We start from the raw sequence: 115,343 nt of genomic DNA, 5'->3' as shown, positions 1-115,343 counted from the left end.
AGTCTGCTGTCCGTTATTGACAACCCCATGCAGGACATTCCTCTGGCTGCGGTGCTCCGCTCGCCGATTGTGGGCATGAGCGATGATGAGATGGCCTGGATGATGGCGGCTTATAAGAAGAACGCTAAAAAAGGGCAGGATCGCGGCGTGTATGGAGCGTGGAAGCTGTGGGAGGAGGAAGCCCAGGGGGGAAAGGTCAGCGGGCAGGCTGTGGACGGCCAGGAGACAGAAAAACAGCTCCTGGTTGGAGCAGCAGAGATTCCCGAAGCCCAGGCGCGGTCTATATGGGAAAAATTGGAATATTTTCAGGCCATGTTGGCGGATTTCCGCACAGAAGCCCGCTATCTCCCTATCCACGAACTTTTGTACTATGTATACAGACGCACCGGCTATTATGATTATGTATCCGCTATGCCGGCCGGGGAAACACGCCGGGGCAATCTGGATATGCTGGTAGAAAAGGCGGCGGCCTATGAGAACACCAGCTACAAGGGCCTGTTTCATTTTGTAAGATATATTGAACGGTTAAAGAAATACGATACCGACTTTGGGGAGGCCGCAGCCGCTGGAGAGGAAAACAGTGTGGTGCGGATAATGAGTATTCATAAGAGTAAGGGACTGGAATTTCCGGTGGTATTTCTGGCGGGCATGGGGAAAAAATTCAACCGCCAGGACGCCTGCGGATCACTCCTTCTTGACGCAGACCTGGGAGCCGCTTCGGATTGCCTGGATCTGGAGCTTCGGGTCAAAACTCCGACCTTAAAAAAACAGGCCTTAAAGCGGCGGATGGAATTAGAAACCATGGGTGAGGAACTGCGGGTTCTCTATGTAGCCATGACCCGTGCCAAGGAGGCTCTGATTATGACCGGCACCGACCGCTCTCTGGAAAGCAAACTGGAGAAATGGAAAGAAGTGCCCTTAAACAGGGGACAGATCCCATTTACTATCCTGTCCGGGGCTGGCTCCTATCTGGACTGGGTGCTGATGGCGGCCCCGGCTGTGCCCAGGGATCATTTTGAAATGATACAGCTGAGGATCGAGGAATTGGTGGGCCGGGAGGTGACCCGTCAGATAGGCCGCAAAATGGCCAGGGAAGATCTTCTGGAATTGAAGCTGGACCAGACTTATGACGCCGGTATGAAGGAAAACCTGGAACGGGCATTTTCCTACCAATATCCCTATCAGGCAGATACAAGACTGTACACGATGATGTCTGTTTCAGAACTGAAAAAGCAGAGTCAGATCGGCCGTGACGAAGCCGCCATGGGGACAGAACGGGGAGAAGATGGATGGATCAGGGAACTGGAACCGGAGGGCGATGAGGCGAAAGAAAATACAGGGGAAGCGGAGGAAAAGAAACCGGAACCGGTGTTTCGTCCCGGAGGAGCCAGCAGGGGAACGGCCTACCACCGCGCTCTGGAATGTCTGCCGTTTCACAAGATCCACAGCCTTTCCGATACAAAAAAGGCATTGCTTTCACTGCATGAACAGGGCTATTTGGATCAGGAGTCCTATGAATGGGTAGATCCTAAAGATATATGGAGATTTCTGGAAAGTCCGCTGGGGGAACGGATGGCCCTGGCTCAGGCCGAAGGCCGGCTTTTTAAGGAACAGCAGTTTATGATCGGTGTTCCGGCAGCCAAGATGGGATATGAGGGGTCTAAAGAGCTGGTACTGGTTCAGGGCGTGATTGATGCCTACATGGAGGAGGCAGAGGGCCTTATACTGATCGATTATAAAACGGACCGCATTTTGCGAAAGGACAGAGAAAAGGGGGCAGAGCTGTTAAAAGAGCGCTATCAGGTTCAGATCGACAGCTATGAGCGCGCCCTGTGTCAGATCACAGGAAAAAAGGCAGCAGGCCGTTTTATCTATTCCTTTGCTCTGCAAAAGGAGATTGCCGTTTAAGCATATGGACGTTGGGATGGGCGGGAAGCAGAGCTTATAGAAGGTATAAAGAAAGCCCGGATGTGTGTTCACAGACCTGTCAGCAGACAGGAGATGAATGAGATCCGGGCTTTGTTTTAACTGCCTGTGCGGGATCGTTTTTAAATGGCCACAGGTATTTTGTGCTCAAAGGTGTGGAAGTTATAATGCTCCAGTCGGAAACTGTCAGTGGTAAACTGATAAAAATCCTTAACAGAGGGATCGATCCACAGAGAGGGGCCCTCAAATGGCTCCTGTTTGATCAGTTCCTCCACCATGGGAATGTGGCGGTCATAAATATGGGCGTCTGCGATGACGTGAACCAGCTCGCCCGCCTTTAAGCCGCTTACCTGCGCAAACATATGGAGCAGTATGGCGTACTGGCACACGTTCCAGCTGTTGGCGGTCAGCATATCCTGGGAACGCTGGTTTAAGATGCCGTTTAAAGTATTCCCGGATACATTAAAGGTCATACTGTAGGCGCAGGGATACAGATTCATTTCCGAAAGGTCGTGGTGATTGTAGATATTGGACATGATCCGGCGGCTTAAGGGATTGTGCTTTAAATCGTAAAGGATCCGGTCTACCTGGTCAAAGTCGCCTTCTTTGTAATGGTGTTTTACCCCCAGCTGATAGCCATAGGCCTTTCCGATGCTTCCTGTCTCATCGGCCCAGGAATCCCAGATGTGGCTCTTGAGATCGAGGATATTGTTTGATTTCTTCTGCCAGATCCACAGCAGTTCGTCCACGGCTGATTTAAAGGCCGTGCGCCTGAGGGTGATCACGGGAAATTCCTTTGTCAGGTCGTAGCGGTTCACAATGCCGAACCGCTTGATGGTATGGGCCGGCGTACCGTCCTCCCATACCGGACGGACCTCATAATCCGTATCCCATACGCCGTTTTCCAAAATATCTTTACAGTTCTGTATGAATAACTGGTCTGCATAGCTCATAGATGTAAACTCCTCCTGTATTTGCGTAGTTTTATCAAGTATAGCAGATATGGGGCGAGGAGACAATATACATTCTGAGGGCAGATTCTAGTGCTGCTTCAGAGTACAATAGTGAAATCCCCTTGACACCAGTAAGTATGCGTGTTATATAATAAATAGAACAAAAAAAGGAACAGACCACTCCCTGGAATCCATTTTCCAGGGATATTTACAATGGCCTGCACACAAAGGCTGCAAGGGGTGAGAAGATTGAAAGAAAAGAGAGATTATTATGAAGTGTTAGGGATCAGCCGCGATGCGGATGCGTCCCAGATTAAGAAGGCTTACCGTAAGCTGGCCAAAAAGTATCATCCGGACAGCAACGAGGGCGATAGCCGGGCTGCGGAACGCTTTAAGGAAGCGACGGAGGCGTATACCATTTTAAGCGATCCTGAGAAAAAGAAGATCTATGACCAGTATGGAAGCAGCGCCTTTGACGGCGTTGGCGGATTTCGGGCAGATACGCAGAGGACACATGGCTTTGGAGGAAGCGCTGGCGGATTTTCTGGCTTTTCCGGTTACTCAGACGGGTTTTCCGGCCATTTTCAGGATGGAAATGGAGGATACCGCAGCTGGCATTTTGAAGGCGGAGAGGACGACGATCTGTTTGGCGATATCTTTGGATCAATGTTTCACGGCCGCGGCAGGGAAAATACCAAGAGCCGGGGGCAGGATATAACCGCCCAGATAGAAATACCCTTTGATGCTGCCGCCTTCGGCGGCGAGCAGGCGGTTACTCTGACGGCGCCGGATGGAAGCAGAAAGACGTTTCAGGTACAGATTCCTGCAGGTATTGACGAGGGTCAGACCATTCGCTTAAGGGGAAAGGGGGCGCCCGGAACGAAGGGGGCGGAGGCAGGGGATCTGCTTTTAAAGGTAAGGCTGGGGAGCCGTCCGGGCTTTGAACGCCGGGGAAAGGATATTTACACTACAGCTGCCATCCCCTTTACCACGGCCGTTTTTGGGGGAGAGGCCAGAGTAAGTACCCTTTATGGCGATGTTCTGTGTAAAATCCTTCCAGGAACCCAGTCGGGCTCCAGGATCCGCTTAAGCGGAAAAGGCATTGTCTCATCCGGCGTGTCCTCTGTCCGGGGCGACCAGTATGTTTCCATCCAGATTGCCGTTCCAGAGAATTTAAATCGAGAGGCGGCACAAAAACTTCATGAGTTTGAAGCAGCCTGCCGGACAGGTAATGGGAGGGGCGCGGCGTAAAACAGGTTCTTTTGCCGTAACCGGGTATGCAGGGATTTACAAAAGAAGGGAAAAACAGTATACTTGGATGAGACTGTAAGAGAGGCAGGAGAGATGTGATGCAAAAAAGGATCCGGGATTACGGTATTTATCCGGGACGGATGAAACAGGGAAAGAGAAATAAGATTACAGATGTGCCGGGAGTTCTGGCAGGACACTGTACGGTAAGGGACGGGGAGAGCCGCACCGGCGTAACGGTGATTCTGCCGGGAACGGATAATGCATTTTTAAACCCATATACAGCGGCTGCCTATGTGCACAACGGATTTGGAAAAAGCGCCGGCCTGATGCAGATTGAGGAGCTGGGAACTCTGGAAACGCCCATTGCCCTTACCAACACACTGAATGTAGGACGGGTCTGGGATGCAGTGGCGGATCATGTACTTAGGGAGTGTGAACGAGACGGCGCACCGGCTCTCAGTATTAACCCGGCAGTGGGAGAGTGCAATGACAGCCGGATCAACCGGATCAGCAGCCGCATTATTGGCCAGGAGCAGGTGGAGTATGCCTTCTCTCATGCCTGCGAGGATCCCGAAGAGGGAGCCGTGGGGGCTGGAACCGGAACGGTCTGCTATGGATTAAAGGGCGGTATCGGCACCGCCTCCCGTGTGGTGGAGATTGGCGGAAGGGAGTATACCATCGGCGTTCTGGTGCAGTCAAATTTCGGGGCAACGGAGGATCTGGTGGTGGACGGAAAGGCCCTGGGCCGTGAAATTCTTAAAAAATGTCAGCGGGAAGAAACGGGGAAGGAAGGGAAAACAGCCTTTTCTGAACAGGACAAGGGTTCGATCATGAGTATTTTGGCGACCGATCTGCCGGTAACGGCCCGCCAGCTAAAGCGCATTATCCGCCGGCTGGGCGCCGGGATTGCGCGTACAGGCGCTTATATGGGCCATGGAAGCGGAGAGGTGATGATTGGATTCACCACAGCCAACCGGGTTCCATCCGTGAAGCTGCGCAGGGAGAAGGAGGAGCTTCGGATGCTTGCGGCGATTCCGGAGGAGACCATTAACCGGGCGTTTCTGGCAGCGGCTGAGGCAGAGGAAGAGGCGATTCTTAATTCCATGGTGACAGCCGCAGAAACCCAGGGGCTGCAGGGGGAACGCTACCGCAGCCTGGCAGAGTTTTTAGGAGAATGAGGAAGCCGTTTTTATAAAATCATCAGAAAAGAGGATCCCAACATGACAGACTATAATCATTATACAGACTATGCAGTAGAGCAGGCAAAAAAGCTTCTTGCCATTGACAGCCCGTCAGGCTATGGCCGCAGCGTAACAGAGTACCTGCTTCGGGAATTTGCCGCCCTTGGTATTCCCGCCCGCCGTACCGTAAAAGGCGGTGTGATCGCTGATTTCGGAGGCAGGGACGACAAAAACGGGATTCTTCTGGAAGCCCACTGTGACACCTTGGGCGGCATGGTGACTGAGATCAAGGGAAACGGCCGTCTTAAGCTGACCAATATCGGAGGCATGAAACCGGCCAACGCAGAGGCGGAGAACGTGCGTATTATCACAAAGGGAGGCGCCGTTTACGAGGGAGTGTGCCAGCTGGTGAATGCGTCCGTCCATGTAAACGGGGAGTATGACAGGACAGAACGCAGCTGGGATACGGTAGAGGTGCTGGTGGATGAATGTGTAAAGACAAAAGAGGATACCATAAAGCTGGGGATCATGCCCGGAGATTATGTGTGTTTTGAACCCAGAACCCGTGTAACGGCCTCTGGATATATTAAGAGCCGCTTTTTGGATGATAAGCTTTCTGCAGCCATCCTTCTGGCCTATGGTAAATATCTGAAGGAGGAGAAGGTCGTTCCTGAGCGCCATGTATACGCTCATTTTACCATTTATGAGGAGGTAGGTCACGGCGGTTCTGCTTCGGTGCCGGAGGGTGTGACCGAGGCGTGGTCTGTGGATATGGGATGCGTAGGAGATGGGCTGACGTGTACGGAGCATGAGGTATCAATCTGCGCCAAGGACAGCGGAGGGCCTTATAATTACGATATTGTCTGCCGGCTGGTGGAGCTTGCAGGGGAACATGGGATTGGCTATGCGGTGGATGTATATCCACACTACGGCTCCGATGTGGAAACCACCCTGCGTTCCGGCCATGATATCCGTCATGCCCTGATTGGTCCCGGCGTGTACGCCTCCCATGGCTACGAGCGCAGCCATAAGGACGGTGTCTGCAATACGTTCCGCCTGCTCCAGGCATATATCGGCTGATTCGGAGGCAGGAGGGAAACATAACCCGGAGGAAAGCTCCATATACTGTACCATCAGCGGGACAGGGAGCAGCCGCCGGATACAGATACAGGTCTGACCGCCTGGTTCGCTGCCCGCGGGAATAAAGGAGAGATCCCATGGACAAGCGAATTCTTCTGGCCGTTTCTTCCGGCCTTCTTATCCCCTATATCATTCCCCTCTTTTTTAGGGGAACCCTTTTCCGACAGGAAGATATGGGCCGCACAGCTCCTGCGCCCGGTTATTCCGTCCAGACGAACAAAGAATCCCAGACTGCCCCCCGTATTCGTCTGGATAGGGGAAGCGGCCAGAAGGAATGGGTAGAGCTGGAAACCTATCTTCCCAGTGTGATCGCCTGTCAGATCCCGCCGGATTATCACAAAGAAGCCTTAAAAGCCCAGGCTATTCTGGCCCGTACTTATATCCGCCGTCAGATGGAAACAGCGGGAACGTCCGGGGAGATTGCGGAATCGGCCCTTAACCTGGAGGTGTCTGGGGAAAACCGTCTGAAAACCCTTTGGGGAACCGACCTTTTCCCCTCTTATTACCGCCGGTTTGAGGAAGCGGTTCAGGAAACGGAGGGCATTACCCTCATATGGGACGGTCAGTATATCGATCCATTATTTACGTCTGTGACGGCCGGAGCCACCAGGCCGGGAGACGGGGAGCATCCCTATCTGATATCCGCTTCCTGCCCGGAAGATCCTAAGGTGCAGGATTTTACCCAGGAGTTTACAGTGACGCCGGAGCAGGCGGCTTCTCTGGTCAGTTCCATCCCATCGGAGGACGGCTCTGCGCGGTCTGTCCCGGCTGAGGCGTTTCCAGATCAGGTGCAGATTGTTTCAAGGGACAGCGCCGGCTATGTAACAGAACTTCAGATTGGGGGATATCTGTTTGACGGAGAAGAAGTTCGTCAGGCCTTTGGGCTGCCATCCGCCTGTTTTTTTATGGAAGGATCTGGAAATGATATGCGCATTACCACAAAAGGCAGGGGGCACGGCTGGGGAATGAGCCAGGCAGAAGCAGATGCCAAAGGCAGGGAAGGGTGGACGGCGGAGGAAATCCTGGAATATTTTTACGCAGGTATTTCATTTTCTTCTGAATAAGTCATCTGAATCCGGTAAGAATACTACCGAGGTGATAAAAGATGAAAGAGAAAGTGAATCAGATGCTCAAGGATAAGCTGTTTCTCGTTATGCTGGTGCTGGGACTGCTGACTATGGTAGCTGCGGCAGGGATCATGACCATTCAGAAGGGGAAAGACAGCACTCCGGATCCGTTCCTCAACATGGCAGGGGAACAACAGCTGGCAGAGGGTCAGGGGGAAGCGCCCCAGACAGCGGGGGCCAGCGATGCACAAATGGCAAACGAAACAGAGCAGTCCACAAAGGCCGCTCTGGCAGAAAACAGAAACCAGGGAAATGATCTGGCGGCGGAGGCAGACACAGCTGATCCCGCAACAGAAGCAGGGGCCGGAAAGGAAGCTGCCCAGGCGCTGGCTTTAAATTTCACGGATTCCAGCTCCATGACCTGGCCTGTCCGAGGAAATGTGGTTTTGGATTACAGCATGGATCAGACCATTTATTTTCCTACGCTGGATCAGTACAAGTGCAACCCCGGCATAGTGATCCAGTCGGATGTCAGCGCTCCCGTAGCCGCTCCGGCCAATGCCAGAGTTACCGAGGTAGGGGTAAATGATGAGATTGGAAATTATGTGATGCTGGATCTTGGAAATGAGTATACCGCTATGATAGGCCAGCTCAAGGAGATCTCCGCCGCAGAGGGAGAGTATTTACAGGGGGGACAGACCTTAGGCTATGTAGCCGAGCCCACCAAATATTATTCTGTGGAAGGCGTCAATCTGTTTTTTGAACTGCGCCATCAGGGAAAAGCCATCGATCCGCTGGATCATATGGAGTAGAAAGAAGATCCCCGTCCGGGAAGTGAGAGCCGGATGGGGATTTCGCCGTTTACGGAAGCATTTTCTCTCCCGCCTGAATAAATTTCACAAAATTTAAGAAATTATTCATACCCCATTCAGACCATTGTAGTATAATAAAAATAACGATATGGAAGAGGAGTGAAAAGATGAACATATTATTTTTCCTGACTCCAAAGAGTGAGGTGGCCTACATCAATGAGGACGACACCCTCCGTCAGGCTCTGGAGAAAATGGAGCACCATCAGTATGCGGCGATCCCCATCATCAGCAGGACAGGACGGTACATAGGAACACTCACGGAAGGGGATCTGCTCTGGGGCATCAAGAACCAGTACCATCTTGATTTAAAGGGTGCGGAGAAGATACCCATCACTGCCATTCACCGTCGGCTGGATAACCGCCCTGTAAAGGCAGGGGCAGATATGGAGGATCTGATCGGGAAGGCGCTGAACCAGAATTTTGTACCTGTATTGGACGATCAGAAATGCTTTATCGGCATCATCACGCGGAAGGATATTATCCAGTACTTCTACAATAAGGGACTTCAGGCAGAGAAGGACGTCAAAGCCTGCTGCGGACAGGGCCATACAGAGGATAAAATGCGAAACGTGGCTTCTGTTGTAGCCTTTCAATCAGAGAAAGAGGCGCTTGTCTGAAAGATACTGTAAAAATGCATAAAAAGAAAAAATACATTTTTTAAAGTTTGTGCACACTTTTTGGGGGCTGTATGATATTATAATAGACGTACCCCCCCCCCAATACATTATATAGTTTTTGCTACACCCCATAAGAAACGAAATACCTTCTCCTGAAAAGACCGGTTCCCCGACCGGTCTTTTCGCTGTCCGGATTTCGCTGTCTCCGGAAAAAAACATAAAAAATAAAAAAGGGTCTTGACATTCCCTTTTTCCTGTACTATTTTATATTCCATAAAAATTCAAAAGCAATGAAGGAGACTCTTGCCTGAGAAATGCAACAGGAAGGGGGCGTCACCGACTGAGAGCGCCGCCGCGCAGGACTGGGCGAAGGGAACACTCCGGAGCTGATATATTGAAGCAGAAGAGGCTGGCAGAAGGATCCTGGTTTTTCTACTGGCTGTATCTGGCAGTAGGTATATCCGTGGCATACGTTATATGCACAGAGAGGAGCTTTTCAGGGCGTATGCCTGATGGCTCAATGCGGGTGGTACCGCGGGATCTAAAGAAGATGTCCCGTCCCGGAATACTGAAATGTGTTCCGGGGCGGGATTTTTTATTTTCAGGCAGTAATCCGGACACCAGATACGCCAGGAACGTATCTGGCCCGGCCCGCTTTCCGGAACCCGGTCAAAACGGAAGGAGAGTTCAGGATGGAATTTATTGACGGCGTAAAAAAGAAGGACACACTTGATATTCACGACATCTTAGAGAGCGGATTCGAGGGAGAGGAGATTCGGATAAACGGTGCGGTTCACAGCATCCGGGATATGGGAGAGGTGGCATTTGTGATTCTGCGCAAAGCCCAGGGCCTGGTGCAGTGCGTATACGAACCGGGCGTTACGGACTTTGAACTTCACAAACTGAGGGAGGAAAGCGCAGTGGAGGTTCTTGGAACCGTAAAAAAGGAGGAGAGATCACCCCACGGCTTTGAGATCCGGTTAAAGGAGATCAAAGTTCTCTCAAAGCCCGCAGAGCCTCTGCCGGTGCCTGTCAGCAAGTGGAAGCTTAATACTTCTCTGGAAACGAAGCTGGCTCTGCGTCCTGTGTCCTTAAGGAATATCAGAGAGCGCGCCAGATTCCGCATCCAGGAGGGCATTGTAAGAGGGTTTCGGGAATACCTGTTCTGTCAGGGCTTTACGGAGATTCACACGCCGAAGATCGTTGCCAGAGGGGCAGAGGGAGGCTCCAATGTTTTTAAGCTGGATTACTTTGGAAAACGGGCAGAGCTGGGCCAGAGTCCCCAGTTTTACAAACAGGCTATGGCCGGGGTCTTTGACCGGGTGTTTGAGACGGCCCCTGTATTCCGGGCAGAGAAGCACAATACCACAAGACATTTAAACGAATATACCAGTCTTGATTTTGAAATGGCCTATATCGACAGTTTTGAGGACATTATGGCCATGGAAACGGGAGTTCTCCAGGCGATTATGGCTCTCCTTAAAAAGGATTATAAAAAGGAGCTGGAGCTTTTGGATGTAATTCTTCCCGATGTGTCAAAGATTCCGGCTGTGCGTTTTGACCGGGCAAAGGAACTGGTGTCGGAGGCCTATGACAGGAAGATCCGCAATCCCTATGATCTGGAGCCGGAGGAGGAGCTTTTGATCGGACAGTATTTTAAGGAGAAATATGGAAGTGATTTTGTATTTGTCACCCATTATCCTTCTAAAAAGCGTCCCTTCTACGCAATGGAAGATCCCGGGGATCCCAGATTTACATTAAGCTTTGACCTGCTGTTTAAGGGACTGGAGGTCACCACTGGGGGTCAGCGCATTCACGATTATGAAATGATTCTTAATAAGCTTGTAAAAAGGGGTATGGATCCGGCGGATATAGAGTCGTACCTGATGATTTTTAAATACGGGATGCCGCCTCATGGAGGCCTTGGGATCGGCCTGGAACGTCTCACTATGCGGCTTTTGGATGAGCAGAATGTAAGGGAGGCTGCTCTGTTTCCCAGAGACGTAACAAGGCTGGAGCCATAAGAAAAAGGAACATCCTGTATAAAAGACGGTTTCGGAGTGCTTCCGGGCCGTCTGCCCCAAAGAGAGGAGACCGCCATGGCAACGAAAATCAGTGATGAGACGATAGAATATGTAGGGATTCTGGCAAAGCTTGCGCTTTCCCGGGAGGAAAAGGAGGCTGCCAAAAAGGATATGGGCCGGATGCTTGAATACATCGACCGGTTAAATGAACTGGACACCTCAGATGTCCAGCCTATGTCCCATATTTTTCCTGTTTCCAATGTGTTCAGAGAGGATATTGTGATCAATGGAGATGACAGAGAGGATATTCTGGCCAATGGGCCTGAGGTGAAAGACGGGGCATTTAAGGTGCCAAAGACAGTTGAGTAGGAGGAGAATCCCATGAGCAGTATATTAGAACTGACAGCCCTGGAACTGGGCAGGAAGATAAAAGCCGGGGAGATCACTTCTCTTCAGGCCACAGAGGCGGTTTTGGAACAGATTGGCCGCACCGAAAACAGGATCCATGCCTATGTGACCCTGGATGCAGAGGGAGCCATGAAACAGGCAGCCGAAGTACAGAAAAAGATAGAAGCAGGGCTTCTTACAGGGCCTTTGGCCGGCGTTCCGGCGGCTGTGAAGGATAATCTGTGCACAAAGGGGATGAGAACTACCTGCAGTTCACGGATTCTTGAGCATTTTGTTCCCACTTATACGGCGGAGGCGGTGCTGGGACTTAAGCGGGCGGGAGCTGTGATCCTGGGAAAGACCAATATGGATGAATTCGCCATGGGGAGCACCACTGAGACCTCGGCGTTTGGCATCACAAGAAATCCCTGGAATACGGAGTATGCTCCCGGAGGTTCCTCCGGCGGCTCCTGTGCGGCTGTGGCGTCAGAGGAATGTTTCTGTGCCCTTGGCTCTGATACCGGAGGTTCTATCCGCCAGCCCAGTTCCTTCTGCGGCGTCGCAGGCATCAAACCCACCTATGGTACCGTATCCCGTTATGGCCTTATCGCATATGGCTCTTCTTTAGATCAGGTTGGACCGGTGGCGAAGGATACCGCGGACTGTGCCGCGCTGCTGGAGGCAATTTCCTTCTACGATCCAAAGGACAGTACGTGTGTGAAGCGGGAGGACTATGATTTTACAGCGGCTCTCACAGGAGAGGCAAAGGGGATGAGGATCGGGATTCCTGCCGGTTATTTCGGGGAAGGGTTAAACGGAGAGGTCAGAGAGGCTGTTTTGCAGGCGGCAGATATTTTAAAGGAAAGGGGAGCTGTTGTGGAATGGTTTGATCTGGGGCTGACGGATTATGCCATCCCGGCTTACTACGTCATCGCTTCCGCAGAGGCCAGCTCCAATCTGTCACGTTTTGACGGTGTAAAGTATGGGTTCCGGGCAGAAGGGTATGAGGGTCTTCATGATATGTACAAGCAGACCCGTTCCCAGGGCTTTGGCCCGGAGGTAAAGCGCCGGATTATGCTGGGCTCTTTTGTGTTAAGTGCTGGTTACTATGACGCCTACTACCTGAAGGCCCTTCGTACCAAGGCTCTCATCCGAAAGGAGTTTGACCGGGCATTTTCCAGCTATGATCTGATTCTGGCGCCGGCAGCCCCGGATACGGCTCCCAGACTTGGGGATTCCCTGCAGGATCCGCTGAAAATGTATCTGGGCGATATTTACACGGTTTCTGTAAATCTGGCTGGCCTTCCTGCCATGACCGTTCCCTGCGGTACAGACAGTAAAGGCCTTCCCATCGGCCTGCAGCTGATCGGAGACTGTTTTAAGGAAAAAGATGTGATTCGCGCCGCGTATGCCTATGAGCAGAGCTGCGGCATAAAACGCCTGCGTCCTGAGCCTGGCCTGAAAGGAAAGGAGAAGAGCCGGGAGACAGCAGCGCTGAAAAGGAGGGAAAACCTGTGAGCAGACAGTATGAAACGGTAATCGGACTGGAGGTTCATGTGGAACTTGCTGCAAAGACAAAGATCTTCTGCGGCTGTTCCACAGAATTTGGGGGGGCACCCAATAGTCATACCTGCCCGGTGTGCACGGGTATGCCAGGTTCCCTGCCGGTATTAAACAGACAGGTGGTGGAATATGCCCTGGCGGTGGGACTGGCTGTAAACTGTCAGATCAATCAGTTCTGCAAATTTGACCGGAAAAATTATTTTTATCCTGATAATCCTCAGAACTATCAGATCTCTCAGTTATACCTTCCCATCTGTCACGACGGCTGGATAGAAATTGAGACGGAATCTGGGGGGAAAAAGAGGATCGGCATCCATGAGATCCATATGGAGGAGGACGCGGGAAAACTGATCCATGATGAGTGGGAGGACTGCTCTTTGGTGGACTACAATCGAAGCGGCGTCCCTCTGATTGAGATTGTGTCAGAACCGGATATGAGAAACGCAGAGGAGGTTATCGCCTATCTGGAGAAACTGCGGCTGATCATTCAGTACCTGGGAGCTTCCGACTGCCGCCTTCAGGAAGGCTCTATGCGTGCGGATGTGAACCTTTCCGTGCGCGAGGCGGGAGCGGCGGAGCTTGGTACCCGTACAGAGATGAAGAACCTGAACTCCTTTAAAGCCATTGCCAGGGCCATTGAGGGAGAGAAGAGACGTCAGATCGAATGCCTGGAGGACGGCAAACCGGTGATTCAGGAGACGAGGCGCTGGGATGATAATAAGGAAAGCTCCCGCGCCATGCGTTCCAAGGAGGATGCAAAAGATTACCGGTATTTTCCTGATCCCGATCTGCCTCCCGTGGTCATAAGCGACCAATGGATCGCAAAGATCCGTGCCCGCCAGCCGGAACTGCGCACAGAGAAAATCGGCCGGTATATAAGCCAGTTTGGCCTTCCTCTTTATGATGCTCAGATCCTCACCGGCTCTAAGCACCTGGCTGATGTGTTTGAGGCGGTGACAGAGATCTGCCAAAAGCCTAAGGAGGCGTCTAACTGGCTGATGGTAGAGGCCATGCGCCTGTTAAAGGAGCATGAGATGGAGCCGGAGGATATGAAATTTTCTCCCATCCATCTGGCAAAGCTGATTGCCATGGTATCGGCCGGAGAGATTAACCGTACGGTGGCCAAGAGCGTATTTGAGGAGATCTTTTTATCAGATGCGGATCCTGAGGCTTATGTGGAGGAGAAGGGCCTTAAGGTGGTAAATGACACAGGCGCATTACAGACGGTAATCGAAAGGGTGCTGGCAGATTATCCCCAGTCTGTAGCGGATTATAAGGGGGGAAAAGAGAAGGCTATGGGCTTTCTTGTGGGTCAGACTATGAAAGCCATGAAGGGAAAAGCAGATCCCGCTGCGGTGAGCCGGCTGTTAAAAGAGAATCTCACATAAGTAAATTTTATATTGACGGAATGGAACCTTTGGTGTATATTTTATTACAATGCAGCGGGATGTAAGGCTGTGACTGACAAATGTATGTCTAAAGAAAACAATCCGAGGCAAATCCGGGAAGATCCGGCCGCTGAAAGGGCGGGATCGGGATGCACCAAGGGGAATATGAGGAGGAAATTATGAAGCCATATGCAGAGATGAGCAAAGAAGAACTGGTGGCCCTTCGCAGGGATCTGAAGGCGAAGTATCACGATTTTCAGACAAAGGACTTAAAGCTGGATATGTCCCGGGGCAAGCCAAGCGTGGAGCAGCTGGATCTTTCCATGGGGATGATGGATGTGCTCAGCAGCGATGATGACCTGACCTGCGAAGACGGTACTGACTGCCGCAACTATGGCGTTCTCACCGGTATCGACGAGGCCAAGGAGCTTTTGGCGGATATGATGGAGGTGAATCCTTCCACCATTATCATTTACGGAAATTCCAGCTTGAACGTGATGTACGATACCGTTTCCCGCGCTATGACACATGGCATTATGGGAAATGAACCATGGTGCAGACAGGATAAGATCAAGTTCCTCTGCCCCGTTCCCGGATATGACAGACATTTTGCCATTACAGAGTATTTCGGTATCGAGATGATCAATGTTCCCATGACGTCTGAAGGCCCGGATATGGATATGGTAGAGAGGCTGGTGGCTTCCGATCCTGCAATCAAGGGAATCTGGTGTGTTCCAAAGTATTCTAACCCCCAGGGCTATTCTTACTCAGATGAGACCGTACGCCGTTTCGCAAGACTGGAGCCTGCGGCTCCGGATTTCCGTATTTTCTGGGACAATGCCTACGGCGTCCACCACTTATATGACCATGACCAGGATCATCTGATCGAGATCCTGGCAGAATGTAAGCGAGCCGGCAATCCGGATCTGGTGTATAAATTCGCCTCTACCTCCAAGATCAGCTTTCCTGGTTCCGGTATCGCGGCAATCGCTACCTCTCACAACAACCTGGAGGACATTAAGGTACAGTTAAAGAATCAGACTATCGGCCACGACAAGGTAAACCAGCTGCGCCATGTGCGTTTCTTCGGGGACATCCACGGTATGGTAGAGCATATGAGAAAGCACGCAGATATCATCAGACCCAAGTTTGAGGCAGTGGAGGAGATCTTAGAGAGAGAGCTTGGCGGTCTGGGCATCGGCCAGTGGACAAAGCCAAAGGGCGGATATTTCATTTCCTTTGATTCTCTGGACGGCTGTGCCAAGGATATTGTAGCGCGGTGCAAGAAGGCGGGTGTGGTGATGACAGGCGCAGGCGCGACCTATCCCTATGGAAAGGATCCCCATGACAGCAATATCCGCATTGCGCCCACCTATCCTCCTCTGGGCGATCTGGTGGTGGCAACAGAGCTGTTTGCCCTTTGCGTGAAGCTTACCAGCGCAGAAAAGTTATTAAAAGAAATGGAAAATAAGCCCCAGGCAGCAAAGAAGGAGCAGAAAAAAGAGCAGCAGCCAGACCAGTAACTGCCAGGGTAAAACAGAAATGATGTAAGATACTAACAGGGAGTATTCCGTTTAAGCGGAATGGCTCCCTGCTTTTTTATGCTGCCGTATATTCTTAAATGCCTCTGCCGGCACGGAGGGCGGAAAGGAGCGTAAAGGTGAAAATAAAACAGGGGTTAGATAAAATTCATCCGGGGAAATGGGATTTTTTTACTTTTATTTTAGTTCCGGGAACCACCCTCAGACTGGCGTCACGGGAAGGACTGCTGGACAGCAACCTGTCAGTGATCGGCAATCAGCCGGATGCTGCGTTGTGGTTCTGGGGCTGGGGGATATTTGTGGGGGGATACAGTTTCTTCTATATAAAGTATCTCTTTCATATAGGAAGATATACAGCCAGGGCAGGGCATTTTCTGTTAAAGATGGCCTGTGTATTCCTGGCTGCGGCAGTTTTTCTTCCTTACAAACCCTTAGAGTTCCCTTTTGCGTCTGATCTTCACGTCCTTCTTGCCTTTCTGTCCCCTGTCCTGTTCATGCTGGCTCTCTGGGATTTTCTTACAAAAAAGGTCCGCTCAGACCGAAGAATCTTTTTTTGGCTTCGCCTGCTCTTAACTGAGCTTCTGGCAGCAGCGCTGGCGCTGTGGTATGCCTCCGGCTTTATTACAAGCCTTCTTGAGGTGTATGTAACAGCAGCTTTTTGTGGATTCTTACGGCTTCTTGAGCGGATCCTGGTGGATAAGCTGGGCTTTGCAGCTTTATCTTCTATGGAAGGACAGGCAGATCAGGAATATGGTTCCGATCAGAAATCAACTTCCTCATCATAGAAACAGCATTTTAACAGCTTCGCCATCTGCTCTGGATCAATGGTTCTTGGGTTAGAACCTGTGCAGGCATCGCCAACAGCCAGTTCAGCTACCTTGGGCAGCTTCTCCATAAACTCGGCTTCGTCGATGATACCGCCCTCGTAATCCCTGATGCAGGCAGGAATATCCAGCTGTTCATTCATCTCACGCAGACGGGCGATGAGGGCATTTGTCAGTTCCTCGTCGGTGGTTCCCGGCAGATTGATAAATCGTGCAATCTTTGCGTATCTTGCGGCAGCTTCCGGCTCCTTTGCGTTGAAACGGATTACCTTTGGCAGATACATTGCATTGGCACATCCATGAACAATATGGCCGCCGGAGTATGCAGCACCGGTCTTATGGGCCATGGAGTGAACGATTCCAAGGAGAGCATTGGAAAATGCCATTCCGGCCAGGCACTGTGCGTCGTGCATCTTAGCGCGGGCATCCATATCTCCATTGTAGGAGGGAACCAGATACTCGTTGATCATTTCGATGGCATGAAGAGCCAGAGGATCGGTATATTCACAGTGAAGGGTGGAAACGTATGCCTCGATTGCGTGGGTCATGGCGTCCATTCCTGTATGGGCAGTCAGCTTCTTCGGCATGGTCGCAGCCAGAGCCGGATCTACGATAGCGACATCAGGAGTGATGTTAAAGTCCGCTAAAGGATATTTGATGCCCTTTGCGTAATCGGTGATAACAGAGAACGCAGTTACCTCGGTAGCGGTGCCGGAGGTAGAGGAGATGGCGCAGAATTTTGCCTTTGTACGCAGGGTGGGGAAGCTGAATGGAGTGATCAGATCCTCAAAGCTGATCTCAGGGTACTCATAAAATGCCCACATGGCCTTTGCGGCGTCAATAGGGGAACCTCCTCCTACGGCTACGATCCAGTCTGGTTCAAATTCCTGCATGGCCTTTGCACCCTTCATGACCGTTTCTACAGATGGATCCGGCTCAACACCCTCAAACAGCTGGACTTCCATTCCGGCTTCTTTTAAATAATCCACAACCTTGTCAAGGAATCCGAACCGCTTCATAGAGCCGCCGCCCACTACAACGATGGCTTTTTTGCCTGTCAGGGTCTTTAAAGCTTCCAGAGCATCTTTTCCATGATATAAATCTCTTGGTAATGTAAATCTCATCTGTGTAACCTCCATATGTTTGTATTTAAAAGAATGATATTTCTTTAACAAATATAGGATACCACAGGCAGATGGATCCGGGTAGATATGAAAATGGAATAGAGGTATGCCTGAAAGGATATCCGTTCATGCATACCGCGGGAGACTAATCGGACAGCTGGCTGACCATGCGGTTCAGGCTCTGTATCACCTCTTTTTCGGGCTGATTCATGCGGCAGCCTCTGCGGCAGATGAGAAGATCCCGGTGCAGATTTCCGGGATAGGCGCAGGGGCGCTGGATGAGGCCCTCCTGGGCAAGCTCCCGGTAGGGAATGGGGGAGGTCCACATATAGGCTCCTGGAAGCCGGCGCAGCAGGGCGAACTGGCTGCTCCGGTCATAGACAGAGATACAGCGCCTGGAATTACCGCCGGTGGAAGAAACAGCCTGAGTTTCAAAGGAGAAGGAAGGATCCTTGGAATCCCCCTGGAGGATTTCAATGGAATCATTTAAGTCCAGGTAGGTAAGTCCGGTCTTTTTTGCCAGCGGATGGTCTGCAGACATAAGCAGCCGGGAGGAAAATTCCCACAGAAGGCTGGATTCCAGATTTTCCTCCTGAAACAGCTTCTGGTAATAGGGCTCATAGACCGACTGACAGCGCACGATACCCAGATCAAATTCCTTGGAGGAGACCAGGCGAATCACATTTTTTGAATTAGTTTCCATATAATGGATATTTACAGCAAAACGTGTATCTGTACTGCAGAGAAATTCCGTAAAAGCGCAGGCGATATAAGTAGCCCTGGGGCCGCAGAACCGAAACTCCAGGGCGCTTTCCCGGTTTCTGGTGCAGAGGGCTTCAATCTGCTCCTCCTGGGCCATAATGGTTCTGGCATACCGCAGGAACTCTTCCCCCTTTTTTGTGGGAATCATCCCCCGGCTTGTCCGGTCAAAGATAGCCTCGCCAAGATCCCGCTCCAGCTCCCGTATGATCTTGCTTAAATGGGGCTGGTTCATATAAAAATTCTGGGCTGCCTTAGTGATAGAGCCTGTCTTTTCCACCTCAACTGCGTACTTTAAATAGGAAAGATTCATAAGCCACCTGCCTTATCTGCGGACTGTGTTTGTCAAAAATATAACGGGTTATTGGTTTTCCGGCTGAAAGGGAGCGATCACACCAGTTCCCGGAGTGTATCCCTCCGGCATACCGTCTACCGTGGGAGAGGGAGCGGTGCTTTCGGAACCAGCGGGTTGGCTGCCGTTTTCTAAGGAAGAGGTGCTGCCAGCGTTTTCTGTCGCTCCTGACGTCTGGCCTTCTGCCGTGTGCGCCACGCTTGTCTCTGTAGGCGCCGCGGCATCAGTTCCGGCCTGTGACGGTGCGGTTTCTCCTGAGGATGTGTTCCTGTGGATTACTGCCGCGTGGCCTTTATAGGATTTGGAGTGATCCAGCGTGCGCTCGATTTCCTTCCCGTTTTTGGATACCACTTTATAGGTATCCCATCGGCTTCCCGGCGTAGCTGCCTTTACCACTTTTTCCGTTCCAGGAGCCAGTGTTGGATCTTCTACATATTCCGGCTCCGGAGGATCCAGTTCCTCCACCTTTTCAGAATAAAGATCCCAGGAAACGCCGTCTTCAAGAACCGGAATCCCATAGATCGATACGGTAGCCTTGCGGTCTGCGTAGCTGGCCCGGATACCAATGGGAGCGTCGGAGGTATTTACAAAACGAAAATCCGGCTGTTCCCAGCTGATGGCTGCATCCTGGCCGGGGGTTACATAATTTGGCTCAAAGGTATGGGAACGGCGGAACGTCACCTTCATTCCCGCGTTAAATACTACGCGATACAGGGTGCTTGAGATCTGGCAGACCCCGCCGCCGATCTCCTGGACCACAGAACCGCTGTTGTAGGCCGCCGCTTCCTGATATCCCTTTTCGGCGGTTCGCTGACCAACAACAGAATTAAAGGAAAACTCCTCTCCCGGCTGGACGATGGTGCCGTTTAAGGCTTCTGCTGCCAGACGGACATTGGTATTGCGCTTCTGGTTGTTGGTGGTTTCCGTAGTAAAAGTGGCGATGGTTTTGTACGCTTCTTTGGCCTGGGCCGCCGAGAGAGCGGGGGCCGCGTCTGAGGAACGGGCGGTGATCACTGCGTCCAGACGATTTTCACGGATAGCTGAAAGAATATCCTGGGCCATCTGTTCCTCGTCGATCTCAATGCCGGAACAGCCGTCGCTGAATACAAAGCTTCCTTTTTCTTTGTCAAAATAATCCAGTCCGCTGTTTTTCGGAGCGATTTCCCACTGTCCTGCCAGCGTTCTGGCCTGAGCCAGCGCGTCTTTTTCCAGCCGGTCGTCCACCAGGTCTGCGGCTGTAAGCGTGATCTCACCGGACTGGGAGGAAGTGCACAGCTGTTGGGCCCACTTCTTTAACCGGGGCTGTAAAAGGTCTGTTACAGGCAGCTGCTCATCTCCGTAGGCAGCCTTCATAGACCAGGGGAAAAGTTCTTTTATCTTTTCATATACCTCATCCTGATTCAGACCTTCCAGAGAAATACCGTTGACGGTTACAGAAGCTGCCGTCAGTGCCGGTTCTGTATCAGGGGCCGGGGATTCCTGCGTTTGGGAAGCTCCTTTTCCTTTAAAATGAGAGACTGTGATTGCTGATACGGCCGCCAGAAGAAGGAGCCCCGTTCCAGCAGCCGCCAGAGGAAGAAACGCTTTTTTAGGTGTTCTGCGTCCTTTTCTGGGGCCGCGGTAAGAGGAGCGGGCCCCCCTGTTTTGTCTGTGATCGTAGTTTTTTGTCATAATAAACTCCTTCTATGGGTGTGTGCAAATGTCCCCGGATATCTGTTTTTATGACCGGCTCATTGCCGGGACTTCGAGATACGGGGCGCTGCAGTTATATACATTATTCATATGTGAATACTGGGAATTATTATATAAGTACCTTACAGGAAAGTCAAGAGCCGGGTCCCGGCCGCGATCATCATGCAGAGCGCCATTCCGCAGGCAGTGGGAAGGAAAAAGGCCAGACAGGTCCATTTCATACTGCCGGTCTCTTTTCTTATGGTCATCAGAGTGGTGGAACAGGGCCAGTGAAGGAGGAAAAATACCATGGTACACAGTGCTGTAACCCAGGTCCAGTCCTGGGAAACCAAAAGCGTTTTAAGGTCTGCCAGACTGCCAGGATCCATAAGAGTTCCCTGGGCCGTATAGGCCATGACGATGATGGGGATCACGATTTCATTGGCAGGCAGCCCCAGGATAAAGGCCATAAGGATCACGCCGTCCATGCCAAGAAGCCGCCCAAGGGGATCCAGATATCCGCTGATATGGCCCAGAAGGGTTATATTATTGATGGAAATATTTGCCAGAATCCAGATCGCCAGACCTGCGGGAGCGGCGACGGCGGCGGCCCGCCCTAATACAAAGAGCGTCCGGTCCAGGACAGAACGCCAGATCACCCGGCCGATCTGCGGACGGCGGTAGGGGGGCAGCTCCAGGGTAAAGGAGGAGGGTACCCCTTTCAGCAGGGTGGCGGACAAAAGCCAGGATGCAAAAAAGGTCATGGCTATTCCCAAAAGGATAAACAGGGTTAGAAAAAGGGCGGCTGAAAAAGAGGAATATGTTCCCGCCGATCCTGCAAAAAACAGGGAGATCAGGGTAATAAGCGCCGGAAGCCGCCCGTTGCAGGGGACAAAGCTGTTGGTCAGGATGGCTAAAAGCCGTTCCCTGGGAGAGTCGATAATCCGGCAGCCAGTCACCCCGGCCGCGTTGCAGCCAAAGCCCATAGCCATGGTGAGCGCCTGTTTGCCGCAGGCCTTACAGCATTGGAAGGGGCGGTCCAGGTTATAAGCGATTCGCGGAAGGTAGCCGGAATCTTCCAAAAGTGTAAATAAGGGAAAGAAAATGGCCATCGGGGGCAGCATCACAGAGACCACCCAGGCCAGCACCCGGTATACGCCAAGGATCAGAGCTCCTGTCAGCCAGTCAGGAGCGCCGGCGGCCAAAAACAGGGCTATGAGCTTTTCCTGAAAAGAGAAAAAAAAGTCAGAAAGCAGGGCGGAAGGATAGTTGGCCCCGGTAATGGTAAGCCAGAATACAAGGGCCAGCAAAAGCAGCATAGCCGGATACCCGGCGATCCGCCCTGTAAGAATCCGATCCATATACCGGTCCTTTAAGCCGTAGGTTCCCTCCGGCAGGGAGACTGTTTGGGCAGCGATCGCTTCTGCCGCGGCTACGATCCCGGAGACGATGCGGTCTTTTAACCCATCTTCAAAGATACCGGCCTCATAAAGCACAGACTGTGCCTGCTTAAGCGCTTCCGACAGCGCTGCGTCCTGGGACAGATCCTCCTGTAAAAAGGTGTTTGCTGCTTTCAAAAGCCCTTCATCCTGTTCCAGCAGCCGCAGGGCCAGCCACCTGGGAGAGAGCCGGGGGGAGAACCGTTCCGTAAAGGGCTGCACAATGGAAATGGCGGCCTCAATGGGGGGATCATAGGCGATAAAAAAGGGAGCGGGGGCCTCTTCCTTTACCGCCGCATCCAGCTTCAGGAGAAAATGGCCCAGCGTTTGCCTGCGCCTGGCGTTTGTTCCTGAAACCGGGACGCCAAGAGCGGCCTCCAGTCCCTCAAGATCCACGCGGATCCTGTTTTTGGCAGCTTCATCCATAAGGTTGACGCAGACCATGGTTCGCTTTCCTGTTTCCAGAATCTGGAGTACCAGATTTAAGTTTCGCTCCAGGCAGGTAGCATCGCAGACGACAACTGTTACATCACAGTCTCCAAAGCAGATAAAATCCCGGGAAACGGCTTCTTCTTCCGAATGTGCCATCAGGGAATAGGTGCCGGGCAGGTCGGTCAGGGTATAGGAGCCCGTCTTAGAGCGGCAGATCCCGTTGGAGCAGGATACAGTCACGCCGGCCCAGTTCCCGGTGTGCTGGGAACTGCCGGTGAGACTGTTAAATAAGGTACTTTTCCCCACATTGGGATTACCTGCCAGGGCTGCTGTCAGATGGCCTGCGGGTTCACCTGCGGAGCGATCATTTGCATCAAAAGGGTGTTTTCTCAAAAAAGAATGAGCTGGTTTCATGGTTCCTCCGTTTCAGTATACAAGGATTTGGCGGCTGTCGGCCCTTCGGATGGCGATTACCGCTCCGCGGATCCGGTAGGCCGCCGGATCTCCCAAAGGGCTCACCCCCAGACATTCTACCGGGGTATCAAAGGTCAGCCCCAAATCTAAAAGCCTCCTGCGCATGGCTCCCGTGATCAAAAGCGTTCGGACCCTGGCGCGCTCTCCCGGCTTTATATCGCTTAAAGAAAGAGAAGGATTCAAGGATAAGCACCTGTACCTGTTTGTTCTTATTATTAAGGTATGGCGCAAACGGTAAAATGTGACTGGAAATAAGCTGGGAAGTAGTGTATAATAAAAAGGACAAAAAATTATGACAGGAGAGTTTGTTATGGAAGAAAACTATATTGAATGGCTTGTAAAGCGCAGGGACCCCGTCTACGCGATTCCGGTGAAGATCATCATGGTTCTGGTATGCGCTTTTTCTGTGCTTCTGGCTCTTCAGACTGTGATCGGGGTTGTGATCTTGACAGCAGCGGGCGCTGCCACCTATTTTATCTTTTTAAATCTCAGTGTGGAATATGAATATCTGTTTGCCGAGGGCGGCCTGCGGATCGACCGCATCATGGGAAAGGCCAGACGCAAAAAGGCGTTTGACTGTGAGAAGGACGACATTCAGCTGATTGCTCCCGCAGATTCCTATATGTTAAAGGACTACTCCAAGCAGGGGATGAAGATTATGGACTGTACCTCCGGGAAACAGGGAGGAAAGGTCTACGCTCTCATGTACCAGAAGGGTGCGGACACCATGAAGGTTCTCATTGAGCCCAATGAGAAGATGCTGGGAGCCATGCGCCGCGCATTTCCAAGGAAATTCGTTCTCTAGCCGGATATTAGGGCGGCTGATGGTTTCTTATTAGTAAAATCAATGAATACATACGAAAAAATGGGTTTGACAACCTATGTAAAATTTGCTAGTATAAGATACTAATAAGATTCAGAGGGCAAGTAATTACGCAGAAAGAGAGGAAGTTTCAATGGGTACGATTATCGGCGAAGGCATTACCTTTGATGATGTGCTTCTGGTTCCGTCTTATTCAGAAGTGATTCCAAATCAGGTAGATCTCACCACCTATCTTACAAAAAAGATCAAGCTGAATATCCCCCTTATGAGCGCAGGCATGGATACTGTTACGGAGCACCGTATGGCCATTGCCATGGCGCGTCAGGGCGGTATCGGCATTATCCACAAAAATATGTCCATTAAGGAGCAGGCGGAGGAGGTAGACCGCGTAAAGCGTTCGGAGAACGGCGTTATCACCGATCCCTTCTACCTTTCTCCGGAGCATACCTTAAAGGATGCCAATGATCTGATGGCAAAGTTCCGTATTTCCGGCGTGCCGATCACAGAGGGAAAGAAGCTGGTCGGTATCATCACCAACCGCGACTTAAAGTTTGAGGAGGATTTCAGCCGTCCCATTAAGGAGTGCATGACCTCCGAACGTCTGGTAACTGCAAAGGAAGGCGTGACTCTCAAAGAGGCCAAGGCCATCCTTGCCAGGGCCAGAGTAGAGAAACTTCCTATTGTAGATGACGATTTCAACTTAAAGGGCCTGATCACAATCAAGGACATTGAAAAGCAGATTAAGTATCCTCTGTCTGCAAAGGACGAGCAGGGACGTCTGCTCTGCGGCGCCGGCGTGGGCATTACGGCTAATGTGTTAGAGCGTGTGGCTGCTCTGGTAGAGGCGAAGGTGGACGTGATTGTCCTTGACTCTGCCCATGGTCATTCCGCAAACGTGATCCGCTGCGTAAAGATGATCAAGGACGCATTCCCTGATCTGCAGGTAGTGGCAGGCAACGTAGCTACTGGAGACGCTACAAGAGCCCTCATCGAGGCGGGTGCTGACTGTGTGAAGGTAGGAATCGGCCCAGGATCCATCTGTACCACCCGTGTGGTAGCCGGTATCGGCGTGCCTCAGATCACAGCCGTTATGGACTGTTATAATGTGGCAAAGGAATATGGCATTCCGATCATCGCTGACGGCGGCATCAAGTATTCCGGAGACGTTACAAAGGCCATTGCCGCAGGCGGAAGCGTATGTATGATGGGAAGTATGTTTGCAGGCTGCGACGAGAGTCCGGGTACGTTCGAGCTGTATCAGGGACGTAAGTACAAGGTATACCGTGGTATGGGTTCCATCGCCGCCATGGAAAACGGCAGTAAGGACCGCTACTTCCAGACTGACGCTAAGAAACTGGTGCCGGAAGGCGTGGAAGGCCGTGTGGCTTACAAGGGTATGGTCGAGGATACAGTATTCCAGCTGTTAGGCGGTTTGAGAGCCGGTATGGGCTACTGCGGAGCGCAGGATATTCCAACTCTGCAGAACACGGCAAGATTTGTGAAGATTTCTGCCGCTTCCTTAAAGGAAAGCCATCCTCACGATATCCATATTACAAAAGAAGCTCCTAACTACTCCATTGACGAGTAAGGGACAAAAGACCGAAGATACGAACTTGAGGGAAGAGTGGATTCTTCCCCCAAGTTTTTTTGTTGCCAAATAGTTAGAGCGGAGAAGCGGACTTTATGAGTCTATTGACGCTCGCCCCTCCCCGTGATAATATAAAAAACGGGAAAATTTGGAATGAAAAAGGTGATCAAGTGAAAGACAGGCTGGCTAAATTATACAGTAAAGATATGTTTCACCATATTATATGGATCGTGATGCTGCCGCTGATGGTTTTGGGGTGCATTTCCGCATATCTGTTTTTTCATAACGAAAGCAGAAGTATGGAAAGCGCACTGGAGGCTTACGGCAACAGCTTTTCTTCGGATACAGAAAATATGCTGTCATCCATCCGTTCCTATTATCTGACCTTTACCAGCCGGGATGAGTTCAAATGGCTGAAGGAACAAAAGGAGCCTCCCTATACCAGCTATCAGCAGCTGCGGAGTGTGCAGAATCAGCTGGAAGGGGATTACCATATTGCCCATTATATTGAAGAATACGATTTTATCAATGTGGAGCAGGGCTGGATCCTGAATAACTATGGCCTGTTCCCCATGGAGGAGGCCTCAAACCGGGATGAACTGGAGGCGTTTTTAAAGGAGCAGGAGGAGAATTTTCTCTATGTAGGCTGGGACAGCCGTCCGCCAAAAGAGGAGAGTACGACAGGGGAAAACAGGCTTCGAGAGAGCAATTATGCAGATCTTTCCGGGGAGCATTTTGTGATCAAGGGAGGTACTTATGGCTCCGCTTTGCGTTACATATTGCTGATTAAGCTCAATCCCGCTGCCTTTGAGACATTTATGGAGCCTTTTGCAGATTCCGGGTATAAGGTAGAGGTCTTAAGCTACAGCGGCCAGCGCTTTATCGGGAATACAGAGGCTGTCAGCGGATATCTGGAACGTCATCCCGATCAGACAGGACTGTGGGGACGGTTTAAGGGGGCAGATAACAGGAAATATCTGGGGTATTCCCTTACGGACACGGGAAGCGGATATCGTTATTATATTGCCTACGATCTGTCAAACACATGGGGAGTCTCCCTGCAGTTTGTAGCAGCGGCATTGATCGTGGGAGTTCTGACCATTGTATCCCTTTATCTGATCCGTCTGATACTGAAACGGTACGAGGGAACCATGGATCGGCTGGAGGAGACTGTAGGACAGCAGAAACTTCATATGCAGGAGCTGTTTTTGGACCGGATCGTCAGCGGGGAAGCAGATGAGCCTTATGTGGAGGAGCAGCTGCGGCTTCTGGAGCTTTCTTCGGCAAAGAAATACCGTATGAGTGTGTTTGAGCCGAAGCTTCTGCAGGGAGAGGGGGATCAGGAGGAAATGCCGCTTCCCAAACCAGAGGAGCTTTGTGCTCATTTCAGAGGCTTTCTTACGGAGCTTTCGTTTGTGCCCATTATATTTAAAAAGCGTCTGGTGATCATCACCTCCGGCCCGGACGAGTATCAGCTGGATCTGGTCACGGCCCAGATGTATAAAAATATGGAAGATGAGGCCATGTCCCAGTGGGGGATCCGTCTGTCTGTGGGGATCAGCCGGATGTTTACCCGGCTGTTAGACTGCAGTGTTGCCTATCAGGAGTGCAGAGAGGCCCTTTCGATTCAGACAAAGAACCGGGACTCTGTAAAATCCCAGCCCGGCCTGGTTCTGTTTGAGGATTATGCCCAACGGGGCCACAGCCGGAACGCTGCCTATGACCTGGTAGTGGAAAATGAATTAAAGACCACCATCAGCCACGGAACCCCCAAAGAGGCCGCCAATTTTATGGATACAGTGATCCGGCGTCTGGAAAATAAAGAGATCATGGGAAGAGAGCGGGATCTTTATATCATGAGGATCATGGTGGCCGTCATGGGAGTACCGGAGAGCCTGGGGCTTTCTCTCAATGATATTTTTCCGGACAACCGGGCCAACCTGCTGCAGAGGGCCCTTCGGATCTACGACTATGAGCAGCTTCGCAGGTTTATGAATGAAAGCGTCTTAAAGCCAGTGATGGAGGCTATGGTAAAGAACCGCCACACCGAGGATTCAGAGCTGTACAAGACGATCATCGGCTTAATCCGGCAAAATGACGGCAATATTACTTTAAATGAATGCGCCGCTGAGATGAACTATCATCCAACCTATCTGTGGAAGGTTCTTAAAAAAGAAAAGAATACCACGTTTACCGACCTGGTCAACCAGGTTCGGATCGAACGTGCGCATCAGCTGCTTTTGACCACGGAGTTGAGTGTAGCGGAGATCGCGCAGAAACTTCATTACACCAGCGTTCAGAATTTTATCCGCTTTTTCAGCAAGATGGAGAACACCACTCCTGCCAGATACCGCAGGGAGCACAGAAAGTAAGCCAGGGAAGGAACGCCCTGGAAAGAGAGAACGGGGGACAAAAATCGGGTTCCGGCCCGCGCCAGATTACATCAGAAAGAACCGGAGCATTTGCCAAAAAAGCAGCACACAGGCAGGAAAGATAATGATAACTCTCCTGGGACAGATCCCGGAATTTCCTTATTTTGCAAGGGATTCCGGGATTTTTCAGCTTTAAAATACAGGCTATAAAATGAAACTTTACAAATCAAAAAGACTCCCTGTACAATCCGCTTAAAGTCAAAGGACAAAAACACAGTGGGGCATCGGCTCAGAAGCCGGATACGTAAGAGAACGTCCCGGATGCTCCCTGAAATAAGGGGATGCCCAGCAAAAAAGGAGGATATTATGGGAGAAAAAGCAGCGGCTGCGGCCGCCAAGAAACCAAAAGCGGGAACCTGGAAACACGCTCTCCAGACACATAAATGGCTCTACATTATGATAGCGCCGGGAGTGATCTGGATGCTGGTATTTTGTTTCCTTCCCATGTTCGGGCTTTTGATGGCATTCGAGGATTTCAGCCCTTACAACGGAGATTCCATGCTGGGGGCGATTCTTCACAGCCCCATCGTAGGTTTTGACGTATTTAAGAAATTTCTCACTGGACCGGATTTTCTAACCATTCTTGGTAATACGCTTAAAATATCCATTACCAGCCTGATCTTTTATTTTCCGGCTCCGATTATACTGGCCCTGATACTAAATGAATTAAAAAACGTGATGTTTAAGCGTGTCACACAGACCATGGTCTACATTCCGCACTTTATTTCATGGGTGATCGTGGCTACGCTGACTGCCCAGCTTTTTAACACTACAGACGGCTTTGTATATCACATTATAAAAACCGTATTTGGTGAAAATGCGCCCGACATCATGAGTAATCCAAATCTGTTTGTACCGATGATTATCGGGCAGAGTATGTGGAAGGAAACAGGCTACGGCACAATCATTTTCCTGGCGGCTCTTTCAGGCGTGGATGTACAGCTCTATGAGGCGGCAGCCGTAGACGGAGCCAACCGTTGGCAGAAACTGTGGCACATTACGCTTCCGGCCATCCGAACCACCATAGTGATCATGCTTATTTTAAAGGTGGGCCAGCTTCTGAATACAGGCTATGAGCAGATTTTCCTGATGCAAAATTCCATGAACCGGGCGGTTTCGGACGTATTTGATACCTATATCTACACCAAGGGAGTTGCAAACGGCAACTATTCACTGGCAACGGCGGCAGGACTGTTTAAGTCTGTAGTCAGCATGATCATGGTTCTGGGGGCCAATCGTCTTGCGAAGGTCTTTGGAGAATCAGGATTCTATTAAAAGGGGAGGAAATGAAATGGCAAAACAGAGTACAGCAATTAAGAGAAGTCCGGCGGATCAGGCGGTTCAGGTGCTCTTATATCTCATCGTGGGAGCCTTTGCCCTGATAACATTGCTTCCATTTATTTACATTATAGCCGGTTCCTTTGCAACGGAGCGGGAACTGACAGAACGGGCGTTCTTTCTGATTCCCAGGGAATTTTCCCTCAATGCGTACCAGTACATCCTGCGCACCGGCGATGTGTTTAAAGGGCTGAAAAATACAGTAATCGTAACAGCTGTGGGAACCTTTATCAATATGTTTCTTTCGTGTACCCTGGCATACCCTCTTTCCAGACCGTACTTTAAGGGAAGAGTATTTTTCACAAACATGGTCATTGTTACCATGCTTTTCCCTGCGGGCATGATCCCCATGTATATGGTAGTGGATTCTCTGGGCCTTAAGAATACCTTCTGGGCTCTGTGGCTGCCGGGAGCCATCAATGCCTTCAACATGATTATCATTAAGAACTACTTTCAGGGGCTGCCCATGGAGCTTGAGGAGGCGGCCAGGATTGACGGCTGCAACGATCTGGAGATCTTCTGCAAGATCATTCTCCCGCTTTCAAAGCCCAGCATTGCTTCCGTATCCCTGTTCTATGCGGTCAGCCACTGGAACTCCTACTTTAACGCGATGATGTATATTTCCGACAGCAGCAAGGAAGTGGTGCAGATCGTTTTAAGGAGGATCATTTTCCTCACATCCAGCATTTCCTCTGACAGCGGTTTTGACTGGGGTATCTGGGGCGCTCCTCCGGAGAAGGCAGTGAAGATGGCAACTACGGTGGTGGCAACCGTTCCCATCCTTCTGGTATATCCATTTATCCAGAAATACTTTACTCAGGGCGTGATGGTAGGCTCTGTAAAGGGGTAACAGACAGTATAAAAATAAAATTGGAGGGATTTAATTATGAGAAAAACAGGAAAAAAAGTAATGGCACTGGCAGCTGCCGCTCTGATGGCAGCCGCCGTAACCGGCTGCGCAGGCAAAGAAGCATCCTCTAAGGAGGGGCAGTCGCAGCAGGCTGCAGACGGAAAGCCTTCTGTATCCATCATGGTTCCCACTTTTACGGGTACCAGCCTTGCAAACGAAGGGTCTGACAAGGTCATTCAGATGTATGAGGAGTATACGGGAACTCATGTGGACTGGCGCTGGGAACAGGACGGCACCTATGATGAAAAGTTCGGCATTACCTTAATGGACCGTGACAATATGCCCATGATCCTAGGTGCCAAAAAGGATATGACAGCCAATGTGGTAGACGCTGCAAGAAAGGGAGCGTTCTGGGACCTGGCTCCTTTCCTGGAGGATAAAGAGGCGTATCCAAATCTGTCTCAGTATAATAAGGAAGTCGCAAAGGCCATGACCGTAGACGGAAAGATGGTAGGTCTTTACAAGGCAAGAGAGATTGGCCGCTATGGCTTTGCTTACCGCGAGGACTGGGCAGAGGCCGTTGGTATTACCGAGCCGCCAAAGACCATTGAGGACGTTTACAATATGCTTTATAAATTTACCTATGAGGATCCCGACGGCAACGGCAAAGATGATACCTTCGGTCTGGAGATGACTAAGTATACCGGGCCCTTGGATATTATTCAGACCTGGTTTGGCTGTGGAAATGAGTGGGTAGAGCAGGATGGAAAGCTGGTGCCTGTTCACCAGACGGAGGAGTTTAAGGAAGCTTTAAAATGGATGCGCAGGATCTACGAGGAAGGCCTGATCCGCAGGGACTGGGCGGCCGTAGACTCCGGCACCTTTGGAGAAGCCTGCAAAAAGGGCGAGGCAGGGGCGTTTATCGACGTGATGGACGGAGCAAAGAGAATCTGGCAGTATTATGAGTCAAATGATGTGAAATCGGTTGTGGATCCGTCAAAGACTGCTTCCATGAAGCTGGTAGGCCCTATTAACGATAAGACGCTTGCAACCTCCGGCTACAACGGCTATTTCCTGATTACCAAAGCAGGAGCCAAGACAGAAGAGGATGTAAAAGCCTGCCTGCACTTCTTAGACAAGATGTGCGATGATGAAATGCTGGTGCTGGCTGATTATGGCCTGGAAGGTATGAACTACGAGCTTACCGCTGAGGGCAAGATCAGGAAGTTAAGCGATATCCCCTTAGAGCAGGCTGCAAGCAATGGTTTGAATCAGGCGATCCCCTACATCCCTAATATTATTGCAGCCTCTCCAGAGTTAGAGCAGGATGAGCCTACAGCTGCACAGTACGCAGCCTATGAGATATGCCGTCCTATTGCTGTGACAAACCCGGCATTGGGATATCTGGCAAGCTCAGAGGTTAATGCGGAAGTCGGTACGGATATCGAACAGATCATTGATGATGCCAGAACCCAGTATATCTGCGGACAGTTAGACGACGCTGGCTTTGAGAAGGCAGCCAAAACCTGGCTGGACCGCGGCGGCGACCGCCTGATCGAAGAACTGAATCAGATGTATCAGGCAGATCAGACAAAATAAGACAGGAAAATGGCTCCGGCGGTTCTGAGATCATTCAGGGCCGCCGGAATATTTTTTAGGAAAGGGAAAAACCATGGAATTACACAGACTGGAAGGAAGAAGCGCACAGGGAATGGCGCAGTTTGGCTGTATCTGGCCAAAGGGCGAACTGCACCGGGAGGATGCCCTTAAGGCAGTGGGAGAGGACGGAAGGAAGATCCCCCTTCAGAGCCGGATAATGGCCTATTATAAAGATGGAAGCATAAAATGGACGGCGCATACGGCAAAGGCGAAAGGGCTGGGAGAGCATTTTTGTGTGGAACGGTTAAAGAAAGGGGAAAAGGAGGCAGCTGCCCAACACTCTCTTCGTCTGACGGAGCAAAAGAACGGTATTCTGGTGGAAACGGACAGGGTTTCCTTTTTTGCGGGAGCCTCTGGTGAGAAGCTGATCTCAGACTACCGTGTGGACGGAAAATGCAGGATCATGGCCCTTACGTCTGTCCTGAGACTGGAGCGAAGGACGTGGGAGGGGGAGAACGTTTCGTCCGCCGTCACAGGGTTTACAGGAAGAATACAAAAGGTGACAGCAGAGGAGGCGGGGCCTCTTCGTGCGGTGCTGAAATTTGAAGGTATCCACAAAAATGACGCAGAGGAAATGATTCCCTTCATCCTGCGGCTCTTTGTGGGAGCGGATGATTGCCGTCTGGATATGCAGTATACCTTTGCATATGATGGATGCGAGGAGACGGACTTTTTAAAGGGGATCGGCCTGAAGGCTGTGTTCCCGGCAGAGGGGAAAATTTACAACCGTCATCTGCGTTTTTTGGGCGATGCAGGCTCATTTTCAGAGAGTACGGCGAATCTTCTCACCTGGAGGCCCAAAATACCGGAGGAGCTTTACGAGAAGCAATGCCGGGGAGAGGCGGTTTTCCCGGAGGGAGAGGCTCTGGAACGGGTAAATACGGTAATTAAGGCCATGCCCTTCTGGGATACATATGATATCGTTCAGGATGCGCCCACCCATTTTTCCATAAAAAAGAAACAGGCAGGGGAGGGACTTTGCTGGATTGACTGTATTCACGGCCTTCGGGCCAGGGGAGGCCTGGCCTTCGGCTCGGAGGCCGGCGGCGTGATGCTTGGAGTGCGCAGCTTCTGGCAGACTTATCCGTCGGGCTATACGGTAAAGGGCTTAAGCGGCCATGAGATCGAGGCAGTAACCTGGTTTTACTCTCCCTCATCCGATGCCTTTGATTTTGGCCACTATGCAAATCGGGGGTACAATCAGAGCTATTATGAGGGTTATGATTTTAAAGGAGCCAGCGCCTGCGGTATTGCTGTGACAAGCGAGTGCAGCCTGGAGCTGACAAAGGAGATGTGCGCCTGCGAAGAAACGCTAGGGGCGTTTACAGAAAGCGTTTCAAACCCGGCGGTCTATGTGGGAACGCCGGAGTATTATCACAGCTGCAGGGCTTTTGGGTATTGGTCTTTGCCGGAGGGGAACACTCAGACAGAGCGGTGGTTAGAGGGACAGCTGGAGCGAGCCCTTGATTTTTATAAGCAGGAGGTGGATCAGAGAAACTGGTACGGTCTTTTTAATTACGGCGATTTTATGCACACCTACGACCGGTTCCGGCATCAATGGCGCTACGATATGGGGGGCTATGCCTGGGATAATACGGAACTGGTGCCTACGTTATGGCTGTGGCTGATGTTTATGAGAACCGGCCGGGCCGATGCCTTTGAGATGGCTGAGCGGCTCTCCCGGCACGCCTCCGAGGTGGATGTATACCATTTCGGTCCTTATAAGGGTATGGGCTCCCGGCACAATGTAAGGCACTGGGGCTGCCCCTGTAAGGAGGCGCGGATCGCCATGGCGGCCCACCACCGGTATTTTTACTATCTCACCGGAGACCGCCGGATGGAGGATATCTTTGAGGAGCTTAAGGACAATGAGTTTACTTTTTTGAGAAAGGATCCTTTAGGGGAATTTTATGATAAGGAGAACATGGTATTCCCCACCCACGCGAGAAGCGGCCCCGACTGGTCCAGTCTCTGCGCCAACTGGATGACCCAGTGGGAACGCACCCTGGATGAACGGTATTTAAAGAAGATCCAAACAGGCAGCCAGGATATCGCAGATACGCCCCTGCGCCTGGTCAGCGGCCCGGACTTTGAATTTGACCCGGCCAGCGCTCATCTGCGCTATATCGGCGAGCGCGCCACCGGAGGAACCCATCTGCAGATCTGCATGGGAGCGCCCTCGGTGTGGATGGAGATGGCCGATATGATGGAGGACGAGAGATGGAAGGATATGATTGCGGAGTATGGCGAGTTTTACTATCTTCCCAGAGAGGAGCAGCTAAAGCGCAGCGAAGGTTCTATTGGGGAACGTCAGTTTACCCTTCCGTTTATGGCGGCCGCTATGGGGGCTTACGGGGCTGTAAGGCGTAAGAATCCCTGGCTGGCAGATACAGCCTGGAGGATTCTGCTTCACGCTATGGTGACGGATCTGGATACAGAGGGATTTGTGATCCATGAGGAGAATAATGTGGGAAACCGGCCGGTTTTAAAGGAAATACCATGGATCTCCACCAATTTTACCGCACAGTGGTGTCTGAATGTGATCATGGTTCTGGATTTTATACGGGAACGTCTGCCAAGGACAATGGAGGAGGTAAAGGCGCTGGTGGCAGGAGAACCACCGGAAAACTGGCATAAGGCGTAAACGGCCTTACGGCCCCAGTTGACGTTGAAGGCAGAGAAAGGAAGGATGGAAATGATCCGATGTGAGAAAATTGACAGAAACGGGATCACCATTACCTGGGATGAGACGCCCGGTGAGACAGAAAGCCGCCTTTACTGGGCGGACCGCAGGCATCCGGGAACCCGTTTTCTACAGGTGAAGGCGGCGGGGCCTGGGGAGGAAAGACGGTTTCATCTCAATAAGCGGACGGATATCCCCCATTATTTTCAGGTACGTTCGGTGAGAAACGGAAAGGAACAGGAGGCTCAGGAGACGTTTGAGACGCCGGTAACTCATGTGCGCCGCCCTCAGTTAGAGAGGCTTGGCCGGGGACTTGTGGCCGTACCGGCGCAGGACGGCGTGTTTTTAAGCTGGAGACTCCTTTTGGATGAGGTGACAGGGTATGAGAATGAAAGGCGCAGCCTGTGCAGTCCGGCCTTTACAGTGTGGAGAAACGGCGAAAAAATCGGAGAAACAGGGGAAAGCCTCTGTTATCTGGATTCGGAAGGCAAGGCGAAAGATCGGTATCAGGTAAGCAGAAGCGGGGATTTGGAGCTTTGCCCCCCTGTGTCCGTCTGGGAAAAGCCCTGGTTTGAGCTTCCTCTTAGAAAACCCGCCGGAGGCGTCACCCCGGCGGGAGAAGCGTATACCTATTCCGCCAACGATATGTCTGTGGCCGATGTGGACGGAGACGGGGAGTACGAGTATTTTGTAAAATGGGATCCGTCCAATTCCCATGACGTTTCTGTTAAAGGCTATACAGGCCCTGTATATATTGACTGCTATAAACAGTCCGGCCTTCTGCTCTGGCGTCTGGATCTGGGCTGCAACATCCGGGCCGGAGCCCACTACACCCAGTTTATATGCTATGATCTGGACGGAGACGGGAAGGCAGAGATGAGCGTTAAGACGGCGCCGGGAAGCCGTATGATCTTTTACGGGCCGGACGGCAGCGAGATACGCTCCCGGTTTATCACCATGCCAAAGGAGGATATAAGGAAGGGCTATGGCCATAATGACTGCTATGTCTGCTCTCCTGACGGCTACCGGGAGCATCTGATCCGCGTATTTCAGAGCTGGCAGGATCAGCAGGAGGTAAAAGATGGCCTGTGGCCTGGGTCTCTGGAGGAATGTTTTGGCATAGAATCCCGTTTTTCCTATCCTTTAAGCAGAAAAGATGGAGCGTGGCTGGCCGACTATTTTCTGGATGTGTATGCGAAAAAACGCCATGCAAAAAATGACCTTCGCCGCTTTGAAGGATTTATATATGAAGGGCCGGAGTATCTCAGTGTGTTTGCAGGGGACGGACAGGAGATCACCACTATTCCCTTCCCCTTCCCAAGGGAGGATGACGGCCTTCGGTGGGGCGACTACGCCATGCCGCGGATTGAGCCATGCAACCGCTCAGACCGTTTTTTATCAGCGGCGGCTTATTTAGACGGCATCCATCCCAGCCTTATCATCTGCAGGGGGTATTACACCAGAAGCTGTATCGCGGCTTATGACCTGAAAAAAGGGAAGCTTGAGGAGCGGTTTCGGGTGGACAGCGGCCATGTTCCCATGGAAAATCCGTTCTGCAGTCATCCACACGCAAAAAAAGGTTCCAGCACCGTATACGGCTCGCTGGCGGGCCAGGGAAACCATTCTCTTTCCGCGGCAGATGTGGATGGGGACGGATACATGGAGCTGATCTTCGGAGCGGCGGTCATCGACCATGACGGCAGTCTGCTTTACAGCTCCTTTGACCGTCTGCCTGATGGTTCTCTGGCAAAACTGGGACACGGAGACGCCATCCAGGCGGCCCAGATTGATCCCGATCGGCCGGGAATGGAGATTTTTCATGTATTTGAGGGGGCCAGGGAGGCTCCTTACGGCTATGCTCTCTGCCAGGCAGAGGACGGCGCTGTGATTTTCGGGGAATATGCCAGGGAGGATCTGGGGCGCTGTATGACCGGGGCTGTGATTTCCGGACAGAGAGGACTCAGCTGCTGGGTCAACGGAGTTGGAACCTTTGATTGTCATGGAAACAAGGTGCGGGGGGATACCCTGGGAAGCAATATGATTGTCCGGTTTGGAGCAGACTATTCCACCCAGGTTACAGACGGCCCGGACTATCTGGGGCAGGAGGCAAGAGGCGTGGTCAACGACTGGGCCCATGGAGTGATGCTGGATCCGGGGGATACCCTGACCAACAACGGCACCAAGGGGAATCCCTGCCTTGTGGCGGATTTGTTCGGAGACTACAGAGAAGAACTGCTTCTTCGGACCGCGGACAGCAGCGCTATCCGCATCTATACGTCCCTGGAGCCCTCGGATCATAAATTGATAAGCCTGATGCAGGATATCCAGTACCGCTGCGGCGTGGCATGGCAGAATAATTGCTATAATCAGCCGGTATACCCATCCTTTTACTATGCCCCGGATCTGGACGCAGAAGATATTCTCCCCTATATGAAACGCAGGCCGGTGCTCTACCTGGCGGGAGATTCTGTTTCCCAGAGCTATCAGGAGGATAAGCGGCCTCAGGCAGGCTGGGGAGAGTACCTGTTAAAATATCTGTGTCCTGAGGCTGTAATCCAATGCTTTCACAGGGGGGACAGTCCCTTTTTACAGGAGCGGCGGTATCAGTGTCGGAATCTGGAGGTGGATAACTGCTCTATGGGAGGCCGGTCCTCAAAGACCTTTCGGGAGGAAGGACGTCTGGAGGATATCAGGGCTCATCTGAGGCCCGGAGACTACCTGCTGATCCAGTTTGGCCATAACGATGCCTGCGCATCCAGAGAAGAACGGTTCGTGCCGGAGGAAAAGTTTGGCGATTCTCTGGGGCATTACATAAGAGCCGCCAGAGAGGCAGAAGCGGTTCCTGTACTTCTGACGCCTGTGAGCACCTGCATCGGGAAACATGATTTTTCTGAAGAGGCAGAGGAGGTAAGAGGGCATCTGGCGTCCTATGCGGCAGCCATGAAACGGTTTGCAGATGAAAATGACATTTTTCTCATAGATCTGTTCAGAAAAACAGAAGAAACCCAGAGGCGGCTGGGGGAAGAGGAAAGCTGCAGACTTTATATCACAGACGGCATCCATCTCACCCAAAGAGGGGCCCGGCTGTACGCCGCCATGGCGGCAGAGGCCTTAAGAGAGCGCCTGATGGAAGAACAGGGCCCCAGGAACATCATATATAATTTGAATAGGAGGATATAGAAAAGTATGGATCTTTACGGCAATCAACCGAAACTGGGGGTCATCTACACCTGCTTTCCAGGAGGCAGACACAAGGCTCTGACCATGAGCTATGACGACGGACGAGAGGAGGACCGTCGTCTGGTCAGGCTGTTTAACCGGTACGGCATCAAGGGAACCTTCAATATCAATGCCGGCTTAAAGCAGGAGGGCAGACGGATCCCGTTAGAGGAGATGAGAGAGCTTTACAAAGGCCATGAGGTGGCCTGCCATACCTTCCAGCATCCCACCATCGCCCGCTGCCCCATCGATCAGACAGTCTGGCAGATCCTGTGGGACCGGAGGCTTTTGGAAGAGCATCTGGGATATCCCGTCCGGGGACTGGCCTATCCCAACGGCTCCTATGATGAGGAGATCTGCAGGCTCCTTCCTTCCCTGGGGATCCGGTATGGAAGAACCGTGGGAAGCACAGACAAATTTGAAATTCCATCCGATTTTACCCGATGGACGGCTACCTGTCACCATAACCACAGGCTTTTAGAACTGGGCGAGGAGTTTGCGGCTCTCTATAAGCGCCAGTATCTGTACCTTATGTATGTCTGGGGGCACAGCTACGAGTTTACGGATCGGAACAACTGGGAGCTGATGGAAACCTTCTGTGAGCGAATGGGCGGCAGAGAGGATATCTGGTATGCCACCAATATTCAGATTGCAGATTACTTGGAGGCGGCCAGACGGGTGTTTTTTGATGTAGACGGCACCATGGCCGTAAATCCCAACGCCTGCAGTATATGGTTTGATATAGACGGCAGGATCACAGAGGTAAAGGGAGGCGAGACGCTTCGATGGTAAAAGGGCCAATCTATACCAATCCATTAAAATGCCCGGAGGATCTCAGGGGATTCCGCTTAGAGGGACAGGCAGAAATGACATTCTCAGAGGAGGGAATGGTTCTTGAAAACAGGCTGTCGCCAAAAGAAGGCCAGAAGGCCAATTTTGTTCTCTGGTGTGACCGGGTATTTCCTGCGGATATCAGGATCTGCTGGGAGTTTCGCCCCCTGCGGGAGCCGGGGCTTGCCATGCTCTTTTTTGCTGCCGGGGGGCAAAACGGAGAGGATGTGTTTGATCCTGCCCTTAAACCGCGGACAGGCATTTACGATCAGTACCACCACGGCGATATCAATGCCTTCCACCTGTCCTATTTCAGGAGAAAGGAGCCTGATGAGCGAGCCTTTCATACCTGCAACCTGCGAAAAAGCTACGGCTTTCATCTGACAGCTCAGGGGGCCGATCCCATTCCCGCAGCCGCAGATGCGGACCGGATGTACCGCCTTTGTGTGGAAAAAAAGGGCGGGAGAATTCGTTTTCTGACGGAGGAGCTGGAACTCCTTCGCTTTGATGACGACGGGCAGACCTTTGGTCCTCTCCTTGGCGCGGGCCGCATCGGCTTTCGTCAGCTGGCCCCCATGGCGGGAGCCTATAGGAATTTGGAGGTGTATACGTTATAGGGCCGCTGCCCAGGTACGGGATCAACCGAATGTGCCTTCTTGACTTTCATACCCCTCAATGTTAGAATAAGTACCATGAATAATAAATGGATAACACTTTTGATTACAGGAATTATGATGATTGCGGCCTGTTTGACGGGATGCGGAAAGAAAGCGGAGCCTGTCAGCAGGTCGTCTTTTTTGCTTAACACATTTGTAACGGTGACTTTGTACGATTCAGAGGACCAGGAGATTTTAGACGGGGCCATGAAGCTTTGCTCGGAATATGAGCAGAAACTCAGCACTACCATAGAGACCAGCGAGATTTATGTCATGAATCACAGGCAGCCTGGAGAGAGAACCTTTACCGTATCGGAGGAGACGGCAGAGGTCATTGAAAAGGGCCTGGAATACAGCCGGCTTTCAGACGGCGCCTTTGATATTACAATAGAGCCCTTAAGCAGTCTGTGGAATTTTACCGGCGCAGATCCCCATGTGCCTTCTGAGGATGCGATCAGGGAGGAACTTTCCAAGGTAGGCTATGAAAATGTATCCGTTTCCGGCAATCAGATTACCTTTGCCAATGATGTCACCACCATTGATCTGGGCGCGATTGCCAAGGGCTATATCGCAGACCGCATGAAGGAGTATTTAAAAAGCCAGGGCGTAGAAAGCGCCATTATCAATCTGGGAGGGAATGTACTCTGTGTGGGAGAGCGTCCGGGAGGAAAGCCTTTTAAAATCGGCCTTCAAAAGCCTTTCGCAGACCGTACAGAGACAGTGGCTTCTCTGGATATCCGGGATCTTTCGGTGGTATCCTCCGGGGTTTATGAGCGGCATTTCGAGGAAAACGGCGTCAATTACCATCACATTCTGGATCCGTTCACAGGATATCCTTATGAAAACGGCCTGACACAGGTGACGATCCTTTCAGAGCAGTCTGTGGATGGGGATGGTCTAAGCACCACCTGTTTTGCGCTGGGACTGGAAGGCGGGATGAAGCTGGCGGATTCCCTGGACGGGGTTTATGCTGTTTTCATTACGGAGGACGGAGAAATTCATTATTCCCAAAATGCTGCGGATTTTGTAAGCAAACAGTGAAGGCGAGGAAAGAACCGTGTTTAGGACAATATGGAAAAAATGTGTGAATTATGAAACCGTCAGCTATCTGATCTGCGGTATCCTGACCACAGCGGTAGACTTTGTCTCCTATGCCGTATTTCGGCGTCTGGAGATGGGGGTGGGAGTTTCCCAGGCCCTTTCCTGGGCAGCAGCCGTGCTTTTTGCCTATGTGGTGAATAAACTGGTGGTATTTTGCAATTATAATTTCAGGCCGGCCTATCTTGCAAAGGAGATTGGTTCATTTGTGGCGGCCAGAGGTATTTCCGGCGCAGCCGTTTGGTTTCTTATGATCGTCATGGTGGCATGGGGAGGAGACCGAGGGTTCATATATGAGATGTTTTGCAAGCTGTTGTCCTCCGTTATTAACATGGCGGCAAATTATGTGTTCAGCAAGCTGTGGATCTTTAAAAAGAGACCAGAGGAAGGGTGAACTTGTGAGAATTGATGAGATAGCGCAGGTAGAACGGGAGCTTGACGCAGTATTGGAGCTCGTTCAGGAACCGGATCAGAGACAGGAAGCCGGGGATGCAAAAGAGGAGCCTATGAGGGAAAGAGACTGGATCAGCACGACAGAAGAGATAAATGAAGCAGACAGAATTGAACAGGGAATGGAAGACGAGGCATGGGATGAGGATGAGGTGTTTACAGAGACGGCCGTTTCGTCTGAGGGCGGGCAAAAAAAACGTCGGGATTTTGCCATCCTGCGCCCCGGCGACAGCCTGACAGCCGCTTTTTTCATCCCTGTACTTGTTCTGGTGGTGATATTTGCGCAGAGAGGGATCTTTCCCTTTGGTGAAGAATGTTTTCTCAGAACGGATATGTACCATCAATATGCCCCCTTCTTTTCGGAGTTTCAGCACAAGCTGACAAGCCAAGGGAGCCTGCTCTACAGCTGGGATATCGGTATGGGCGTCAATTTCTCAGCTCTGTATGCCTACTATCTGGCAAGCCCCGTCAACTGGCTGGTGATTCTTAGCCCCAAGCAGTTTCTCATTGAATTTATGACCATTCTCATTGTCATAAAGACAGGTTTATCAGGCCTATCCTTTACCTGGTATATCCAGAAGCATACAGGGACAAAGACCTTTGGCTCCTGTTTCTTTGGTATTTTTTATGCCTTAAGCGGCTATATGGCGGCCTACAGCTGGAATATTATGTGGCTGGACTGTATTCTTTTATTTCCGGTGATCCTTCTTGGGCTGGAACGGCTGGTAAAGGAGAAAAAGGGACTGCTCTACTGCATTGCACTGGGGGTTTCCATCCTTTCCAACTACTATATTTCCATAATGATCTGTATTTTTATGGTGATTTACGTGCTGGCTCTCGTAATCCTGGATCCTCCAAAGAGCGGGAGAGAGCTGGCAGGAACGGCAGGACGGTTTACTCTTTATTCCCTTCTGGCAGGAGGGCTTGCGGCTGTAGTGCTTCTGCCGGAGATCTATGCTCTTAAGGCCACGGCTTCCGGTGACTTTGACTTTCCAAAGACCATAAGCTCCTATTTTTCCATTTTCGATATGCTTGCCCGCCATATCGGGAACGTCCAGACAGAGATCGGGCTGGATCACTGGCCTAATATTTACTGCGGTGTGGCCGTTCTTATGTTCCTTCTTCTCTATCTGGGAAGCCGGAAGATTCGGATGAGGGAAAAAGCGGTATATTTTGGTATGCTGCTCTTTTTCTACGCCAGTTTTTCCGTCAATGTGTTAAATTTTATCTGGCATGGCTTTCATTATCCAAACAGCCTTCCCTGCCGTCAGTCCTTTATCTATATTGCCCTGGTACTTCTTATGAGCTACAAGGTCAGCCTGGAGTTAAAGAATACCCCATGGAAGCATATTCTCTTTGCATTCTGGGGGGCAGCCGCCTTTGTGATTCTGGCGGAGAAACTGGTGGATAATACAGAGCAGTTCCATTTTTCCGTATTCTATGCAGCACTGCTGCTTTTGGCTTTGTATACAGGCTGTATTTACCTGTACCAGAAGGGCAAATGGAATCGGGATGTGCTGCTTTTGGCGGTGCTGACCCTGGTATCCACAGAGGCGGCCGTCAACATGGCGGTGACCAGTATTCCCACCACCAGCCGCACGGCCTATGTAAAGGATAATGAGGACACAAAAGCCCTGGCGGACAGCATCCGTTCGTCTGTTTTTTACCGGATAGAAAAGGGAGACAGCCGTACAAAAAATGACGGGGCCTGGATGAATTTCCCGTCCGCTTCCCTCTTTTCCTCTGTAGCCAGCGCTGCCATGTCGGATTTTTTTAAGATCGTGGGCTGCGAAAGCTCTACCAATGCTTACAGCGTAAAGGGAAGCACCCCCTTTGTTGACGCTCTTTTTGCCACACGGTACGGTATTTATCCCGACCAGCAGCCGGCAGACGGGATGAAGGAACAGATCGGCCGTCACGGCTCTATGTGGCTGTATGAAAATAAATACACGCTGCCTGTGGGCTTTATCCTGCCGAACGATGTGGAGGATAACTGGATCCTTGATTCCGGCAATCCGGCAGAGGTTCAAAATGATCTGTCATCGGTGCTGGGAGTGAGGGATATGCTCATTCCCGTAGAGGGAGTGTCAGATGGAAAGAAACTCACCTTTACTGCGGACGATTCCGGAGACTACTACGTCTATGTTACGAATAAAAAGGTGGAAAAGGTCTCCGCTATGATAGGAGAACACAGCCTTACCTTCGACAATGTGGACCGCGGGTATTTTCTGGAACTGGGCTATGTATTACAGGATCAGGAGGTGATTCTTCAGGCGGAGGATGAGGGAAAGCCTGCCATGCAGGCGGAAATCTGGCGCTTTGATCCAGAGGGCTTAAACCAGGTCTATGACCGCTTAAACCAGTCCCCCTTAGAGCTTACCAGCTGGACCGATACCGGTCTGGCAGGAAGCATTGATTCCCCCGAAGGCGGGACTATGTTTACAAGCATCCCCTTTGATAAGGGATGGAAGGTATGGGTAGACGGCAGACAGGTTCAGACCCGGCCTGTATTTGAGGCATTTTTAGCCGTGGATCTGGCGCCGGGCGAACACAAGATCCGGCTGTCCTTTGAGCCTCAGGGCCTGAAACAGGGCGCAGCCATCACTGGTATCAGCCTGGCGGCAGCGGCCGTGTCAGCGTGCGTCTGCCGTATCCGGGACAAAAAGAGAAAACGGCATTTCTAAAACAAAAACCACACACGAAAAGGAGACTACCATTATGAAGCTTTGGGGCGGACGTTTTACCAAGGAGACAGATCAGCTTGTACACAATTTTAACGAATCTCTTTCTTTTGACCAGAAATTTTACCGCCAGGATATCAGAGGCAGCATTGCCCATGTAAAGATGCTGGCAAAGCAGGGCATCCTCTCTGAGGAGGACCGGGACTGTGTGATAAAGGGGCTTGAAGGCATCCTTGAGGATCTGGACAGCAAAAAACTGACGGTTTCTGCTGATTCCGGTTATGAGGATATCCATTCATTTGTAGAAGGTACTCTCACGGAGAGGATCGGAGAGGCGGGAAAGCGCCTTCACACCGGCCGCAGCCGCAACGATCAGGTGGCTCTTGATATGAAACTGTATACGAGAGATGAAATAGATGAGATTGACGGGCTGGTAAAGGCGCTCTTAGAGGAACTGCTTGTGATCATGGAGGCCAATACAGAGACCTTTATGCCGGGATTTACCCATCTGCAGAAGGCCCAGCCCATTACCCTGGCTCATCACATGGGAGCTTACTTTGAAATGTTTTTAAGAGACCGCTCCCGCCTGGCGGATATCCGAAAGAGAATGAACTATTGCCCGCTGGGCTCCGGCGCTCTGGCAGGCACCACTTATCCTCTGGACCGGACGTATACGGCAGAACTATTGGGGTTTGACGGTCCTACCTTAAACTCCATGGATTCCGTGTCAGACCGGGACTATCTCATTGAACTTTTAAGCGCCCTGTCTACCATTTCCATGCATTTAAGCCGGTTTTGTGAGGAAATTATTATCTGGAACACCAATGAGTACCGGTTTGTGGAGATTGACGACTCCTACAGTACAGGCAGCAGCATCATGCCCCAGAAGAAAAACCCTGATATCGCAGAATTGATCCGGGGCAAGTGCGGTCGTGTCTATGGGGCGCTGGTGTCTCTTTTAACTACTATGAAGGGAATCCCTCTGGCCTACAATAAGGATATGCAGGAGGATAAGGAGCTGACCTTTGACGCCATTGATACAGTAAAGGGCTGTCTTGCCCTGTTTACAGGCATGATTTCCACTATGACGTTTCGCAGGGACGTAATGGAAGCCAGCGCAAAGAATGGATTTACCAACGCTACCGATGCCGCGGATTATCTGGTAAATCACGGCGTCCCCTTCCGTGACGCTCACGGTATTGTAGGCCAGCTGGTTCTTTTGTGCATCCAGAAGGGCATTGCTCTGGATGATCTTTCTCTGGAGGAATACCAGAAGATCAGCCCTGTGTTTGAGGAAGATATTTATGAGGCCATCAGTATGAAAACCTGTGTGGAAAAGCGCATGACCATCGGCGCTCCCGGCCCTGATATGATGAGGAAAGTGATCGAAACTTACAGAAAATTACTTAAAAAGTAAGAAAATAGCTTGCACAGAGGATGAATGTTATGGACAAAAAACGGGGGGGGGGGGTACTTGGAAGCATGGAAGCTAAGAGAAGAAAGAGCTACCAGTTTGCGGCAGGGATCATTCTCCTGGCCATGTTGGGCCTGGTCGTGGGCCTTGGAAACACAGTATCCTTTGAACGGATGATGACTCAGGTGGTGGAGCGGTATGTGGCCGAGAATAACCATCAGGTGGCCGGACAGATTTCCTCCCGTATGAAGGCAGGCAGGGAATTTGTAATTGATTTTGCAGACACCTTAAGCAGGATGCCAGGGCGTCTGCTTACCAGGGACCTGATACACAGAAAGGCAGCTGCCATGGGTTTAAACAGCCTGGAGGTGCTGTCAAAAGACGGCAGCAGCTTCCCCGAGGAGGAGTGCCCCGCTTATCTGGAAGCATGGGCAAAGGAGACGCCGGTGCTGTGGGAAACGCCTGAAGTATCATATGTAGCAGATCAGAGCATCGTATTTTCCGCCCCTGTTCCTTTGACGGGCGGTGCGGACAGGGTGGTGTTCGGCATACAGGATTATGCGGACATAAGATCCCTTGTGCTGCGGGCAGACTATCAGAATCAGGGCTGCAGCGTTTTGATGGATGTCAGCACAGGAGAGCGGCTGATTTCGGATGAGAGAGCCGTATTTCCCATAGACGACCAGATGCTTAAGGAGTTTCTGGAGCAGTGGAAGAAAGACGGCGCAAAGGATGCGGTTTATCAGAAGCTTCTTCCCAGCCAAGAGTCTGTACTGGTCTCTGTCTGTGCTGTGAAGGATACGGACTGGGCTCAGATGGCGATTATCCCCTCGGATTTTCTTCTGATGCAGATCCGGCAGCATATGACGGTGTATGCGGCAATTATCGTTTTTATCCTGATTTTATTCATGTTTCTGATCTGGCACCTGGTGCAGGAAAATCGCCGGTGGGAAACTGTATCCGTTACCGAGCCTCTGACAGGAGGGTGGAGCCGGGAAGGGTTTATCCAAAATGGGAAAACAGCCGTAGAAGGAGGAAATCCCTGCTCCTGGGCGGTGGTATATTTAAATATTATGGGGTTTCGCTGCATCAATGAGAGCTGGGGAGAAGAGGACGGCAACCGGACCCTGCAGTTTGTGTATAAGATGTTTGTGGAAGGGACGAACAGGCAGGAGCTTGTAAGCCGCAGCAGTATGGATCATTTCTTTCTCCTTTTAAATGAGGCGGAGGATGAGGTGATACGCCGTCGGGTACATGATATGATTGATCATATCAATCAGCATATCAGACAGAAATTTAAGGACTACTCCATCACATTTGCCATAGGGGTCTGCCGGATGGATATGGCCGGCTGTATTTCCACGGCCATGAGTAAGGCCATCCATGCCAGCAAGCTGGGAGGGCCGGGCAATGTCTGCCACTTTTATGATGAAACCATAGCAAAGCTCCTGGATCGGGAAGAACGCCTTAACGCCCTGTTTGAGGCGTCTTTGCGAAACCATGATTTTCAGATTTACCTCCAGCCCAAAGTATCGCCGTCAGGAAACAGGCCATGCGAGGCAGAGGCTCTGGTGCGGTGGGTTCATCCACAGGAGGGCATGATCTATCCGTCAGAATTTATCCCCTTATTTGAGAAGAATGGAAAGATCTGTAAGCTTGATCTGTATATGTTTGAGGAGGTATGCCGCCTGGAAGACAGATGGATCCGGGAAAAAAAGACCGTTTCCAGGATATCGGTCAATATATCCCGCTTTCATCTGAGAGAAGCGGGAAGCGACATCTGGAAAAAGTACAAAAAGATCCTGGATCAGTACCACATCCCGGAGGGGATCATCGAGATGGAGCTGACGGAGACTATGTTTCTGGAAGAGAACCAGGTGCCGTTTGTAAAAGCGATCCTGGACGGTTTCCGTTCCTGCGGACTGCGGGTAGCTCTGGATGATTTTGGCTTTGCCTATTCATCCTTATCCATGTTAAAGGAGTTTGCGGTGGACGCCTTAAAGATGGATCGCAGCTTCTTTGTAAATGAAAATGATAAATCGAAAAAGATTGTGGTCAGTATCATCCAGATGGCCCATAATCTGGAAATGGATGTGGTGGCTGAAGGCATCGAGGATCAGGAGCAGGTGGAAATGCTTAAAAATATGGGCTGCGATCTGATTCAGGGTTATGTCTATTCCAGACCTCTTCCCGTAGGTGAATTTGAGATATGGAGACAGGAGAATCGAGGTTGTTAATATGAAACTGTTTCATCTTTCGGATCTGCATCTTGGAAAGCGGGTTAATGAGTTTTCCATGGCAGAGGATCAGAGATACATATTAGGTCAGATTTTAACACTGGCAGACAGGGAGCGCCCCGACGGGGTGCTCCTTGCTGGAGATATCTATGATAAGCCCGTTCCCTCCGGGGAGGCGGTTTTGCTGTTGGACTGGTTTTTAACAGAGCTTGCAGAAAGGAAATACCCGGTATGCATTGTAAGCGGGAATCACGATTCCGCAGAACGCCTGGCCTTTGGAGCCAGACTGATGAATGCCAGGGGTATTTTCCTGTCTCAGGCTTATGAGGGGCAGGTGGAAAAAATCGGCTTTGAGGATGCGCATGGGCCGGTTACGATCCACCTGCTTCCTTTTATAAGGCCTTCTGCAGTGCGCCATGCTCTCTCAGAGGAGGCAGAGAGCATCACCGACTATCAGACGGCTCTTGAGGCTGTGGTGCGCCATATGGAGATTTTTAGGGAGGAGAGAAATGTTCTGCTGGCTCATCAGTTTGTTACCGGGGCCATGTGCTGCGAATCAGAGGAAGTAACCGTGGGCGGACTGGATAACGTGGACGCCAGTGTATTTGATGTTTTTGATTATGTGGCCCTGGGGCATATCCACAGTCCTCAGAGCGTGGGGCGTCCCCAGGTGCGTTACTGCGGTACGCCTTTAAAATATTCCTTTTCCGAAGCGGCTCAGGAGAAATCCCTTACAGTGGTGGAACTGGAAGAAAAAGGAAACGTTCAGATCCGTACGCTGCCCCTTAAGCCGCTTCGCGATATGAGAAGGATAAAGGGCACATATATGGAGGTAACAGACCGCTCCTTTTATGAGGGAACCAACTGTGAGGACTATATTCAGGTTACACTGACGGATGAGGAGGATGTGCCTGACGGACTGCAGAAGCTAAGAACCATTTATCCCAATATTATGCGTCTTGAATACGACAATTGCAGAACCAGGGGAAACACCGGCCTGGAAGAAACCGGGGAGATTGAGAAAAAATCGGAGCTTGAACTGTTTTCGGAGTTCTACGAAAAGCAGAATAATCAGCCCATGAGTGCCATACAGGAAGCATTTATCAGGAAAATGATCGAAGAGATGAAGGAATAGAGGATGAAGCCAGAAAAACTGATCATAAGTGCCTTCGGGCCTTACGCGGGGAAAACGGAAATAGATTTTGGACAGTTGGGAGAACAGGGACTTTTTCTCATTACCGGGGATACAGGGGCGGGAAAGACTACCATTTTCGATGCCATTACCTTTGCGCTGTATGGGGAAGCCAGCGGCGAGGTTCGGGAAGCGGGGATGCTCCGCAGCAAATATGCCGGGGAACAGGAGCCTACCTTTGTGGAACTGACCTTTTCAAGCCATGGAAAAGAGTACCAGGTCAGGCGCAGCCCGGAGTATCTGCGTCCCAAGGGGCGGGGAACTGGCTATACCCTTCAGAAAAGCGATGCCCAGCTGACATTTTTTGACGGCCGGCCCCCGGTGACTAAAATGAAAGAGGTAACAAAGGCGGTGACGGAGCTTTTGGGACTGGATTACCGCCAGTTTACTCAGATTGCCATGATCGCCCAGGGAGATTTCCAGAAGCTTCTTCTGGCAGGAACAGCAGAGCGGGCGGAGATTTTTCGCCGGATCTTCCATACAGGGCTGTACCAGGAGTTTGAGAACCGGCTGAAGGGAGCCATGAAGGAGCGCTGGAAGGATTATGACGAGCTGCGCCGCAGCATCAGCCAGTATCTGGACGGAGTGCGCTGCGACTATGCCCCAGAAACACAAACGGAATTTGCAGCGTTAAAAAAAGAGCATTTCGATGGGAAAGCCGTTCGGGGGATCGAGCTTTTGAGCGGCCTTTTAGAAACGGATCAGGAGCGCCTTAAGGAATTTGACAGGCAGCTGGGAGAAATTGAAACCAGTATCCAGCAGGAGGATCAGCTGTTGGGAAAAGCCAGACAGGCAAAGCGTCTGGCAGAGGAGCTTTCTGACCGCAGCAGGGCGCAGGATGAGCTGGTTCCTGTACTTGAAGCGAAACGCAGAAACCTTAAGGAGGCAGAGGCGGCGGCCTCTGTCTGCGGTCTGCTGGATCAGCAGATCCGAAGGGGAATGGAGCAGGCGGAGCAGTTTGAGGAACTGGCGCGCTTAGAAGAAACGGCCCGAAAAAAGGAAACACTGCTGACCGGGCTGACCGGACGGAGCCTGAGGTGCAGGGAAAGGGCCGCGTCTCTGGATCAGCAGCTGACTGCGTACAGAAAGCGCCGGGAGGAGCTTTTAGGGACAGAGGCCGAAGGCGAGAAACTGAACTTTGAAAAAGAGCGGAGGCTGTCAAAGAAAAAGGAACTTCTGCATCATATGCAGCTTTTAAAACAGCTTTCAGAGGAGGAAAAGAAGGAAGAGGACGCGGCAAAGGCCGGGGAATGGGCGTTAAAGGAACAGGAGAGGGCGCTGGCAGACCGAAAGGAACAGATCGCCGGTCTTATGGAACTGGATGCCCGCCTGGTTAAGCAGTCGGAAGAGGAAAAAAGGCTGAAAGAACTGGAGCAGGTGAGACGGCGGTGGAAGAAGAGAGCCGAAGAAACGGCCAGGATTCAGGAACAGTACCGCCAGGCATACGCAAAGAAACACCTCATTCGCCAGGAGTATGATCAGATGGAGAAGCTCTTTTTTGACGCCCAGGCAGGTCTTTTGGCCAGACACCTGAAAGCCGGGGAAATGTGTCCGGTCTGCGGTTCCCTTCACCACCCCAGACTGGCCAGCCTTCCACAGGCGGCTCCAAAAAAGGGGGAGCTGGATGAAAAGAAGGCAGAGCTTGCAGCGCTGGAAGGTATGGTAAGGCAGCTTTGCGCCGATGCCGGTCACGGAGCTGAGGACTGCAGTGCCTTAAAGGAACAGGTGTGGAAGGGGATCAACACTGGAGCGGCAGAGGATCCTGGAGCGCTTTCAGATGAAAAACGGGCCGAAGAAGAGATTTCAGGGCGGCTTGTGGCGCTGGTGCGGGAAATAGGAGAGATTCAGGCGAAAATCAGCCTCAGAAAGAAACTGACTGGAGAACAGGAGGCTCAGGAATTTCATTTGAACCAGTGCCGGGAGCAGGTACAAAAAGGCCTGCGCAGACTGGAGGTCATAAAGAGCCGGAAGAGAGAAACATTCCTGAGGCTTTGGGAAGAACTGAGAGAGATAAACGAGACGGAGTCTTTAGAGGATTTCGCCTCTGAGGATGCCGGGGATCCGCCTGCACCTGAGGTGCTGTGGAACCAGCTGAGCCAGGCAATTGAGAGATGGGACAAACAGCTGGAGGAACTGGAGAGGAGAATAAGCTTCTGTCAGAAACGGCTGGATGAATGTACACTCCTTAAGACGGCTATTTTGCAAAAGGAGCAGGAATTAGCAGGTCTTACCGATGAAAGTGGACGTCTGGCAGTGGAAACAGCCGCTTTGGGGGCAGAGCTTTCTTCTGTGAAAGCGCAGGCTGCTTCTCTCAGAGAAAAGCTGGGAGAGGGAGACGGGAAAAAACTGCTGGAAAGGATCGAGTCCTGGCGGAGCCAGGCGCAGGCTTTGACCAGGGCAAGGGAACAGGCAGAAAAAGAGGCAAAGGCCTGTGAAACAGGCTTTACCGCCCTGCAGTCAGCGATTGCCACATTAAAAGATCAGCTGGAAGAAGCGGGCGAATATTCCCAGGAGGATGCGCTCGCCCGCAGGGCCTTTTTAAAGGAACAAAAGGAGGCTCTTTTATCGAAGCGAAGCAGCCAGTATGCAGCTGCTGAGAATAACCGGAGGATCTTTGAGGCCGTTCGGGGCCGTCAGGCCAGGATGGCGGCTGCGGAGGAGGAATACGTCTGGATGAAAGCGCTGGCGGATACGGCAGGAGGAACCTTAAGCGGAAAGCCTAAGATTGAATTTGAGACCTATGTGCAGATGGCCTATTTTGACCGGATCCTGCGCAGGGCGAATCTCCGTCTTATGACCATGAGCAGCGGTCAGTATGAATTAAAACGTCAGGAGGCAGGGGAGAATAAGAAAGAGAAGGCAGGACTGGAATTAAATGTAATTGACCATTATAATGGTACAGAGCGCAGTGTGAAAACACTGTCAGGAGGAGAGTCCTTCGAGGCCTCCTTATCCCTGGCTTTGGGCCTGTCTGACGAGATTCAGTCAAATGCGGGAGGGATTCGCCTGGATGCCATGTTCGTAGACGAAGGGTTCGGCTCTCTGGATGAAGAATCCTTAAACCAGGCCATGAAAGCCCTTCACAGCCTGGCAGAGGGGCGGCGGATGGTGGGGATCATTTCTCATGTGTCCGAACTGAAAGCCCGGATCAGCCGCAGAATCGTGGTGACAAAGAACCGCAGCAGGGAAGGTGTAGGAAGCACCGTGCAGGTGATCGGCGATTAAGCGCCGCCGCATAAAAATGCGTATCCCCGGTTTTGAGCCATGGGGAACGGATCAATCATAGAAAATGGGGGAAATAACATATGAAACAGACAAAAAAGAAACTTGCAATCTTAGGAAACGGCTATCTGGCCGGGATTATAACAGAGGCCTATGGAATGGGACTTTTAGAGGGCTATGAGATGACCGGTATCCTGGGACGGACAGAGGAAAAGACAAGGAGGCTGGCCGAAGCAGCCGGATGCAGGGCTTGTGCTTCCATAGAAGAACTTTTAGAGGCAAAGCCGGATTATGTGGCAGAAGCCGCTTCCGTCGCCGCGGTCAGAGATTATGGAAAAAGGATTCTCTGCTCCGGGGCAAGTCTGGTGGTCCTTTCTATTGGGGCATTTGCAGACAGGGGATTTTATGAGAACGCAAAGAGATGGGCTGCGGATAACGGTACGAGGATCTATCTGGCCTCTGGAGCCGTAGGAGGCTTTGATGTGCTGCGCACGGTATCGCTCATGGCCCTGGCGCAGAAAAAGAAAGCAGGTGCGGATGACTCTGAGGGGGCAATTACCGCGGATTCTCTGTCCGGCTTTCTGACAGCAGGCATTTCCACCAGAAAGGGCCCGGCCTCTCTGTGCAATACGCCTGTATTTAAAGAGCATTTTATGACAGATACACAGGAGGCAAAAGCCTTTTCGGGCAACGCAAAGGAGGCCATTTCCCTTCTTCCAACAAAGGTAAACGTAGCCGTCGCTTCCGCTCTTGCCACTGCCGGCCCTGATGAGACCACGGTAGAGATTGCCAGCGTTCCGGGAATGGCAGGAGATGACCACAGAATCACCGCAAAGATCGGGGGAACGGACGAGGTGGAGGCAGTGGTAGACATCTACTCCCGCACCAGCGCCATTGCAGGCTGGAGCAGCGTTGCGGTTCTAAGAAATATTCTGTCGCCGGTGGTATTTTAAGATCAGCAGAAAGATGTGAAAGGAAAAGAAGATGTTTCGTAAATTAACAGCCATTGAACCTGTGAGCCTGGAGGACTGGGCGGAGGAAAAACTGAATACGTATGCAAAAGAAGTGACCTTATACAGAGATATCCCGGCAGATGAGCAGGAGATTATCCGCCGGATCGGGGACTCGGATGCAGTGCTTGTAAGCTACACTACAAGGCTGGGACGCAGCGTGCTGGAAAAATGCCCGTCGATCCGCTATATCGGGATGTGCTGCAGCCTTTATTCCGAGGAAAGCGCCAATGTGGATATAGCCTGTGCCAGAGAACAGGGAATCCGGGTTATGGGAATCCGCGACTACGGCGACCGGGGCGTGGTGGAATTTGTTTTAAGCGAGCTGGTGCGTTTCCTTCACGGCTTTGACCGGCCCCTGCTTTACGATCTTCCCACAGAGATCACCGGACTTAAGGCGGGAATCATCGGCCTTGGCGTATCGGGAACCATGATTGGGGAGGCATTACAGTTTATGGGGGCTGAGGTCTCCTATTTCAGCCGTACCCGCAAGCCCCAAAAGGAGGCAGAAGGCTTTATATACCGTCCCTTAAAGGAACTGTTGTCTGAAAGCCAGGCTGTGTTTGCCTGCCTGAATAAGAATGTGATTCTTCTTGGCGGGGAGGAGTTTAAGGCGTTTGGAAAGGGAAAGCTCCTCTTTAACACCTCTATTGGCCCGGCCCATGAGGTGCCGGCTCTGGCAGACTGGCTCAGCGCCGGGGGAGGTTATTTTATTTGTGATACAGAAGGGGCTCTGGGAGATACAGAGGGGATTTTAAGGGACCGTTCCCATGTGATCTGCCCCAATGTGTCTGCGGGAAGGACCAGACAGGCCTTTGGCCTTTTAAGCAAAAAGGTGCTGGACAATATTGAGATATTTTTAGGTGAGGCAGAGAAAAAAGCATGAAATCACTGGTAATCGCGGAAAAACCGTCCGTTGCACGGGACATTGCACGGGTATTAAAATGCGGAAAAAATATAAACGGAGCCATAGAAGGAGATTCCTATGTGGTAACCTGGGGACTGGGCCATCTGGTTGAGCTGGCCGACCCGGAAAGTTATGATCCTCGGTATAAGGAGTGGAAGCTGGAGGATCTGCCCATGATCCCGGATCCATTTAAGCTGGAGGTTATCAGGCAGACGGGAAAGCAGTATCAGGCAGTAAAGGCGCAGCTTCACAGAAAAGACATCTCCCAGGTGATCATAGCCACGGACGCAGGGAGAGAGGGGGAGCTGGTAGCCAGGCTGATCTTAAAAAAAGCAGGCAATAGCAGACCCGTAAAGCGTCTCTGGATCTCCTCTGTGACGGATAGGGCCATCCGGGAAGGTTTTGCTTCGTTAAAGGACGGAAAGGAATATGAGGCTTTAAGAGATGCCGCCCTTTGCCGTGCAGAGGCAGACTGGCTGGTAGGGATCAACAGCACCAGGGCGCTTACCTGCAAATACAACGCCCAGCTCTCCTGCGGCCGGGTTCAGACCCCTACACTGGCGATGATTGCCGCAAGAGAAGCCCAGATCCGTTCCTTTGTGCCAAAGCCCTATTATGGCATCAGGGCCAGAGCAGCAGGGCTTGCGTTAAACTGGCAGGATAAGAATTCATCCAGTTTCTGTTCCTTTGATAAAGCCCGGATGGAAGGACTTATAAGAACCCTTGAAAATAAGCCTGCCGTTGTATCTCAGGTAAAGCGCACGCCGAAAAAGACCCAGCCGCCGCTGCTTTATGACCTGACAGAGCTTCAGAGAGATGCCAATAAAAGGTATGATTATACCGCCAAAGAGACGCTAAACATCATGCAGCGTCTGTATGAAAATCACAAGGTCTTAACCTATCCAAGAACCGATTCCCGGTATTTAAGCCAGGATATTGTTCCCACCATCAAAGAGCGGTTAAAGGCCTGCTCCGTGGGGCCTTACCGTCAGGCAGCCGGGGGGCTGATCAGCCGTCCATTGCCAGGAAAGCTGTTTTTTGTAGATAATGCCAGGGTTTCCGACCACCATGCGATTATTCCTACGGAACAGTTCGTCCAGCTGGACCATATGACAGTAGATGAACGCCGTATCTATGATCTGGTGGTGCGCCGCTTCCTGGCTGTCCTCTATCCGCCCTGTGAATACGAGCAGACGGCTGTTACGGTTCAGATCGGGGGAGAACGCTTTACGGCTCATGCCAATATAGTTGTTTCGTCAGGCTGGAGAATGGCCTATGAGGGGCAGATGACTGCGTCAAATCGGGACTGGGATGAGGAAGAAGGCAAAAGTGGAGAGGAGGAAATACCGGCTGCCCAGAGCCTGCCTGACTTGACAGAAGGCGCAGATATAGGGCCTGTAACCCTTACAATGACAGAGGGAAAGACAAAGCCTCCGGCTCCGTTTAATGAAGCAACCCTTCTCTCTGCCATGGAAAATCCTGTGGCTTACATGGAATCAAAAGATAAGGCCATGGCAAAGGCGCTGGGCGAGATGGGAGGCCTCGGCACCGTAGCCACCAGGGCCGATATCATTGAAAAATTATTTTCCAGTTTTTTGCTGGAAAAGAGAGGGAAAGACATTTTCCTGACCTCTAAGGCGAAGCAGCTTCTGGAACTGGTGCCGGAGGATCTGAAAAAGCCGGAACTGACAGCCGACTGGGAAATGAAGCTTTCAAGGATTGCAAAGGGAAGTCTGAGGCGGGATGATTTTATGAAGGAAATCCGGGGCTACTGTAAGGAACTGCTGGACCAGATCAAAACTGGAGAAGGCCAGTTCCGCCATGACAACCTGACAAATACGAAATGCCCGGACTGCGGAAAGAGGATGCTCCTTGTAAAGGGGAAAAACAGCCAGATGCTGGTATGCCAGGACAGAGACTGTGGCCACCGGGAGACTATTTCCAGAACTTCCAATGCCCGCTGTCCGGTCTGCCATAAGAAAATGGAACTGCGCGGCAAAGGCGACGGACAGATTTTTGTGTGCAGCTGCGGACATAAGGAAAAGCTGGCCGCTTTTAAGGATCGCAGAAAGAAAGAGGGAGCCGGCGTTTCAAGGCGGGACGTGGCAAACTATATGAACCAGCAGAAAAAAGAGGAAAAAGAACCGTTAAATAATGCGTTTGCGGCTGCGTTAGCCGGAATCAGGGTAGATTCATAAAAAGGAGAGAAAAACGATGGAACGAAGGATAGATCTGGCCGAGATTTCCGATGGAAAACGATACGGTTCGGAGGACATGGTAAAGGCCGGCTGCGCAGACTGTCAGGGCTGCTCTGCCTGCTGTCGGGGCATGGGAGATTCCATTTTGCTGGATCCGTATGATGTCTGCCGCCTGTCGGAGGGCCTGAAAACCGGCTTTGAGGAACTGATGAAGGGGGCTGTGGGCCTTACCATGGCAGACGGCTTGATCCTCCCTCATCTGAAGATGGCGGGAGAAAGCGAGTCCTGCTCCTTTCTGGATGAAAACGGCCGCTGCTCCATTCACTCCTTCCGCCCTGGCTTCTGCCGTCTCTTTCCCTTAGGGCGTATCTATGAAAATGGGAGTTTCTGGTATTTTCTTCAGATCCATGAGTGCAGGAAAGAAAAACGCTCCAAGGTACGGATCAGAAAATGGCTGGATATTCCGGAGCTTGCCCGTTATGAGACATTTATCAGTGACTGGCATTATTTTACAAAGGATCTGGGAGAACGGATACAGAGCCTGGGAGCAGAAGGACAGGAGCAGTCCAAGAAGCTTTGCCTCTATGTGCTGAACCGGTTTTATATAGAACCTTACGGGGGTATGGAACATTTTTATGACCGGTTTTATGAGAGGTTTGCAGAGGCGCAGACGCTTGTGAGAAATTAGCAGGCCGCCCTGCCGGAAATGTGGGAGAAAGGAGGAAACAATGGAAAAACTTCCAAAGGAGTTTATCGGGCGTGTCGTACGGGCCGTCATATTTATCGGACTTGTAACCGTTGGCTGCGCCGGAGTGGCCCTTTTGGGAATGTCAGCAGCCTCGCGGTTTAGACTTACTACCTCCAGGACACAGGTACCTCTGACACGGGTAGCGATCGCAGGAGAGGAGGCGGCGGTTCCCTTAAGCGGTAAGGTTACAGAGGGAAACGGCTGGGTCTTAAGAAATTCCAGAGGGCAGTATACGCTGACCCTGGACGGTTTAGAGGCAGGCAGCGCAGAGGAGGAGACACCGGCCCTTAAGATAGAGGGAGACCTTACAATCATTCTGAAAAAAGGAACCCAAAACCGACTTTTAAGCGCCGGTACGGCTCTTAAAAAAGGGAAAGGAACTCTGACGATCCGGGGGGAAGGAAGACTTGAGGCTCAGGGAGGAGCTGCCGCTATCGGGGCAGACTGGGGAGGCGGAGCGCTGGATCCGGAGCATCCGTCGGCCATCCGTATTGAGGGCGGTATCCTGGAGCTGGAAGGCAAGGAGCTGGGAATCCGGGATGAGACCATAGAACTGGAACAGGGCAGGATTACGATTTTCATTCAGGATGAACATGGAGTCGGGATAGAAACAAATTCCCTGAGAGACGGTGATTTTTCGGGCAGTCTCGATATTCAGGGCGGTGAAATGGACATTAAAAATGCAGCGGCTGTTCCAGAGTAAAGCACATGGAAAACAAAAAAGGAGGAGCAACAGAATGAAACTGACTATATTATGCTATGATAAATGCAGTACCTGCAAAAAAGCCTTAGACTGGCTGGATAAAAAAGGGATCGCTTATGAGAAACGTCCCATCAGGGAGCAGAATCCAACAAAGGAGGAACTGGCTGACTGGCATAAACGCAGCGGACTTCCCTTAAAGCGCTTTTTTAATACAAGCGGAAACCTTTATAAGGAGCTGGGCCTTAAGGACAGGCTGCCCCAGATGACAGAGGAGGAGCAGCTGGCCCTTCTGGCTACGGACGGTATGCTGGTAAAACGGCCTCTGGCTGTTACAGACCAGTGGGTATTTCCCGGCTTTCGTGAAAAAGAGTGGGAGGATCAGCTGGAGGTCTGAGCGGTCAGGTAATCCAGAGACTCAAAGCGGTATCCCATTTCTTCCCATTTCGTCAGGAGTTCATCTAAGATCTCGCCATTGGTCTTAGAGGTGCTGTGAAGGAGGACGACAGCCCCCGGATGGATGCGGCCCAGAAGCTTTTTAAAGGCCTCTTCCTTCGAGGGCTGTTTGTCTGCGTACCAGTCCACATAGGCCAGACTCCAGAAAAAGGTCTTATATCCCATTTCCTTTGCCATCTGTAGGTTGCTCTCGCTGTATTTCCCCTGAGGAGGCCGGTAGTATTTCTTCATTTTCTGGCCGGTGGTCTGCTCATATAGGGTCTCCAGATCAGAGAGCTCTTTTTCAAAGGCTTCTTTGCCTGAAATTTTCGACATATCCGGGTGATGGTAGGTGTGATTTCCTACTGTATGGCCATCTGCGATCATTCGCTTTACAAGTTCCGGGCTGGTTTCCATATAGTTTCCAACCAGGAAAAATGCTGCCGGTGCATTGTGCTTTTTCAGCGCATCTAAAATCGGTTCCGTATTTCCATTTTCGTAGCCGGCGTCAAAGGTGAGATAGATCACTTTTTCATCCGGTTTTCCGGCATACCAGGCGTCAAACTGCCGCAGGTATTCAGCAGAGGCATTTCCAACGGGCGTCTTTCCCTCCTGCGAAAATCCAAGTCCCCAGTTGCCGTCTGCCGAAGCTTCGGCTTTTGCTTCCAGGGAGTCTGCCCCCCCTTTAGAAAGGCGGGATTCAGATACTGCCAGCTGCTCCGTTCCCTCACGCAGCAGCTCTGCTTTCTGGGCGGCCCATTGTCCGGCTCCAAAAGCCCCTAAGAATAATACTCCGGTCAGCACGATCCCCCAGAATGAAAAGTCCCATGATCCGTCATTTTTCATATTCATCCGCTCCCTTATAGACAGCGTGTATGCTCCGGCCCAATGCAAAGGATGGAAAATGCCGGCATACACTGTTAATCCAGTATACAAAGGCGGCCTGTATATTATGCTGATATCTTTCCTCTAAGGCAGGAACACGCCGGTGTGCAGCTGAGTGATCTTTCCGGTGCCAGACAGCCTGTGGCTTCAGGAGAAAACAGTAGCGGATGTCCTTTTGCTGTGCTATACTGACTTCCATCAAAAATGCTGCAAAAGCCCTCAGGCGTCTGCAGAAGGGACAGAAAGGAAAAATATCCATGGCAAAGACCATTATAGTAGGAGATATCCACGGGTGCCTGAAGGAGTTTCAGGCGCTGCTGCCATTGACCGGACTGGATGAACAGGAGGATACGCTTGTTATTCTGGGAGATATCATAGACCGTGGTCCAGATTCCTATGGGGTTCTGAGAAAGATTCTGCGGTTAAAGGCGAAGATGGGGGGACGCCTTCACTGTATTATGGGAAATCACGAAGACATGGCCATTAAAGCGATACAAACCAATGACCGTGTGCATTGGAATCGGAACGGCGGGGGAAAGACAAGGAAGAGCTTTTTTAAACATAAGGATCCCTTTCAGAGATATGTGGGGTATCTGGAGGAACTGCCCCTTTATTATGAGACAGATGCTTTCCTATGCGTCCATGCCGGTGCGGCAGAGGAAGGGCCAAAAGCTACCGACCGCCATACCTTTTTATGGGACAGGGAGATCGCGGGCGGTAAGCCCTATGGAGGAAAGCTTTTGATTTTCGGCCATACCTCAGCGGATCAGGCTGTATACCGGGATGAAAAGGGGAGGCCCGCCCAGATCTTAAAAGGGGATCATCCCCTTCCCAAAAAAGGAAGCATCTGCCTGGATACGGGCTGCGTATATGGAGGCCGCTTATCTGCCATGGTCATAGAAAAGGGAACTTTCCATATATGTTCGCAAGAGGCGGCAAAGGAGGAGCCTATTTCTCATCAACCACCTGAAAAATATAAAATTTAAGATAATACGACTCATCTGCTGCCCAAAGGATCGGATGATCGGCGGCCTGGGTCCGGTATTCGATCTGGCGCAGGCGTTTGTGGACGCTGCCTGCGGCTTCCCGGATGGTTTTTGTAAAAAGCTCCGGATCCATAAAGTGGGAGCAGGAACAGGTGGCCAGATAACCGCCGTCCTTTACCAGCTTCAAGCCCCGCAAGTTGATTTCACGGTAACCTTTGACTGCATTTTTGATGGAATTTCGTGATTTGGTAAAGGCAGGGGGATCCAGGATCACCACATCAAAGGTCTGTCCTTCCTGTTCCAGCTTCGGCAGCAGGTCAAAAACATCAGCGCACTGGAAATGCACCCGGTTTTCCAGACCGTTTAAGCGGGCGTTTTCCTCGGCCTGGGCAACGGCGAGCTGGGAAGCATCTACGCCAAGAACCTGACCGGAGCCTGCCAGACCGGCGTTTAAGGCAAAGGAGCCGGTATGGGTAAAGCAGTCCAGCACCCGCTTTGGCTTTATCCTGCGGCACAGTTCCTGGATCGCCAGCCGGTTATATTTCTGATCTAAGAAGAACCCTGTCTTTTGTCCGTCCTCTACATCTACCAGATAGCGGACTCCATTTTCTGTGATCTCAACCTTGGTGTCAAATGGCTCTCCGATAAATCCCTTGAACCGCTCCATTCCTTCCTGAAGGCGTACCCTGGCGTCACTTCGCTCATAGATACCCCGAATATGGATATGATCCTCCCTGAGCACAGCCATAAGCTTTTCAAGAATCACCGGTTTTAAGCGGTCGATTCCCAGAGCCAGGGACTCTACGACCAGTACATCGGAAAATTTGTCCACCACGATCCCCGGCAGGAAGTCTGCTTCTCCGAAGATGATGCGGCAGCTGGAGGTGTCCACGGTAGCCTTTCTGTACTCCCAGGCATTTCTTACCCGCATTTCGATAAAGTCATCATTGATTATGGCATCCCGTTTTCTGGATAACATCCGCACGGCAAGCCGGGACTGAAGATTGATAAAACCATGCCCTAAGGGATAGCCGTCAAAATCCTCTGCCCGCACCAGATCCCCATTTTCATATTCACCGGTAATGGTGTCGATCTCATTGTCATAGATCCAGGCACTTCCCGCTTTCAGGGAACGGCCTGTACCTTTTTTGATCCGCACGCAGGCGGTCTCTCTGTATAAATCATCCTTTGTCATACAAGTTCTCCTTTTGGCGCAGGGACGGATCTGGGCCGTCTGCTGCGAAAATTACAACCTTATTTATATCACAGATTCTGCGCGTATGCCACCTGTTCATTGAATAAAATGTCCGGATCGCTGGCTTATTTCATTTCAAAAGGATTTTCCGACAGCACATGGATCTGGTCGCTGATGATTTTTTCTGTAAGATGGGCCATCTGCTCCGGGGTTTCTTTCAGGCCCGTTCGCAGCCAGTGCTGAACCAGTCCCACGCAGCCGGAGACGATAAATGCAAAATATGCGTCAAACACGGCTGTATTTCCGGTTCTGACCACCTCCATCCAGTTGTGGAGACACTTGTCCCGGATTACCTGTTTCATCCGGTTGAGGAAATTCAAATCCCCGTTTTCTCCCAGAAGGATCTCCACAAGATCTGCATTCTTATACACAAGGGTGTAGATTTCGTTAAATATCTCAAAAGGCCGGCGGATCAGGTCATCTGCAGTATGCTTTTGTATCAGGCCGTTAAATTCGTCCAGAAGTTCCGATTCTGTCCGGTCTAACAGATCAAATACATCCTTATAATGAAGATAAAAGGTTCCCCTGTTTAAATCTGCCATATCGGTCAGTTCCCGAACCGTGATATCCTGAATCTGTTTCTTTTTTAACAGAGCCACAAGACATTCCCTTAACTGCTTTCTGGTCTTTCTCACCCGTCGGTCCATTGCATCCGTATTCATGCTGTTTCCTCCTTCTCTTTTCCCTTTATACACGATGGAAAATATCGTTTTTTACCTGATTGCACAACACTAACTGAAGAAGTGTCTATTATTCATCAAAGAAAGAAAAATCAATGATTGTTATTTTAGATATAAGTTAGTATAATCCATTATAGTTAAGTAATAGACAAATGTCAATTATTATTTAGGTGGTTGATTAAACCCTTGTATGATGATAAATGATCGGGAGATAAGCAAATGAAACAATGGAATAAGAAGAACTTTTTTGGGCTGCTTTTAACGGCGCTGACTGTTGCCGCCAGCCTGGCGCCCCAGTCATTTCCGGGAAATATGACAGCTCTGGCAGAGGAGGGAACCTCTGCTTTTGGCTGGATCTGTCTGGATGGAAAATGGTACTGGCAGAAGGAGGACAAAACTGCCCTTACCGGATGGCTGAACACAGATGGACGTACCTATTATCTGGATGAAAACGGCGTCATGGTAAGGGGATGGAAGAAGATCGGAGACGATTGGTATTACTTTCACGAAGATGGGGGTATGAATTTGGGAAAACTGGAACTGGACAATGCCGTTTATACCTTTTCAGGCGATGGGGCCCTCACAGGCGCAGCCTGGAGAGAGAACACCGGGGGCGGCGCTTACCCCGCAGGCTGCTATGACGATGAAGAGCAGGCCCTCTTTGACCAGCTGGGAGATGAGAAGAAGGAACAGTATTTTGACGCCCATCCGGATCGGGAGGAGGAGTATGATGGAGACAGTCATACCAGCTATGACCGTTATGCCGGTTTTAAGATGGATGTAAAACTCAACAAAATCGCCGCCGGTCGTCTGGAGGCAGCCATGGAAAAAGGTTATGCAGACGGAAGAGTTACGGGAGAGGGAAGCATAGAGGACTGTCTGGCTGCAGCCAATTACAGAAGGAACAGCACCTGTCAGGAAATCTATGTGCGAAACTGTGAGGATGCAGATGAAGCATTTGACAAAGTGATGGAGATCATGGATCGGAACTATGCGTCAGGCAAAGACAGAAGGTATACGCTGGATTATTATCGGTATATGGGTATGGCGCACTGCGAAAAGGATGGACGCCACTGGTTTATGCTTCTCTTCATGCGCTGACAGAACCATATCAGAAAAAAGATAATACAGAACATAAAAAGGGGTTTTCAGAATGAGGAGTAAAGAGATATGGAAAAGAAACTGATACTGGGACATAAGAAAAAGGAAAAAGACAGGAGACCGGAGGGAACGCAGAAGGAAAAGGTGTCCATCCGTCTGGCCCGTTTTATTTTCCGCAGAAAGAGCTGGATTGAGGGCATCTTTGTGATCGGATGTATCCTGTCTCTTATCACCATGCTGTTTGTAAACGTAAACTACGATCTGACGGAATATCTGCCAAAAGAAGCGGCTTCCCGTATCGGACTGGACCAGATGAAGGAAGATTTCGGATATCCGGGAACGGCCCGTATTATGATAAAGGATGTAAGCCTTTATGAGGCCAAACAGTATAAGGATAAGATAGAAGCCATTGACGGTGTGGATCAGGTGCTCTGGTGTGACACCACCACCAATATCTATGCAGGTCAGGATTTCATCAATATGGATGACATTGATGATTACTATAAAGATAACTGTGCGGTAATGGATATTACCTTTGACGAAGGCGATACGTCAAAGCTCACCTCTGCCGCGGTGGATGAGATCAAGGATCTTTTGGGGGATAAAGGGTACTATACAGGCATGGCGGTACAGAACAAATCCCTGAAGGAAAACATTGAGAGTGAGATGCAGCTGATCCTGTTAGTGGCTGTTATTATGATTTTTGCAGTGTTATGCATTACCACTACGGCCTGGTCAGAGCCATTCCTCTTTTTGATTGTCATGGGAGTGGCGATCCTCTTAAACCGGGGTACCAATATATTCCTTGGCACAGTGTCCTTTCTGACGAATAATGTAGCTATGGTGCTGCAGCTTGCCACCTCCATGGATTACTCTATTTTCCTGCTGGATGCGTTTACCAGGGAGCGGCAGAAGGGCTTAAATAATGAGGAGGCCATGACAAATGCCATCGATGCGGCGATCAATTCAATTTTTGCAAGCAGTCTGACTACGGTGGTAGGCTTTTTAGCCCTGGTGTGCATGAAATTCAGCATTGGCTTTGATATGGGCCTTGTTCTTGCAAAGGGGATTATATTCAGTCTCCTGACGGTGGTATTTTTCATGCCGGCCATGATCTTAAAATTTGCGGACTGGAACGAAAAAACGGCCCACAGGCCCTTCCTTCCGCCTTTTAACCGTTTAAGCAGAGGCATATATCGTTTCCGTTATGCGGCATTGATTGTGATGGTCTTAATCGTACCCCCGGCTTATGTGGCTCAGGGGATGAATGACTACCTCTACGGAAACAGCGCCGTAGGAGCCAGCGAAGGAACCCAGGTCTATGATGATGATATTGAGATCACCAGGATTTTTGGGCGCAGCAATATGCTCCTGGTGCTTTATCCCAATGATTCCCCGGTAACAGAAAAGGCCATGTCTGATGAACTGGAGGATCTTCCCTTTGTAAAAAGCGTCACATCCATGGCCAATACACTGCCTGAGGGGATACCGGAAGATTTTCTTCCCTATTCTGTCACCAGCCAGCTTCATCGGGGAGATAAGAGCCGGATGCTGGTATACATACGGACGAAAACAGAGAGTACAGAGGCTTTTCGCGATACGGATACCATTCGGGAGATCGTTCAGAAATACTATCCGCAGAATTCCTTTGTGGTGGGAGAGACCCCGTCTACCCAGGATATCAAGACATTTATCACTGCAGACAATGCCCATGTAAATGTCCTTTCTCTTCTGGGTGTATTCCTGGTTGTCATGTTCAGCTTCCGATCCGTACTGGTGCCGGTTATTGTCATGATTCCTATTCAGGTTGCGATCTTTTTAAACATGGCGGTGCCGTACCTTACAGGCAGCACCATGGTTTATATGGGATATATTATTGTCAGCAGCATACAGCTGGGAGCTACGGTAGATTATTCTATCCTGCTTACAAACAACTATATGGCCTGCCGGAAGGAAATGAAGAAAAAGGAGGCCTGCCTCCAGGCTGTGAAAATGTCCTGCGGCTCCATCTTTACATCGGGAACCATTTTGATACTGGCGGGCTACATCATTCATTTCATATCAAATACGGCGGCAATCGGTGATCTGGGCCATCTGATCGGCCGCGGCGCACTCTTTAGCGTGATCCTGGTGCTGACTGTGCTGCCTGCCCTGCTGGTTCTCTTTGACAGGATCATTACCAGCAATGAATGGGAAGATTTTAAAAAGCTGCTGGCAAGGTTCCATAAAAAGGGAAAAAACGCGGTAAAGACAGGAGCAAAGGCATTTGGGAAGGCGAACCTGGCTGCCGTAAGACAGGAAACGAACGGGATGGGAACGGAGGTAAAGACCGATGAGGATTAGAAGCAAACAGATTATGGCAGCCGCCCTTGCGGCTGCGATCACAGCAACGGGAGCAGGAAGCGGCCTTTTTGCAGATGCGGACATTTGGGAAACATCCCTGCCCGCCTATGGCGCGCCTGCTTCGGTAGAGACAGATGAAACGATGTATGTTAATCTGGATCTTTACGGAAAGACCACTAAGGTAAATGTGGTAAAGGGCTGTAATCTGAATGGCATCACAAATTTTACAGATTATGGAACATATACGGCAGTAGAAAATATGTCCACAGGCGACCAGCCGCAGCTTGGGGACGGTCAGGTGACCTGGAACCTGCCGGCAGACCAGAAGGGACGTTTTTATTATAAATGTACCCTGGACAATGAACAGGTGGCGCTGCCATGGACGTTTGATGTGTCCTACAAGCTGAACGGCGTTCCTGTAAACGGTGAGGAACTGGCCGGGGCATCGGGACTGGTAGAGATCCATGTGACGGCTACGCCCAATGAGAATGCAGATCTTTATTACCGCAACAATATGATCCTTATGGTGGCAGTTCCGGTGGATCTGTCCAAATGCTACAGTGTGGATGCAGATGGCTCTCAGACCCAGAATATGGGGCAGTACACAGGCGTTGTCTTTACCGCGCTTCCGGGTGAGGATGGAGATTACACGGTGCGCATCGGTACAGACAGCTTTGAAACTACGGGAGTGATCATGGCCATGACGCCGGGAACCGTGTCGGATCTGGAGCATATCAAGGATCTGAAGAAAGCGAAGGATACATGGAAGGATGCAGGAGATGACCTCTATGACAGCCTGGAGCAGATGGCTCAGTCCGTAGAGGATATGCGAAACGGCGTAAACCAGATGCAGTCCGGCCTGGCAGCAGCAGACCGCGCAAGAGAAAAGTGGAGCAGCTCAAAAGACAGCATCCTGGCAGGAAATGACCAGTCTCTGGCAGCGCTTACTGCCATGTCCGACCAGCTGGGAACCATGGTTCCCCATCTGCAGACTGCAAAGGAAACCGCCGAGGTGGTGCACAGCAGTATGGGCGATATCGTAGGAACCATGGGAGAGATGCAGGAACCTTTGGGCAAGCTGTATACGAGACTGAGAAATATAAAGAGCAGTACGGCCTCCATTGGAGAACAGCTGCCGGATATCAGGGATGATCTGGGCTATCTGATCCAGACCAATGCCGCATTCCAGGTGCAGACAACGGAAATACTGGAACAGATGGCCGGGCTGATGAGTGAGCTTGAGGAATACGATGCCGAGGCGCTGGAAATCGATGCGGCGGATACCAGGGCTGTGGAAAACCAAACAACGGAATCTGCGGGAAATGAGACCAGTGAAAGTGAAACAACAGGTAACGAAACGGCAGGAAGCGATACCAGCGAAAGTGAAACAACAGGTAACAAAACGGCAGGAAGCGATACCAGCGAAAGTGAAACAACGGGTAACGAGGCTGCCGGGAGCGATACCAGCGGAAGTGAAACAACAGGTAACGAAACGGCAGGAAGCGATACCGGCGAAAGTGAAACAACGGGTAACGAGGCTGCCGGAAACGATACCAGCGGAAGTGAAGCAACAGATAATGAGAGCGCCGGAACCGGGAATACCGGAAACAGCGATTCCACAGATGCAGCCTCCGATTCTTCCGAACAGACCTTAAGCCGCGCTGTTCCAAGAGCACAGATTGAAAAGAACGAGGTTCCCATGGTGACGGAGTCTGCCTCCAGCCAGAATCTTCAGGAAATGGTGCAGATGCTTCAGAAGATCAACCAGGACAGCCAGAAATTCACAGAAACGGCATCCAATCTCATGGACGATATCTCAGATTCCGCTCAGTACAGCGCTGATCTGGCAGACAATATGGATATGCTTATTGAAGATGTGACAGCCCTTCATGATTCCTTAGATGTCTACTACCCGGATCTGCAGGCCTCCTTAGATGACCTGTCTGCTCTGGTAGAGCGTACCACAGAAGCGCTCAACAGCAGTGTAAGTACACTTACCATTGTACAGAACACATTAAAGGCTTCCAGCGGCGATATAGATGACGCCGCAAGGGAAAGTCTGCAGGCCAGCATGGAACTGCTGGATAAGAGCCTGGGCATTCTTGACGGCACCTCCGGCGTTCGCCGCGCAGGCCGCACCATGAAGGATGTTATTGACAGTGAGCTGGACCGTTACGATACGGAAAACCGTTTCCTCTTCATGGATCCCGATGCGGAAAAGGTATCCTTTACCTCATCCGAAAACCCGTCGCCCAAGACACTTCAGGTAATTTTGCGCACGGATGAGATTAGTCTTGACGATGAAGAACACAAGACCATGGACGCTGAGACACAGGAGCCAAAGATCAGTCCTCTGCGCCGGATGTGGAATGTCCTTGTAAAAATGTGGCAGGCCATTGCAGATGTTTTCAAAAACAGATAGAAAAGCCGGAGAACTTCTGGTATGATAAAAAGAGCGTATCCTGATCAGGATGCGCTCTCAGCGTTTTAATTACCTAAAAAGCCCGGACAGTGGGATGGCAGGCGGCGCAGACGCATCACTGTCTGGAAGAGTCACCGTCAGAAAGGAGGCGTCCGTGGAACCCTCGAAACAGGAAAAAACAAAATACAGACTGGCAGCCTCGGTTAAAGAGTGCATGAAAATCTCTCCTGTAGACAAGATCACAGTAAAAAGTATTGCGGAGGGCTGCGGCCTGACCCGTCAGACCTTTTACCGCAATTTTCTGGATAAATATGATCTGATCAACTGGTATTTTGACAAGCTGGTTCTCCAGTCCTTTGAGCAGATCGGAATGGGACATACCGTAGGAGAGAGCCTGACGCAGAAGTTTGAATTTATTCGGGCAGAAAAGGTATTTTTTACAGAGGCCTTCCGCAGCGATGACAGAAACTCTGTGAAGGAGCACGATTTTGAACTGATCCTTCAGTTTTACCGGGATCTTATCGGGCGCAGAACCAGCCGTCCTTTAAGTGAGGAGCTTCAGTTCCTCTTGGAGATGTACTGCCGGGGATCCGTCTATATGACGGTCAAATGGGTACTGGGAGGCATGAAGGCTTCGCCGCGTGAGATGGCGGATAAGCTGGTGGATGCTTTGCCCCCAAAGCTTGCCGGGGTATTTGAAGAATTAAAACTGTTGTAAAATATAGACAATAGATTTTGTGATAATACACAAAAAATATGAGAAAGTGACAGATGACTTTATTTGTCACTTTTATTTTTTTGCCCGATTCGTTATAATATTAACGAATAGAAAAACCTGAAAAATATTTCCGTCCGACAGTCACAGCAGCCTGACGGACTGCAGCGAAACACAGGCAAAAAGGAGAAGAGGAATATGGCAAACAGAATCGTATTAAATGAAACTTCCTATCATGGCGCAGGCGCGATTGCGGAGATTGCAAACGAGGCAAGAGCAAGAAGCTTTAAAAAAGCATTCGTATGTTCTGATCCTGACCTGATTCGTTTTGGCGTTACAAAGAATGTGACAGACGTGCTGGATGAAGCAGGCCTGGCATATGAGATCTACTCTGATATCAAGCCCAATCCGACCATTGAAAATGTGCAGACCGGCGTGGCAGCGTTTAAGGCCTCCGGCGCTGATTATCTGATCGCCATCGGCGGCGGCTCATCCATGGATACAGCCAAGGCCATTGGCATCATTATTGCAAATCCTGAATTTGAGGATGTAAGAAGCTTAGAGGGCGTAGCCCCAACCAGGAATCCCTCCATCCCGATCATTGCAGTTCCTACCACAGCGGGAACAGCGGCAGAGGTTACCATTAACTATGTGATTACAGACGTAGAGAAGAAGCGCAAGTTCGTATGTGTTGATACCCATGATATCCCGGTAGTGGCAGTGATCGACCCTGATATGATGGAATCCATGCCAAAGGGGCTGACAGCATCTACCGGAATGGATGCGCTGACTCATGCCATCGAGGGCTATATCACAAAGGGCGCATGGGAAATGACGGATATGTTCCATTTAAAGGCCATCGAACTGATTTCCAGACACCTAAGAGGAGCTTGTGAGAATACAAAGGAGGGCCGTGAGGGCATGGCGCTGGGGCAGTATATCGCCGGCATGGGCTTCTCCAATGTAGGCCTTGGAATCGTTCATTCCATGGCGCACGCTCTGGGCGCTGTGTATGACACACCCCATGGTGTCGCCAATGCGATCCTGCTGCCAACGGTAATGGAGTATAACGCTCCCTGCACCGGTGACAAGTATAAGGATATCGCCATTGCCATGGGCGTACAGGGGACAGAAAACATGAGTCAGGAAGAGTACCGCAGGGCAGCCGTAGATGCAGTAAAGAAGCTGTCCGCAGACGTAGGCATCCCTGCTGATTTGAAGGCCATCGTTAAGCCGGAGGATGTTGATTTCCTGGCACAGTCTGCTATGGACGATGCCTGCCGCCCAGGCAATCCAAAGGATCCAACCTTTGAGGATATCAAGGCCCTGTATCAGTCTCTGATGTAATTCGCCTGCTCAGGCAGCAGAGGATTTTGCGTTATCATATTTTATAAGATCTGATATATGAAAAGGCGCTTTCGGCCGGCTGGTTCAGCTGGGAAAGCGCCTTTCGTATGTGTTTTTCACGCACAGCGGAGCGCTGGTCTGCATACTTTACATACAATTTACATATACTTTACATTGCCTGCCGAAAAAGTATATTGACGGGCTATAAAATATCCCGTATAATAAAAATGTGTAAATAAAACGTAAAAAATATGTTAAAAAGATGAAAAGAGGGCAGAGACATGGCGGAATGTATCTCCTGTTTCAGATGGTGTAAGAAGCGGTCAAAGACATAACCTGCGGTCTTGATGAAAGATGGCGGGCTGTGTCTTATATTTTGCGCTGTTTTTGGAAAATAAGTTGATATTATCCGTAAAATGATATGAAAATGTCTCTCATTCAAACAAAAAGGAGAAAATATGGGAGTTGAATTGCTTTTAGGACTTTTGGGAGGTCTGGCGCTGTTCCTCTATGGAATGCAGATGATGAGCACCAATCTGGAGGCTGCGGCGGGCAACAAGATGAAGCAGATCTTGGAGCGCCTGACCTCCAACCGCTTTTTAGGCGTTCTGGTGGGAGCTGTGATTACGGCGCTGATCCAGTCTTCCTCCGCAACTACCGTTATGGTAGTGGGTTTTGTTAATTCCGGGCTCATGACCTTAAACCAGGCTGTCTGGGTGATTATGGGCGCTAATATCGGTACCACCATTACAGGCCAGCTGATCGCACTGGATATCGGTGCTCTGGCTCCGCTGATTGCTTTTATAGGCGTGGCGATCCTGGTTTTTGTAAAAAACAAGAAACTCCAGCATATCGCCGGTATTGTGGCCGGCATCGGCGTTCTGTTCATCGGTATGGACATGATGAGTTCCGCCATGTCGCCGTTAAGAGATGAACCGCAGTTTGTGGAACTGATGACCAGGTTCAGCAATCCTCTGCTTGGGATTCTGGTTGGTGCAGGATTTACGGCGCTGATCCAGTCCTCCTCCGCATCGGTCGGTATTTTACAGGCTCTGGCGATGAGCGGGGTCATTGATCTGCACAGCGCCGTATTCGTTCTCTTCGGACAGAATATCGGTACCTGCATTACGGCTGTTCTGGCCTCCATTGGAACGACCAGAAATGCGAAACGCGCTACGGCCATCCATCTGCTGTTTAACATCATCGGAACGGCCATCTTTGTAGTGATCAGCCTGGTAACGCCGTTTACGGATTTTATGATCCGCATGGCTCCCGGCAATCCTATGGCACAGATTGCCAATGTCCATACAACCTTTAATCTGGTTACCACAATTCTTCTCCTTCCATTTGGAACCATGCTGGTAAAAGCGGTGGAGAAGCTTCTGCCCGACACCCAGGCCAGGGTTATGGATGAGGATCACTGGCTGGAGGGACTTATGGCCTCCAAGCATCATCTGGGGGTTTCCACCATCGCCATCAGCCAGCTTCGTGAGGAGATCCGCGATATGATGTCCATGGCGGTAAAGAATGTAGATTCCAGTTTCCAGGCAGTAGAGCAGGGACCAGGAGAAGATGGGATAAAGGAAATTGAGGATCGGGAAGAGGAGATTGACCTTGCAAATGTACGGCTCTCAAAAAAAATATCCCGTGTATTGGTTCTGGATCAGACGCCTAAGGACATAGAAACACTGAATAAGATGTATTCGGTTCTGGGAAATATTGAACGGATCGGCGATCATGCCATGAACCTGGCAGAGTACGCCCAGACCATCAAGGAAAAGGAGCTGACCTTTTCTGAATACGCTCAGAGCGAGTTTACAGTAATGGCAGACAGCTGTTCCAAGGGAATGGAGCTTTTGGAGCAGGCCGCCGCAGGCAGCAGAAATTTCACCCTGGAAAAGGTACAGGAGATTGAACAGAAGATAGATGATATCACTTTGAAATTCCGTCAGAATCAGATTGACCGTATGAGAGAAGGCCACTGCAGCGTGGAGGCATCCATACTTTATTCTGAGATGCTTACGGATTATGAGCGAATCGGGGACCATATGCTGAATATTGCTGAGGCATATGACATGATCAACCTCAATGATGAGGGAATTACACAGTCAGCGGCAGCCAACGCATAAGAGAGGCAGGCTGAAAAGAAGATACTAAAATACAAGAAAGCGTCACCGGACGGCACAGTTTTGTCGGTGACGCTTTTTTCTGCATTCAGGTATGGCGGATGATGCTGTATACGGCGATCAGACAGATCAGCTGCTGCCGCAGTGTCTAAGCGGCAGATCATTTGGGCTCGTCTGCAGTAGCCTTGGGCAGATCCCAGCAGTATTTGGTGGCCAGAAGCCGGATGGCGATTACTAAGAGCGCTCCTGTTACCATGGCTGCATTGGAGCCCAGCGCACCCGACAGATATACATAAAAGATTGCTCCTGCAAGGGAGGCGCAGGCATAGACGTGCTTTTTCAGAATATAGGGTGTCTGCCCTGCCATGATATCGCGAAGCACGCCGCCGCCGACTCCCGTCAGAACCCCCAGGAAAATGGAGAGAAAGTGGTATTCTCCATAACCGGCCATAGCCGCTGTGTCGATTCCGGTAACGGTAAATGCGGCCAGTCCCACGGCATCAAAGATATTCATGATCTTTTCGTAGGCTACAATATAAGGCCCGGTCATGATCTGCTGGTTAAAACGGATAATGAAAAAGAGTATCAGCACGGTCACAAAGGCCATGATTACATAGACCGGATTGATAAAAAGGCTGGGAGGTACTCTGCCTAAGAGGATATCCCTGAGCATACCTCCGCCTACGGCTGTGGTTTCCCCCAGAATGATGATTCCAAGGAGATCCAGCCGCTTGCGGATGGCTGTCATAGCCCCGGAAGAGGCAAAGGCAATGGTGCCAATGGCCTCAATCAGGAAAAAAAGGGAGATATTTTCCATAGACGTTCCTGATTCCCCTTTACAGCAGATAGATTTTATGCTCTCTGCAGATCCGGCGCATTTCTTCCGGCCAGATGCTTGCCTGCACCTCGCCGATGTGGGCGCGGTCTAAAAGCAGCATACACAGACGGGACTGTCCAATACCGCCGCCGATGGTATAGGGCAGTTCTCCGTTTAAGAGCATTTTATGATAAGGAAGTTTGGCTCGCTCCTCGCATCCCGCTTTTTTTAACTGCTCTGCCAGGGAAGCCTCGTCTACACGGATTCCCATGCTGGATATCTCCAGAGCGCAGTTTAAAGTGTCAAACCAGAAGAGAATATCGCCGTTTAACTTCCAGTCATCATAGTCAGGCGCGCGGCCGTCGTGGGGCTTTCCGTCTGCCAGCTTATCTCCGATCTGCATTAAAAATACACAGCCGTGCTCTCTGGTGATCCGGTTTTCACGCTCCTTGGGAGTCAGCTCCGGGTACATTTCGGCCAGTTCGCCGGTGGTAATGAAGAAAATATCCTCTGGAAGCTGCTTTACTGCCTGAGGGTACTTATACCATACCTCATGCTGCATATGTTTGATGATCTTAAAGATCTCACGCACTGTTTCCATCAAGGTTTCAGTGGTGCGCTCCTCCTTTCGGATCACCTTTTCCCAGTCCCATTGATCTACATAGCAGGAGTGCAGATTGTCCAGCTCCTCGTCCCGGCGGATGGCGTTCATGTTGGTATAAAGGCCTTCCCCTGGCTTAAATCCGTATTCCTTTAAGGCCATGCGCTTCCATTTTGCCAGAGAGTGCACTACCTCCAGAGTTTCTCCCGGCAGGCCCGCCATATCAAACTGAACCGGGCGCTCTACGCCGTTTAAGTCATCGTTTAAGCCGCTGCTTTTCTCTACAAAGAGGGGGGCGGAGATACGTTCCAGGTGCATTTCCCGGCCCATTTCCTTCTGAAAGGTATCGCGGATGTACTTGATAGCATCCTGGGTTTCACGGATCGTAAGCCTGGGGTCATATTTCTCAGGTATAATCAGTTCCATTGATTTATCCTCCATAAAATAGTGTGTACTCTCGAAATCTCCGGGAGCGTACAGGCTCTGCGCCTCCGGGATCCGGCGTGAATAAAATCACTCCTATGGTATCATTAAAGAAAAAAAGGCGCAAGAGGTTATTGGAAAAGATCCTCCATTTTCCGTCGGATCCGTTCTCTGCGCCGTTTTGTTTCATCCGGCGCAGGTGCAAACACACCATTTTCCTCGGAAATAGCATCTCCTTCCTTTACGCCCTTCGGCAAGGCAGATAAAGGGACGGTGAAAACGGAACGATCCTCCCGTTGGCAGACAGCCAGTGTTTCTTCGATTCGGTCGATGATAGCGATCATATGCAGTTCCTCCTGTGAGATCCTGCCGGCGGCAGGTTTTTCTTAAATATGGTTTAGCGGCTGCGTCTATTGCGCCAGGTCTATGGGTTTTTCTTTACCAGAAGCATCTGCATGGCTCCAGCTTAAGGCCTCCGGCGAACTGGATGCGATGATGGTTCCCAGCTCATCGGTGCGAAGCACCTGGATTCCGGCTTTGGAATATTTTTCCAGAGTTTCCTTGTGGGGATGGCCATAGGAATTGCCTTTTCCACAGGAAATGACTGCCCAGGAAGGGGAGACTGCCTTCAGAAAGTCCGGGCTGCTGGATGTGCGGCTTCCATGGTGTCCGGCCTTTAGCACATCTGCGGAGAGTGTAAGGCCGCTGTTTACCATATCCTGCTCAGCCTCCTGCTCAGCGTCGCCACACATGACAAAGGAATGGTTGCCGTCTGTGAGGCGGATGCCCACAGACCAGTCATTCAGTTCGTCTCCGTAATTCCCAGCAGGGCCAAGGATGGTAAAATGAGACTGTCCCAGTTCATAGGTATCTCCAGGCACTGGTTTTGTGATGGTAAGGCCTTTGTCCGCTACAGCGTCCAGCACATCTTCAAAGGTAGCGGTGGTATGTTCCACAGGCGGCAGGATCACGTTTTTTACCTCAAAGGAACGAAGTACGTCGTCCAGGCCGCCGATGTGGTCAGAGTGAGGGTGAGTGCCTATAACATAGTCCAGAGAGGAGATACCCTGACGGTTCAGATAGGCGGTCACTGTCTTGCCCTGGTTGTTTTCACCGGCATCAATGAGCATGGAGTGGCTGCCGTCCTGAATGAGGATGCTGTCTCCCTGGCCCACGTCAATGAAATGGACTTTGAGCGTACCTGTGCTGGGAGTTACATCAGAGGTATTCTGACTGCTGCCCGTGCTCCCTCCATTGCCCATGCTGTTTCCAAGGTCATTTAACTGGCCTTTAACGGCTTCCTTTGCATAGTCCCAGGCGGCGGAGGCTGCCTGATCCGCAGCCGATTCGATGTATTTTTGCGCCTCGGCGCTGGAGCAGCCCCCCAGAGCCAGGGAGGCCAAGAGCACAGTAAACAGCAGCAGTTTCTTTAAAAAATGTGATTTCCATCCGGTCATATCTTATTAGCCTTTCCATTCAGTTATAATTTTCCCTCGTTTTCCATATATTACTATGAGAGGAATTGCCTGTCCGTTTTGTGAAAGTGACGGACAGGGTTACAGCCGCCTGTTATGGCTGCCAGAAAAAGAAAAGGAGTATCCAAATTATGGCAAGAGGAATCAGAAAAACCCACACAGAAAAACTTCAGTCTGAGCTGTCCGATATCCGGGCCGCCATTGCCCAGTATGAGAGCAGTCTGGACACCCTTCGCTCCAGAGAGAAGGAGATTATCTCCGAGATCGAGCTGGAGCGCTTCAAAGAAGTAAGCGAACTTTTGAAGCAGAAGGGAATGACCCTCTGCGATCTTAAGGAAATGTTAGCCGCGGAACCGGTTTAGGCAGGCAAAGATCTCCTGGGTCCGGGGCATACAAAGTCCCATGGCGGCATAAGAGCAGCCGCTCACAGCAGTGAGGCCGCCCTTTGCCGTCTCTTTTTGTATCAGAGCCACGGTATCAGCTACGCAATAGCGTTCCAGCAGCCTGTGTTCCAGACAGAAACGCAGCATCTGTGCCAGTGCGTGCGTCTGCTCCCCATCGATGAGCTGTTCTACAAAACGCAGATCTACCGTTTCCTTTCCCACCTGCAGGGAATCTTTTCCATATACCTTTACCTTGATCCGCTCTTTGCGCCAGTCCGCATCCAGTCCGTTTCGTCTGCCCTGGCCTGGGCCGCCCCATCCTGGATTCTGAGAGCCTTCGTTTTGTCCAGAAACCGTCAGTTTCCGCCCTTTTTGCGGCAGCTTAAATCCTGGCGCCGCCTCAACAGCCCCTGTGCCGTATCCGGCACAGAATTCTTTTGTAGACTTCGTGATATCACAGGGGATATAGCTGTCCATTTGAATAATGGTGTCTGCAATATAAAAATAGGCTCCTGAACTGCCGGCCACCATAACCGTAGAGATTCCGGCCTTCTCATATAAATCCCTGGCCCGTTCGATAAAGGGTGTGATTGGCTCCTTGCTGCGGCTTATGATATGCTGCATCAGGTCATCCCGCACCATAAAGTTTGTGGCAGACGTATCCTCGTCGATCAAAAATACACGGCTGCCGCTTTCAATGCCCTCCGCCACAGCCGCCGCCTGAGACGTACTGCCGCTGGCGTCTTTGGTAGAAAAGCAAAGGGTATCCTTTTTGTTGGGAAGATCGTTGATAAACATGGAAATATCAACGTTTCGCACGCTGCGCCCGTCCTCGGCCCGAAGCTTTAAGGCCGTATCGTCCGTAATCACATACTCCCGTCCGTCACCGGCTATATGATCATATACTCCCGCCTCTAACGCCTTTAAAAGCGTGGATTTCCCGTGATAGCCGCCGCCCACAATCAGAGTGATTCCTTTTCGGATCCCCATTCCCGTCAGGGTTTTGTGGTTTGGGAGCTGCAGCGTTACCCTTAGGGACTCCGGCGAATGAAAGGCTACGCTTCCCTTCATGGGCCGGCTTGACACACCGCTTTCCCTTGGCAGAACCGAGCCGTCTGCCACAAAGGACACCAGTCCCAGCCGCTTTAATTCCTGGCGTATAAAATACTGATCCTCTGCCAGCAGGGCCACAGCCTGGACTTCACCGGCAGGCCGGTTTTTAAATACAAGAACCTGGCGCACACATTTTGGCAGAAATTCAAAGAGGATTCGGATCAGTTCGCCTGCCTGGATGGTTCGTCCGCTGGCTGGAAAGCCTACCTCAAACCGCAGGGCGATTCCCTGAGCACTGCACTCGCAGGCCGTCCGCGAAAGGATCTCCGGCCCTGGATGGCTGATAGCGATCAAGCCGCTTTTTCCTGAGCCTTTTGCCTTAAAATTATACCGGGCCGATTCCTGATAGAACTGCCGCACCAGATAATCCTCAAAGGCCTGTTTCTTATGGGGCGCATCAAAAAGTTCTGCCGGATAACCGGCTTTTTGATGGGATATAAAAACACTGAGCTTAGACGGGGAAGCAAAAGGATCTCCCTGAACATGGTCGATACTTAAAACATAATCTCCAAAATTATAGGCTCCCTGAGCGGATTTGTAGGCCGGGTAGCTTTTACGGTCAATGGATTCCAGCAGACGCCGCAGTTCCTGCGATGCTTTCATATTCTGTTCACACACCTTTCATCTCCGAAATGATTTCCGGGTTTTTACGTTCCATTTTAAGGCACAGCCGGGAAAAATGCAACTGTCTGGAGGATATAAATAACCCTTGAATCAATGGCAGGTTTACTGACGAAGAAGCCGTATTCCGTTTCTGGAACATCCCCAGAGCGGCCGCTTTATTTCTTTGGGCAATGGGGAGTTCACAAACCCCTCGGTGTATGGTATGATATTTTTAACGGTCCGGGCTGTTTTTATTTATAGAGCTGTCGGCCGTGGCAGGCCGTACTACAAGGAAGGGAATTTACATAAAATGGAAAATATTACTGCGAAAGCGCCCTCACTTTCTGCTCGCCTGGCGGAGTCTGAAAAGATAATCATCGGCATCGGCTCTGAGTGGGCTCTGCAGCCGGGGGATAAGGATATAAGGGACTGCCGCCTGGGGGATCCCAAGCAGGCTCACATAAAGGAGGCCTATCAGGCTCTCTATGAGCTGGTAAGGGATCGGGACTACTATCTTGTCACCAGTCTGACGGACGGCGCGGTCTATGATACGCCCTTTGACAAAAGCCGCCTGACTGCTCCCTGCGGGAATATCCACTGGAGGCAGTGCAGCAAAGCCTGCACAAAGGATATCTGGGAGGAGTTTGAGGTTTTGGATGGCGTATGTCCCCACTGCGGCGGACCCCTTACAGGCAATACCATCAAGGCCGAAACGTATATCGAAGAAGGGTATCTTCCGGGCTGGAAACGCTATATGGCGTGGCAGGCCGCTACGGTGAACAGGACCCTGACCATTCTGGAGCTGGGAGAGAATTTCTCCACACCCACGGTGATGCGCTGGCCTTTTGAGAAGATCATTTTCTTTAACCGGAAATCCCTTCTCTACCGGGTCAACGAAACCTTCTTCCAGATTCCGCCGGAGGCAGAGCCAAGGAGCATTTCTCTGCACAAAAATTCTCTGGAGTGGATTCTGGAAGAAAAAAACCTTGCCTTTACCGCTTTACAATGATAAAATATCAGAAATACAGGAGAGCGAGGTGGCACGGATGATCGCTGTGATCGACTATGATGCGGGAAACATGAAGAGTGTGGAAAAAGCGCTGGAGGCTCTGGGAGAAAGCCCGGTGATTACAAGGGATCCTGGGATTCTTTTAAAAGCTGATAAGCTCATTTTACCGGGGGTTGGCGCCTTTGGAGATGCCATGAAAAAGCTGGAGGACTATGGCCTTACAGAGGTGATCCGCAGGGCGGCCTTGGAAGAGAAAAGGCCGTTTTTGGGCATCTGCCTGGGGATGCAGCTGATGTTTCAGGACAGTGAGGAAAGTCCCGGAGTAAAGGGGCTTGGTATTCTTCCCGGCCATATCCTTAGGCTTCAGGAAAAACCAGGCATGAAGATCCCCCATATGGGCTGGAACTCTCTTTGCATCCGTCCGGGTACCCGGATGTATCAGGGGATTCAAGACGGTGCTTATGTGTATTTTGTTCATTCCTATTATCTGAAAGCGGATCAGGAGGATATGGTGGCCGCCTGGGTGGATTACAGCGCCTGTATCCATGCCTCCGCAGAATATGAGAACCTCTTTGGCTGTCAGTTCCATCCGGAAAAGAGCGGCCAGACAGGACTTAGGATCCTTAAAAATTTTATCAGCCTGCAGCAGTAATGAAAGCGGCAGGAGACAGACTTGTTTTATAAGGAGAACCGATATGCTTACAAAGAGGATCATTCCCTGTCTGGACGTAAAAGACGGACGGGTGGTAAAAGGCGTAAACTTTGTTGACCTGAAGGATGCTGGGGATCCAGTGGAGATTGCAGCGGCCTATGACAGCGCCGGGGCCGATGAACTTGTATTTCTGGATATCACAGCCTCCTTTGACCACAGGGCCACCGTGGCGGATCTGGTGCGCCAGGTGGCAGAGAAGGTATTCATTCCCTTTACGGTAGGCGGAGGTATTCGCTCGGTAGAGGATTTCCGCCTGCTGCTGCGGGAGGGCGCAGACAAGATCTCAGTCAATTCCGCAGCCATTGACAATCCCAGGCTCATCTCTGACGCCGCGGAGAAGTTTGGCCGCCAGTGCGTGGTGGTAGCCATCGATGCCAGACGCAGGGCAGATGGCTCCGGCTGGAATGTTTACAAGCAGGGAGGCCGCGTGGACACAGGATTAGATGCTTTGGAATGGGCGGTCAGAGCAGACCAGATGGGAGCGGGAGAGATCCTTCTTACCAGCATGGACTGCGACGGTGCCAGGGCAGGCTATGACAATGAACTGACAGCGGCTGTGGCGGAGCGGGTGTCCGTGCCTGTGATCGCCTCCGGGGGCGCAGGCACAAAGGAACATTTTTATGATGCCCTCACAGAAGGGAAGGCGGATGCGGCCCTGGCGGCCTCCCTGTTTCATTACAAGGAATTAAAGATCCGAACGCTGAAGGAATATCTGGCGGGACGGGGTATCCCGGTACGCCTGTAAATACAAATTAAGGGATTTAAAACTACAAAATACGACAAAGGAGAATCGGTTCTATGGCGGCAATATCCAACGACTGGCTTGAGCCATTAAGCAGTGAGTTCAGGAAACCCTATTACAAAAAGCTGTATGAAACAGTAAAACACGAATATGAGACAAGGAAAATATTCCCAGATCCTGACGATATTTTCAATGCTTTTGCCTTCACGCCATTAGAGAAGGTAAAGGTAGTGATCCTGGGGCAGGATCCTTACCACAACGACGGACAGGCCCATGGTCTGTGCTTTTCTGTAAAACCGGACGTAGAAGTGCCGCCGTCGCTTGTGAATATCTATCAGGAACTTCACGACGATCTGGGCTGCTATATCCCAAATAACGGATATCTGAAAAAATGGGCTGACCAGGGGGTTATGCTCTTAAACACAGTGCTGACAGTCCGGGCTCATCAGGCTAATTCTCACCATGACATCGGCTGGGAGCAGTTTACAGATGCAGCCATTCAGGTTTTAAATGAGCAGGATCGTCCTATGGTATTCATCCTCTGGGGGAGACCTGCCCAGGCCAAGGCGGCCATGCTTAACAATCCCAGGCACCTGATTTTAAAGGCGCCTCATCCAAGCCCTCTTTCTGCCTACCGGGGCTTTTTCGGCAGCCGTCCCTTCAGTCAGACCAACGATTTCCTCACACAGAATGGTCTGATGCCTATTGACTGGCAGATCGAAAATATCGGATCATAAGGGGAATGAGCCGGCAGGGCCGGACATAAGATGTACAGCTGGAACAAAGCAGTGCAAAAATACACGGTAAAAAGGAGAAACTATGAGTTTTGTAGAAATATTAAAAGTCATCGTGCTGGGAATCGTGGAAGGCTTTACAGAGTGGCTGCCCATCAGCAGCACCGGCCATATGATCCTGGTGGATGAGATCATCCGTCTGGATCAGCCGGAAGCATTTAAGGAAATGTTTCTGGTAGTGATTCAGTTAGGCGCCATTTTGGCAGTGGCGGTGATGTATTTTCATAAGCTGAATCCATTCAGCCCCACAAAGAACCAGAGACAGAAGGAAAACACTTGGATTCTCTGGTTTAAAATCATCATTGCCTGCATCCCGGCAGCGGTGCTTGGGCTGTTATTGGACGACTGGATGGACGCCCATCTGTATAACGCAGGCGTGGTGGCAGCTACCCTGATCATCTATGGCGTTCTCTTTATAGTCCTGGAAAACAGCTCCATCACCTCTAACCCTTCCATCCATAAGGTAGGGCAGATTTCCGTAAAAACGGGCTTTCTCATTGGTATGTTCCAGCTCCTTTCACTGGTGCCTGGAACCTCCCGTTCCGGCTCAACCATCCTGGGAGCCATGATATTAGGCTGTTCCCGCGGGGCTGCGGCAGAATTTTCCTTCTTTCTGGGAATCCCTGTGATGTTCGGGGCCAGTCTCCTTAAAATTGTAAAATTTTTCCTGGACGGAAATTCCTTTACAGGGCCACAGATCTTTTATACGCTTCTGGGAATGGCGGTAGCCTTTGGCGTGTCCGTTTACTCCATACAGTTTCTGATGAGCTACGTCCGCAGACATGATTTTAAGTTCTTCGGATATTACAGAATTATCCTGGGCGTGATTGTGATCGCATACTTTGGGATCTCAGCGCTGGCAGGGGCAGCATAGTAAACGGCCGGAGAAGGAAAACAGGCGAATGATCGGGAATCCCAAAAAAGAGACGTTTCCCGGCTGATGCTTCAGCCGGGAAACGTCTCTTTTAAATAATGGATCTCTTATTCGATCATATCCGCGATCTCGTACATCAGCCGTTCGCTTTCTTCCCAGCCCAGACAGGGATCCGTGATGGACTGGCCGTAGCAGTGTTCGCCGATCCTGCGGCTGCCGGGTTCGATGTAGCTTTCGATCATAAGTCCCTTTACCAGACGACGGACGTCATCAGAGTAGCGGCGGCTGTGCAGGATTTCCTTGGCAATACGCACCTGTTCGGCGTACTGCTTGTTGGAATTGGAGTGGTTGGTATCTACGATGCAGGCTGGATTCTTAAGATCTCTCTGTGCGTAGAGATCGCAGAGAAGCTTAAGATCCTCGTAGTGGTAGTTGGGGCTGCACTGGCCTCGTTTGTTCACTGCGCCCCGAAGGATTACGTGGGTCAGCGGATTGCCGGGGCAGCTTACCTCATCGCCACGGAAGATAAAGTCGTGGGGGAGCTGGGCAGCAACGACCGAGTTTAACATAACAGTCATGTCTCCGCTGGTGGGGTTCTTCATACCTACCGGCACGTCGCAGCCGCTTGCCACCAGACGGTGGTACTGGTTTTCCACGGAACGGGCGCCTACGGCAATATAGGACATGATATCGGACAGATACTGCAGATTGTCCGGATAAAGCATCTCATCAGCCGTGGACATACCGGTTTCGCGGAGAACCCGCATATGCATATGGCGGATTGCAAGGATCCCCTGAAGCATATCCGGCTTTTTCTCAGGATCCGGCTGGTGCAGCATTCCCATATAGCCTTCCCCTGTGGTCCTTGGTTTGTTTGTGTAAACTCTGGGGATCACGATCAGCTTGTCTTTGGTAGCCTCCTGGACTTTAGCCAGGCGGTTGGCATAATCGCATACAGCATCCTCGTTGTCTGCGGAGCAGGGGCCGATGATTACCAGAAATTTATTGCTCTGGCCTGTAATAACCTTCGCGATCTCTTCATCTCGTTCCTTTTTCAGCGCTGCCAGATGATCCGCAAGAGGGAACTGCTCCAGAATCTCAGCCGGAGTAGGCAGCTCATTTACAAGTGTAAATCCCATATTTTTAAATCCTCCCGATTTGTGTGCTGTTCAGCGGGTAACGATTCAGGATGGAGCATTTTTTGGATGTTTTCACGCCGCCCTGAACAGCTGCATTCATTGCAGTAAAGCTATAAAGCTGATAATGCAACATTATAATATACAAAATTTGATTCGTAAAGTACAAAACGGAACTATTCAGCCATATGACAATTTGCACAGAGATATGCTTATTCAAGCCAGTTTGCAGCACATATTTCCGCATAAATTGCCGCGTGGCTGAACAGTTACTGCAAATCCCTGATGTCAAGGCTTGACAAATCAGGGATGTCTGCCTATAATGGTGGTAATTTCATGAATTGGCTATGACGAGAAGAAGTAATATCCTGCAAAAGCATACAGAAAGCAGCCGGCAGATGAGAGGCGCATGGAAAGCAGGTTACGAATACATCTCCGAGCTTCGCACCAAACGGCCTGGAAACCATTTACGGTATTTTGAGAGCCTGGTAGGCTGCGACGGATCCTGCACACGTTATCGTGCTAGAGTATCTGCCATATGGGATTTTCAAGCGGTTTCGTTATGGTCCGTACTCGAAGAGGCAGGCGGCGCGAGCTGTCTGTGAACATCAGGTGGTAACACGGGCTTTATGCTCCGTCCTTTTGAAAGAGAGGACGGAGTTTTTTTTTCGCAAAACTTGGCAAAACCGCTTAAAACTGTAAGAAATCAAGCCCTTGCATGAAAGTAGAAATATGGTAAAATAGGAATAGCAAAGGAGAGTACAACAATGCAGATCTACGAAGAACTGATTGCCAGAGGCCTCATCGCCCAGGTGACAAACGAAGAAGAAATCAAAAAAATGGTAAACGAAGGCAAAGCCGTATTCTACATCGGTTTTGATCCTACTGCAGACAGCCTTCATGTAGGCCATTTTATGGCCCTTTGCCTTATGAAACGTCTCCAGATGGCGGGCAATAAGCCCATTGCCCTCATCGGCGGCGGCACCGGTATGGTAGGAGATCCTTCCGGCCGCAGTGATATGAGAACCATGATGACTCCTGAGATCATCCAGCACAACTGCGACTGTTTCAGGCAGCAGATGAGCCGTTTTATCGACTTTTCCGAGGGAAAGGCCATGATGGTCAACAACGCCGAGTGGCTGATGGACTTAAACTACATCGAATTTCTCCGCGAGGTCGGCCCGCATTTTTCCGTCAACAATATGCTGAGGGCTGAGTGCTATAAGCAGAGAATGGAAAAGGGCTTAAGCTTCCTGGAATTTAACTATATGCTTATGCAGAGCTACGACTTCTACGAGCTGTTTAAACGCTACGGCTGTAATATGCAGTTTGGCGGCGACGACCAGTGGAGCAATATGTTAGGCGGTACGGAACTGATCCGCCGCAAGCTTGGCAAGGACGCCCATGCCATGACCATCACCCTGCTGTTAAATTCCGAGGGCAAGAAGATGGGAAAGACGCAGTCCGGCGCAGTATGGCTTGATCCAAACAAGACTTCTCCCTTCGATTTCTACCAGTATTGGAGAAATATAGCGGATGCCGATGTTCTTAAGTGCCTGCGGATGCTGACTTTCCTTCCCTTAGAGCAGATCGACGAGATGGATAAGTGGGAAGGCAGCCAGTTAAATCAGGCAAAGGAGATCCTGGCCTTTGAACTGACCAAGCTGGTGCACGGCGAGGAAGAGGCAACCAAGGCTCAGGAAGGCGCAAGGGCTTTATTCTCTGCCGGGGGCAGCACAGTAAATATGCCTACCAGCGAGCTTACCAAAGAGGATTTCAGAGAAAATACCATTGACATCCTGACGGTTCTTACAAAGTCCGGCCTTGCATCCTCCCGCTCTGAAGCCAGAAGAAACGTAGAGCAGGGCGGCGTATCCGTAAACGGGGAAACCGTAAAGGACATCCATGCAGCCTTTGAAAAGGAACTGTTTGCCGGAGATGGAATTGTGGTAAAGAGGGGTAAGAAGAATTTTAAGAAAGTGATCGTAAAGTGATCATGCCCGTAAAAGAAAGACGGAGCAAAGAAAAAGGAGGTGGCCGGATGAAAAAGACGGGAATACGACGCTGCATGAAGGCGCTGGCTGCCGCCGTCCTGTTGACCATCGCGGGCGCCTTTAGCGCCCAGGCCGGATCAGCAGACAAAACGCCGGTTCCGGTGTCTCTTCACCTGGATGTAAACAGCCGTCAGACGGCTGTTTATGACGGTTATACGTCCTATGTGATGGGAAACAGGATTTCTGAAAAGGACACATTTACCATTACAAAGGATGAAAATGGAGTCAATCTGGACGATGTTATTTTAAATTATTACCTGATCACCTATGAGGGAGATACTCAAAAAAGCCTGGAATGCCGGGTCTACGGCTTAAAAGAGGGAGAGCACTATCCGGTAGTCCGCCCTGAAACCATGGCGAAGGAAAGTGAAGAGAGGCTCTATGATTCCCAGGAGCGATGCTATGTGATTGAATTTGCCAGAGGAGACGAGCGCAGTTCCTACTACTTTTCCCTTCTGCCGGAGGGGGAGATGCCTTCCTACAGGAATATCCACCTGGGCAGCTGGGAACAGGATAAAAAGGGCTGGCGCTATCTTTATCAGGATGCGTATCTTACCTCCTGGGCCATGATTAACGACCGATGGTATCTCTTTGGGATGGATGGCTATATGAAAACCGGCTGGCAGGAGTATAAGGGCGCCTGGTATTATCTGAATCCGGATAACGGAGTGATGATGACCAACTGCACTATAGACGGCTTTCAGCTGGACGGAAGCGGTATGAGAGTGTAAGCGCCATAGGACGATGGGAAAAGCAATATAAAAGAGGCAGCTGGCCGGACACCGGGAAATGAACTTCCCCGGATACTGGCCGGATGCCTCTTTTTGTATGTACGTCTCGCGCACAGGCTGACGGCTGTCAGCCCAAAACACCCAGATGCTCCAGCAAAATCTTAAACCCCATGAGCACCAGGATCAGGCCCCCCGCAAATTCCGCCTTCTTCTGGTAACGGCAGCCGAATACATTTCCAATCTTAACGCCCGCTGCGGACAGGCAGAAGGTAACGATACCGATAAAGGAGACAGCGGGTACGATGTCTACTTGAAGAAAGGCAAAGGTGACACCGATTGCCAGGGCGTCGATGCTGGTGGCAACGGCCATGAGCGTCATGGTTTTTACATCAAGAGAAGGATCTGCCGTCTCTTCGCTGCTGTCAAATGCTTCCTTGATCATATTGCCTCCTATGAGGGCAAGAAGCACAAATGCGATCCAGTGGTCATAGGATTCTATGGTGCCGCTGAACCGGGAGCCAAGGATGTATCCGATCAGAGGCATGGCCCCCTGAAATCCTCCGAAATATAGGCCTACGATCCCCGCGTTTTTCCAGCTCATTTTCCCCATGGCAAGTCCCTTACAGACCGCCACGGCAAAGGCGTCCATGGAAAGTCCGACGGCAATGATAAATAGTTCTGTTAATGACATGATCATTTTCCTCCTGAATGATAAGGTGTACGTTCGGAACTTTTGCATTTTTTCCGAAAGACACAGTTTATGAACCAGTGTAGGTAATTTTATAGGAAATGTCAAGTGAAATTCCTGTATTTCTGCCCGGTAAAAATACGTTGAAAAAGCGTTTAAAAGGGAACTTGTAAAATATTTCCGGCTGTGTTAAAGTAATGTTAATTTGTACATTTGAGGGTACATAACAGCAAATGGAGGTTATGTTATTATGAAAAAGTCATATGAGATTGATATGTGCAGCGGTCCGCTTCTCGGCAAGATTCTGCTATTTTCCATCCCGCTGATGCTTTCGGGGATCCTTCAGCTTCTCTTTAACGCTGCCGACATCATTGTAGTAGGGCGTTTTACCGGAAGTACGGCTCTGGCGGCAGTGGGTTCCACGTCATCCCTGATCAATCTGCTGATCAATATTTTTGTGGGGCTGTCTGTAGGCGTAAACGTGCTGGTGGCACGGTATTACGGCGGACAGAAGGAAAAGGATGTTCAGGAGACCATACATACAGCCGTTCTCACCGCCCTGCTTAGCGGAGCATTCCTTATAGCGGTGGGAGAGCTTGCCGCAGGCCCTATGCTTGAGATCATGGGAACGCCGGAGGATGTGCTGGATCAGGCGGTGCTCTATATGCGGATCTATTTTCTGGGAATGCCGGTTCTGATGCTTTATAACTTTGGAGCCGCCATTCTGCGGGCTGTGGGGGATACCAGACGGCCTCTGTATTTTCTTTTTGCCGCAGGCGCAGTTAATGTGGTTTTAAACCTGTTCTTCGTAGCCGTTCTTGGAATGGGGGTAGACGGCGTAGCATGGGCAACGGTAATCTCCGAGCATATTTCCGCCCTGCTTGTGCTTAAGAGCCTGATGGAAGAAAAGGGGATGATGAAACTTCATTTAAAGAAGCTGTCCATTCAAGGGGACAAGCTGAAGAAGATTATAAAGATCGGCCTGCCGGCCGGGATGCAGGGAGCTATCTTCTCTGTATCCAATGTTTTGATCCAGTCCTCCGTTAATTCCTTTGGCTCTGTAGCCATGGCCGGGAATACGGCCTCCGCCAATATCGAAGGCTTTGTATACACGGCCATGAACGCGGTCTACCAGACAAGCCTAAGCTTCACCAGCCAGAACCTGGGCGGCAGAAAATACAGCCGGATCAATAAGGTAAAGAACATCTGCCTGGCTGTGGTTACGGCAGTGGGCCTGATTCTGGGGCTGTCAGCCGCAGCGGCAGGCCCTCATCTGCTGGGAGTGTATTCCTCTGATCCAGAGGTTTTAAATTATGGGATGCTGCGGCTTCGGATCATCTGCGGAACCTATTTTATCTGCGGTCTGATGGACTGCATGGTAGGAAGCTTAAGAGGCCTGGGATATTCAGTGCTTCCCATGATCGTGTCCCTTACCGGAGCCTGCGGTTTCAGAATCCTCTGGATCTTTACTGTTTTTGCCGTTTACCGATCTTTACCGATGCTCTATCTTTCCTATCCTGTGTCATGGCTGATTACGGCAGCAGCCCATATGATTACATTCCATATCATCCGTAAAAAACTTCCAAAACAGGATGAAATAATATAATATTCTGAAAATTCATAAAGTAAAACGAAGAATAATTGATGAAAATTATATAAATGTAGAAAAAATTACATTAAATTAAAACAATTTAAAAATAGACAAAAAATATGTAAAAATTACAAAAAGAGTCTTGACAAAAAGAGGCTCTTTTTGTATAATAAAGACAACAAAAGAGGAAAGAATAAAAGATACAAAAGACAGCAAGGAGTTGTAGACAATCAGCTCAACGAAGTAAAATCTAAGCAAAGGAGGTACGGACCACCAGAATGAGAAGATTCGTTTCGTTTATAAGCTAATCCAATTAGATTATAGATGAAACAGGGAAAACGCTCTGCATGGTATAACTGCTCATACATAGTACAGACAGATAAATCCAAAGGAAATTGATTTAAGAAAAGAGTCCAATCGATTGGGAAAAAGCTGCAGTCTTAATGAGATGAACCAAAGAGAATGTCTGGAAGAAAGATAGGAACAGGCAGATGACCACATTTTCAAAATGATTCGCAAGAGTATCTCAGAGCAATGGCATACCGGTTTAGTGATATGACGAGAAAGTATCATTAGGACGGAAGAAGATACCGGATCAAAGAAAAAGAAGCAATATGGGAAAATGGATTCGAAGCAGGTAAGTATACAAAAGTGGGCAGAGAAAATGCAGAGAGGATACAATTAAATATAGAGTCACAAAAGAAGAAACAATTGTTTCGAAAGTGAGGCTTGGTCCAATGGACGAGATAGTCAAAAGACGGATATCGTAATCGAGAACGTGGTTAGTCAAAGATTCGATATCCGTCTTTTATTATATATGAGAGTATGAAAGGAAGGGCAGGATCAAAGGCCTTCCAGATCAAATGGCGGCGTGTATTCTTTTTTGGCGCTGCTTTTTTTCTGCATAAAACCCTGGGTCAGTCCCAGATCTATGGCTGCGTCGACTACTTTGCCGTATTCATAAGAGGTGATCCGGCGGTTGAGCTCAGGGTAGTCGCTGCTGTGATAACAGGGGGTATACTGGCTCAGAATACTTAAAAGGTATTGTCCCTTTGGGAGCGTATCATGAATCCAGTGCATCAGGGAAATGGAGTCATCTCTGTGGCCCGGCAGAACCATATGGCGGAGGATCACACCTTTTTTCATCAGCATAAATGACGGATGTGCATTGTCCTCAGATGCCTGCTCCTCAAAAACAGGAGCGCCGGTCTGGCGGATCATCTGAAGGATGGCCGCGGAGGCATTTTCAAAGTAATCCGGGGCTTTGGAGAGGCGGGCTGAGAGTGCTCTGTCATGGTATTTCAGATCCGGCAGCCAGATGTCGATATAGTCCTTTAAAAGTGCTGTTACCTCTGAACGTTCATAGCCGCTGCAGTTGCAGATTACAGGGATGGAAAGCCGGGAACGCACTTTGTCCAGTGCGGGGAGGATGGAAGGCAGGTACTGAGTGGGCGTAACCAGATTGATGTTGTAGGCGCCCTGATCCTGAAGCCGGAGAAAAATGTCTGCCAGCTGGTCAGAGGTCAGTTCTTTTCCGAAATGTTCACTGCTGATATGATAATTCTGGCAGAAGCAGCAGCGCAGGGTACAGCCGGAGAAAAAGACAGTTCCGCTGCCTCCGGGAGCCCATTCAGGCCCGCTGAGACAAGGCTCTTCCCATTTATGAAGAGCAGCTCTGGCAGCCTTTAGCTGATCGGAGCAGCCGCAGTAGCCGGTCTGACGGCTTCGGTCAATTCGGCATTTGCGGGGGCAGAGGGTGCATGACTGATAAGAGGGAAGATTCATGTAGTATACTCCTTTTGACGGAAGAGGTTACGTAAGCCGGTGCTGCATCCGGTATTCCTTGGGCGATACACCGTATTCCTTTTTAAATGCCCTGAAAAAGCTGGTATAGTCCTTAAAGCCAAACTGCTGGTATACATGGCTGATGGGCTGATCGGAGAGAATGGCCTGGCGGCTGGCATGAAGCCGTTTTTTCAGGATATACTGATGAAGAGGGATCCCCATACTGTCTTTGAATATGTGGGAAATGTGATACTTGCTCACATAGAAATAGGCAGCCAGACTGTCAAGACTCAGGTTTTCTTCCAGATGCTGGTTGATGTAATCGCAGATCCTCAGGTAAAGCACGTTTTCAAAAACCTGGGTTCGCTCATGAAGGCTGTCATAAAGAAGGCGGTTTACAGTTACAAGAAAGGAGATCGCCATCAGTTCCGCCGCCTGCTGTCGGAAGGGACGGTCGTTGCCAAGCTCCTCCAAAAGATCCAAAAGCTTGCCCTGCAGATCCTGGGCCGTAATCTGATCTGTAGAAAAACGGTAGCAGCTGTGCTCTGCCGCGTAGTCAAAACAGTAGGTAAGCTCTGGATCCAGTCTGCGCAGCCTCTTGTAATAATCTCTGCCGATCCAGAAAACAAACCGGCGGTAAGGCTTTTGATGGGACAAAAAGTCGGGAAAATGAGGCGCACCGGGAGGGATCAGCAGACAGTCCCCATAGCTTAATCGGTAGCGCTGGCCGCCGATATGGTAGTCCACATCTCCTTCCAGAAAAAAGTAAAATTCACAGTAATCATGGCGGTGGGCTGCCACAGACTGAAGATCCGTGTCGTTATAGTAGAACAGTTCGAAGTTGACCGGCTGCATATACTGCCTTGTATTAAAATCCACGGGGATCTGCTTTTTCATGAAATGGCCTCCCTTTGCCGGAAATATTCTGAGGCCCATTTTATCATGAAACAACAACTTTTGCAATATCCACGACAAATATAACCATAGACGGCCGCGCAGTATCTGCTATAATGGAGTTACTTATGGAAGATTACAGAAAATGCGTGGAAAATCAAAGCATATAAGGAGGATTCGACAAATGAAGTTATCATTCAGATGGTACGGAGAGGACGACAAGGTGACGCTGGAGAACATCCGCCAGATTCCTGGGATGCAGTCTATCGTTACAGCCGTGTATGATGTTCCGGTAGGAGAGGTATGGAGCCGCGAGAGCATTGCAGCCTTAAAGAAGCAGGTAGAGGATGCAGGCCTTGGCTTTGACGTCATCGAGAGCATCCCGGTTCACGAGGATATTAAGCTGGGCAAGGACACCAGAGATAAGTATATTGATAATTACTGTGAGAACATCCGCCGGGTGGCAGAGGCAGGAATCAAGTGCATCTGCTATAATTTCATGCCTGTATTTGACTGGACCAGAACACAGCTTGACCATGAGCTGGGCGACGGCTCTACTTCTCTGGTATATTATCAGGAGCAGGTAGACGCAGTGAATCCTTTAAACAGCGACAGCGATCTGACCCTTCCGGGCTGGGATTCCAGCTATACCAGAGACGGATTAAAGGCAGTGGTTGCTGAGTATCACAGCCTGACAGAGGAGGATCTGTGGAATAATCTTAAATACTTCCTGGAAAGAGTGATCCCTGTTGCGGCTGAGTGCGATGTAAATATGGCGATCCATGAGGATGATCCCTGCTGGAGTATTTTTGGACTGCCAAGAATCATCACCTGCGAGGAGAACCTGGACCGTTTCCTGAAACTGGTAGACGACAGACATAACGGAATTACTCTGTGCACCGGTTCCTTAGGCTGTTCTGGAAAGAACGATGTAGTAAAGATGGCCGCTAAGTATGCCGCCATGGGACGGATCCATTTTGCACACCTGAGAAATGTAGCTGTTTTAGAAAATGGCTTTGAGGAGAGAGCACATCTTTCTTCCTGCGGCTCCCTCGATATGTTCGCTATTGTAAAGGCTCTGGTTGAGAATGGCTTTGACGGCTATGTAAGACCGGATCACGGGCGTATGATCTGGGGTGAGACTGGCCGCGCCGGATACGGTCTGTATGACAGAGCTCTGGGGGCTACCTACTTAAACGGTCTGTTTGAGGCAGTAGAGAAGATGATAAATAAATAATAAAGTGCTAACTGTTCAGGATGCGGGAAATTTGAGAAGATACCTCATCCTGAATCGCTGTATAAAATAAGAGGGACAGGCTGTAAATCGTCTGCCCCTCTTATTTTTGTCACATGGAAAGAAGAAATCTACTTAACCTTCCGGTACAGATATCTGGGAAGGCTGTATTCTAAGCGGTGTTCCGGCTGTCCCTGAATCAGAGGAAGAGCATAGGCTGTAAATTCCGGCCCGATATCATTGGCATTGCCGGTGATCCAGTGGGGCGGAAAGGGTTTCTCTTTGTTGCAGACATTGGAGACATCTGTAAGTCCCAGGGAAAGTCTGTAATCATCCCCCTCATCTCTCTGGAAGGTGACCATTCTGGAGGTAACGCCGTCCAAGGCGCAGCGGACAGCAAAACGGCCGGCTTCGTCTGCCTCATTTATATCGGTAAGTGAGGAAAGGAGACTGCTGCAGCGCTGGTTTACATTTAACTCAACAGAACGAACCTTGACACCGAAGCGGTTGCGCACATAGCTTTCAAGCAGCTTTGCACAGCCAGTCAGCATCTTGTGGCCAAAGGTGTCTACCTGGGCTTCGGAGGCGTATTCGCAGATCAGACGGCCGGAGGCGTCATGAATGCCCTCGGAGACACAGATTACCACTGCAGTGCTTGTCTTTAAGGCGTTTTCGATATCATTTAAAAAGGATTCCATATCAAAGTCGGATTCCGGCATATAGATCAGAAGAGGGTTGTCTCCCGGAAATTTTCTTGCAAGGGCGCTGGCTGCTGTGACCCATCCGGCGTGGCGGCCCATAAGTTCTACGATGGTGACAGCGGGCTGCTGATATACGGATGCGTCCAGTACGATCTCGCGGACGGTGGAAGCTACGTATTTGGCGGCGCTGCCGTAGCCGGGGGTGTGATCGGTTACGGGAAGATCATTGTCAATGGTCTTGGGAACGCCGATAAAGGCGATATCGGCTTTGATGCTGGCGGCATATCGGGACAGCTTATCCACCGTATCCATGGAATCGTTTCCGCCGATGTAGAGGACTGCTTTGATATCCATGGCATCAAATTTTTCAAACAATAAGGGATAGACCGGTGCGTCCAGATTTTCGGGAAGCTTATAACGGCAGGAGCCAAGGTAAGCGGCTGGAGTCAGACGCAGAAGTTCCATGTCCTCATTCGTAAGCTCGGCGGAAAGGTTGATGGTATGGCCGGATAGGAAACCCTCGATGCCGTTTACCATGCCGTAGACAGCGCCGATCTGCTCCGGGTGTTCAAGTCCTTCCTTGATCACTCCGTATAAGCTGGCGTTGATTACGGCGGTGGGACCGCCGGACTGACCTACAAGTATATTCTTCTTCAAGGGAAGATCCTCCTCTCAGGTAAAGGGTAATAGTCTGAGCGTTTCCCCGGCCTGCGTACGGCAGGAGATAACGCAGTCTTTACCAAGTATATCTGATATAGAAAGGAAATGCAATCCGTTTGTAATGTTGCATATAAAAGAGCCCCTTTTTTTGTAACATATTTCCATTGAATTTTCAAAGGGAACGTGATAGTCTGTATACAGATAAGAAAGTTGTATACAAATTTTAAGAGTCATATACAACTTGCGCCGACTGGAATCTGACCCTGGATGAGAGGGAGAGAGGACGGGAACGCAGCAATATAAAAGGAGGAAATGGAGAATGGATATTCGCTATTCTGCAAATCAGAGGGATGTTAAGCGCTACACGACAGAGGAATTAAGAGATGAATTCCTGATCACAGGCCTGTATAAGGCAAATGAGGTAGTTGCCGTTTATTCCCACGTAGACCGTATGGTGACACTGGGTTGTATGCCTACGACAGAAAAGGTGTCTATTGATAAGGGGATTGACTGCTGGAAGAACTTTGGCACCCACTATTTTCTGGAGCGCCGTGAGATTGGTATCTTCAATATCGGCGGAGAGGGAACTATCACAGCAGACGGACAGACCTTTAAGATGGGTTACAAGGACTGCCTGTACATCACAAAGGGCACAAAGGAAGTTTACTTCGAGAGCACAGACGCCGAGAAGCCAGCCAAGTTCTACATGGTCAGTGCACCGGCTCACACTTCCTATACAACAACCTTTATTCCTATTGAGAAGGCTGCAAAGAGACCCTGCGGAGAAGCTGAGACTTCAAATAAGCGAACCATCAACCAGTTCATCCATCCTGATGTGCTTAAGACCTGTCAGCTGTCCATGGGTATGACTGTATTAGAGCCAGGCAGCGTATGGAACACCATGCCGTCTCATACACATGAGCGCCGTATGGAGATCTATATGTACTTTGAGGTTCCAGGCGATAACGTAGTATTCCACATGATGGGCGAACCTACAGAGACAAGACACATTATTATGAAGAATGAGGAGGCTGTGATCAGTCCGTCCTGGAGTATTCACAGCGGCGCAGGAACATCCAACTATACATTCATCTGGGCAATGGGCGGAGAGAACATGGAGTTCGATGACATGGATACTATGAAGCCTAACGAGATGAAATAATGACTGAAAAGAAGGCAAAGGGCATAAATACCTGCCCCTGAACCTGTGAGCATGAAGATTTTAATGATATATGGAGGACAAATAAATGGCTCATTATTTAAATAACTTTTCCCTTGAAGGCAAGGTGGCTCTGGTAACAGGCGCTTCCTACGGCATCGGTTTTGCCATCGCAAAGGCAATGGCAGGCGCAGGGGCTACGATCGTTTTCAACGATATTAAGCAGGAACTGGTGGATAAGGGCATTGCCGCATACAAGGAAGAGGGCATTAAGGCGCACGGCTATGTATGCGACGTAACAGACGAGGCTGCGGTAAATGCTATGGTTGCCCAGATCGAAGCTGAGGTAGGCGTAGTGGATATCCTGGTAAATAACGCTGGGATTATCAAGAGAATCCCAATGTGTGAGATGAGTGCGGCTGAGTTCCGCCAGGTGATCGACGTTGACTTAAATGCTCCTTTCATCGTATCTAAGGCTGTTATCCCCAGCATGATCAAGAAGGGCCATGGAAAGATCATCAACATCTGCTCCATGATGAGTGAACTGGGCCGTGAAACCGTATCTGCTTACGCGGCAGCAAAGGGCGGATTAAAGATGCTTACAAAGAACATTGCATCCGAGTACGGCGAGTACAACATCCAGTGCAACGGCATTGGCCCCGGCTATATCGCTACTCCTCAGACAGCTCCTCTGCGCGAGATCCAGCCAGACGGCTCCAGACATCCATTTGACCAGTTTATCGTTTCCAAGACCCCTGCAGGTCGCTGGGGCGAGGCTGAGGATCTGGGCGGCCCAGCTGTATTCCTGGCATCCGATGCTTCCAATTTTGTAAACGGTTTGGTGCTGTATGTAGACGGCGGTATCCTGGCCTACATCGGCAAGCAGCCTAAATAATCTGTAAATACAAACAGGCCCGTCATGCCATGGCTGCGTGGCGGGCTTTTATGCAACAGAGCACTAGATTTTTACAAAGACGGGGGCGCTGCATGGGAGATGTGAATTTTAAAAACAGGGGAGAACTGGTCTTTGAAACCTTAAAGCAGGAAATTCTGGATCTGAAACTGGAACCAGGACGGCTTATCAGTGAAAATGATATCTGTGAGCGGTTTGGAGTATCACGGACACCGGTGCGCGACGCCCTGCGGCTTTTGCAGGAACAGGGCTTTGTGGAGACCATTCCTTACCGGGGAACCTATGTGACCCTTTTAAGCCTGGACAATATCAAGCAGATGATCTATATGCGAGTGGCGGTGGAAACCATGGTTCTGCGTGACTTTCTGGAGGTGAGAACCCCGATGGTCATGGAGGAGATCCGCCATGCTATTGCCATGCAGAAGGCGCTGATCCAGACTCCGGGCTTTGAACCGGAGCAGTTCTACCGTATGGACGCTCAGATGCATTCCCTGTGGTTTACAGCTGTGAGGCGGCAGAAACTGTGGGATATGCTTCAGGCACAGCAGCTCCATTATACCAGATTCCGTATGCTGGATTTTATCACAGAGACCGATTTTACCCGTATCATCGGGGAACATGAGGATCTCTTTGAGCGAATCTGCAGCAGGGATCTTTCAGGTCTGGAGGAATCATTAAAAGACCACCTTTATTATAGTATGAAGCGGATGCGCCGTTCCATTGAGGTGGACTATAGGGATTATTTTGAAGAAGAACCAGAAGAAGGACGGTTTGTCATTTGATGACAGGCCGTCTTATGGCTGGCGTGAATCCCACGTTTATGGTTCACGGCCCGGGTTCTTATCCGAATGCTCTAGATAGATCCTCTCCTCTGGATTTTCTTCCAGGTACTCCTCTAACTCTATGGGAGACAGCTGCGCCTGAACATTCTTAAAAAATTCTCTGCCGCTCATTTGTGCAAAGGCCAGAAGCCGCTTTCTTACCTCTTCATTTTCCAGAAGCTGTTCCTTTTCTTCCTGGGTATAATGTCCCATTTCCGATCCCTTCCTTTCTCTGTCCTGTAATTTAAAGCTGGTTGAAATAGTCTGAAAATTTCAAATTATGCACTATACTACCTATAGTATATTCGCTATTCCGAAGATATTCAATATGCAAAAACTCACTTATGCTTATTTTTATAAAATAAACATAGGAGCAATAACGTATGATCGACTATTCGCCTTTCTGGGAAACACTGGAGGCGTCGGATGAAAGCTGGTATACACTGACTAAGAAACACAAAATTTCAGACAGCACCATGCACCGGCTGAAACATAATAAGGACGTGACTATGAAAACGATCAATGATCTTTGCAGGATATTAGGCTGCCGCATCGAGGACATTGCCAGGTATGTGCCATCTGACAAAGATCAGGTTCTGTAAGAAGCAAAAGGCCTGTTCAAAAGGGCCTTTTTTGTGATATACTGAAATGACGTATAATCAATACACCTTGTATTGGAAACACTTACGGAATTTGGGAGGATCATTATGGCAAAACGCTGGCTGTCTCTTTCATTGGAGAAAAAAGTGAGATGGATCGCTGCCTGTGCCGGGGCAGTGGTCTTTTTTTCTATAGGGGCAAATCTGCTGGTAGCAGGCTTTGGACTTGGCGGCTTTGGGAAAATCCTGGACGATAATGCAGCCAGTCTGGCCTTCTGGTCGGCCATGGAATCAGAACGTCTTGCCTTCGAGCGGTATGCGGACACCTCTCTTCCTGAGGAAAAAGAGCGTTTTCTGGAGGCAAAAGCACGGACGCGGCGCTGTCTGGATGCCCTGCCGCTGGATTATAGGGAGACGGGGCCGGCCATATATGCCAGAACCTGGTCCATTCGTAATATGTACGAAAATTATGAGGCAGAGACGAAGGCATTATGGGAGATGAATCTCGATGATTCAGATTATGTAGAACGGCTGTACCAGATCTATCGGCTTCAGGGATATATAAAGGATAAGGCCGGACAGCTGGAGCAGCTGACGATGGAGGCGGGAAATGCCCGCTATGAAAGCCAGAGGCCGCTGCTTGTCCTGCTGCCTTTGATCAGTATTCTTTGGGGAGCTGCGGCCCTCTGGATGGTGTGGCGCTTGAGCCGTTCGGTGCGCCTCAGCATCGTTCAGCCGGTAGTAATTCTGGCTGGAGAGGCGGCCCGAATCGCCCAAAATGATTTTTCCGGCCCGGAATTTACGGTACAGGGAGAGGACGAGATTGGCCTTCTGGTACAGTCATTTTACAAAATGAAGGAAGCGACCAGAGGGTATATTCATGCGTTAAAGGAAAACCACGAGAAGGAACGGCAGCTTCAGGCAGTCCGCCTTCAGATGCTGAAAAGCCAGATCAACCCTCATTTTCTATTTAATACGCTGAATATGATTGCCAGTACTGCTCAGATCGAGGATGCAAAGGCCACAGAGAAGATGATTACAGCTTTGAGCCGCCTGTTTCGCTACAATTTGAAATCCGGCGCATCAGTGATGCCGCTGGACCGGGAGCTTAAGGTGGTTCAGGATTATATGTATCTTCAGCAGATGCGCTTTGGGAAACGGATACGGTATTGTGCAGACTGCGCACCCCAGACTCTTGACATCCTGGTGCCTTCCTTTATGCTTCAGCCGCTGGTGGAAAATGCGGTAAAGCATGGCCTTTCTTCTGACAGCAAAGGCGGAAGGATTCTGGTGCGTGCCTGGAAGGAGGGTGCGCGGCTTTGGATCTCGGTGGCGGATACAGGTGTGGGAATAGAGTCCAGGCGGCTGGAACAGATTCGTCTTGCACTGAGAGATGGGGATGAAAACGGAACGGGAATTGGGCTGGGAAATATTTACCGCCGGATCCGCGCCATGTACCGGGACGGGGAAATGTTTCTCTACAGCAAAAGCGGCTGCGGTACGGCAGTGCAGATTACATTCACGCCGGAGACGTATAAGGATGAGGATGAGCGGTGAAATAGAAGGGAGTGTATGGAAGAATGTATAAGGTATTGCTGGCGGATGACGAACAGATTGAGCGTATGGCCCTGGCCAGACGGCTTTTGAATCGGTTTGGAGGCAGTCTGAGGATCCTTCAGGCAGTGGACGGGAAAGAGGCGGTGAAGCTGTGCTTTAAGGAACGGTGTCAGATTGTGATCATGGATATCTCCATGCCGGAGATGAACGGTGTGGAAGCGGCAGAGCAGATCCGCAGACTGGATGAGAACTGTGAGATCATTTTCCTGACGGCATACGATGAATTTTCATATGCAAAGAGGGCGATTGCCATCCATGCGCTGGATTATCTGCTCAAGCCCTGTGAAGAAGAGGAGCTGACTGCGGTGATGGAGGAGGCCATGCGCAGGATCGAAAAGAGGGAGCAGCTGGCAGAAAAACAGTATAATATGGAAGAAAGTGGAAATTTCACAGGACACAGAGCGGAAAAGAGCCATGATGAGGTGAATGGAGGAAAAGAAGAAGGGGATGAAACCAACATGACACAGACTGCGGAGAAGATCCGCAGGTATATCCGCAAAAACTATATGAAGGAGATATCCATGCAGGACGCGGCGCGGATGATGAATTACTCCGACGCCTATTTCTGCAAGCTGTTTAAGCAGTGCTTTGACCAGAACTTTACCGCATATCTTACCCAGTTTCGGGTGAACGAGGCAAGAAGGCTTCTGCAGGATAAAAATATCAGTGTCCGGGAGGTCAGTATGATGGTAGGATATTATGACGCTAATTATTTTGCCAAGGTATTTAAACGGATTGAAGGCATGAACCCCTCTGAGTACAGAGACAGCCTTTGAACTGGATTTCTTCTTTTGAAAAAAGGGGAGGCATAACAAAATTTTCTTCCTGAATGTCAAAGATTTACGGTACAAAATTCGATTTCCTTTTTTTATAATTGTTTGTAGCTGTTCAGGACGAAAGGCATTCGAGAAGATGCCCTATCCTGGAACGCTGCCATTATTTTATAAAATGTGTATAAAGAAAGGGAGAATGAACGTGAGGAAGATGATGAAAAAGCTGGCGGCTTTAGCTCTTGGAACGGCAGTGGCAGCCAGTCTGTCAGGCTGTGGTTCTCTGACCGGCGGCAAGCGTATCATCCGCATTTCCCATGCCCAGTCAGAGACGCACCCGGAACATCTGGGGCTTCTGGCATTTAAGGAATATGTGGAAGAGAAGCTGGGGGACAAATACGAGGTTCAGATATTTCCAAATGAGCTTCTGGGATCGGCACAGAAGGCTATTGAGCTGACCCAGACTGGGGCCATTGACTTTGTAGTGGCAGGTACGGCAAACTTAGAGACCTTTGCTGATGTATATGAGATTTTCAGTATGCCCTACCTCTTTGATTCCGAGGAGGTATATAAATCTGTAATGCAGGATACAGACTATATGGAAAAGGTATACGAGTCTACAGACGAAGCGGGTTTCCGTGTGGTGACCTGGTATAATGCAGGCACCCGTAATTTCTATGGAAAGACTCCTATTAAGACGCCTGAGGATTTAAAGGGAAAGAAGATCCGTGTACAGCAGAGTCCGGCCAGCGTAGAGATGGTAAAGGCCTTTGGCGCAGCGGCAGCTCCCATGGGCTTTGGCGAGGTGTATACAGCCATCCAGCAGGGCGTGATCGACGGCGCGGAGAACAATGAGCTGGCCCTTACTAACAATAAGCACGGCGAGGTTGCAAAATATTATTCCTACAACAAGCACCAGATGGTGCCGGATATGCTGGTAGCCAACCTGAAATTCTTAAACAGCTTAAGTCCTGAAGATTATCAGATATTTAAGGAAGCGGCGGCTCTGTCCACAGAGGTAGAGATGGTAGAGTGGGACAAGAGCATTGAAGAAGCCAAGAAGATTGCGGCAGAAGAGATGGGTGTGGAATTTATCAACGTGGATGTAGAGGCATTTAAGGAAAAGGTGCTCCCTCTTCACGAGACCATGCTTCAGGAAAATGACAAGATCCGTGATCTTTACGACCATATTCAGGCAGCCAACGAACAGGCGAAAGGAGGACAGTAGGATGGAGACCATGCACAAAGTAAAAGCCGGCCTCATGCGGGTACTGGGTATTATAATCATCGCCCTGTTTGTCTTTATGACCCTGATCGGCAGCTATCAGATCGTAACCCGTTATTTCTTTAACCGTCCAAGCACGGTGTCTGAGGAACTGCTGACCTACTCCTTTACATGGATGGCGCTTCTGGCATCAGCCTATGTTTTCGGCAAAAGAGACCACATGAGAATGGGCTTTCTGGCAGATAAGCTTACGGGAACTCCCAGAAAATATCTGGAGATTGCCATTGATCTTTTAACCTTCCTTCTTGCGGCAGTGGTAATGGTATATGGCGGCGCGTCTATCACAAAGCTTACCATGATACAGAAAACCGCATCCTTACAGGTTCCCATGGCATATATCTATGTCATCGTGCCTGTAACCGGCGTGCTGATCATGCTGTTCAGCATTATGAATGCCATTGACGTGGCTCATATGGACTTTAAGGAGAAGGGGGATGTTAGATTATGACAATCGCAGTTGCCTGCGGGCTGATTATTTTGGTGCTCCTTGTGATCATGCTTCTTGCCGGTGTACCCATCGCTGTGGCTCTGGCTGTTTCATCCATCGGAGCAATCCTTCCGGTTCTTGATACAGGCGCGTCTGTACTGACCGGTGCACAGCGCATTTTTTCCGGTATTTCTGTGTTCAGCCTTCTTGCCATCCCGTTTTTTATTCTGGCAGGAAACCTGATGAATAAGGGCGGTATTGCCATCCGTCTGATTAACTTTGCAAAATTATTCACAGGCAATATTCCCGGAGCGCTGGCGCACACCAATGCGGTGGCGAATATGCTGTTCGGCGCCATCTCTGGTTCCGGTACGGCCGCTGCGTCTGCCATGGGTTCCATTATCGGTCCCATTGAGGAGGAAGAGGGATACGACAGGGATTTCTCTGCCGCAGCGAACATCGCTACCGCTCCTACAGGGCTTCTGATCCCTCCAAGCAACGTTATGATTACATACTCCCTGGTCAGCGGCGGAACCTCCGTGGCCGCCCTGTTTATGGCGGGCTACATTCCCGGAATCCTCTGGGGGCTGGCGTGTATGGTGGTGATTTACTTCTTTGCAAAGAAGAAGGGCTACCGCAGCACAAAGAAATTTACTGCCAGCGAGAAACTTAAGGTATTTTTACAGGCCATTCCCTGTCTGTTCATGATTGTTGTGGTAATCGGAGGCATTATTTCCGGTATCTTTACCGCTACGGAGGGAAGCGTAGTAGCTGTTGTGTACAGCCTGGTGCTGTCCGTGTTTTTTTACAAGTCCATCAATCCCTCTGAACTGCCGAAGATTTTCCTTGACAGCGCGGAGATGACGGGTATCATCATTTTCCTCATCGGTGTGTCCAGCATCATGAGCTGGGTAATGGCATTTACGGGAATCCCAACGGCCGTATCTGAGGCAATGCTGGGAATCAGCGACAACCGGTATGTGATCCTTTTCATCATCAATATCCTTCTCCTGATTGTGGGAACCTTTATGGATATGACGCCTGCCTGCCTGATCTTCACCCCTATTTTTCTGCCCATCTGCCAGACACTGGGGATGAACACCATTCATTTCGGTATTATGATGATCTTCAATCTGTGTATCGGAACTATCACGCCTCCAGTGGGAACCACCCTGTTTGTAGGAGTAAAGGTAGGACAGACCAAGATTGAGCAGGTAATAAAGCCGCTGCTGGCTTATTTTGCAGCGATCTTTGTGGTGCTGATGCTGGTATCCTACGTTCCCGCGCTGTCTATGTGGCTGCCGGGCCTGCTGGGATACGTATAAATAAAAGCCCATCCGATCTGTCAAAACTGCGTCTTGCCGTATATGCGGCAGGGCGCTTTTGCACATATTTGCCTATTGAAGACGGGGGTGGTTTCTGTTATAGTACAAGAGAAAAACACAAGAAAACACAAGGAGAATGACAATGGCAGAGATACTTATGAAGGCGGCGGCCTTTGTGGCGATCATTTTGATGGGATACTTGCTGAGAAAAAAAGGATTTTTTAAAGAGGAAGATTTTCATGTCCTCTCAAAGATCGTTTTAAAGATCACCCTTCCAGCAGCCATTGTAGCCAACTTTTCCGGAGCCCAGGTGGAAGCGTCTCTGTTAATCCTTTCCCTTCTGGGGCTGGGCGGCGGCGTGATCATGATGGGAGGCGGCTGGCTTGCAGCTGGAAAAAACCGGGAGGAAAAGAGCTTTTTCATTCTCAACAGTTCCGGCTATAACATAGGAAACTTCACCATGCCCTTTGCTCAGAGTTTCCTCGGCCCTGCGGGCGTGATTACTACCAGTCTTTTTGATACGGGAAATTCCTTTATCTGTCTGGGCGGTGCTTACAGCGTAGCCCAAATGGTGAAAAATGGAGAGGGAAAGATCTATCTTATACCGATTTTAAAGACGCTGATACGATCGGTTCCCTTTGATGCGTATGTGCTTATGACGGTTTTATCTCTGCTTCACCTGACACTTCCAGCTCCCATGATCACCTTTTCCGGCGTCATCTCCGGGGCAAACGCTTTTATGGCCATGCTGATGATGGGAGTGGGCTTTAAAATCTCCGGTGATACCAGCCAGAAGGGGAAAATCGTAAAGATCCTTGCACTCCGCTACAGCATTTCTATTGCCATTGCCGCAGCCCTCTACTTTTTCATGCCGCTTCCTCTGGAATACCGGCAGGCCCTGGCAATCCTTCCCTTAAGCCCCATCGCCTCTGCTGCTCCTGCCTTCACTGCGGATATGAAAAGCGATTTCGGGCTGGCCAGCGCGGTGAATTCGATCTCCATCGTGATCAGTATCGTCCTGATCACCGCTGTTTTGCTGGTAGTTTTATAGGAAAAGTAAAATAAAAGGTTTGAAAATATCAGAAAAATGTGTATAACCAAAGGATAGAAGGACATACTAAAAATATCACAAAAGAGAAAAGTAATACTTATTTATCCTCCCCTTTTTTAACCGGTTTCGGCGCGCATAAGGCGTTCCGGGGCCGGTTTTTTATGCGGATATGCTCCATACAATTACGCATACATCCCCCTCCTTGACATTTTTGACTGCTTGGTTTACTATAGTCTGCGTAAAACGGTTACAAAAGTAGATTACTATCATTACATAGACGGGAGAATACCTATGAAATTTTACCTGGCCCCCATGGAGGGGATTACGGGATATGTATACAGAAATGCCTATCATGCGCACTTTGCGCCCATGGACAAATATTTCACTCCATTTCTGGCACCTAAAAACAATGGGGGAGGATTCAGCCATCGGGAGAAGAATGACATTTTGCCGGAACATAATCAGGGCATGGAGACAGTGCCGCAGATTTTGACAAACAGCAGCCAGGACTTCCTAAGGGCCGCAGAAGATTTAAAAGAATACGGTTATCGGGAAGTAAACCTGAATCTTGGCTGCCCCTTTGCCACTGTAACCGCGAAGGGAAAAGGAGCGGGGTTTTTACGGGAGCCGGAGCGTCTGGAAACGTTCCTGGATCAGGTTTGTGAGGGAATGGCATCTTTGGGAATGGAATTTTCTGTTAAAACAAGGCTTGGGGCAGAGGATCCGCTGGAATTTGATCGCCTTTTGGAGATATATAACCATTTCCCGCTGAAAGAACTCATCATTCATCCGAGAGTCTTAAAAGACTTTTATAAATATCATCCCAAAATGGAAAACTTTGCAAAAGCATTACAGGACAGCCATGCTCCGGTGTGCTATAATGGAGATATCTTTGATTCGGAAACCTATAACCGTCTTACAGACGATTATCAGGATCTGCAAGCGGTTATGTTTGGCAGGGGGATTCTGATGGATCCGTTCCTGATAGAGAAGGTTTCCGGCCGTCCGGCTCCCGGACAGGAGAGGACGCCCAAAAAGCGTCTGGAAGCATTTCACAGCCAGCTGCTGGAAGGGTATATTGAAATCATGTCCGGGGAAAGAAACGTGCTGTTTAAGATGAAAGAGATGTGGGCTCACCTGATTCGTTTTGATCCAGGCTGGGAGCCGTATATAAAGAAACTTCGCAAGGCCCAGCACCTGAGCGAATACAGGATTATCACAGATCAGATGTTCAGGGAATAAAATGGAGGGAGCCGGCAGAAAAAGGGGGGGATCTGCCGGCTTAGGTATGAAAAAGTGTCTTCCTGTATGGTGAAAGGTTTCATCAACCTTACGAGTATTACTATACAGGATAAATGTGGACAAAGTTTGTTCATACGCTAAATAAATCATAAAATTCTTAAAAGGAAAATGAAGAGAATCTTAAGGAGTCTTTATTATGTTCGATAACCTGACAAAAAGCGACATCAAAAAGATGGAAGAGGAGATCGAGTACCGCAAGCTGGTGGTACGAAGGGAGGCCTTAGAGGCTGTAAAAGAAGCCAGGGCCCAGGGGGACTTAAGTGAAAATTTTGAATACAAGGCTGCCAAGCAGGATAAAAACCGCAACGAAAGCCGCATCCGCTATCTGGAGAAGATGATAAAGACAGCCAGGATTATTTCTGATAAATCAAAACCGGATGAGGTAGGGCTGGGCGACCGGGTAGAGCTTTATATCCCTGATGATGATGAGACAGAGACCTATAAGCTGGTGACTACCGTCAGGGGAAATTCCTTAAAGGGGCTTATCAGCATCGATTCCCCTCTGGGAAAGGCCATCCGCGGCCGGAAGGTAGGAGATACGGTTTACATCAAGGTAAATGATTCCTATGGTTATGAAGCACAGATTCGCGGAATTGATAAAACAGCCGAGGATGAGGAAGATACGCTGAGAAGCTATTGACCGAATTCTAAATCTGCTATGGTAATGGTATGGGGGAAGGTAACATGGGTAAGAGACAAAGGGTGCTTAAAGTGTATATGATGGGAACTGCATTTGCAGAATGTGACGGCCGGCCGCTGCCGATTGGCGCCGCTTTGTCAGGGAAGGTACTTCAGCTGTTTCTGATTTTGCTGTATTATCATGACAGCGGTATCAAACGGGAAGAGCTTCTTCATATGCTTTACGGGAATGGGGAGTATGCCAGCCCTTCAGGCAGCCTGCGGGCCGCGGTGTTTCGTCTGAGAAAGCTTTTGGATGAATATCTGTCTCCGGGAGAATACATTCGGACGGAGGGAGGGATTTATCGCTGGGATGATCGGGCGCTGAAGGCATATGTAGATGCCAGGGACTTTGAGGATACCGCTCTCTGCGCCATGGAGACGGAGGATGGGGAGCGGCTGTGCCGTGCCTGCAGTCTTTATTCTGGAGAATTTCTCTCACAGATGACCGGGGAAAAATGGATCACTGTAGTCAGTGTCCGCTGTCAGGAACTGTATTTTAAATGTTTAAGGAAGGTCAGTCGCCTGCTGCAGGACAAGATGGAGTACACAGCGCTGCTGAAGCTCATCAATACGGCCTGTGAGCTTTATCCCTATGAAGAATGTCAGATTATGAAAATGGACTGTCTCATTTCCATGAAACGTTTTCGGGAAGCAATGCAGGTATATAAACGGGTGGTGAAACAATATTTTGAAGAACAGGGACTGCCGCCTTCCGAACGAATGCTGGAACGTTTTCGGCTTATGAGCAGCCAGATTCGCTATACAGCTGATATGTTAAAGGACGTACGGGGCAGTTTGAGAGAACGGGAAGCGGCTCAGGGGCCTTATTACTGTGCCTACCCGTCTTTTATTGACTGTTACCGCCTTCTGGCCCGTATGTCCGAACGAATTGAGGTGGAAAATGTTTTAATCTGCGTATTTCTATTGGATTCTAGAGGAAAGTCTTTAGAAAACAGAGGGGACCTGCAAAAGGAGGCTGCCCGTGAACTGTGCGCTGCCATCGGCTCCACCCTGCGCAGAGGCGATATCTTTACCTGTTACAGCCCTGATCAGTATCTGATTCTTTTAAATGGCTCACCGAAGGAATACTGTCAGGCAATTTTCAGGCGGATTGAAAAGAATCTTCGCCGCTGGCCGGGTTTCCGAAAAGTTACTTTAAAATACGAAGTTCTTGGATAGGAAAACAGATTCCCGACAAGAAACCTTTCGTTATCTGCGGATTCTGGGGGAAGCGCCGTAGCGTCCCTCAAGGTATTGCTTGCCATAGGCTTCATCATTTCTTGGGATGAGGCCGTTTTCTTTTTTGTAGGAAGAAAGCGGGTAGAGCACGGCCTCCTTTCCTTCCGGCCGGCAGCAGAGGCAGATTTCATCTCTCCGCATGAGTCCCGGCGTGAGGATAGCGGTATTGTGAGCGGTAAAAAGCAGCTGCGCATTGTTAGGATTTTTCTCACGATCCTTATATAAAGAAATGAGGAAACGCAGCAGATGGGGGTGCAGAACCTGATCCAGATCATCTGCCAGAAGAAGTCCTCCGCAGTCCAGACTTTTAAGAATAGCCGGCAAAAGGCATAAAAGTTTTTTGATCCCTTCAGATTCCTCCTCATATGATACCACAAAGGGTGGATTTCCTGGTTGTCCGTGGGTGAAAAAGAGCGTCGGCTGGGGAGTGTCGGGTTCTTTTCTGTAAGAATAATCTCGAATATCCAGATCCATATCCTGAAGCAGACGGCAGAGCCGTCCTTTTTTTTCGTGTTCTTCCGGGAGAGAGGGGGTATTCCAGGACGCTTTTTGGGTAAAGAAACCCGCCTGGGAAAACCAGTCGGCAGCAGCCTGAATGCAGGGAGAGCCGGAACGGCTTGCCAAAAGGGGAAGAAGAGGGGAAGAAGAAGGAATTCCAGTCAGCATAAGCCCTTTTGCGGCTGTCCCCAGATGGATATCATTTCCGCTGCGCCCGAACAGTATACCTGCGTCATCTGTGCCGGGCCGTCCGTAGAACATATGCTCCTCTTTTACAGCGCCTTTTAAAATTTCCAGCTGGTAGCGGAAGAGAAAGCCGCCGTTTCTGAAAAGTATATCAAAGGACATTGGCTTTGAAGAGCCATCAAGATCCAGCCGGCAGCTGCTGCGGGAACTGGACAGAATAAGAGAGTAGTCTCTGTCCATAAAGCGGCATAAGCCCCATAGTCCCTCTAAAATAGAAGATTTTCCGCAGCCGTTAGGCCCATAAAGAGCAATGACGGGAAGAAATACCTCCCGGTCTTCTGTGGCAGGAAGAAGAGTTGCTTTGTGTTCGTTGATTGGAGCGGGAAACAGATCCAGCAGGGTTTCATTTTTAAATAAACGGTAGTTTTGCAGAATAAACTGGTTCAGCATAAAGCCATGACCTCCCAATAATATAAGTGAGAAAAAAACTCACAGTTTGCGTTTGGTTCTATTGTAGCATGGTTTTATTGCAAATTCAATAAGTGAGAGAAAAGCTCATATATTTTCAGATAATAAATATAACAAAAATGTAATACTGTACTGCAAAAACAGGATATTTTTGGACAGAAAAAATATTCCGAATTATGAAAATTCTATGAATGACAGGAAGAAAATAACGCTTGCCATAACGCCTCATTTGATATGATAAGGATGAGCAGATTTCAAAAGGGGATGAAAAAAATTAAGCTATTTTTAATAAAACCTTAATTTGTAACCAGACAGTAATTGCCGAATGATACACTCTGCTTATACGGGCCAGGGAGGTCTGTGAAAAAAATAGAGAGGAGAAGAAGTATGGAAGGACGGAAAAGACAACGGGCATTTTCAGGAAAAAAACTGAACGCTCAGAAACGTTTCGTTGCTTTGCTGCTGGCGTTCGTGATGATTTTTACCAGTGTGGGAACAGATCTGAACGCAGCGTATGCAGCAGGGGGAAATCAGGTTGATTTTGAGATCTACGGCGCGGATCTGGTAGATGCCGTCAACGACGCCTTGGAAAATGGAAACCCGGTAAAAGCGGATGATCTGAACTTTACCAATGGCGCCATTGAAAAGTTTGATGCCCTGTTCTTTAGCGAAGGAAGGGTCTATGAGGTATTTCCCAATATCCAGGGCGGGGATATGGACGCGGAAGTAAGAACGTTTGTACGCCTGCCTGAGGATGCTGATGATATGTATATGGTCACAGGAGATGAGGAAGTTATTTTCCTATATGTAAATAATGGAGAAGACACTATCAGCTGTTCCACGAAAATCATCCGTACTGTAGACGGGGAAGAAAAGGTAAAGAGCACCAAACGAATCACCGTAAAGAGCTATGAAGATAAGTTCGGTGAAGAGGAGAGCAACATTATTTCCAGGCCGGAGGAAACTCCTGCTGAGACACTGGCTCCGGCAGAGTCCGGCAAAGCGGAAGAGACTAATGCGCCGGAGGAGACAGAGGAATCATCTGCACCGGAAGAAACCACAGTCCCAAAAGAGACTACAGGAACTGGAGAAACCGAGGTTGCAGAGACTGAGACCGAGAAAACAAACGAGACAGCGTTAGAAGAATCGGAAACTGAGGCAGAAACCACAGCGGCTGAGACCGACGCAGGACTGGAAGAAAGTGAAACTGAGAAAGGAACGTATGCCGAAGATGCAGCAGCAGTCATTTCTTCCATTTCCCGCTATCAGGTGCCAAGGGTAGCGGATAAGGAAAACACATTGGCTGTGGAAGAAACGGAAGTCGAGTCCGAGGAAGCAGAGACAGAAAACGAAGGTAAAACGGAGACAGAGTCTGAAACGGAAGCAACAGAAAAGGAAACAGCCGAGACAACGGTTCCAGAAGAATCCATCGAGGAGACAACGGCAGCCGAGACAGAGGAGACTTCCGAGGAGGCAACTACAGAAACTTCAGGCAGTGAAGAGACCACAGAGGCTGAGACCGAGGAGACAACGGCAGAAACGCCAGAGGAAACCACAGTACCTGAAACCGTCGTTCCTGAGACGGATGTACCTGAAACTACCGCTTCCGAAGAAACCAAACCGGCAGTTCCTGTTCTGCCGGCCACTCCTTCCAAGCCAGAAGAAGATAAGAAACCGGCAGCTACAGACAGCGACCTGGTTGGTATGGGATGGTGCAGTACGGCGAAGGCGTATACCAGAACCTTAAATGAATTGAGAGCTCTGGAAGATGTTCCAGGCTGCAAGGTGACCTACTCGATCAACCCTGAGCACAGTGCAAGGATCATAGACGGCCCACGGGGTGTGGAAGAGGGAGAGGCACTTGTATTCGGAGTAAAGAACCAGATTGGTTACAGCGTGGAAAGTGTGGCTGTAAATGGAGAAATCATTGAAGCCGACAGCACAGAAGAGAATGAAGATGGTTCCCGGACTGTATGGTATTCCGTGCTGGAAGCTGCAGGTGAGATGGATGTTGAGGTCAATATGACAGAAAACGGAAATCATCCTGCGGTTACACTGGATTCAATTGAGGTGGATGGTGTAACGATTCAGATCAGTGCAGAGGAAGGCGTACTTCCAGAAGGTGTAACTGCAAGTGCATCCAGGGCAAATGAAGATGTAGAGGCAGCTGTTGCAGACAGAATGGCAGGAGAAGGGAAAGAAATATCCTCTGTTATGGCATTTGATATCAACCTTTGGCTGGGGGATCAGCTGCTGGATTCTGAAATCTGGGGCGGCAGCAAAAATGTAACTGTTACATTCTCAGGCCAGTCTGTTGAAGAAAAGGCAGCGTCAGCAGATACGGTACAAACGGTATATGTAGAAACGGTATATGATGACGATAGGGCTGCAAAAGAACTGGTTGCCAAAGAAGAGATTGAAGTAACCGCTGAAGATGTAACGGCTGTTATTCCGGTCAGTGAAGAAATGGATACTGCCAGTGATAATGGTATTACTACAGTTTCTTTTGAGGCAGAACACTTCTCAATTTATGCGCTGGTTGGAGGCAGTAAATGGCCATCATATAATAAAGGGAAAGATGTTACGTTTATCCCCTCAATCGAATATGCAGAAGTAGCCTATATCCATTTTAATGATGCGGATGAAGCAGCACAAAATTCATTAAAAAAGGTTGATGAAAGCTTTAAAATAGAGGACTTTTCAACTAGACGTGAATCAGGATACATTGTATTTTTTGCAAAGCCAGAGTCAGGATATCTTCTGACTGGACTGGGGGCATCTGGAAACGGTGATATCTACTCCCTGGATCTGGACAATTTTGGAAATATAGATCATTATCCAGGTTTGCAAAGTGCTATAGAAAAAGGCAAAGAAGCTGGATATATTGCTTGTTTTGGATTCTCCAGAACGGCAGGCCAGGGAACAGAGGCAGAGACATTAAAGTTTGAAGTATATGGCGTAAAACCTGGAATGGATGTACGGGTTTCCAGTGATAAAACTATAAATGTCAAACCAGGAGATGTTCTGAATATAACTGTAGACATTACTCCGAATACTCAGGTTAATGGAAAAGAACTTAACGTTGAAGATGTAAGTCTTACATCCTTAACTGTTGGAGGGAGGGAAGTAGATCCTGGAGAACTTCATAAGTATGGTTCGTTTTATCGTGCAACTGTTCCGTATAAAGTAACGGAAAAAGATTGTGAAGCAGGAAAAATTGATTTAAATGTCGATGCAGAGATTGCTTACAGCTACAGTCTGGCGATTACAGATTCTCAGGTCACTACATATGCAACCGTTAAGGATTCAGCACAGACACAGTGCGATATTGCAGACCAGGGAACAGTTTCCTATAGCTTCCGATATAAAAATGCAGACGATATTAAAGATACTGAATATCCAGAAGCAATCACGCAGGATAAAGCCCCTGAAGATTCAAACAAATACTATGAAGGTCAGGCGGTTAAGGTTAAGCCAATACCGGAAAATACAAAGATTGCAGATGAGGCAAACGGAGGTTTCTGGGAATTTGATGGATGGTACCTCAATGATTCCAAAGTGACAGAAGAGACAGTTAAAATGAATGCAGAGTCACTGATGTTCATTGGAACGTGGACTTTTAAAGAAATTATAAATGATAGAATAGAAGGCCCGTTTGTCGATATTGATAACAACAAACCGAATGAAAATCAGTATTATCAGGGTACAGCAAACGTAGAAGTTTATCTGGATGGAAATATAGCTCAGAAAGGCACCATCCATTTTGGATATGAGCAATATGACTGCATTGACATGAAAGTTACCTATAATAAAGGTAACTGCGTATTAAATGCAATTTATGCAGTCCAGGCTCATGGAAAAGATGGATGTAAGCCGATCAATAAGAACGTTATAGATAATGTTAAGTCTGGTACAACTGTGTATATTTATCTTTCTTCGGTTTATACGGTAAGTTACCAAATTAACGGAACCGCGTCTGTTTCTGCGCCTGAAGATAAAAATAACTACACGATTCCTGGAGTTGATCAACATGAAGGAGGATATTCTGAGTATAAAGAAGATCTTTCAGCTTATGAGCAGGATGTGGTCACAGTTCAGGCTTTACCAGTAGAAAAGGGTGTGACGTTTAGCAGCTGGAAGGACAGCAAAGACGAGACGCATACAGCAGGCAAGTGGGATCTGAAAGAGGCAGTTTCGACAGCAGATGAAAATCATGTCATTCGTCTGACCACAACTCCGACGGTAAACACCTATACGGTGAGATATGAAACCAATGGAGGAACTGCGGTAGAATCAAAAACAGTTGAATGGAATTCTGCAGACCTGAGCGGAAAAACGGACCGTACAGGATATGTGTTTGAGGGATGGTATACAGACTCAGAGTTAACTGACAAATACAAGGATACCCAAACATATGCAGAGATAGCAAAAGATGATACCGTTGAGGAAATCACATTATATGCCAAATGGAGTCCCGCAGATAACATCTATAAGGTAAGCTGGTTCTACCAGGATACAGAAACTGGAGAATTTGTTCAAAATGGCACCTCACAGGTACGAAAAGAAAAGACAGATCAGCCTGTTACGGTAACCGAAACGGATAAGACTCCAACGATGGATCCGGAGCATTATAGGTTGGATGAACAGCAGAGTGTTCTTGAAGGAAACGTGGCAGCAGATGGAAGTACAGAACTTAAGGTGTATTTTAACCTTGAGTACACGGTAAATTTCCGGGAAATGCAGAGCGGAACACTCTTAAAGGAGCAGAAAGTAGATTGGGGTAAAGATGCGCAGGCGCCGAAAGAGCCGACTAGACAAGGATATATTTTCGATGGCTGGAATAGAGACTTTAATCATATCACAGAAGATATTGAGGTTTGGGCAAAATGGAAAGCGGCTGAAAATGTATATCGTGTAAACTACTATTATCAAAACAGCAAAACTGGAGAATTTGTTTTCCGGTCCGAATCAGAATCCCGCAGTAAAGAGACGGGCAGTTTGGTAACGGTAACGGATGCTGATAAGACTCCGGATCTCAGTCTGGATAAACATTATGTATTGGATGAATCCCAAAAACGCGAGTGGAGCAAACAGGTTGCAGCGGATGGGAGTACTGTGCTTAAGGTCTATTTTAAATTACAGTATACAGTTCGGTTCTGGGAGTCACAAGATAATGAAAATCCGTGGGGAACGGATATTGTAGACTGGAATGGTACAGCTAAAGAACCAGAGCCTCCTACGAAACCGGGATATACATTTGACGGGTGGGATAAAAACCTGGATGGAATTAAAGAAGATACAGATGTATATGCCAAGTGGGAAGAAAATGCTGAAGTAGTGATTAGCTACAGGCCGGATCATGCAGATCACGGAATCACATCACCCGAGTCCGAAAGCGTAGGACCGGCAACTGGAATACCTGAAGGTTCTGCAGCAGCAGGTAAGGAAGGATGGGCTTTCAAATACTGGATGAATAACGGAGAGATTGTAAGCTGGGAAAAGAATCTCACAAGAGACATTATTGATATATACAGCAAGGAAAATGGACTGTATGAAACATCAGAATATGTGGCAGTATTTGGAGAGGACGAGAACGGTGACGGAATACCGGATGAGTATCAGACAACCGTAACCTACGCAGTAACCAACGGAACTTTTGAAAACGGACAGACATGGTATGAGCAGGTGGTAACACTTGTGAATGAGGAAGGCAAGTGGGATGAGAATGGACGCTATAAGCTGACGCAGGACGATATCCCGACCGGAAACCCGGTATTAGGCTATATAGAACCGGGAAGATGGGAGAAGGAGAACCCAGAGGGAGTCGAGATATACAAGGAAGGAGCACATTTTAAACTGATCTATGCTGCAAGGGCAAAATTTGAAGCAAGAGTGGAATTCTACTTTGACGGAGAGATGGATGCAGATCTGACTCAAGTCAGTCAGGAAGAATACCAGAGCGCATTCGTGATCGCTCCGGAGAAGCAGGTAGAGTATAATGGGAAGACATATGTTCTTGAGGATGTGAGGAAAAACGGAGTAGTAATCGGAACGAATCCGGCAGACAACGTGGTAAAGGTCTATTACGAACTGGATGAGAACAGTGACAATATACCAGACAAATATCAGGTAATCGTTCGCTACGAGGCAGAAAATGGTACTGTAAGTATTACAGAACCGGTTTATGTAACGCTTTATAAGCACACATCTTCAAATAATGAAGATATGGAGTATGCAGAACCTGGAACTGAGGGTGCATATGGAACTCTGAGTCAAGACCAGATTGCTGATGCAGTGCCGTCTGATGGATATGATCCATCTACGGAACAGTGGAATGCCAATGGGGAAAAGGCCGAAAAGCCAACGATAGAAACACGTATTACAGAAGATATAACATATGTAGTTACATTCGGAAAAGGTTCATATGTGTATGATGTAGTAAAAAGATACCTGGATGCAGAAGGAAAAGAGGTAGATGCAGTATTTAAGAGCGGAACTGCGTTATATGGTCAGAATATTCTGGAGGCGTCAGGAGTAACCGTGCTGCAGGAAGAACTTTATGAGGGCAGCCTTTATGAGCTAGTGAAGGCAGAAGGGTCAGACCGTCTGGTCACCAACGATGTGAAAGCCAATCATGTAGAGATCATATACCAGCAGAACGCCTATGTATATGACGTAGTAAAGAGATATCTGGATGCGGAAGGAAAAGAGGTAGATGCAGTATTTAAGAGCGGAACTGCGTTATATGGTCAGAATATTCTGGAGGCGTCAGGAGTAACCGTGCTGCAGGAAGAACTTTATGAGGGCGGCCTTTATGAGTTAGTGAAGGCAGAAGGGTCAGACCGTCTGGTCACCAACGATGTGAAAGCCAATCATGTAGAGATCATATACCAGCAGAACGCCTATGTATATGACGTAGTAAAGAGATACCTGGATGCGGAAGGAAAAGAGGTAGATGCAGTATTTAAGAGCGGAACTGCGTTATATGGTCAGAACATTCTGGAGGCGTCAGGAGTAACCGTGCTGCAGGAAGAACTTTATGAGGGCGGCCTTTATGAGTTAGTGAAGGCAGAAGGGTCAGACCGTCTGGTCACCAACGATGTGAAAGCCAACCATGTAGAGATCATATACCAGCAGAAGAATTATAACTATGAAGTAGTGAAACATTATGAAGGTTTAAATGAAACTGTGATTGAATCTACAAATGGGACGGCATTGTATGGAACAGGAATCCTGGAAGTATCAAATGTAACTGTTTTACAGCATGAGACATACAAAGATCATACATACGTTCTGGTAAAGGCAGATGGAGCCGATAAACTTGTTACCAACGATGAAGCCCAGAACCGTGTAGATATTTATTACACTTTAGATGAAATGGGCGGAACTGATCCTACGGATCCGATCAATCCTGATAAGCCAGACGGCCACCCAGACAAATATCAGACGATTTTCCGGTATGTAAGCGCGGATGAAACCATGGGAACTGTTAGTGTAACAGAGACAGAGGTTCATACATTTACAGATGAAAACGGAAATTACATTGATAAGTACCCGATCAGCCCTGACGGAGCAACTGCACAAGCCCTTGATGGATTTGCCTTTGATTATTGGGCAGATACCGAGGGGAGAGATTATACTGCAGATATGCAGAACCTGAAATCTCAGACATATTTACAGGATACCACATTTACCGCTTACTTCGCAGAAGATAAGATTGGTGAGACAGACCCTGAGAATCCGGATCCAAACCATCCGGACAACATACCGGATTACCGCCAGATTACATTCCGCTATGTATCTGAAAACCCAAGCTATGGAACTATAAATGGAAACATAGTGGAAGTTCATACGATCATGATGGTGACAGAAGGCGAAAATGGATATCAGGTAATTGAAACAACAGCTGTAAACCCATTTGCAGATGTAACGGTATCCGGTGTCGGCAGATACAGTTTTGCACGCTGGTCTGATGGAACAGTCAATTATGCAAATGCAAATGAAATCTCTGCAGCCAGCTTCGCAGAAGATACCACATTCACTGCTTACTTTAATTATAATGGCGGTGGAAATGGCGGCGGCAGTAATGGAGGCGGCGGAAACAATGGTGGTCACAGGGATCCTGGCAATTCCAGTGGTGGCCCTGGTACGATAACTAACATTGATACGCCGGAAGTACCGTTAGCGCCCGCTCCAAGTACCGGTGATGTGATTTCTATTGATGATGATCTGATTCCAATGGCGCCATTGCCAAAGACAGGGCAGAATACAATGAAATCTGCATTACTGACGGCATTATCGGGAATCATGCTTGTATTCACTTCCTTTGGAAGAAAGCGCAGAGATGAAGAAAATTAAAGGTAAAATGACAACAAAATATTATCTTTAACCAGAGCCCCCGGTCATTAAAGCCGGGGGCTCTGCGTGAGAGAATGGCTTGTATTTAAATATACCGGAATAGTTGGGGGCGGGTTATGCAATTTTATGTATCAAACCTGCAGCAAAGTCATCTGGCATACAATTATTACAGCACTTGAGGCATAGCCATATATACCAGCTTTCCGGCGGTTATATCATGCGATAAGTTGACACATTTTAAATATTTGATTTTGGCACAGAATAAAAAGTAAAAAAAATGAAAAAAGTTATTGACATTTATCCATGCTTCTGGTAAGATAATCTTCGCTGTCGGGAACGACAGGAAAGAAAAAGAAAAGACATTGAAAAATGTCAAAATAAATTTTAAAAAAGTTGTTGACAAAATAA

88 protein-coding genes (1 of these 88 running past the window's edge) are annotated in these 115,343 nt (G+C 49.7%); 67 read left to right on the top strand and 21 right to left on the bottom strand.

Annotated elements, in window-relative coordinates:
- Positions 1–1,908, top strand: partial view of a helicase-exonuclease AddAB subunit AddA gene (gene addA / locus HW447_RS12515; RefSeq protein ID WP_176255599.1) — the 3' end only. The gene continues 1,935 nt to the left of window position 1, outside the view; only the last 1,908 of its 3,843 coding nucleotides appear in the window; its start codon lies off the left edge, out of view; the stop codon is at positions 1,906–1,908.
- Between the two features lie 140 nt (positions 1,909–2,048).
- Here the strand turns inward: addA and thyA are convergent, their stop codons facing one another.
- Positions 2,049–2,879 carry a thymidylate synthase gene (gene thyA, locus HW447_RS12510; RefSeq protein WP_176255598.1) on the bottom strand — a complete coding sequence of 277 codons (831 nt, stop codon included), beginning with the start codon at positions 2,877–2,879 and terminating at the stop codon, positions 2,049–2,051.
- A 249-nt stretch (positions 2,880–3,128) separates the two neighbouring features.
- On the opposite strand from thyA, the gene HW447_RS12505 reads away from it, so the two are divergent.
- The 12 genes from HW447_RS12505 to HW447_RS12450 all read left to right on the top strand — a co-directional run bounded on the left by HW447_RS12505 (position 3,129) and on the right by HW447_RS12450 (position 16,695).
- A complete protein-coding gene (locus HW447_RS12505) occupies positions 3,129–4,130 on the top strand; it encodes a DnaJ C-terminal domain-containing protein (RefSeq protein ID WP_243176298.1) in 1,002 nt (333 codons plus the stop codon).
- Positions 4,131–4,225: 95 nt separating this feature from the next.
- Positions 4,226–5,308: a P1 family peptidase gene (locus HW447_RS12500; RefSeq protein WP_243176297.1), complete on the top strand. Its 1,083-nt coding sequence runs from the start codon at positions 4,226–4,228 to the stop codon at positions 5,306–5,308.
- Positions 5,309–5,350: 42 nt separating this feature from the next.
- Complete coding sequence (locus tag HW447_RS12495; RefSeq protein ID WP_176255595.1) at positions 5,351–6,391, top strand: M42 family metallopeptidase; 1,041 nt, start codon at positions 5,351–5,353, stop codon at positions 6,389–6,391.
- A gap of 137 nt (positions 6,392–6,528) precedes the next feature.
- On the top strand, positions 6,529–7,515 hold the full coding sequence (locus tag HW447_RS12490; RefSeq protein WP_176255594.1) for a SpoIID/LytB domain-containing protein: 987 nt from the start codon (positions 6,529–6,531) through the stop codon (positions 7,513–7,515).
- A 41-nt stretch (positions 7,516–7,556) separates the two neighbouring features.
- The gene (locus tag HW447_RS12485) at positions 7,557–8,330 is read left to right on the top strand and encodes a murein hydrolase activator EnvC family protein (RefSeq protein WP_176255593.1); all 774 of its coding nucleotides are present in this window, start codon (positions 7,557–7,559) and stop codon (positions 8,328–8,330) included.
- A 167-nt stretch (positions 8,331–8,497) separates the two neighbouring features.
- Positions 8,498–9,007 (top strand): CBS domain-containing protein, encoded by a 510-nt coding sequence (locus tag HW447_RS12480; protein ID WP_176255592.1) that lies wholly within the window; start codon positions 8,498–8,500, stop codon positions 9,005–9,007.
- Positions 9,008–9,699: 692 nt separating this feature from the next.
- A complete protein-coding gene (gene aspS / locus HW447_RS12475) occupies positions 9,700–11,031 on the top strand; it encodes an aspartate--tRNA(Asn) ligase (RefSeq protein WP_176255591.1) in 1,332 nt (443 codons plus the stop codon).
- A 75-nt stretch (positions 11,032–11,106) separates the two neighbouring features.
- The gene (gene gatC / locus HW447_RS12470; RefSeq protein WP_176255590.1) at positions 11,107–11,400 is read left to right on the top strand and encodes an Asp-tRNA(Asn)/Glu-tRNA(Gln) amidotransferase subunit GatC; all 294 of its coding nucleotides are present in this window, start codon (positions 11,107–11,109) and stop codon (positions 11,398–11,400) included.
- A 12-nt stretch (positions 11,401–11,412) separates the two neighbouring features.
- Positions 11,413–12,936 carry an Asp-tRNA(Asn)/Glu-tRNA(Gln) amidotransferase subunit GatA gene (gatA, locus tag HW447_RS12465; RefSeq protein ID WP_176255589.1) on the top strand — a complete coding sequence of 508 codons (1,524 nt, stop codon included), beginning with the start codon at positions 11,413–11,415 and terminating at the stop codon, positions 12,934–12,936.
- Positions 12,933–14,369: an Asp-tRNA(Asn)/Glu-tRNA(Gln) amidotransferase subunit GatB gene (gene gatB, locus HW447_RS12460; RefSeq protein WP_176255588.1), complete on the top strand. Its 1,437-nt coding sequence runs from the start codon at positions 12,933–12,935 to the stop codon at positions 14,367–14,369. The genes gatA and gatB overlap by 4 nt, the downstream gene beginning before the upstream one ends.
- Before the next feature lie 179 nt (positions 14,370–14,548).
- Positions 14,549–15,892: an aminotransferase class I/II-fold pyridoxal phosphate-dependent enzyme gene (locus HW447_RS12455; RefSeq protein ID WP_176255587.1), complete on the top strand. Its 1,344-nt coding sequence runs from the start codon at positions 14,549–14,551 to the stop codon at positions 15,890–15,892.
- A gap of 137 nt (positions 15,893–16,029) precedes the next feature.
- Entirely contained in the window at positions 16,030–16,695 is a 666-nt protein-coding gene (locus HW447_RS12450) for a hypothetical protein (RefSeq protein ID WP_176255586.1), read from the top strand.
- On the opposite strand, the gene HW447_RS12445 is transcribed toward HW447_RS12450, so the two are convergent.
- The 5 genes from HW447_RS12445 to HW447_RS12425 form a co-directional block, all read right to left on the bottom strand.
- Positions 16,671–17,858, bottom strand: coding sequence for an iron-containing alcohol dehydrogenase (locus HW447_RS12445; RefSeq protein WP_176255585.1), 1,188 nt, complete (start codon positions 17,856–17,858; stop codon positions 16,671–16,673). The genes HW447_RS12450 and HW447_RS12445 overlap by 25 nt on opposite strands.
- Positions 17,859–18,003: 145 nt before the next feature.
- On the bottom strand, positions 18,004–18,930 hold the full coding sequence (locus tag HW447_RS12440) for a LysR family transcriptional regulator (RefSeq protein ID WP_176255584.1): 927 nt from the start codon (positions 18,928–18,930) through the stop codon (positions 18,004–18,006).
- 48 nt (positions 18,931–18,978) lie between these two features.
- Positions 18,979–20,640 (bottom strand): VanW family protein, encoded by a 1,662-nt coding sequence (locus HW447_RS12435; RefSeq protein ID WP_176255583.1) that lies wholly within the window; start codon positions 20,638–20,640, stop codon positions 18,979–18,981.
- A gap of 143 nt (positions 20,641–20,783) precedes the next feature.
- On the bottom strand, positions 20,784–22,925 hold the full coding sequence (feoB, locus tag HW447_RS12430; RefSeq protein ID WP_176255582.1) for a ferrous iron transport protein B: 2,142 nt from the start codon (positions 22,923–22,925) through the stop codon (positions 20,784–20,786).
- 12 nt (positions 22,926–22,937) lie between these two features.
- Positions 22,938–23,168, bottom strand: coding sequence for a FeoA family protein (locus tag HW447_RS12425; RefSeq protein ID WP_176255581.1), 231 nt, complete (start codon positions 23,166–23,168; stop codon positions 22,938–22,940).
- Positions 23,169–23,295: 127 nt separating this feature from the next.
- Here HW447_RS12425 and HW447_RS12420 point away from each other — a divergent pair, with 127 nt between their 5' ends.
- The 23 genes from HW447_RS12420 (at position 23,296) to HW447_RS12310 (ending at position 57,318) form a co-directional block, all read left to right on the top strand.
- Entirely contained in the window at positions 23,296–23,790 is a 495-nt protein-coding gene (locus tag HW447_RS12420) for a DUF6106 family protein (protein ID WP_243176296.1), read from the top strand.
- Positions 23,791–23,941: 151 nt separating this feature from the next.
- Positions 23,942–25,396 carry an IMP dehydrogenase gene (guaB, locus tag HW447_RS12415; protein ID WP_176255579.1) on the top strand — a complete coding sequence of 485 codons (1,455 nt, stop codon included), beginning with the start codon at positions 23,942–23,944 and terminating at the stop codon, positions 25,394–25,396.
- A gap of 299 nt (positions 25,397–25,695) precedes the next feature.
- Complete coding sequence (locus HW447_RS12410) at positions 25,696–27,768, top strand: helix-turn-helix domain-containing protein (RefSeq protein ID WP_176255578.1); 2,073 nt, start codon at positions 25,696–25,698, stop codon at positions 27,766–27,768.
- A gap of 366 nt (positions 27,769–28,134) precedes the next feature.
- Positions 28,135–29,103, top strand: a complete 969-nt coding sequence (locus HW447_RS12405; protein WP_176255577.1) for an ABC transporter permease — start codon at positions 28,135–28,137, stop codon at positions 29,101–29,103.
- 16 nt (positions 29,104–29,119) lie between these two features.
- Positions 29,120–30,016 carry a carbohydrate ABC transporter permease gene (locus HW447_RS12400; protein ID WP_176255576.1) on the top strand — a complete coding sequence of 299 codons (897 nt, stop codon included), beginning with the start codon at positions 29,120–29,122 and terminating at the stop codon, positions 30,014–30,016.
- 36 nt (positions 30,017–30,052) lie between these two features.
- On the top strand, positions 30,053–31,615 hold the full coding sequence (locus HW447_RS12395) for a type 2 periplasmic-binding domain-containing protein (protein WP_176255575.1): 1,563 nt from the start codon (positions 30,053–30,055) through the stop codon (positions 31,613–31,615).
- A gap of 73 nt (positions 31,616–31,688) precedes the next feature.
- Positions 31,689–34,319 (top strand): exo-rhamnogalacturonan lyase family protein, encoded by a 2,631-nt coding sequence (locus tag HW447_RS12390; protein ID WP_176255574.1) that lies wholly within the window; start codon positions 31,689–31,691, stop codon positions 34,317–34,319.
- 51 nt (positions 34,320–34,370) lie between these two features.
- Positions 34,371–37,538, top strand: coding sequence for a rhamnogalacturonan lyase family protein (locus HW447_RS12385; RefSeq protein WP_176255573.1), 3,168 nt, complete (start codon positions 34,371–34,373; stop codon positions 37,536–37,538).
- Positions 37,539–37,544: 6 nt separating this feature from the next.
- Positions 37,545–38,369 (top strand): polysaccharide deacetylase family protein, encoded by an 825-nt coding sequence (locus HW447_RS12380; RefSeq protein ID WP_176255572.1) that lies wholly within the window; start codon positions 37,545–37,547, stop codon positions 38,367–38,369.
- Positions 38,363–39,025: a DUF1961 family protein gene (locus HW447_RS12375; RefSeq protein WP_176255571.1), complete on the top strand. Its 663-nt coding sequence runs from the start codon at positions 38,363–38,365 to the stop codon at positions 39,023–39,025. Before HW447_RS12380 ends, HW447_RS12375 begins: the two co-directional genes overlap by 7 nt.
- 117 nt (positions 39,026–39,142) lie before the next feature.
- Positions 39,143–40,105 carry an FAD:protein FMN transferase gene (locus HW447_RS12370; RefSeq protein ID WP_176255640.1) on the top strand — a complete coding sequence of 321 codons (963 nt, stop codon included), beginning with the start codon at positions 39,143–39,145 and terminating at the stop codon, positions 40,103–40,105.
- A 43-nt stretch (positions 40,106–40,148) separates the two neighbouring features.
- Positions 40,149–40,556, top strand: coding sequence for a GtrA family protein (locus tag HW447_RS12365; RefSeq protein ID WP_243176295.1), 408 nt, complete (start codon positions 40,149–40,151; stop codon positions 40,554–40,556).
- 4 nt (positions 40,557–40,560) lie between these two features.
- Positions 40,561–43,296 carry a YfhO family protein gene (locus tag HW447_RS12360; RefSeq protein ID WP_243176294.1) on the top strand — a complete coding sequence of 912 codons (2,736 nt, stop codon included), beginning with the start codon at positions 40,561–40,563 and terminating at the stop codon, positions 43,294–43,296.
- A 34-nt stretch (positions 43,297–43,330) separates the two neighbouring features.
- The gene (gene argH, locus HW447_RS12355) at positions 43,331–44,710 is read left to right on the top strand and encodes an argininosuccinate lyase (RefSeq protein WP_176255568.1); all 1,380 of its coding nucleotides are present in this window, start codon (positions 43,331–43,333) and stop codon (positions 44,708–44,710) included.
- Positions 44,711–44,739: 29 nt separating this feature from the next.
- Positions 44,740–46,944 (top strand): GGDEF domain-containing phosphodiesterase, encoded by a 2,205-nt coding sequence (locus tag HW447_RS12350; RefSeq protein WP_176255567.1) that lies wholly within the window; start codon positions 44,740–44,742, stop codon positions 46,942–46,944.
- 1 nt (position 46,945) lies between these two features.
- The gene (locus HW447_RS12345; protein WP_176255566.1) at positions 46,946–48,079 is read left to right on the top strand and encodes an exonuclease SbcCD subunit D; all 1,134 of its coding nucleotides are present in this window, start codon (positions 46,946–46,948) and stop codon (positions 48,077–48,079) included.
- 3 nt (positions 48,080–48,082) lie between these two features.
- Positions 48,083–51,361 carry an AAA family ATPase gene (locus HW447_RS12340; protein ID WP_176255565.1) on the top strand — a complete coding sequence of 1,093 codons (3,279 nt, stop codon included), beginning with the start codon at positions 48,083–48,085 and terminating at the stop codon, positions 51,359–51,361.
- Positions 51,362–51,441: 80 nt separating this feature from the next.
- Complete coding sequence (locus HW447_RS12335; protein WP_176255564.1) at positions 51,442–52,311, top strand: aspartate dehydrogenase domain-containing protein; 870 nt, start codon at positions 51,442–51,444, stop codon at positions 52,309–52,311.
- Positions 52,312–52,342: 31 nt separating this feature from the next.
- Positions 52,343–53,254, top strand: coding sequence for an NAD(P)-dependent oxidoreductase (locus tag HW447_RS12330; protein WP_176255563.1), 912 nt, complete (start codon positions 52,343–52,345; stop codon positions 53,252–53,254).
- On the top strand, positions 53,251–55,473 hold the full coding sequence (locus tag HW447_RS12325) for a DNA topoisomerase III (RefSeq protein ID WP_176255562.1): 2,223 nt from the start codon (positions 53,251–53,253) through the stop codon (positions 55,471–55,473). The genes HW447_RS12330 and HW447_RS12325 overlap by 4 nt, the downstream gene beginning before the upstream one ends.
- 16 nt (positions 55,474–55,489) lie before the next feature.
- Positions 55,490–56,161 carry a YkgJ family cysteine cluster protein gene (locus tag HW447_RS12320; protein WP_176255561.1) on the top strand — a complete coding sequence of 224 codons (672 nt, stop codon included), beginning with the start codon at positions 55,490–55,492 and terminating at the stop codon, positions 56,159–56,161.
- A gap of 40 nt (positions 56,162–56,201) precedes the next feature.
- Complete coding sequence (locus HW447_RS12315; protein ID WP_176255560.1) at positions 56,202–56,924, top strand: carbohydrate-binding domain-containing protein; 723 nt, start codon at positions 56,202–56,204, stop codon at positions 56,922–56,924.
- A 34-nt stretch (positions 56,925–56,958) separates the two neighbouring features.
- Complete coding sequence (locus HW447_RS12310) at positions 56,959–57,318, top strand: arsenate reductase family protein (RefSeq protein ID WP_176255559.1); 360 nt, start codon at positions 56,959–56,961, stop codon at positions 57,316–57,318.
- Here the strand turns inward: HW447_RS12310 and HW447_RS12305 are convergent.
- Complete coding sequence (locus HW447_RS12305; RefSeq protein WP_408609678.1) at positions 57,303–58,208, bottom strand: polysaccharide deacetylase family protein; 906 nt, start codon at positions 58,206–58,208, stop codon at positions 57,303–57,305. The genes HW447_RS12310 and HW447_RS12305 overlap by 16 nt on opposite strands.
- Positions 58,209–58,498: 290 nt before the next feature.
- Between HW447_RS12305 and HW447_RS12300 the strand changes: the two genes are divergently transcribed.
- Positions 58,499–59,227 (top strand): metallophosphoesterase family protein, encoded by a 729-nt coding sequence (locus HW447_RS12300; RefSeq protein WP_176255558.1) that lies wholly within the window; start codon positions 58,499–58,501, stop codon positions 59,225–59,227.
- Here the strand turns inward: HW447_RS12300 and HW447_RS12295 are convergent.
- Complete coding sequence (locus HW447_RS12295) at positions 59,190–60,422, bottom strand: class I SAM-dependent rRNA methyltransferase (RefSeq protein WP_176255557.1); 1,233 nt, start codon at positions 60,420–60,422, stop codon at positions 59,190–59,192. The genes HW447_RS12300 and HW447_RS12295 overlap by 38 nt on opposite strands.
- A 125-nt stretch (positions 60,423–60,547) precedes the next feature.
- Positions 60,548–61,144 (bottom strand): TetR/AcrR family transcriptional regulator, encoded by a 597-nt coding sequence (locus tag HW447_RS12290; RefSeq protein WP_176255556.1) that lies wholly within the window; start codon positions 61,142–61,144, stop codon positions 60,548–60,550.
- Between the two features lie 237 nt (positions 61,145–61,381).
- Between HW447_RS12290 and HW447_RS12285 the strand changes: the two genes are divergently transcribed.
- From HW447_RS12285 to HW447_RS12260, 6 genes are all read left to right on the top strand, one after another.
- Positions 61,382–62,263, top strand: a complete 882-nt coding sequence (locus tag HW447_RS12285; protein ID WP_176255555.1) for an N-acetylmuramoyl-L-alanine amidase family protein — start codon at positions 61,382–61,384, stop codon at positions 62,261–62,263.
- Positions 62,264–62,332: 69 nt separating this feature from the next.
- Positions 62,333–64,606 carry an efflux RND transporter permease subunit gene (locus HW447_RS12280; RefSeq protein ID WP_176255554.1) on the top strand — a complete coding sequence of 758 codons (2,274 nt, stop codon included), beginning with the start codon at positions 62,333–62,335 and terminating at the stop codon, positions 64,604–64,606.
- Positions 64,596–67,028: a methyl-accepting chemotaxis protein gene (locus tag HW447_RS12275; RefSeq protein WP_176255553.1), complete on the top strand. Its 2,433-nt coding sequence runs from the start codon at positions 64,596–64,598 to the stop codon at positions 67,026–67,028. The genes HW447_RS12280 and HW447_RS12275 overlap by 11 nt, the downstream gene beginning before the upstream one ends.
- 214 nt (positions 67,029–67,242) lie before the next feature.
- Positions 67,243–67,746: a TetR/AcrR family transcriptional regulator C-terminal domain-containing protein gene (locus tag HW447_RS12270; RefSeq protein WP_243176299.1), complete on the top strand. Its 504-nt coding sequence runs from the start codon at positions 67,243–67,245 to the stop codon at positions 67,744–67,746.
- Between the two features lie 195 nt (positions 67,747–67,941).
- Entirely contained in the window at positions 67,942–69,090 is a 1,149-nt protein-coding gene (gene fucO, locus HW447_RS12265) for a lactaldehyde reductase (protein ID WP_176255551.1), read from the top strand.
- 458 nt (positions 69,091–69,548) lie between these two features.
- Positions 69,549–71,219: a Na/Pi cotransporter family protein gene (locus tag HW447_RS12260; protein WP_176255550.1), complete on the top strand. Its 1,671-nt coding sequence runs from the start codon at positions 69,549–69,551 to the stop codon at positions 71,217–71,219.
- A 157-nt stretch (positions 71,220–71,376) separates the two neighbouring features.
- Here HW447_RS12260 and HW447_RS12255 read toward each other — a convergent pair whose 3' ends face one another.
- The 4 genes from HW447_RS12255 to HW447_RS12240 all read right to left on the bottom strand — a co-directional run bounded on the left by HW447_RS12255 (position 71,377) and on the right by HW447_RS12240 (position 74,319).
- Complete coding sequence (locus HW447_RS12255) at positions 71,377–72,033, bottom strand: trimeric intracellular cation channel family protein (RefSeq protein WP_176255549.1); 657 nt, start codon at positions 72,031–72,033, stop codon at positions 71,377–71,379.
- A gap of 19 nt (positions 72,034–72,052) precedes the next feature.
- The gene (gene asnA, locus HW447_RS12250) at positions 72,053–73,060 is read right to left on the bottom strand and encodes an aspartate--ammonia ligase (protein ID WP_176255548.1); all 1,008 of its coding nucleotides are present in this window, start codon (positions 73,058–73,060) and stop codon (positions 72,053–72,055) included.
- A gap of 128 nt (positions 73,061–73,188) precedes the next feature.
- Positions 73,189–73,401, bottom strand: coding sequence for a DUF3006 domain-containing protein (locus HW447_RS12245; RefSeq protein ID WP_176255547.1), 213 nt, complete (start codon positions 73,399–73,401; stop codon positions 73,189–73,191).
- A 66-nt stretch (positions 73,402–73,467) separates the two neighbouring features.
- Positions 73,468–74,319, bottom strand: coding sequence for a ComEC/Rec2 family competence protein (locus HW447_RS12240; protein WP_176255638.1), 852 nt, complete (start codon positions 74,317–74,319; stop codon positions 73,468–73,470).
- Positions 74,320–74,663: 344 nt separating this feature from the next.
- On the opposite strand from HW447_RS12240, the gene HW447_RS12235 reads away from it, so the two are divergent.
- The gene (locus tag HW447_RS12235) at positions 74,664–74,894 is read left to right on the top strand and encodes a hypothetical protein (protein WP_176255546.1); all 231 of its coding nucleotides are present in this window, start codon (positions 74,664–74,666) and stop codon (positions 74,892–74,894) included.
- Here HW447_RS12235 and HW447_RS12230 read toward each other — a convergent pair.
- Positions 74,874–76,631, bottom strand: coding sequence for an ABC-ATPase domain-containing protein (locus HW447_RS12230; protein ID WP_176255545.1), 1,758 nt, complete (start codon positions 76,629–76,631; stop codon positions 74,874–74,876). The two genes, HW447_RS12235 and HW447_RS12230, sit on opposite strands and share 21 nt — an antisense overlap.
- Before the next feature lie 319 nt (positions 76,632–76,950).
- Between HW447_RS12230 and HW447_RS12225 the strand changes: the two genes are divergently transcribed.
- The 5 genes from HW447_RS12225 to HW447_RS12205 all read left to right on the top strand — a co-directional run bounded on the left by HW447_RS12225 (position 76,951) and on the right by HW447_RS12205 (position 80,762).
- Positions 76,951–77,640 carry a hypothetical protein gene (locus HW447_RS12225; RefSeq protein ID WP_390471137.1) on the top strand — a complete coding sequence of 230 codons (690 nt, stop codon included), beginning with the start codon at positions 76,951–76,953 and terminating at the stop codon, positions 77,638–77,640.
- Between the two features lie 37 nt (positions 77,641–77,677).
- Positions 77,678–78,292, top strand: coding sequence for an imidazole glycerol phosphate synthase subunit HisH (hisH, locus tag HW447_RS12220; protein ID WP_176255637.1), 615 nt, complete (start codon positions 77,678–77,680; stop codon positions 78,290–78,292).
- Between the two features lie 43 nt (positions 78,293–78,335).
- Complete coding sequence (hisF, locus tag HW447_RS12215; RefSeq protein ID WP_176255543.1) at positions 78,336–79,097, top strand: imidazole glycerol phosphate synthase subunit HisF; 762 nt, start codon at positions 78,336–78,338, stop codon at positions 79,095–79,097.
- Positions 79,098–79,150: 53 nt separating this feature from the next.
- Complete coding sequence (locus tag HW447_RS12210) at positions 79,151–79,831, top strand: uracil-DNA glycosylase (RefSeq protein WP_176255542.1); 681 nt, start codon at positions 79,151–79,153, stop codon at positions 79,829–79,831.
- Positions 79,832–79,913: 82 nt separating this feature from the next.
- A complete protein-coding gene (locus tag HW447_RS12205; protein WP_176255541.1) occupies positions 79,914–80,762 on the top strand; it encodes an undecaprenyl-diphosphate phosphatase in 849 nt (282 codons plus the stop codon).
- A gap of 107 nt (positions 80,763–80,869) precedes the next feature.
- On the opposite strand, the gene HW447_RS12200 is transcribed toward HW447_RS12205, so the two are convergent.
- Positions 80,870–81,901: a 3-deoxy-7-phosphoheptulonate synthase gene (locus tag HW447_RS12200; RefSeq protein ID WP_176255540.1), complete on the bottom strand. Its 1,032-nt coding sequence runs from the start codon at positions 81,899–81,901 to the stop codon at positions 80,870–80,872.
- Between the two features lie 764 nt (positions 81,902–82,665).
- Between HW447_RS12200 and tyrS the strand changes: the two genes are divergently transcribed.
- Together tyrS and HW447_RS12190 are read left to right on the top strand one after the other, a co-directional pair.
- On the top strand, positions 82,666–83,892 hold the full coding sequence (tyrS, locus tag HW447_RS12195) for a tyrosine--tRNA ligase (protein WP_176255539.1): 1,227 nt from the start codon (positions 82,666–82,668) through the stop codon (positions 83,890–83,892).
- A gap of 47 nt (positions 83,893–83,939) precedes the next feature.
- A complete protein-coding gene (locus HW447_RS12190; protein ID WP_176255538.1) occupies positions 83,940–84,683 on the top strand; it encodes a hypothetical protein in 744 nt (247 codons plus the stop codon).
- A 127-nt stretch (positions 84,684–84,810) separates the two neighbouring features.
- On the opposite strand, the gene HW447_RS12185 is transcribed toward HW447_RS12190, so the two are convergent.
- Positions 84,811–85,374 (bottom strand): manganese efflux pump MntP, encoded by a 564-nt coding sequence (locus HW447_RS12185; protein ID WP_176255537.1) that lies wholly within the window; start codon positions 85,372–85,374, stop codon positions 84,811–84,813.
- 247 nt (positions 85,375–85,621) lie between these two features.
- Here HW447_RS12185 and HW447_RS12180 point away from each other — a divergent pair, with 247 nt between their 5' ends.
- Positions 85,622–86,977 carry an MATE family efflux transporter gene (locus HW447_RS12180; RefSeq protein ID WP_176255536.1) on the top strand — a complete coding sequence of 452 codons (1,356 nt, stop codon included), beginning with the start codon at positions 85,622–85,624 and terminating at the stop codon, positions 86,975–86,977.
- A gap of 828 nt (positions 86,978–87,805) precedes the next feature.
- Here HW447_RS12180 and HW447_RS12175 read toward each other — a convergent pair.
- Both HW447_RS12175 and HW447_RS12170 read right to left on the bottom strand, forming a co-directional pair.
- Positions 87,806–88,747 (bottom strand): radical SAM protein, encoded by a 942-nt coding sequence (locus HW447_RS12175; RefSeq protein WP_176255535.1) that lies wholly within the window; start codon positions 88,745–88,747, stop codon positions 87,806–87,808.
- Between the two features lie 27 nt (positions 88,748–88,774).
- Positions 88,775–89,644: a helix-turn-helix domain-containing protein gene (locus tag HW447_RS12170; RefSeq protein ID WP_176255534.1), complete on the bottom strand. Its 870-nt coding sequence runs from the start codon at positions 89,642–89,644 to the stop codon at positions 88,775–88,777.
- Between the two features lie 181 nt (positions 89,645–89,825).
- On the opposite strand from HW447_RS12170, the gene uxuA reads away from it, so the two are divergent.
- Complete coding sequence (gene uxuA / locus HW447_RS12165; protein WP_176255533.1) at positions 89,826–90,878, top strand: mannonate dehydratase; 1,053 nt, start codon at positions 89,826–89,828, stop codon at positions 90,876–90,878.
- Between the two features lie 128 nt (positions 90,879–91,006).
- Here uxuA and HW447_RS12160 read toward each other — a convergent pair whose 3' ends face one another.
- On the bottom strand, positions 91,007–92,233 hold the full coding sequence (locus HW447_RS12160; protein ID WP_176255532.1) for a 6-phosphofructokinase: 1,227 nt from the start codon (positions 92,231–92,233) through the stop codon (positions 91,007–91,009).
- Between the two features lie 322 nt (positions 92,234–92,555).
- Between HW447_RS12160 and kduI the strand changes: the two genes are divergently transcribed.
- The 3 genes from kduI (at position 92,556) to HW447_RS12145 (ending at position 95,090) form a co-directional block, all read left to right on the top strand.
- Complete coding sequence (kduI, locus tag HW447_RS12155) at positions 92,556–93,398, top strand: 5-dehydro-4-deoxy-D-glucuronate isomerase (protein ID WP_176255531.1); 843 nt, start codon at positions 92,556–92,558, stop codon at positions 93,396–93,398.
- A gap of 85 nt (positions 93,399–93,483) precedes the next feature.
- Positions 93,484–94,290 carry a gluconate 5-dehydrogenase gene (locus HW447_RS12150; RefSeq protein WP_176255530.1) on the top strand — a complete coding sequence of 269 codons (807 nt, stop codon included), beginning with the start codon at positions 93,484–93,486 and terminating at the stop codon, positions 94,288–94,290.
- Between the two features lie 92 nt (positions 94,291–94,382).
- Positions 94,383–95,090 carry a GntR family transcriptional regulator gene (locus HW447_RS12145; RefSeq protein ID WP_176255529.1) on the top strand — a complete coding sequence of 236 codons (708 nt, stop codon included), beginning with the start codon at positions 94,383–94,385 and terminating at the stop codon, positions 95,088–95,090.
- 36 nt (positions 95,091–95,126) lie between these two features.
- Here HW447_RS12145 and HW447_RS12140 read toward each other — a convergent pair whose 3' ends face one another.
- Complete coding sequence (locus HW447_RS12140) at positions 95,127–95,342, bottom strand: hypothetical protein (RefSeq protein ID WP_176255528.1); 216 nt, start codon at positions 95,340–95,342, stop codon at positions 95,127–95,129.
- A 170-nt stretch (positions 95,343–95,512) separates the two neighbouring features.
- On the opposite strand from HW447_RS12140, the gene HW447_RS12135 reads away from it, so the two are divergent.
- The 10 genes from HW447_RS12135 (at position 95,513) to HW447_RS12090 (ending at position 105,365) form a co-directional block, all read left to right on the top strand.
- Positions 95,513–95,731, top strand: coding sequence for a helix-turn-helix domain-containing protein (locus HW447_RS12135; protein WP_176255527.1), 219 nt, complete (start codon positions 95,513–95,515; stop codon positions 95,729–95,731).
- Positions 95,732–95,836: 105 nt separating this feature from the next.
- Entirely contained in the window at positions 95,837–97,285 is a 1,449-nt protein-coding gene (locus tag HW447_RS12130) for a sensor histidine kinase (protein WP_176255526.1), read from the top strand.
- Between the two features lie 23 nt (positions 97,286–97,308).
- Complete coding sequence (locus tag HW447_RS12125) at positions 97,309–98,121, top strand: response regulator transcription factor (protein ID WP_176255525.1); 813 nt, start codon at positions 97,309–97,311, stop codon at positions 98,119–98,121.
- Positions 98,122–98,314: 193 nt separating this feature from the next.
- The gene (locus HW447_RS12120; RefSeq protein WP_243176292.1) at positions 98,315–99,343 is read left to right on the top strand and encodes a TRAP transporter substrate-binding protein; all 1,029 of its coding nucleotides are present in this window, start codon (positions 98,315–98,317) and stop codon (positions 99,341–99,343) included.
- Between the two features lies 1 nt (position 99,344).
- Positions 99,345–99,848, top strand: a complete 504-nt coding sequence (locus tag HW447_RS12115; protein WP_176255524.1) for a TRAP transporter small permease — start codon at positions 99,345–99,347, stop codon at positions 99,846–99,848.
- Positions 99,845–101,152 (top strand): TRAP transporter large permease, encoded by a 1,308-nt coding sequence (locus HW447_RS12110; protein ID WP_176255523.1) that lies wholly within the window; start codon positions 99,845–99,847, stop codon positions 101,150–101,152. Before HW447_RS12115 ends, HW447_RS12110 begins: the two co-directional genes overlap by 4 nt.
- A gap of 142 nt (positions 101,153–101,294) precedes the next feature.
- Entirely contained in the window at positions 101,295–102,203 is a 909-nt protein-coding gene (locus HW447_RS12105; protein WP_176255522.1) for an AEC family transporter, read from the top strand.
- Positions 102,204–102,494: 291 nt separating this feature from the next.
- A complete protein-coding gene (locus HW447_RS12100; protein WP_176255521.1) occupies positions 102,495–103,445 on the top strand; it encodes a tRNA dihydrouridine synthase in 951 nt (316 codons plus the stop codon).
- Positions 103,446–103,641: 196 nt separating this feature from the next.
- Positions 103,642–104,145 carry a transcription elongation factor GreA gene (gene greA / locus HW447_RS12095; protein ID WP_176255520.1) on the top strand — a complete coding sequence of 168 codons (504 nt, stop codon included), beginning with the start codon at positions 103,642–103,644 and terminating at the stop codon, positions 104,143–104,145.
- Between the two features lie 44 nt (positions 104,146–104,189).
- Positions 104,190–105,365: an AfsR/SARP family transcriptional regulator gene (locus HW447_RS12090; protein ID WP_243176291.1), complete on the top strand. Its 1,176-nt coding sequence runs from the start codon at positions 104,190–104,192 to the stop codon at positions 105,363–105,365.
- Between the two features lie 30 nt (positions 105,366–105,395).
- Here HW447_RS12090 and HW447_RS12085 read toward each other — a convergent pair whose 3' ends face one another.
- Entirely contained in the window at positions 105,396–106,559 is a 1,164-nt protein-coding gene (locus tag HW447_RS12085; RefSeq protein WP_176255518.1) for an AAA family ATPase, read from the bottom strand.
- Positions 106,560–106,964: 405 nt separating this feature from the next.
- Between HW447_RS12085 and HW447_RS12080 the strand changes: the two genes are divergently transcribed.
- A complete protein-coding gene (locus HW447_RS12080; RefSeq protein WP_176255517.1) occupies positions 106,965–114,935 on the top strand; it encodes a doubled motif LPXTG anchor domain-containing protein in 7,971 nt (2,656 codons plus the stop codon).
- Positions 114,936–115,343 lie beyond the last annotated feature (408 nt).

This window comes from Enterocloster alcoholdehydrogenati (assembly GCF_013282095.1).
Taxonomy (GTDB): Bacteria; Bacillota; Clostridia; order Lachnospirales; family Lachnospiraceae; genus Enterocloster; species Enterocloster alcoholdehydrogenati.
This window is presented reverse-complemented; position numbering and strand designations above follow the sequence as displayed.

Bases quoted from the DNA above. Each gene is read 5' to 3' on its own strand.
- HW447_RS12185 (WP_176255537.1), bottom strand. From the start codon at position 85,374: ATGTCATTAACAGAACTATTTATCATTGCCGTCGGACTTTCCATGGAC.
- HW447_RS12110 (WP_176255523.1), top strand. From the start codon at position 99,845: ATGACAATCGCAGTTGCCTGCGGGCTGATTATTTTGGTGCTCCTTGTG.
- HW447_RS12230 (WP_176255545.1), bottom strand. From the start codon at position 76,631: ATGAAAGCATCGCAGGAACTGCGGCGTCTGCTGGAATCCATTGACCGT.
- HW447_RS12120 (WP_243176292.1), top strand. From the start codon at position 98,315: ATGAACGTGAGGAAGATGATGAAAAAGCTGGCGGCTTTAGCTCTTGGA.
- HW447_RS12300 (WP_176255558.1), top strand. From the start codon at position 58,499: ATGGCAAAGACCATTATAGTAGGAGATATCCACGGGTGCCTGAAGGAG.
- feoB (WP_176255582.1), bottom strand. From the start codon at position 22,925: ATGAAACCAGCTCATTCTTTTTTGAGAAAACACCCTTTTGATGCAAAT.
- HW447_RS12390 (WP_176255574.1), top strand. From the start codon at position 31,689: ATGGAATTACACAGACTGGAAGGAAGAAGCGCACAGGGAATGGCGCAG.
- gatC (WP_176255590.1), top strand. From the start codon at position 11,107: ATGGCAACGAAAATCAGTGATGAGACGATAGAATATGTAGGGATTCTG.
- HW447_RS12485 (WP_176255593.1), top strand. From the start codon at position 7,557: ATGAAAGAGAAAGTGAATCAGATGCTCAAGGATAAGCTGTTTCTCGTT.
- kduI (WP_176255531.1), top strand. From the start codon at position 92,556: ATGGATATTCGCTATTCTGCAAATCAGAGGGATGTTAAGCGCTACACG.
- HW447_RS12385 (WP_176255573.1), top strand. From the start codon at position 34,371: ATGATCCGATGTGAGAAAATTGACAGAAACGGGATCACCATTACCTGG.
- HW447_RS12205 (WP_176255541.1), top strand. From the start codon at position 79,914: ATGAGTTTTGTAGAAATATTAAAAGTCATCGTGCTGGGAATCGTGGAA.
- fucO (WP_176255551.1), top strand. From the start codon at position 67,942: ATGGCAAACAGAATCGTATTAAATGAAACTTCCTATCATGGCGCAGGC.
- HW447_RS12090 (WP_243176291.1), top strand. From the start codon at position 104,190: ATGGGTAAGAGACAAAGGGTGCTTAAAGTGTATATGATGGGAACTGCA.
- HW447_RS12350 (WP_176255567.1), top strand. From the start codon at position 44,740: ATGGACAAAAAACGGGGGGGGGGGGTACTTGGAAGCATGGAAGCTAAG.
- HW447_RS12325 (WP_176255562.1), top strand. From the start codon at position 53,251: ATGAAATCACTGGTAATCGCGGAAAAACCGTCCGTTGCACGGGACATT.
- argH (WP_176255568.1), top strand. From the start codon at position 43,331: ATGAAGCTTTGGGGCGGACGTTTTACCAAGGAGACAGATCAGCTTGTA.
- HW447_RS12150 (WP_176255530.1), top strand. From the start codon at position 93,484: ATGGCTCATTATTTAAATAACTTTTCCCTTGAAGGCAAGGTGGCTCTG.
- HW447_RS12420 (WP_243176296.1), top strand. From the start codon at position 23,296: ATGGAAGAAAACTATATTGAATGGCTTGTAAAGCGCAGGGACCCCGTC.
- HW447_RS12190 (WP_176255538.1), top strand. From the start codon at position 83,940: ATGAAAAAGACGGGAATACGACGCTGCATGAAGGCGCTGGCTGCCGCC.
- HW447_RS12170 (WP_176255534.1), bottom strand. From the start codon at position 89,644: ATGAAAAAGCAGATCCCCGTGGATTTTAATACAAGGCAGTATATGCAG.
- HW447_RS12080 (WP_176255517.1), top strand. From the start codon at position 106,965: ATGGAAGGACGGAAAAGACAACGGGCATTTTCAGGAAAAAAACTGAAC.
- HW447_RS12370 (WP_176255640.1), top strand. From the start codon at position 39,143: ATGATTGCGGCCTGTTTGACGGGATGCGGAAAGAAAGCGGAGCCTGTC.
- HW447_RS12105 (WP_176255522.1), top strand. From the start codon at position 101,295: ATGGCAGAGATACTTATGAAGGCGGCGGCCTTTGTGGCGATCATTTTG.
- HW447_RS12130 (WP_176255526.1), top strand. From the start codon at position 95,837: ATGGCAAAACGCTGGCTGTCTCTTTCATTGGAGAAAAAAGTGAGATGG.
- HW447_RS12085 (WP_176255518.1), bottom strand. From the start codon at position 106,559: ATGCTGAACCAGTTTATTCTGCAAAACTACCGTTTATTTAAAAATGAA.
- HW447_RS12280 (WP_176255554.1), top strand. From the start codon at position 62,333: ATGGAAAAGAAACTGATACTGGGACATAAGAAAAAGGAAAAAGACAGG.
- HW447_RS12495 (WP_176255595.1), top strand. From the start codon at position 5,351: ATGACAGACTATAATCATTATACAGACTATGCAGTAGAGCAGGCAAAA.
- HW447_RS12115 (WP_176255524.1), top strand. From the start codon at position 99,345: ATGGAGACCATGCACAAAGTAAAAGCCGGCCTCATGCGGGTACTGGGT.
- HW447_RS12335 (WP_176255564.1), top strand. From the start codon at position 51,442: ATGAAACAGACAAAAAAGAAACTTGCAATCTTAGGAAACGGCTATCTG.
- hisF (WP_176255543.1), top strand. From the start codon at position 78,336: ATGCTTACAAAGAGGATCATTCCCTGTCTGGACGTAAAAGACGGACGG.
- HW447_RS12315 (WP_176255560.1), top strand. From the start codon at position 56,202: ATGGAAAAACTTCCAAAGGAGTTTATCGGGCGTGTCGTACGGGCCGTC.
- HW447_RS12440 (WP_176255584.1), bottom strand. From the start codon at position 18,930: ATGAATCTTTCCTATTTAAAGTACGCAGTTGAGGTGGAAAAGACAGGC.
- gatA (WP_176255589.1), top strand. From the start codon at position 11,413: ATGAGCAGTATATTAGAACTGACAGCCCTGGAACTGGGCAGGAAGATA.
- tyrS (WP_176255539.1), top strand. From the start codon at position 82,666: ATGCAGATCTACGAAGAACTGATTGCCAGAGGCCTCATCGCCCAGGTG.
- HW447_RS12345 (WP_176255566.1), top strand. From the start codon at position 46,946: ATGAAACTGTTTCATCTTTCGGATCTGCATCTTGGAAAGCGGGTTAAT.
- HW447_RS12340 (WP_176255565.1), top strand. From the start codon at position 48,083: ATGAAGCCAGAAAAACTGATCATAAGTGCCTTCGGGCCTTACGCGGGG.
- HW447_RS12260 (WP_176255550.1), top strand. From the start codon at position 69,549: ATGGGAGTTGAATTGCTTTTAGGACTTTTGGGAGGTCTGGCGCTGTTC.
- HW447_RS12290 (WP_176255556.1), bottom strand. From the start codon at position 61,144: ATGAATACGGATGCAATGGACCGACGGGTGAGAAAGACCAGAAAGCAG.
- HW447_RS12480 (WP_176255592.1), top strand. From the start codon at position 8,498: ATGAACATATTATTTTTCCTGACTCCAAAGAGTGAGGTGGCCTACATC.
- HW447_RS12275 (WP_176255553.1), top strand. From the start codon at position 64,596: ATGAGGATTAGAAGCAAACAGATTATGGCAGCCGCCCTTGCGGCTGCG.
- HW447_RS12140 (WP_176255528.1), bottom strand. From the start codon at position 95,342: ATGGGACATTATACCCAGGAAGAAAAGGAACAGCTTCTGGAAAATGAA.
- HW447_RS12405 (WP_176255577.1), top strand. From the start codon at position 28,135: ATGGGAGAAAAAGCAGCGGCTGCGGCCGCCAAGAAACCAAAAGCGGGA.
- aspS (WP_176255591.1), top strand. From the start codon at position 9,700: ATGGAATTTATTGACGGCGTAAAAAAGAAGGACACACTTGATATTCAC.
- HW447_RS12295 (WP_176255557.1), bottom strand. From the start codon at position 60,422: ATGACAAAGGATGATTTATACAGAGAGACCGCCTGCGTGCGGATCAAA.
- HW447_RS12380 (WP_176255572.1), top strand. From the start codon at position 37,545: ATGGATCTTTACGGCAATCAACCGAAACTGGGGGTCATCTACACCTGC.
- HW447_RS12235 (WP_176255546.1), top strand. From the start codon at position 74,664: ATGGCAAGAGGAATCAGAAAAACCCACACAGAAAAACTTCAGTCTGAG.
- HW447_RS12320 (WP_176255561.1), top strand. From the start codon at position 55,490: ATGGAACGAAGGATAGATCTGGCCGAGATTTCCGATGGAAAACGATAC.
- asnA (WP_176255548.1), bottom strand. From the start codon at position 73,060: ATGGAACTGATTATACCTGAGAAATATGACCCCAGGCTTACGATCCGT.
- HW447_RS12180 (WP_176255536.1), top strand. From the start codon at position 85,622: ATGAAAAAGTCATATGAGATTGATATGTGCAGCGGTCCGCTTCTCGGC.
- HW447_RS12305 (WP_408609678.1), bottom strand. From the start codon at position 58,208: ATGAATATGAAAAATGACGGATCATGGGACTTTTCATTCTGGGGGATC.
- HW447_RS12175 (WP_176255535.1), bottom strand. From the start codon at position 88,747: ATGAATCTTCCCTCTTATCAGTCATGCACCCTCTGCCCCCGCAAATGC.
- HW447_RS12410 (WP_176255578.1), top strand. From the start codon at position 25,696: ATGGAAAGCGCACTGGAGGCTTACGGCAACAGCTTTTCTTCGGATACA.
- greA (WP_176255520.1), top strand. From the start codon at position 103,642: ATGTTCGATAACCTGACAAAAAGCGACATCAAAAAGATGGAAGAGGAG.
- HW447_RS12310 (WP_176255559.1), top strand. From the start codon at position 56,959: ATGAAACTGACTATATTATGCTATGATAAATGCAGTACCTGCAAAAAA.
- hisH (WP_176255637.1), top strand. From the start codon at position 77,678: ATGATCGCTGTGATCGACTATGATGCGGGAAACATGAAGAGTGTGGAA.
- HW447_RS12490 (WP_176255594.1), top strand. From the start codon at position 6,529: ATGGACAAGCGAATTCTTCTGGCCGTTTCTTCCGGCCTTCTTATCCCC.
- thyA (WP_176255598.1), bottom strand. From the start codon at position 2,879: ATGAGCTATGCAGACCAGTTATTCATACAGAACTGTAAAGATATTTTG.
- HW447_RS12375 (WP_176255571.1), top strand. From the start codon at position 38,363: ATGGTAAAAGGGCCAATCTATACCAATCCATTAAAATGCCCGGAGGAT.
- HW447_RS12240 (WP_176255638.1), bottom strand. From the start codon at position 74,319: ATGGGCAATGGAGGGAGCACGGGCAGCAGTCAGAATACCTCTGATGTA.
- HW447_RS12455 (WP_176255587.1), top strand. From the start codon at position 14,549: ATGAAGCCATATGCAGAGATGAGCAAAGAAGAACTGGTGGCCCTTCGC.
- HW447_RS12100 (WP_176255521.1), top strand. From the start codon at position 102,495: ATGAAATTTTACCTGGCCCCCATGGAGGGGATTACGGGATATGTATAC.
- HW447_RS12400 (WP_176255576.1), top strand. From the start codon at position 29,120: ATGGCAAAACAGAGTACAGCAATTAAGAGAAGTCCGGCGGATCAGGCG.
- HW447_RS12125 (WP_176255525.1), top strand. From the start codon at position 97,309: ATGTATAAGGTATTGCTGGCGGATGACGAACAGATTGAGCGTATGGCC.
- HW447_RS12270 (WP_243176299.1), top strand. From the start codon at position 67,243: ATGAAAATCTCTCCTGTAGACAAGATCACAGTAAAAAGTATTGCGGAG.
- uxuA (WP_176255533.1), top strand. From the start codon at position 89,826: ATGAAGTTATCATTCAGATGGTACGGAGAGGACGACAAGGTGACGCTG.
- guaB (WP_176255579.1), top strand. From the start codon at position 23,942: ATGGGTACGATTATCGGCGAAGGCATTACCTTTGATGATGTGCTTCTG.
- HW447_RS12395 (WP_176255575.1), top strand. From the start codon at position 30,053: ATGAGAAAAACAGGAAAAAAAGTAATGGCACTGGCAGCTGCCGCTCTG.
- HW447_RS12245 (WP_176255547.1), bottom strand. From the start codon at position 73,401: ATGATCGCTATCATCGACCGAATCGAAGAAACACTGGCTGTCTGCCAA.
- HW447_RS12135 (WP_176255527.1), top strand. From the start codon at position 95,513: ATGATCGACTATTCGCCTTTCTGGGAAACACTGGAGGCGTCGGATGAA.
- HW447_RS12445 (WP_176255585.1), bottom strand. From the start codon at position 17,858: ATGAGATTTACATTACCAAGAGATTTATATCATGGAAAAGATGCTCTG.
- HW447_RS12285 (WP_176255555.1), top strand. From the start codon at position 61,382: ATGAAACAATGGAATAAGAAGAACTTTTTTGGGCTGCTTTTAACGGCG.
- HW447_RS12210 (WP_176255542.1), top strand. From the start codon at position 79,151: ATGGCGGCAATATCCAACGACTGGCTTGAGCCATTAAGCAGTGAGTTC.
- HW447_RS12145 (WP_176255529.1), top strand. From the start codon at position 94,383: ATGGGAGATGTGAATTTTAAAAACAGGGGAGAACTGGTCTTTGAAACC.
- HW447_RS12255 (WP_176255549.1), bottom strand. From the start codon at position 72,033: ATGGAAAATATCTCCCTTTTTTTCCTGATTGAGGCCATTGGCACCATT.
- HW447_RS12200 (WP_176255540.1), bottom strand. From the start codon at position 81,901: ATGGGATTTACACTTGTAAATGAGCTGCCTACTCCGGCTGAGATTCTG.
- HW447_RS12435 (WP_176255583.1), bottom strand. From the start codon at position 20,640: ATGACAAAAAACTACGATCACAGACAAAACAGGGGGGCCCGCTCCTCT.
- HW447_RS12330 (WP_176255563.1), top strand. From the start codon at position 52,343: ATGTTTCGTAAATTAACAGCCATTGAACCTGTGAGCCTGGAGGACTGG.